Source organism: Rhodococcus indonesiensis (assembly GCF_047782815.1).
In the GTDB taxonomy this organism is placed as follows: domain Bacteria; phylum Actinomycetota; class Actinomycetes; order Mycobacteriales; family Mycobacteriaceae; genus Rhodococcus; species Rhodococcus indonesiensis.
Genome location: NZ_CP180630.1, coordinates 2,210,918 through 2,325,672 on the forward strand (window position 1 = coordinate 2,210,918; position 114,755 = coordinate 2,325,672).

Below are 114,755 nucleotides of genomic sequence, written 5' to 3' on the forward strand. Positions count from 1 at the left end.
ACGGCCCGCCGGTAAGGTTCTCGCACATGTATTTGAAGGGTCTGACGCTCAAGGGCTTCAAGTCTTTCGCGTCCGCGACGACTCTGCGGTTCGAACCTGGCATCACGTGTGTCGTGGGGCCGAACGGCTCCGGCAAGTCCAACGTCGTCGACGCCCTCACCTGGGTGATGGGCGAGCAGGGCGCCAAGGCGCTGCGCGGCGGCAAGATGCAGGACGTCATCTTCGCCGGCACCGCCGGCCGGCAACCCCTGGGCCGGGCCGAGGTCACCCTCACCATCGACAACTCGGACGGCGCACTGCCCATCGAGTACTCCGAGGTGTCCATCACCCGGCGGATGTTCCGCGACGGCGCGGGGGAATACGAGATCAACGGGAACTCGTGCCGGTTGATGGACGTGCAGGAACTGCTGTCCGACTCCGGCATCGGCCGGGAGATGCACGTCATCGTCGGTCAGGGCCGCCTGTCCGCCATCCTCGAGTCCCGGCCGGAGGACCGCCGTGCCTTCATCGAGGAGGCGGCCGGAGTCCTCAAGCATCGCAAACGCAAGGAGAAGGCGGTCCGCAAGCTCGACGCGATGCAGGCCAACCTCGCCCGCCTGACCGACCTCACCGCCGAGCTGCGCCGCCAGCTCAAACCGCTCGGCCGTCAAGCCGAGGTGGCGCGCCGCGCCCAGACCATCCAGGCCGACCTGCGCGACGCCCGCCTGCGGCTCGCCGCCGACGATCTCGTGACCCGGCGCGCCGAATTCGCCGATCAGGACGAGCAGGAACGCGTCCTGCGCGAACGACTCGACCACGTCGCCGCCGAACTGGACGACGCCGGCGCCGAACTCGCGCGCCACGAGGAGGCGGTCGCTCGGCTCACCCCCGGCGCCGAGGCCGCGTCGCAGACCTGGTTCCGCCTGTCCGCGCTCGCCGAACGCCTCGGTGCCACCGTGCGCATCGCCCAGGAACGCGCCCGCCACCTCGACACCGCCCCGGCAACCCGCGACGGCCAGGACCCGGACGAGATGGAGGCTCGCGCCGACCGGATCGCCCAAGAGGAGGCCGAACTCCTCGAAGCCGTCGAGATCGCCCACGGCACCCTCGAAGCCGCAAAGGAGCAGCTCGCCGTCCAGGAGGAGGCCGCCGCGGCCGCCGAGCGGGCGCACCTGGCGGCCGTGCGGGCCGTCGCCGACCGGCGGGAGGGACTCGCCCGCCTGGCCGGCCAGGTCGAGACCGTGCGCACGCGTGCCGAGTCCATCGACGCCGAGGTCACCCGGCTGACCGTCGCCATCGAGGAGGCCCGGCTGCGGGGTGTCGCCGCCCAGGCCGAGTTCGAGACGGCCCAGGCCCGCATCGACGACCTCGACGCCGGCGAGATCGACGCCGACGCCCAGCACGAACGCGCCCTCGAGGCGCTGCGGCTCGCCGACGCGCGGGTGAAGGAACTGCAGGACGCCGAGCGCGCGGCCGGCAAGGAGGTCGCCTCCCTCGGGGCGCGCATCGAAGCACTGTCGATGGGCCTCGAACGCAAGGACGGCGCCGCCTGGCTCCTCGAGCACCGCCCCGACCTCGGACTGGCGGGACCCCTCGCGGAACGCGTCCGCATCGAGGCCGGATACGAGGTCGCCGTCGCAGCGGCGATGGGCCCGGCCGCCGATGCGCTCGCCGCGGACTCCGTCCCGGCGGCCGCCGCGGCCGTCGCCGCGCTGGTGGACGCCGACCAGGGCCGGGTCGCGTTCGTCGCCGGCGGCATCACCGCGCCGGCCGCGCCGGCCGAGCCGGCAGGACTGCCGGACGGGACGCGCTGGGTGCGGGACGTGATCGACTGCCCCCCGGAACTGCGCGGCGGACTCGACGCGCTGCTGGCGCGCACCGTCGTCGTGGACGACCTGCCCTCCGCGCTCGAACTGTGCCACGTGCGCCCCGACCTGCGGGCCGTGACCCGCAGCGGTGATCTCGCGGGCTCCGGCTGGGTCGTCGGCGGATCCGGGCGTGCCCCGAGCACGCTCGAGGTGCAGGCCGCGATCGACGCGTCCCGCACCGGCCTCGACCGTGCGGTGCGGCGTTCCGAGGAGCTCTCGGCGGCACTCGCCGGCGCCCTGGCCGAGCAGGCGGCGCGTGCCGAGGTGGCCGAACAGACCCTCGCCGCCCTCAACGAATCCGACGCCGCGATGTCCGCGGTGTACGAGCAACTCGGCCGGCTCGGGCAGGCCGCGCGCGCCGCCCACGCCGAGTCCGAGCGGCTCGCCGCGCAGCGCACCCGCGCCGAGACGGAACGGGACACGGCCCGCCGTGAGGTCGTCGAACTCGAGGAGCGGCTGCGGCTGGCCGAACAGGAGCAGAGCGACGACGGCGCCGACCCGGGCACGGACGCGACGGCCGTCGACCGGGAGGTTGCCGCGGCCGCCCTCGCCGAGGTCCGCGCGGTGGAGATGGAGGCGAGGCTTGCGGCCCGCACCGCGGAGGAACGCGCCCAGGCGTTGCGTGGCAAGGCGGACTCGCTGCGCCGCGCCGCCCAGGCCGAACGGGAGGCGCGGGCGCGGGCGGAGCGGGCGCAGCGGGCCCGCAAGCAGGCCGCGACCGTCGCCGCGGCGGTGGCCGAGTCCGGGGCCCGGGTCGCCGCCCACCTGAACGAGGTGATCGCCGCCGCATCGGACCACCGCGACGAGCTGACCCGTCAGCGCGCCGAGCGCGCCGAACAACTCGACCGGGTCAAGGAACGGGTACGCGACCTCGGTGCGCAACGGGAGCAGCTCACCGACGCCGTGCACCGGGACGAGGTCGCCCGCGCGCAGGCGGCACTGAGGATCGAACAGCTCGAGCAGGCCGTCGTCGAGCAGTTCGCCGTTGCGCCCGACGACCTGGTCGCCGAGTACGGCCCCGACGTGCCGCTGCCGCCCAGCGAACTCGAGCTGGCCGAGTACGAGCAGGCGCGCGAGCGCGGCGAGCAGGTCGTCGCGCCGCAGCCGCTGCCGTACGACCGTGCCACCCAGGAGCGGCGCGCCAAGCGCGCGGAGAAGGACCTGACGACCCTCGGCAAGGTCAACCCGTTGGCCCTCGAGGAGTTCGCCGCCCTCGAGGAGCGGTACAACTTTCTCGCCACGCAGCTCGAGGACGTCAAGAACGCCCGCAAGGACCTGCTCGGCGTGGTCGCCGACGTCGACGCCCGCATCCTGCAGGTGTTCACCGAGGCGTATGCGGACGTCGAGCGCGAGTTCGAGCAGGTCTTCGCCAAGCTCTTCCCCGGCGGCGAAGGCCGCCTCGTGCTGACGGATCCGTCGGACATGCTCACCACCGGGATCGAGGTGGAGGCCCGGCCACCGGGCAAGAAGGTCAAGCGCCTGTCGCTGCTCTCCGGAGGCGAGAAGTCGCTGACTGCGGTGGCGATGCTCGTGGCGATCTTCCGGGCCCGGCCCTCGCCGTTCTACGTGATGGACGAGGTGGAGGCCGCCCTCGACGATACGAACCTGCGCCGGCTGATCGGATTGTTCGAGCAACTGCGGGAGAAGTCCCAGCTCATCGTCATCACCCACCAGAAGCCGACGATGGAGATCGCCGACGCCCTGTACGGAGTCAGCATGCGCGGTGACGGCATCACCCGCGTCATCTCCCAGCGGATGCGCGGTCAGGATCTTTCTCGCCCAGAGCTGAACGCCTCCGCCGCGCCTGACAGTATGGGGGCGTGAGTACCGGAGCCTGGATAGCCATCGCGGCGGCGCTTGCCGTCCTCCTCGTCGCGCTCGTCGTCGGCTTGACGCTGTACCGGAGACGGCAGGTGTCGCTGACGGCGCGGCAGACGCCGCAGCTCGAAACCACCGAGCAGAAGGACCGATCCGGCGGCTACAAGGCCGCGGGCGGATTCAGCTTCAGTCAGGGTGCGACCGCGACGGCGCCCCCACAGCCGGTCGAGCGGCCGGCCCCGGCACCTCCGGTGGTCCCGGAACCGCCGGCGTCCCCCAAACCGCCGGTTGCGCCGGAATCGACGGTGATGCCGGAACCGAAGGTCGTACCGCTCCCGGAGGAGGTGTCGGAAGCTCCGGCGCCGTCGGTCGAACCCGCGCAGGCTCCCGAAGCCGGCGCCGCGCCCACCGTCGAACCGACTCCCCGGGTCGAGCCCGTGCCGGGCGTCGAGCCGCAGACCGCGCCGGCACCGTCCGAGGTCGTCCCGCCGGTCGAGGAGGCCGCACCGGTCGAGGAGGCCGCGCCGGCGCCCGCCGCCGAACCCGAGGTGGTCGCCCCGCCGGCCGCCGAACCCGAGGTGGTCGCCCCGCCGACCGTCGAACCCGAGGTCGCGCCGGTCCCGCAGGTGCCCCCGATCGAGGAGATCGCCCCGACCGAGGGCCGGCTCGACCGTCTGCGGGGTCGTCTCGCCCGGTCGCAGTCGGCCGTCGGCAAGAGCCTGCTCGGTCTGCTCGGCGGTGGCGACCTCGACGAGGACTCGTGGGAGGAGATCGAGGACACCCTGCTGATCGCCGACCTCGGCGCCGCGACCACCACGCAGATCGTCGAGCGGCTGCGCGTGCAGATGGCCGCCCGCAGCGTGCGCACCGAGGCCGAGGCCAGAGCCGTCCTGCGGGACGTGCTGGTCGAGGCGCTGCACCCGGAGCTGGATCGGTCGATCCGGGCCCTGCCGCACCAGGATCACCCGGCGGTGCTGCTGGTCGTCGGGGTCAACGGCACCGGGAAGACCACCACCACCGGCAAGCTCGCCCGGGTCCTCGTCGCCGACGGCCGCCGCGTCCTGCTGGGCGCCGCCGACACCTTCCGCGCGGCCGCCGCCGACCAGTTGCAGACGTGGGCCGAGCGGGTCGGGGCCGAGGTCGTGCGCGGCAAGGAAGGGGCCGACCCGGCCGCAATCGCCTTCGACGCCGTCGCCCGGGGCACCGATCAGGGCGTGGACGCCGTGCTCGTCGACACCGCCGGCCGCCTGCACACCAAGACCGGTCTGATGGACGAGCTCGGCAAGGTCAAGAGGGTCGTGGAGAAGAAGGCCGCGGTCGACGAGGTCCTGCTGGTGCTCGACGCGACGATCGGGCAGAACGGCCTGATGCAGGCACGCGTGTTCGCCGAGGTCGTCGACATCACCGGTGTGGTGTTGACCAAGCTGGACGGCACCGCCAAGGGCGGAATCGTGTTCCAGGTTCAGCACGAACTCGGGGTCCCGGTGAAGCTCGTGGGACTCGGGGAGGGCGCGGACGATCTCGCGCCGTTCGAGCCGGGTGCGTTCGTCGACGCCCTGCTGGGCTGACGCTCCCGCCCCTCACCGCCACCTCGCGACCGAAACCGGCCACCCGGCCTCCGACCGGGTGGCCGGTTTTTGTCACGGAAAGATAACAAATTGTCACTCGGTTCCCATCCGCCACTCGGGTTCGGTAGAAACAGGTGCCGGACGGATCCCGCGGGCGCGGGTGGCGACGGGGAAGCAGCGACGAGAAGCTCCTGCGGGAGTTCGCCGCGCTGGCCACCCGGTCCCGCCGGATCCGTTCGGCCCGAGTTCCGCGTCGATCCGCAGTCGTTCGTTCCCGCGAGCACTCCCACGACACTCGTCGGCCGGTCCACGGCGTCCGCCGGCGCGCACGACGAAACAGGAACGAAACACATGTCCGATTTGCGTTCACTGCGCTGAAACAGCGCGGCGCTCCCACCGAAACATCACCACAGCATTCTTCTCTCGACGACGCGCTGACCGGCGCGGCCAACAGGGAGGTTGCAAGTGGAGGAAGTGGTGAACACCGGCGACGCGGCATGGATGCTGATATCGGCGTCCCTGGTGCTGTTGATGACGCCCGGTCTGGCGTTCTTCTACGGTGGCATGTCGCGCACGAAGGCCGTCCTGAACATGATGATGATGTCCTTCGGGGCGATGGCGGTCATCGCGGTGATCTACGTCCTGTGGGGCTGGTCGATGTCCTACGGCACCGAGGACATCGGGGGCATCTTCGCCAACCCCTTCCAGATGTTCGGTCTGCAGGGCGCCATCTACGACGACGCCGGTGAGTTCCTGCCCGGTCTCGGCGACTATCCGCAGATCATCGACATCGGCTTCCAGGTCACGTTCGCGGTCGTCACCACCGCCCTGATCAGCGGTGCCCTGGCCGAGCGCGTGAAGTTCGGCACCTGGATGGTCTTCGCCGGCGTCTGGGTCACCGTCGCGTACTTCCCCCTCGCCCACATGGTGTGGGGCGGTGGCCTGCTCTCCGGCTCCGCGGACAGCATCGCCGCCAAGATCTTCGGCACCTCCGACGACGGTGAAGGCGGGCTCGTCGCGACCGTCGCGCCCATCGACTTCGCCGGTGGCACCGTCGTGCACATCAACGCCGGCATCGCCGCGTTCGTCCTGGCGCTGATCATCGGCAAGCGCACCGGGTTCGGCCGCACCGCCTTCCGTCCGCACAACCTGCCGTTCGTCATGCTCGGCGCGGCACTGCTGTGGTTCGGGTGGTTCGGGTTCAACGCCGGTTCCGCGTTCGCCGCCGACGGTGTGGCCGGCCTGGCCTGGGTCAACACCACCACGGCCGCCGCCGCCGCGATCCTCGGCTGGCTGCTCGCCGAACGCATCCGCGACGGCAAGGGCACCAGCCTGGGTGCCGCCTCGGGTGCGGTCGCCGGCCTGGTCGCCATCACCCCGGCCGCCGGTGCGCTCAGCCCGGTGGGGTCCATCGTGCTCGGAGCGACCGCCGGCGTCCTGTCCGCCCTGGCGGTCGGCCTGAAGTACCGGTTCGGGTACGACGACTCGCTCGACGTCGTCGGTGTGCACCTCGTCGCGGGCCTGTGGGGCACCGTCGCGATCGGTTTCCTCGGCACCGAGACGGGCCTGTTCTACGGCGGCGACTACAAGCAGCTCGTGATCCAGATCGTCATCGCAGTATTTGCCCTGGTCTACACCGGCATCGTCACCGCGATCGTCGCCTTCGCGCTCAAGCCGCTCGGCTGGCGGGTGTCGGAGGAGGAAGAGGCACGCGGCATCGACGAGGCCGAGCATGCGGAGTCGGCATACGACTTCGCGGCCGCCCTCAAGTGATAAGAAGACAGCAGGGCACTGGAGACTGGGAAGGGATGAGGATATGAAGCTGATCACGGCAATTGTCAAGCCGTTCACCCTCGAGGACGTCAAGGCAGGCCTCGAGCAGGCGGGTGTGCTCGGCATGACCGTCAGCGAGGTGCAGGGATACGGTCGCCAGAAGGGCCACACCGAGGTCTACCGCGGAGCCGAGTACTCCGTCGACTTCGTCCCCAAGGTCCGCGTCGAGGTCGTCGTCGACGACGCCACCGTCGACAAGGTCGTCGAGACCATCGTCGAGGCATCCCGCACCGGCAAGATCGGCGACGGCAAGGTATGGGTCACCCCGGTCGAAACGGTGGTCCGGGTGCGCACCGGCGAACGAGGTACCGATGCACTCTGACCCCAACGGGTCCGGAACTCGCGGCCCTGGTCCCGCTGCCTCCGCAGCGGGATCGGGGCCGCCGGTGTCTGCGGGGCCGTCCGGAACCGGCACCGCCGCCACCGACCTCGCCCTGGCCCGAACCCAGCTGCTCTCCGGTGGTGTCCGTCATCGCCGGCTCGACGCCCCGGCCCTGCGCCACGCCCTCGTCGACCTCCACGACTTCTGGCTCGTCACCAAGGGCGCCGAACTCGGCATCCAACCCGACTGCGGCTTCGCCGTCGTCGCCGTCGGCGGCCTCGGCCGCCGCGAGATGCTGCCCTGCTCCGACCTGGACCTGGTCCTCCTGCACGACGACATGGATCCCGCGGTCGTGTCCCGGATCGCCGATCGGCTGTGGTACCCCCTCTGGGATGCCCACATCAAGCTCGACCACAGCGTCCGGACCGTCCCGCAGGCACTGCAGGTGGCCGCTTCCGACCTGACCGCCGCGCTCGGCATGCTCGAAGCTCGTCACATCGCCGGCGACCCCGAACTGAGCAACCTGCTGATCGGCGGCGTGCGGCGGCAGTGGCGCACCGGCATCCGCAGCCGGTTCGACGAACTCATCGCGCTGACCGAGGCCCGGTGGGAGCGCAGCGGGCAGATCGCGCACCGGGCCGAACCCGACCTCAAGAGCGGCCGCGGCGGGCTGCGGGACGTGCAACTGCTCAACGCCCTGTCCGTCGCGCAGCTCACCGACGGCATGCCGGGCCTCGGACCCGACGTTCCCGGCGGCGGGCTCGCGGCCGCGCACCGCCGCCTGCTCGACGTGCGCACCGAGCTGCACCGCGTCGCCGGCCGGCCCCGGGACCAGCTCCGCGCCCAGGACGCGGACGAGATCGGCGCCGCCCTGCGTATCGGCGACCGGTTCGACCTGGCACGCGTGCTCACCGAGGCCGCGCGGACCGTGAGCTACTCGGTGGAGGTCGGGGTACGCACGGCCGGGAACGCGCTGCCCCGCAAGGGCCTGTCCCGGTTGCGGCGCGTCCCCGTCCGCCGTCCCCTCGACGAGGGCGTCGTGGAACACGGTGGGGAGGTGGCACTGGCCCGCGACGCGAATCCCCGCAAGGACCCCGGTCTGATCACGCGGGTCGCGGCGGCGGCGGCGCAGCACGACCTCCCGATCTCCGCGTCCACTCTCGGCCGGCTGGCCGACAACGCCCCGGAACTGCGCGAACCGTGGCCGCGCACCGCACTGAACGACCTGCTCGTGCTGCTCGGTTCGGGCACCCGCGCGATCGACCCCATCGAGGCGCTCGACCGGACGGGACTGTGGGGCCGGTTGCTGCCCGAGTGGGGAGCGGTGCGGGATCTGCCCCCGCGCGACGCCGTGCACATCTGGACGGTGGACCGGCACCTGGTGGAGACCGCGGTGCAGGCCGGCGGCCTGACCACCCGCGTCGCGCGCCCCGATCTGCTGGTGCTCGGGGCGTTGCTGCACGACATCGGCAAGGGCCGCGGCGGCGACCACAGCGTCGTCGGAGCCGAGCTCGCCACGCGGATCGGACGCCGGATGGGGCTGTGGCCCTCCGACGTCGCCGTGCTGTCCGCGATGGTCCGTCACCATCTGCTGCTTCCGCAGACCGCGACCCGCCGCGATCTCGACGATCCCGCCACGGTGGAGTCCGTCGTCGAGGCCATCGACGGCGACCCGGTGCTGCTCGAGCTGCTGCACGCCCTCGCCGAGGCGGACTCGCTCGCGACGGGGCCGGGCGTATGGGGCGACTGGAAGGCGGCGCTCATCCGGGAACTGGTCCGGCGCTGCCGGCTGGTGATGGCGGGGGAGGAGCTGCCGCACCCCGACCCGATCGATCCGCAGCTCGCCGAGCGCGCGGAACAGGGCGGCACCCACGTCGACCTGCAACCCGGCGAGAACCCGCACGCCTACACCGTGACGGTCGTCGCGCCCGACGAGCCGGGTCTGCTGTCCGACGCCGCCGGAGTGCTGGCGCTGCACGGCCTGCGCGTGCTGTCCGCCTCGGTGGGCAGCCACGCCGGCAGCGCGGTCAACAGCTTCGCCGTCGCCCCGCTGTTCGGGTCGCCACCGGCGGCGGGCCTGCTGCGGCAGGAACTCGTCCGGGCCCGGTCCGGGGACCTGGATCTGCTCGCCGCACTCGACGCGAAGGAGCAGGCCGCCCGCGAGGCGCAGCTGCCCGAACGACCGGAGCGGGCCGTGCCGGGCACCTACGCGCAGGCACCTCCGCACCTGATCTGGATCGACGCTCCGGAGCAGGGGCAGGCGATCCTCGAACTGCGCGCCGAGGACCGGCTCGGCATGCTGTGCCGGCTCGCGGACGCGTTCGAACGGTGCGGTGCCGACGTGCGCTGGGCCCGGGTCGCCACCCTCGGACGCACCGTCGTGGACTCGTTCTGCATCGATTTCGCAGGCTCCGACACCCGGGAGAACCGGGAGCGGATCGAGCGGGCCGTGCTGGCCGTGGTGCCTGCGCCGGAACCGAAGAAACCCGAGGACAACGGCTGAGTGCGGGACGGGCGCTCGTGCACGTGCGAGAACTCGTGCCGCGAACGGCTACCCTGGAACGCAGAACTGTCCGCATCTTCGCCAGACCCAGGAGCGCATTCGGTGTTCGAATCCCTTTCCGACAGGTTGACCGGAGCCCTCAAGGACCTGCGCGGCAAGGGGCGCCTCTCCGACGCCGACATCGACGCGACCGCCCGGGAGATCCGCCTGGCGCTGCTCGAGGCCGACGTCGCACTGCCCGTGGTGCGCTCGTTCATCGCCAAGATCAAGGAACGCGCCAAGGGCGCCGAGGTGCACGGCGCGCTCAACCCCGCCCAGCAGGTCGTCAAGATCGTCAACGAGGAACTCGTCGGGATCCTCGGCGGTGAGACCCGCCGGCTGCAGTTCGCCAAGACCCCGCCCACGGTGATCATGCTCGCCGGTCTGCAGGGTTCCGGTAAGACCACCCTCGCCGGCAAGCTCGCCAAGTGGCTCAAGGACCAGGGGCATACCCCGCTGCTCGTCGCCTGTGACCTGCAGCGACCCGGTGCGGTCACCCAGCTGCAGATCGTCGGCGAGCGCGCCGGCGCGACGGTGTTCGCCCCGCACCCCGGCACCTCGATCGGCGGAGGCGAGAACCCGCTCGGCATCACCGCCGCCGACCCGGTGAACGTCGCCCGCGACGGCGTCGCGGAGGCCCGCGCCAAGCACTACGACGTCGTCGTCGTCGACACCGCCGGCCGCCTCGGCATCGACGAGGAGCTGATGGCCCAGGCCGCCGGCATCCGCGACGCCGTGCAGCCCGACGAGACGCTGTTCGTGCTCGATGCCATGATCGGCCAGGACGCCGTGAGCACCGCCGAGGCGTTCCGCGCCGGCGTGGGCTTCACCGGCGTGGTGCTCACCAAGCTCGACGGCGACGCCCGCGGCGGTGCCGCCCTCAGCGTCCGCGAGCTGACCGGCCAGCCGATCCTGTTCGCGTCGACCGGTGAGAAGCTCGAGGATTTCGACGTCTTCCACCCCGAGCGCATGGCCAGCCGCATCCTCGGCATGGGCGACGTGCTCACCCTCATCGAGCAGGCCGAGCAGGTCTTCGACGCGCAGCAGGCCGAGGCCACCGCCGCGAAGATCGGTTCCGGTGAGCTCACCCTCGAGGACTTCCTCGACCAGATGATGGCCGTGCGGAAGATGGGTCCGATCGCGAACCTGCTCGGCATGCTGCCGGGTGCGGGCCAGATGAAGGACGCTCTCGCGAACGTCGACGAGAAGCAGCTCGACCGCATCCAGGCGATCATCCGCGGCATGACCCCGGCGGAACGTGCCAACCCGAAGATCATCAACGCCTCCCGGCGGCTGCGCATCGCCAACGGCTCCGGCGTCAAGGTCTCCGACGTCAACCAGCTCGTCGACCGGTTCTTCGAAGCCCGTAAGATGATGGCCGCGATGGCCGGGCGGATGGGAATGCCCGGATCCCGCAAGCCGCAGCGCGCGAAGAAGGGCAAGAAGGGCAAGAAGGGCGGCCGCGGGCCGACCCCGCCGAAGATCAAGGGCGGGTTCCCCGGCGGCATGCCCGCCGGCATGCCCGGCATGGGGGGCATGCCCGCCGGGTTCCCGGATCTGTCGAAGATGCCGAAGGGCCTCGACGAGCTGCCGCCCGGTCTCGAGAACTTCGACCTCTCGCAGCTGAAGTTGCCGAAGAAGTAGACCGCCGTGGCGTTCACCCTGCGCGGACGGTCCCTGCCGGACGGCGAACCGATCGAGCTGTGGATCGACGACGACGGCACGTTCGCCGCCGAGCCGATCCCCGGGGCCGAACTGCTCGCCGCCGACGGCTGGATCCTGCCCGGTCTCGTCGACGCCCACTGCCACGTCGGGATCCGCTTCGGTGGCGGCGCGGAGGACGCGGACGGACTGGTCGCGCAGGCCGTCACCGAACGTGACGCCGGGGTGCTGTTGCTGCGCGACGCGGGATCGCCGGTCGACACCCGGCATCTCGACGAGCGGGCCGACCTGCCGCGGATCGTGCGCGCGGGACGGCACATCGCCGCGCCCAAGCGCTACATCCGCGGCCTGCCCGTCGACCTCGAAGACGAATCGCAACTGCCGGCCGAAGTGGTACGGCAGGCCCGTGCCGGTGACGGCTGGGTCAAACTCGTCGGCGACTGGATCGACCGCGACACCGGCGATCTCGCCCCGCTGTGGTCGGACGAGATCCTCGTCGAGGCGATCGCCGCGGCCCACCGGGAGGGGGCGCGCGTGACCGCGCACGTGTTCGGGGAGGACGCACTGCCCGGCCTGCTCGCCGCCGGGATCGACTGTGTCGAACACGGCACGGGACTGACCGACGACACCATCGCCGCCATGGCCGCGCAGGGCACCGCCCTCGTGCCGACGCTGGTCAACATCGACAACTTCCCGGAGATCGCCGACTCGGTCACCCGCTTCCCGGTCTATGCGGCGCACATGCGGGACCTGCACGCCCGCGTCGCGGACACCGTCGCCGCCGCCCGCGACGCCGGAATCCCGATCTACGCCGGCACTGACGCCGGCGGCTCGGTGCGGCACGGTCGCATCGCCGACGAGGTCGCCGCCCTCGGGAAGGCGGGGCTGACCCCGACCGAGGCGCTCGGCGCCGCCAGCTGGGCGGCCCGCACCTGGCTGGGGTACCCGAGCCTCCAGCCGGGCACGTCGGCGGACCTCACGGTGTACGCACAGGACCCGCGCAGCGGCCCGGACGTGCTGGCCCGGCCCGATCTGGTGATGCTCCGGGGTGCCGTCGTCACCCGTCGTGCCGCCTGCGCATGACCGCCCCCGAACCACCCGACCCGGACACCGCTGCGGCTCCCGCACGGCCCGCCCCGTCCCAGCCCGCGCACCGGTGGGGCATTCCCGCCGCGCTGGTGGTGCTGGCCGTCAACCTCGTCGGGTTCACGCTGGGACCGGTCCTGGCCGGGGAGGGCTTCGTCGCCGAGACGTACGTGCTCGCCATCATGGCCCCCACCCTGCTCGCCGGAGCGGCGGCCCTCGCGTTCAGCGTGTGGCGTGGGTGCGGGCCCGTCGCCGACTTCGGACTGCCGCGGTCGTGGCCCGAGTTCCGCGACCAGCTCGGGATCGGCCTGCTCGGCGGGGGGATCGCGCTGCTCGGCGCGTTGATCCTGGCAGCGATCCTCGTCGTCGCCTTGGGAATCGACGCGGCCGATTCCCCGTTCACGGCGCTGGTCGGGTTGCCCGTGGGATGGAAACTGCTGCTCGTGGCCTGGGTGTGGTTCGGCGCTCCCCTCGGCGAGGAACTGATGTTCCGCGGCATGCTGTGGGGGGCGCTCGAACGCCGGCCCGACCGGTGGTGGGGACGCCCGATCGGCGTCCTGACGATCACCACGGTCGTGTTCGCCATGTGGCATCAGGAATTGTGGCGGCTGCCGGTGCTGCTGTGGGGCGGCGCGGCGATGGGGTTCGCGCGGCTGCGCGGCCGGTCGGTGTTCTCGTCCTGGGTGGCGCATTCGCTCAACAACACCCTGCCCGCGTTGGGCCTGCTGCTGCTGCTCTGACCTGTCGTTTTCGTCCCACCGGGCGGATCTGGCAGAATGGTCCGCTGTCGTCGTATCCGGTTACGTACCGCGCGGCGGTCACAGGATAGAGGCAAAACCGGGCGTGCCAGAAGGGCACGTCGTCCGAATTGCACGTGACAGGCGTATTTCGCATGCGCCGAAGGAGATTCGCAGCAGTGGCTGTCAAGATCAAGCTCACCCGTCTCGGCAAGATCCGCAACCCGCAGTACCGCATCGTGGTTGCCGACTCGCGCACCCGCCGCAACGGCCGCGCCATCGAGACCATCGGCAAGTACCACCCGAAGGAAGAGCCCTCGCTGATCGAGATCGACTCGGAGCGGGCGCAGTACTGGCTCGGCGTCGGTGCGCAGCCGACCGAGCCGGTCGAGAACCTCCTCAAGATCACCGGCGACTGGCAGAAGTTCAAGGGCCTGCCCGGCACCGAGGGCACCCTGCGCAAGGCCGAGCCCAAGCCGTCCAAGCTTGAGCTGTTCCAGGCTGCCCTCGCGCAGGCCGAGAACGAGCCGGCTGCCGAGGCCATCACGCCCAAGAAGAAGAAGGCCGCCAAGGAAGACGCCGCGGAGGAGTCCTCCGAGTCCACCGAGGCTGCCGAGTAATGAGCGCCGTTGTCGCCGATGCCGTCGAGCATCTCGTCCGTGGGATCGTCGCCAACCCCGACGACGTGCGCGTCGAGCTGATCACGGGCCGTCGGGGGCGCACCGTCGAGGTGCACGTGCACCCCGACGATCTCGGCAAGGTCATCGGTCGCGGTGGCCGCACCGCGACCGCCCTGCGGACCCTCGTCTCCGGCATCGGAGGCCGCGGGATCCGCGTCGACGTCGTCGACACCGACCAGTAGGCGCACCGCGGTGGAGCTCGTGGTGGGCCGTGTCGCCAAGTCGCACGGCATCAAGGGTGAGGTGGTCGTCGAGGTTCGCACCGACGAACCCGAGGAGCGCTTCGCCGTCGGCGCGGTGCTGCACGGCCGCAAGCCCCGCGAGCAGACCCTGCAGACGTACACGGTGGAAGCCGCCCGGGAACACTCCGGGCGGCTTCTGCTGCGCCTGCGGGGCGTCACCGACCGCAGCGTCGCCGACGCCCTGCGCGGCACCCTGTTCGTCGTCGACAGCGCCGATCTGCCGCCGTCCGACGATCCGGACGAGTTCTACGACCACGAACTCGAGGGGCTGTCCGTACGCATCGTCGCGGGCCGGCCCGACGCCGGCACCGAGATCGGCACCGTCCGCGAGGTGCTGCACACCGCCGCCGGCGAACTGCTCTCCGTCCGGCCGGCCGGCGACGAACAGCGCGAACTGCTGATCCCGTTCGTCACCGCGATCGTCCCGACGGTCTCGCTCGCGGACGGTGTCATCGAGATCGATCCACCCGAGGGTCTGCTCGACCCCGACTTCGGCTCGGAGACATAACCTCCCGTGCGTTTCGACGTCGTCACCATCTTCCCCGAATACCTCGAGCCGCTGCGTGTCGCGCTGCTCGGCAAGGCCATCGACAAGGGGCTCGTCTCCGTCGGGATCCACAATCTGCGGGACTGGACCCACGACGTGCACAAGGCCGTCGACGACGCGCCGTACGGCGGGGGACCGGGCATGGTCATGAAACCCACGGTGTGGGGGCCCGCCCTCGACGACGTGCTCGCCGGACCCGACGGTGAACCCGACCCGGACGTGCTGCTCGTCGTCCCCACCCCGGCCGGTGTGCCGTTCGACCAGGCCACCGCGCAGCGCTGGGCCGGCGAGAAGCGCATCGTGTTCGCCTGCGGCCGCTACGAAGGCATCGACCAGCGCGTCTTCGACGACGCCGCGCGCCGGGTACGCGTCGAAGAGGTCAGCATCGGCGACTACGTCCTCATCGGCGGCGAGGTCGCCGTCCTCGTCATGACCGAGGCCGTCGTGCGGCTGCTGCCGGGCGTCCTCGGCAATCAGCAGTCCCACCAGGAGGACTCGTTCTCCGACGGTCTGCTCGAGGGCCCCAGCTACACCCGCCCCGTCAGCTGGCGCGGCCTCGACGTGCCGCCGGTACTGCTGTCCGGGGACCACGCCAAGGTGGCTGCGTGGCGCCGGGAACAGGCGCTCGAACGCACCCGCGAACGCCGACCCGACCTGCTCGCCGACTGACCGACCGCGCTCAGTGCGTCCCGGCGCTGCCGAACACCGTGCGGACCACCTCGGTGACCGTCTCCCGCGCGTGCTGCGCGCTCGCATCCCCGGTCACGTCGAACAGCGCCGTGTCCGGCAGATCGGTCCACCGGTCGTCGTCCACGTCGTAGTGCACGAGTTCGCGGGAGAGCACCACCAGCACGTACCGCTCGTCCTCCCCGACGAACCCCGTGGACAGATGGATCCAGCGCCCGTCCAGGCAGCACATCCAGCCCTGCTTGACGCCGAGCCCGGTGGTGTCGCTCAGCCCGTCCGGCAACCCGAATCGCTGGTCGTACCCGTCGGCGCCGACGGGACCGGCGGCACGCAGGTGCCCCACGATCGTCGCGCGGCCCCACTCGTCCAGCCCGCCCGTGCCGTCGAGCAGATCCGCGTACCAGGTGAGCAGGTCCGACGCGGTGGTGACGGTGTTCCACCACAGCCCGTCCGCCGGCGCGACGGTACCGGTGAGCGCGTGCCGGGCGGCGGTGCGCTCGACGATCTCCGAGTCGCCGTGCCGGAACCACAGGTCGTTCGCCGCCGAGTCGTCCGACGACTCGAGCATCGCGGCGATCCGGTCGTAGTCGCTGCCGCCGAGCGGCAATTCGCCCGTCGCCGCCCGGTACAGCAGGTCGTCGGCGATGAACAGCTTGGCCACCGACGCGGTCTCGACGGGTGCGTCGACGCCACCGACGACCCGGAGCCCGGTCCGCCGGTCGAGCGCGGCGATCGTGACGTCCGCGCCGCGACCGGCCGCGGTCGCCGCCGCCGCCGTCATCCGGTCGGCCAGCGACCCGGGTGGTTCGAGCGGACCGGGGGACTCGACGGCGGCGGACGGCAGAGCGACCGGCGACACGACCGGTTCCGGACCGCACGCCCCCACCGTCGCTGCCGTCAGCAACGACAGCGCCAGCATCGCCCAGCGTCCGCCGCGCACCCGGGACATGCCTACCCTCCTGCGCTCGATTGTCCGACGTACTCGTCCCACCGTCGAGGAGACGGGCACACCCGTCCGCGTCACCGAGGGCGGAGGAAGGATAGCGGTAGGGTCGACCGCTGTGACGACCGCTCTCAAGACCGTGAATCAGCGCATCGCCGAGGAACTCGACGTCCGGGAAGGTCAGGTCGCTGCGGCGGTCGACCTGCTCGACGGCGGCGCGACGGTGCCGTTCATCGCCCGCTACCGCAAGGAGGTCACCGGCGGGCTCGACGACGCCCAGCTCCGGCAACTCGAGGAACGCCTGCGATACCTGCGTGAACTCGACGAGCGCCGCACGGCGGTGCTCGAGTCCGTCGAATCCCAGGGCAAGCTCGACGACGGGCTGCGCACGCAGATCCTGCTCGCCGACACCAAGGCCCGGCTCGAGGACATCTACCTGCCGTTCAAGCCGAAGCGCCGTACCAAGGCGCAGATCGCGCGGGAGGCCGGCCACGAGCCCGTCGCCGACGCCCTCCTCGGCGACCCCGCCACCGATCCCGCGCAGTACAGCGCCGAACAGCTCGACGGCGCCCGCGCCATCCTCGTCGAACGCTTCGCCGAGGACGCCGACCTGGTGGGCGAGCTGCGCGAGGCGATGTGGACCCGCGGCCAGCTGAAGTCCACCGTCCGTCCCGGAAAGGAAACCGAGGGCGCCAAGTTCGCCGACTACTTCGAGTTCTCCGAGCCCTTCCCCGACCTGCCCTCGCATCGCATCCTGGCGGCGCTGCGCGGCGAGAAGGAGGAGGTGCTGAGCCTGTCGCTCGAACCGGACTCCGAGGAACCCGAGCCCGGGCAGCGCACTTATTACGAAGGCCGCATCGCCGCCCGCTTCGGCATCGCCGACGAGGGCCGGGCCGCCGACAAGTGGCTGCTCGACACCGTCCGCTGGGCGTGGCGCACCAAACTGCTCGTCTCCCTCGCCCTCGACATCCGCATGCGGCTGCGGCAGTCCGCCGAGAAGGACGCCGTCGACGTGTTCGCCGCGAACCTGCGCGACCTGCTGCTCGCCGCCCCCGCCGGCACCCGGCCGACGATGGGACTCGACCCCGGCTTCCGCACCGGCACCAAGGTCGCCGTCGTCGACACCACCGGCAAGGTCGTCGCGCACGACACGATCTACCCGCACCAGCCGCACAACAAGCGGGACCAGGCCCTGGCCACCCTGGCACGGCTCGTCGCGCAGCACGGTGTGGAACTGATCGCGATCGGCAACGGCACCGCCTCCCGCGAGACCGATGCCCTCGCCACCGAACTGATCGCGAAATCCGGCGCCACGAACCTCACCAAGATCGTGGTGTCCGAGGCCGGCGCGTCCGTGTACTCGGCGTCGGCGTACGCGTCGAAGGAACTGCCGGACCTCGACGTGTCGATCCGCGGTGCCGTGTCCATCGCCCGGCGCCTGCAGGACCCGCTCGCCGAGCTCGTCAAGATCGACCCCAAGTCCATCGGTGTCGGCCAGTACCAGCACGACGTGTCCGAGACGCTGCTCGCCCGCTCCCTCGGCACGGTCGTCGAGGACGCGGTCAACGCCGTCGGCGTGGACGTCAACACCGCATCGATCCCACTCCTGGCCCGGGTGTCGGGTATCGCGTCGTCCCTCGCCGAGAGCATCGTCGCGCACCGCGACGGGAACGGACCGTTCCGCAGCCGCAGGGACCTCACCGCGGTGCCGCGCCTCGGCCCGAAGGCGTTCGAGCAGTGTGCCGGCTTCCTTCGCATCCCGAACGGCGACGATCCGCTCGACGCGTCGAGTGTGCACCCGGAGGCGTATCCGGTCGTGCGGCGCATCGTCGAACGCACCGGCAGCGACGTGCGCGAACTGGTCGGCAATACCGCGGTGCTGCGGCGCCTGCGCCCGGAGGAATTCGTCGACGACCGCTTCGGCCTGCCCACGGTCACCGACATCATCGCCGAACTCGAGAAGCCGGGCCGCGACCCGCGCCCGGAGTTCAAGACCGCGACGTTCGCCGCCGGCGTCGAGAAGGTCGCCGACCTGAAACCCGGCATGGTGCTCGAGGGCGTGGTCACCAACGTCGCGGCGTTCGGCGCGTTCGTCGACGTCGGGGTGCACCAGGACGGTCTCGTGCACGTGTCCGCGATGTCCCGCAGCTTCGTCAAGGATCCGCGCGACGTCGTCAAGTCCGGCGAGGTGGTCAAGGTCAAGGTGCTCGACGTGGACGTGCCGCGGCAGCGGATCGGCCTGACGCTGCGCCTCGACGACGAGATCCCGGCCTCCGGGGCCCCGTCCGGCGACGACTCGCGCGGTCCGCAGGACCGGGGCGGACGTCGGCCGGGTGGCCGGCAGCAGGGCAGGCGTCAGGACGGACAGGGGCAGGGTGCTCGCCGCGGCGGCCGTCGCCAGGACGCCCCGCCGGCCGCCGGTTCGATGGCGGACGCGTTGCGGCGCGCCGGATTCGGCAAGTAGATGCCGTCCGGGCCGCGCCGACTACCGGCGCGGCCCGGTTCCTGACATCCTCGGGAGCATGCAGCCCACGGTGACGACCGGCCGCGCGCCGAAGGCCCCGCCCCGCCCCGCCGGCGGAGTCCCGAGGGCGATCGCGCCGTGACGGCCGTGACCGAGTGGCTGCAACGCGAGATCGTCGACCGCGGGCGCCTGCCCCTGCTGTTCTTCCTGCTCGGCTTCCTCCTCGCGTTCCTGTTCATCCGGTTCAGCGTCCGCATGATCCGCGCCCAGGTGCGCTGGTGGCCCGGCAATGTCACCCCCGGCGGCCACCACGTGCACCACGTGGTGTTCGGCGTCGTCACCATGGTGGTCGCGGGCGGATCCCTCATCGCCGTCTACGAGGACGGCACGCAGACCACCGGGGCGGCTCTGGCCGCGCTCTTCGGCATCGGCACCGCGCTCGTGCTCGACGAGTTCGCCCTGATCTTCTACCTCAACGACGTGTACTGGGAGCAGGAGGGTCGCGTCTCGGTCGATGCGGTCTTCGTCGCGATCGCCGTCACCGGCCTGGTGCTGCTCGGCCTGCAGCCCCTCGAATTCGCCGACGTCACCAATTTCCGGGAGGACCCGTCGTGGGTGACCCGCACCCTGATCGCCGTCTCCGCCCTCGGCAATCTGGCCCTCGCGGCGGTCGTGCTGGCCAAGGGCAAGATCTGGACGGGCCTGATCGGTCTGTTCGTCTTCCCTCTGCTGCTGGTCGGGGCGGTGCGCCTGTCGCGGCCCGGCGCACCCTGGGCCCGCTGGCGCTACACCGGCAAGACCCGCAAGATGCGCCGCGCGATCGAACGCGAGCGGCGCTACCGACGCCCGGTGATCCGGGCGAAGATCTTCGTGCAGGACCTCGTCGCAGGCAAACCCACGATGGACACCGTGCAGGGAGCCGTCCAGCACTCCCGCGTCGCCGCCGAAGTCGAACTGGCCCGCACCGTGCACGCCGCACCCCCGCCGATTTCCGCCACCCCGGCACCGTCTGGCACAATTGACGGGTTGCCCGGCTCGGGCACGCATACCTGACCTGGGTACGAACCAGTCGAGTACCGCCTTCCGGTGGATGCCGCTCGGTTCCTCTGCTCATGCGAACAAGCGAGGATGACAACCGATGAACACCCTGGACTTCCTGGACGCCAAGTCCCTGCGCGACGACATTCCGGACTTCCGTGCCGGCGACACCCTGAACGTGCACGTGAAGGTCATCGAGGGCTCGAAGGAGCGCGTGCAGGTCTTCAAGGGCGTCGTGATCCGTCGCCAGAACGGTGGCATCCGCGAGACCTTCACCGTGCGCAAGGTCTCGTTCGGTGTCGGCGTCGAGCGGACCTTCCCGGTGCACAGCCCCAACCTCGCCAAGATCGAGGTCGTCACCCGCGGTGACGTGCGCCGCGCCAAGCTCTACTACCTGCGCGAGCTGCGCGGCAAGGCCGCCAAGATCAAGGAAAAGCGCTGATCGTCACGCGCTGACCGTCAGGCCCCGAGTAGCCCGGTCCGGATCCGTTCCGGGCCGGGCTACTCTGATTCGGTGGCAGATTCATCGCGAGACCCGGCCGTGCCGGAGATGCAGCAGCACAGCACCGACGACACGCCCGGACGCGATCGGAAGCAGGACAAGAAGGAGAAGTCGTTCCTGCGGGAACTGCCCGTCCTGATCCTCGTCGCGCTCGTGCTGAGCTTCCTGCTCCAGACCTTCGTCGCGCGGGTGTACCTGATTCCCTCGGAGTCGATGGAGCCCACCCTGCACGGCTGCCCCGGCTGCACCGGCGACCGGATCGTCGTCGAGAAGATCGGCTACCGCTTCGGCGATCCCCGGCCCGGCGACGTCGTGGTCTTCCGCGGCCCCGACTCCTGGTCCACCGGCTACGTCTCCACCCGCTCCGACAACGTCGTGATCCGCGGCATGCAGGAGGTCGGCTCCCTCGTCGGCCTCGTCCCACCCGACGAGAACGACCTCGTCAAGCGCGTGATCGCCGTCGGCGGGCAGACCGTCGAATGCTGCGACGACCAGGGCCGTGTCCTCGTCGACGGCCGGCCCCTCGACGAGCCGTACATCGAGATGGACTTCCCGTTCACCCCCGGCGTGGTCACCTGCGAGACCGAGGTGCGCTCGGGCCGCTGCTTCGGTCCGGTCACCGTGCCGGACGGCCACCTCTGGGTCATGGGCGACAACCGCTCCAACTCCGCGGACTCGCGCTACCACGTCGCCGACGAGAACCAGGGCACCATCCCGGTCGACAACGTCATCGGCAAGGCCCGGTTCATCGTCCTGCCGCCCTCGCGGTGGGGCACCATCGACTCCCCGGAGATCCAGCAACCGTGACCCCGTGGCCGCCGCGCGCTGTGATCCGCAGGTCCGCGGGCCTGCGCACCATGGAGTCGACGCTCGTGCGGTGCGGGCTCGGGCCGGTTGCGGGGGTCGACGAGGCGGGCCGGGGCGCCTGCGCCGGACCGCTCGTCGTCGCCGCGTGCATCCTCGATCCCCGACCGCACCCGACGCTCGCGCGTCTCGACGACTCCAAGAAGCTCACCGAGAAGACCCGGGAGGAGCTGTTCCCGATCATCCGACGCCGCGCGGTGGCGTGGAGCGTGGTGATCGTGCCGGCTGCCGAGATCGACGCCATCGGTGTGCACGTGGCCAACATCGAGGGCATGCGCCGTGCGGTGATGCGGCTGTCCGTCGCGCCCGGGTACGTTCTCACCGACGGGTTCCGGGTCCCGGGCCTGCCGGCGCCGTCGCTGCCGGTCATCGGCGGGGACGCCGCAGCGGCCTGCATCGCGGCGGCGAGCGTGCTCGCCAAGGTCACCCGGGACCGGATCATGGTCGACCTCGACGGCGAGCTGCCCGGCTACGGCTTCGCCGTCCACAAGGGTTACAGCACCGCCGCGCACATGGCGGCGCTGCGCGATCTCGGCCCCAGCCGGGAGCATCGCCTGCGATACGCCAACGTCGCCGCCCTCCTCGGCGACGACCCCGGCCACGGCCGATTCGGCTCCGACGAGGCAGATGCGGGATGATGGATCGACACACCAGAACGGGAGGACACCGAGACCGATGAGTGCCGAGGATCTCGAGAAGTACGAAACCGAGATGGAACTCTCGCTGTACCGGGAGTACCGGGACATCGTCGGTCAGTTCGCGTACGTCGTGGAGACCGAGCGACGGTTCTATCTCGCCAATGCGGTCGAGCTGCTCCCGCACAACTCCGGCGGCGAGGTGTACTTCGAAGTGCGCATGTCCGACGCGTGGGTGTGGGACATGTACCGCCCCGCCCGCTTCGTCAAGCACGTCCGGGTCATCACCTTCAAGGACGTCAACATCGAAGAGCTCGACAAGCCCGACCTGCGCCTGCCCGACAAGCTGGGATAGCCCGCTCACCCCCTTCGCGTCCCGTCGGCCGAATGTCACATTCCTTCGATTCGATCGAAGCGGTGTGACATTCGGCCACGCGCTGTTCCCCGGCCGCGCCCCGTCGGCCGCAGTTGTCCACACCCGGCAAGTTCATCCACAGATTCCGTGATCCGGGCCGGTGCGGGCCATGGACGTCCCTCGTGTGACGCACAGTGGTTGCCACACAGGGAGGGACGGGGATGGGACGCAATCAGCAGGTGGGGGCGCTGGGGGAGGACCTGGCCGCCGAGTTTCTCGAGTCGGCGGGCCTGGTGGTGCTCGCGCGCAACTGGCGCTGCCGGTACGGGGAACTCGATCTGATCGCCGAGGACGGCGACACGGTGGTGTTCGTGGAGGTCAAGACCCGCACCGGCCTCGGGTACGGCACGCCGGCCGAGGCGGTGACCGCGGTCAAGGCGGATCGGATCCGCCGGCTGGCCGCGCTGTGGCTCTCCAGCCACGAGCGACGGTGGCGGCGTATCCGGGTCGACGTGGTCACGGTGCTGCTCCCATCCCGAGGCGAACCCTTGATCACCCATCGCCGGCAGGTGCTGTGATGGCACTGGGGAAGGCCTACTCGGTGGCGGTCACCGGGGTGGACGGGCAGGTCGTGGAGATCGAGGCCGACATCGGCCGCGGACTGCCGGGGGTGAGGATGGTGGGCCTGCCCGATACCGCGCTGCAGGAGTCCCGGGACCGAGTCCGGGCGGCGGTGACGAATTCCGGCGGCAACTGGCCGGATTCACGGGTAGTGCTGGCCCTGTCGCCGGCGACGCTGCCGAAGGTGGGCAGCGTCTACGATCTCGCCCTCGCGTGCGCGGTGCTCAATGCCGCCGAATCGATTCCACCCGAGTCGGTTTCGCGGACGATTCTGCTCGGAGAGCTGGCGCTCGACGGCCGGATCCGGTCGGTGCGCGGGGTCCTTCCGGCGGTGCTCTCCGCCAAGCGTGCCGGATGGCAGCGGGTGGTGGTCCCGGCCGCCACGATGCCCGAGGCCGGGCTGGTCGACGGCATCGACATCTACGGGGCGGGCACTCTCGCCGAGGTGGTGCTGTGGCTGCGCGGCGACGGACCGCTCGAGCGACCCGGTCCCCGCCCGCCGGGGGAGCGGCCGGGACGAGCGGACATGAGCGAGGTGGTCGGTCAGCACGAGGCACGGCGGGCCATCGAGATCGCGGCCGCCGGTGCGCACCATCTGATGCTCACCGGCCCGCCCGGCATCGGGAAGACGATGCTCGCCCAGCGCCTTCCCGGCGTGTTGCCGGCGTTGACGGAGGAACAAGCCCTCGAGGTGACCGCGATCCACTCCGTCGCCGGAACGCTGTCGGCGGATCAGCCGCTCGTCACCGACCCGCCGTTCATCGCTCCCCACCACACCGCGTCGGTCAGCTCGCTCGTCGGTGGGGGCAGCGGCATGGCCAAGCCCGGTGCGGTCAGTCGTGCCCACCGGGGCGTCCTCTTCCTGGACGAGGTCGCCGAAATGGGCACCAAGGCGCTCGAGGCGTTGCGGACCCCGCTCGAGGACGGGGAGGTGCGTATCGCCCGCCGCGACGGGGTCGCGCGCTACCCGGCGCGATTCCAACTGATCCTCGCCGCGAATCCGTGCCCGTGTGCGCCGCCTCGCGACGCCGACTGCGTGTGCCCGCCCGCCGCGCGCCGACGCTATCTGGGGAGGTTGTCGGGCCCGCTGCTCGACCGGGTGGACCTGCGGGTTCGGATGGAGACGGTGGCGACCGGCGCGCTCATGGGGGAGGCCGGGGAGAGCACCGAGGATGTTCGCACCCGGGTGGCCCGGGCCCGGGATGCTGCGGCCGCCCGCTGGAGCGCGCACGGGTGGAGCACCAATGCCGAGGTGCCCGGTCCCGCGCTGCGGCAGAAATTCCGTCTGCCCCGCGCGGCGCTCGGACCTGTGGAGTGGGCGCTGCGGAAGGGAGCGATCACCGCGCGCGGCGCGGATCGCGCGTTGCGGGTCGCGTGGACGCTGGCAGATCTCGCGGGGCTCGACGCTCCGGGAGAAATGCACGTGGCGACGGCTCTGGATTTCCGGGATCGGGGGACGGCATGAGTGCACCGGATCCGCGTCGGCTGGCGTGGGCCTATCTGTCGGTCGTGGCGCAGGGGGCGTCGCGGATCCTGAACGCCGCTATCACGGAGGACGGCCCGGAGGCGGTCGCGGCGGCGGTGCGGGACGGCTCGATCGGTGGCGCGCTGGGCAGACGTACTGCCGCCCGTGCCCATCTCGACTCCGCGGCGAGGGATCTCGAGCTGGTGGAGCGGCTGGGCGGTCGTCTGGTCACGCCCGACGACGACGAGTGGCCGGCATGGCAGCTGCTGGCGTTCGACGGTCTCGACGGCGCGGACGTCGATGCCGCGCCGCCGGCGTTGTGGGTGCTGGGGCGACGGCGGGTCGACGAGCTGGTGGAGCGGTCCGTGGCCGTCGTCGGCACGCGCGCGGCCAGTGGCTACGGCGAGAACGTGACCGCGGAGATCGCCGGGGACCTGGCGACCGACGGGTGGACGGTGCTGTCGGGGGCGGCCTTCGGGATCGACGCGGCGGCGCACCGGGCGGCCCTGGGGGTCGGTGGCGTGACGATGGCGGTCCTCGCGTGCGGGGTGGACCGGGCGTACCCGGCGGCGCACACCGGGTTGTTGCGGCAGATCGCCGAGCACGGGGCGGTGGTCAGCGAGTATCCGCCCGGCACGCTCCCGGCGCGGTTCCGGTTCCTGGCCCGCAACCGTCTGGTCGCGGGGCTGGGTGGTGGGGTTCTGGTGGTGGAGGCGGGCTGGCGCAGCGGGGCGCGGAACACGGCGGCGTGGGGCAGACGGCTGGGGCGGCCGGTGCTGGCGGTTCCGGGGCCCGTGACCTCGGCGGCGTCGCAGGGTTGTCATCGGATGATCCGGGAGCAGGAGGCGCGACTGGTGGGCACCGCACGCGAGGTGGTCGAGGAGGTCGGCCCGATGGGTGTGGCCGACGACGGCGACGGGCGCTGGGTGCGGGCGCTCGACGGACTCTCGGGCGACATGGCAGTCGTCTACGAAGCTCTGCCCGCGGTGGGGGCGGTATCGGTGCAGCACCTGTCGGAAACGTCGGGGCTGCTCCCGGAGCGGGTGCGGGCCGCGTTGCCGTTGCTCGAGCTCGAAGGACACGTGCAGCGGGAGACGGCCGGGTGGGCACGCAGCAGGTGAGTGTCAGGGCTGGTCGTGCCCGCGTAGTTCCTCGGCTTTGGCCAGGATGGGCTTGTAGTACTTGTCGCCGAGCACCCGGGTCACCTGGGCGGCGAGCTCGGTCTCCCCGGTCTGGAGCAGGACGTACTCGAGCTCGGCCAGCTGTGCGCCGATCGCCTCGCGCCTGCGGTCCGTCTCCTCGAGGGCGCCGACGAGGCTGGTCAGGTACTGCGACGTGACGGTGTTCATCGTTTCTCGCATACCGCAACGATGGCGGAATTCCGGCGCGATGTCGGCGGATCGGACGATCCCGGTGGTGTCGCGTCGGCGCGGGCCGGTGGCCGCCGACGGACCGCACGCGTACGCTGCAGTAGTTAGGTAAGCCTGAGCAAATACGGAGGTGGGCGTGGCCCCGAAGACCCCGCGATCGACGACCCTGACGGTGACGGGCAGCGAACGCCTGACTCCGCACCTGGTTCGGGTCCACCTCGGCGGCCCCGGGTTCGACGAGTTCGAACCAGGTCCGCACACGGACTCGTACGTCAAACTCGAGCTGGAGGCCGGCGGCGAGACGGTCCTGCGCACGTACACGGTGCGGGCCGTGGACCGGGAGGCCCGGCAGATCGCGATCGATTTCGTCGTCCACGGCGATCAGGGTGTCGCCGGTCCCTGGGCGGCGTCCGTGCGGCCGGGGCAGACCGTCGTGGTCCGCGGGCCCGGTGGTGCCTACCGCCCGGATCCGGACGCCGACTGGCACCTCCTCGCCGGTGACGACACCGCGATACCGGCCGTCGCCGCGGCGCTCGAAGCCCTGGCCCCGGATGCGCGGGGCCGGGTGTTCCTCGAGGTGGCCGGCCCCGACGACGAGATCGCCCTCGCGACGCCCGCCGGAGTCGAGGTCACCTGGCTGCACCGCGGCTCCGCTACCGGACCGGACCTGACCGGCGCGAACGCGCCCCTGGTCTCGGCGGTGACGGGCGCGGAGTGGCTGCCGGGCGACCCGCAGGTGTTCATCCATGGGGAAGCGGAGACCGTCATGCAGTACCTGCGGCCGTACGTCCGCAAGATCCGCGGGGTTCCGGCTGCCCGTGCGTCGATCTCCGGGTACTGGCGTCGCGGCCGCACCGAGGAGGGCTTCCGGGAATGGAAGCGCGAACTCGCGACGGCCGAAGCGCGGTGAACGCGCTCACACGCGTTCGCGGGTGAGGGTGAGCAGGGCGGTCATGGACAGCGCGGCCGAGATCGCGATCGCCAGCGCCATCGGCAGTGCGGTGTCCTCCCCGCCGAGCCCGACCAGTGGTGACACCAGGGCAGCCAGGCCGAACTGCGACGCGCCCATGACCGCGGAGCCGGTGCCCGCCGTCTTCGGCACCTGCCCCTGTGCCAGCGCCGTCGCATTACCCATGACGAAGCCCAAGCTGGAGACGACGAGGAACAGCAGTGGCAGCACCAGCCAGCGGGCGGTGTCCGCGACCAGGACCGCGAGCACCAGCAGGATCCCGGCGGTCAGCATCTGGGCTACGCCGTACCGCAGCAGGTTCCGCACCTCGAAACGTCCGATGAGCCGGGTGTTGACGATGTTGCCCGCGACGAGGCCCACCGAGTTGACGGCGAAGACGAGTGAGAACTGTCCCGGCGTCATCCCCAGGACCTCCTGGACCACGAACGGTGATGCGGAGATGTACGAGAACATGGCGCCGAAGCCGAGCGCGAACGTCGCGGCGTAACCCACGAAGCGCCGATTGCCGATCACCGTGCCGAAGTTGCGGGCGAGTGTCGCCAGGCCCCCGCTGTGGCGGCGTTCGGGCGGCAGCGTCTCCGGCACGACCGTGAGCACAGCGACGACCATCACCACGGCCAGGCCCGTCAGGACCCAGAAGATGCCGCGCCAGCCGATCGGCCCCAGCAGGACGCCGCCGAGCAGGGGTGCGACGATCGGCGCCACCCCGCCGATGATCATCATGATGCTGAACAGGCGGGCGGCCTCGTTGCCGCGGGAGCGGTCCGCAATCACCGCGCGCGCCAGCACGATTCCCGTGCCGCCGCTGAAGCCCTGGATCAGGCGGGCTGCGATGAGCACCTCCACCGTCGGCGCCGTCGCGCACAGGGCGCTGCTCAGGGCGAGGACGACGGTGCCCGCCAGCAGCAGGCGACGCCGGCCCCACCCGTCGGAGAGCGGTCCCACCACGAGCTGCCCGACGCCGAGGCCGGCCATGAAGGTGGTGAGCGTGAGCTGGATGCCGACCGTGCTGGTGCCGAGACTTTCGGACATGATCGGGAGTCCGGGCAGATACATGTCGGTGGCCAGCGGCGCGGTAGCGGAGAGCAGTGCCAGACCGAACAGCATCGGCAACGGAATCGTTTTACTCACGAACTAACCCTAGTGGGCGCCTGATCGGCGTGTGCGGTTGCGTGGGCGGTGCCCACAGCGCACGGTGACGGCCATGGACACCGCGCTGCCGCCGCCTCTCGCCGTGCATCTCGAGGAGTTCGCCGAGCATCTCGACCTGCGGGGAGGACGGTCCGCCCACACGATCCGCGCGTACACGACCGACATCCGAAGTCTGCTGGCCCACCTGGAGGCCGGCCACCCGGATGCGCGGATCGACGACCTCACCCTCGAGGTGCTGCGCTCCTGGCTGGCCGACCAGGTGGCGGGCGGCGCTGCCCGCACGACCTTGGCGCGGCGCACCTCCTCCGCCCGCACCTTCTGCGCGTGGCTGGCCCGCACCGGCCGGCTCGACCACGATCCCGCGGCTCGGTTGGTGTCGGCCCGCACCCACCGCACCCTTCCGCCGGTGTTGCGTGCCGATCAGGCATCCGAGGTGATGGCGGCTGCGGAGGCCGGTGCGCGCGAGCTGGACCCGGTGGCGCTGCGCGATCGGCTCGTGCTGGAACTGCTGTACGCGACGGGGATCCGGGTCGGGGAGCTGTGCGGGCTCGACGTCGACGACGTCGATGCCGACCGTCGGTCGCTGCGCGTGCTCGGTAAGGGCAACCGGGAACGGACCGTGCCGTACGGCGCGCCCGCGGCCGCCGCGCTCGACGCGTGGCGGCACAGCGGGCGGCCCGCCCTCGCGCGCCCGGATTCCGGGCCTGCGCTTCTGCTCGGTGTACGCGGCGGCCGGCTGGGCCCGCGCCAGGTCCGGTCCGTGGTGCACGAGAACGTAGCCGCAGTCCCCGGCGCACCCGATCTCGCGCCGCACGGGCTGCGGCACAGCGCCGCGACCCATCTGCTCGAGGGCGGTGCCGACCTGCGGGTGGTACAGGAGTTGCTGGGTCACGCGAGCCTTGCGACGACCCAGCTCTACACCCATGTGTCGGTAGCGCGGTTGCGGGCGGCGCACGAACAGGCGCATCCGCGGGCGTGACCCGGGCGACGAAGACCCCGAGGTTTGGTACCGTCGCCGCCGCATCTGCTGCGCAATCCGGGGGGAATTCGTGGGGTACGAGGAGTCGACGCACGCTCTGCCTGCCTGGCTTCGGGACGAACCGGAGCCGGCGGGCCGCCGCGGAAGGCGACGGGGCGGCGACCGTGCGGTCGTGCCGCTCGAGCAGCCGGAGCCGTCTCCGCAGCCTGTGCAACGACCATCCGGGACCACATCCCCGCCCGTGGATGCGGGCCGACCGGCGGGTCCACCGGCCCCGGTGCCGTCTGTCCCGTTCGGCATGCCGTCTTCGGACCGTCCCGCGTCTGTGCCCGAAGCGCGGATCGTCGAGCCGACGGTTCCCGCCCCGCCCGATGCCGAACCTGACACCGCCGAACCTGACACCGCCGAACCCGACACCCCCGAACTCGGCACCCCCGAACTCGGCACCCCCGAGCCCGGCACCCCCGAATCGGCGGAGCCGGAACCGGTGATCACCGCACAACCTGCCGACGCCGTCGCCGGACCCACCACTGCCGGGGAGGAGACCGCGGCGCAGAACGGCCCCGGAGAGCATCCCCGCACCGAGCCCGCGCCGCCTCCACCGACGCCCGGCTCGGAAGCCACCGGGTCGCCCCTGTGGGAGGCGGACGACCCCGAAGGCCGGCCGTCGTCGATCCGTTCCGGGCCTTCCACCCCAGGGCACTGCCGGGAAGCCGGCACGGTGGAGTCCGGCGCCCCGGAACCGCGGCCGTCCGATCAGGACCTGACCTCTGGCGCGCTGGTCCGGCGGCCCCGGCGCTCTCCCGCGGCCGGTTGGCGGCGCAGCGTGCACCGGCTCACCGGCGGAATCCTCGCGCCCGGCGAATCGACTGACGAGACGTATCGGCGTGAGCTCGAGGACCGGGTTCGGCAGCCGATCAGCGGCGACTACCGGATCGCGGTGCTGTCCCTCAAGGGCGGTGTCGGGAAGACGACGACCACCGTCGGACTCGGCTCCACGTTCGCCTCGCTGCGGGGGGACTGTGTGATCGCGGTCGACGCGAATCCCGACTTCGGGACGCTCGCGCAGCGAGTGCCCCAGCAGACCGGGTCCACGGTGCGCGACCTGCTCGCCGCGGCCCCGCGGATCTCCCGCTACGCCGACGTCCGCGCCCACACGTCGCAGGCACCGAGCCGTCTCGAAGTGCTTGCGAGCGAACGCGACCCGGCGGTGTCGGAGGCGTTCAGCGAGGACGACTACCGCCGCGTCGTGGACATCCTGCGGGTGTACTACAACGTCGTCCTCACCGACTGCGGCACGGGCATCATGCATTCGGCGATGCGGGGGGTGCTCGATCTCGCCCACGCACTCGTGCTGGTCGCGTCCCCGGCGATCGACGGGGCGCGGAGCGCGGCCGCGACACTCGACTGGTTGCAGCACCACGGTTTCGGGGCACTCGTCGAGCGCACCGTCGTGGTGATCAGCGCTGCCCGGCCCGGGGCCACCAACATCGACATGCAGGCACTGACGGGACACTTCCTCGCGCGGTGCCGGGCCGTGCAGGTGGTGCCGTTCGACGAACACCTTGCCGAGGGGGCCGAGATCGACCTCGCTCTGCTCCGGCCTGCCACTCGTCGCGCCTTCCTCGAACTCGCCGCCATGGTTGCCGACGACTTCGCGGCAGTGTCGGGACGCCACGCCGCGGACCGCCGCCCGTAGCCGAGCCGCGGCCGCGGCTGAGCGGTTCCGCCGCCGCGCCCGGACACGGGCTCGAGACGGATCACCGACCGCACGAGCGGCAACGGGTCGAGGTAGTCGTCGCGGCCTCGGCGCAGACCCCAGTGCAGGCAGGCCGCCGTGGGGCAGCCCTCGTGGCCCGGCTCGAGGGAGCCGAGCGGATCCCCCCGTTCCACGCGCCGGCCCGCGGCGACCGTCGCGGTCACCGGCTCGTAGGTGGTGCGCAGCCCACCGGCGTGCTCCACCGAGACGACAGGTTTGCCGGCGACGGTCCCCGCGAACACCACCACGCCGGCGCCGGCGGCGAACACCGGCTGCCCGGGCCGGCCGGCGAGGTCGGCGCCTCGGTGCCCGGGCAGCCAGTCGTGCTCGGGACCGTCGAACGGGCGGGCCACGACCGGCCGTGGCTGCAGCGGCCAGCCGAACTCGCGGGAGGACGCCGCGGCGGGAACCGACCCCGCGAGCGCGGCGAGCGCGATCAGGACGGCGATCCCGGTGATCTTCATCCGCCCAGCGTGCCGGGCGGTGCCGGCGACGGACAGAGCCTTTCCGGCATTGTGGACAACCCTCCGATTCGTCCACAGATCGGCCGAACCGGCCCGCTGATCAGGCAGTTGTGGTTCCCGGCGGGCAAGGCCGTACACTGTTCGAGCGGTCTGTGTTCGCAGATCGACTTCGCGCGTCCGCGCGCTGATCGCCGCCCGGTGTTCCGGGCGCCATCGGAAATTGGCCGTCGGCCGGTCCCGCAAGGGTCCGACGGGCATGCGGACGCCAGGGCGGGGATCACCCGATCTCCCGCGGCAACCGAATCGAAAGAGAGAACAGCCATGGCTGTCGTAACAATGAAGCAGCTGCTCGACAGCGGCGCCCACTTCGGTCACCAGACCCGTCGCTGGAACCCGAAGATGAAGCGGTTCATCTTCACCGACCGCAACGGCATCTACATCATCGACCTGCAGCAGACCCTGACGTACATCGACAAGGCGTACGAGTTCATCAAGGAGACGGTCGCCCACGGTGGCACCGTGCTGTTCGTCGGCACCAAGAAGCAGGCGCAGGAGTCCATCGCGGAAGAGGCCACCCGGGTCGGGATGCCCTACGTGAACCAGCGCTGGCTCGGCGGCATGCTCACCAACTTCTCCACCGTCCACAAGCGTCTGCAGCGCCTGAAGGAGCTGGAGTCGATGGAGCAGACCGGTGGCTTCGAGGGTCGCACCAAGAAGGAAATCCTCATGCTCACGCGTGAGAAGACCAAGCTCGAGCGCACGCTCGGTGGCATCCGCGACATGGCCAAGGTGCCGTCGGCGATCTGGGTCGTCGACACCAACAAGGAGCACATCGCCGTCGGCGAGGCCCGCAAGCTGAACATCCCGGTCGTCGCGATCCTCGACACCAACTGCGATCCCGACGTCGTCGACTACCCGATCCCGGGCAACGACGATGCGATCCGTTCGGCTGCGCTGCTGACCAAGGTCGTCGCCTCCGCCGTCGCCGAGGGGGTGCAGGCCCGTGCCGGCCAGAGCGCCGACAAGGACGCCAAGCCGGAGGCCGGCGCCGGCGAGCCGCTCGCCGAGTGGGAGCAGGAGCTGCTCGCGCAGGCCACCCCGGCCGCCGAAGCCGAGGCCCCCGCCGCCGACGCGGCGCCCTCCGCCGAAGCCTGATCCGATGCGCGGCCCCGACCGGTAGATCCTGAGATCATGGTCGGGGCCGTCGCACGCGACCGCGCCGCATCAGTGCACCCGCACGCGACCGAGCCGCATCAGAGGAAACTTCCGCGCGAGCACCCATCGCGCACAACAGACACAGGAGGCTCGCTTCCCATGGCGAACTACACCGCCGCCGACGTCAAGCGTCTGCGTGAGCTCACCGGCTCCGGAATGCTGGCGTGCAAGAACGCCCTCGCCGACAACGACGGCGACTTCGACAAGGCCGTCGAGCAGCTGCGCATCAAGGGCGCCAAGGACGTGGGCAAGCGCGCCGAGCGCTCCACCGCCGAGGGCCTGGTCGCCGCGAAGAACGGCGTGCTCATCGAGCTCAACTCCGAGACCGACTTCGTCGCCAAGAACGACGAGTTCCAGGCGCTCGCCGAGAAGATCGTCACCGCTGCGGCCGACGCCAAGCCGGCCGACCTCGAGGCCCTCAAGGCCGTCGAGATCGACGGCAAGACCGTCGACACCCTCGTGCAGGAGCTCTCCGCCAAGATCGGTGAGAAGCTCGAGCTGCGCCGTCTCGCCGTGTTCGAGGGCCCCGTCGCGGTGTACCTGCACAAGCGTGCGTCCGACCTGCCGCCGGCCGTCGGCGTGCTCGTCGAGTACTCCGGTGAGGGCGACGCCGCCGCTGAGGCCGCCCGCGCCGCCGCGATGCAGGTCGCCGCGCTGAAGGCGAAGTACCTCTCCCGCGACGAGGTTCCGGCCGACACGGTCGAGAACGAGCGCCGCATCGCGGAGGAGACCGCCAAGAACGAGGGCAAGCCGGAGGCCGCCCTGCCGAAGATCGTCGAGGGCCGGCTCAACGGCTTCTTCAAGGACGTCGTGCTGCTCGAGCAGGCCTCGGTGACGGACTCCAAGAAGACCGTCAAGGCGCTCCTCGAGGAGGCCGGCGCCTCCGTGTCGCGCTTCGTGCGTTTCGAGGTCGGCGCCAGCTAGACCTCTCGTTTCCTCGACCCCGTCGGCGCTCGCCGGCGGGGTCGAGGCGCGTCGGCGACCCGATATCGGGCCGATCGGACACTCGCGCCCCCGTCTCGGTTCCACGGGGTCGGATGAGGCAGGATGAAAGGGCCGAACCACCGCTCGACCCGAGGAGAACCATGTCCGAACACGCCCAGGAACGTCCCGGTTTCCGTCGGGTGCTGCTCAAGCTCGGTGGGGAGATGTTCGGCGGGGGCAAGGTCGGTCTCGACCCGGACGTGGTGACGACCGTGGCGGAGGAGATCGCCGAGGTCGTCCGCTCCGGGGTGGAGGTGGCCGTGGTCATCGGCGGCGGCAACTTCTTCCGCGGCGCCGAACTGCAGCAGCGCGGCCTCGACCGTGCTCGCTCCGACTACATGGGCATGCTCGGCACGGTGATGAACTCCCTTGCGCTGCAGGACTTCCTGGAGAAGCAGGGTGTGGACACCCGGGTACAGACCGCCATCACGATGGGGCAGGTCGCCGAGCCGTACCTGCCGCTGCGGGCCCGCCGGCACCTCGAGAAGGGCCGCGTGGTGATCTTCGGTGCCGGCATGGGCATGCCCTACTTCTCCACCGACACCACCGCCGCGCAGCGCGCCCTCGAGATCGGCGCGGAAGTGGTCCTGATGGCCAAGGCCGTCGACGGGGTCTACTCGGCCGACCCGCGGATCGACGCCGACGCGACCCTGTTCACCGAGATCACCCACCGCGAGGTCATCGAGAAGGGGCTCAAGGTCGCGGACGCGACCGCCTTCAGCCTCTGCATGGACAACGACATGCCGATCATGGTCTTCAACCTGCTCACCGAGGGGAATATCGCTCGGGCCGTCGCCGGTGAGAAGATCGGAACACTCGTACGGTCATGAACGGACAACGGAACATGGAGGAACAGCCGTGATCGATGAAGCTCTCTTCGAAGCCGAGGAGAAGATGGAAAAGGCCGTCACGGTGGCCAAGGACGATCTCGGATCCATCCGCACCGGCCGCGCGAACCCCGGCATGTTCTCCAGGATCGTCGTCGACTACTACGGGGCGCCCACCCCGGTCACGCAGATGGCCAGCATCAACGTCCCCGAGGCGCGGATGGTGGTCGTCAAGCCCTACGAGGCCTCGCAGCTCGGTCCGATCGAGACCGCGATCCGCAACTCCGACCTGGGCGTCAATCCGACCAACGACGGGTCCCTGATCCGGATCTCCATCCCGCAGCTGACCGAGGAACGCCGCCGCGAACTGGTCAAGCAGGCCAAGGCGAAGGGCGAGGACGCCAAGGTGTCCGTGCGCAACGTGCGGCGCAAGGCGATGGAGGAACTGCACCGCATCCAGAAGGACGGCGAGGCCGGCGAGGACGACGTCACCCGCGCGGAGAAGGAGCTCGACAAGACCACGGCGAAGTACGTGGCGCACATCGACGAGCTGGTCAAGCACAAGGAAGCCGAGCTGCTGGAGGTTTAACCGTGGGTACCGCCGCCGGGTCGTCCGATCCGCAGCTCCCCCTGGGCGTCACCGACGCCGACTCGGCAGCCGAAGCCGCGAAGGCGGACACCGAGGTCCCGCCGGGCCGGCCCGATCCGATCCCTGCCGCAGAGCCGGAGAAGAAGGCGTCCCGGGCCGGCCGGAACCTGCCCGCCGCCGTGGGCGTGGGCGCCGGCCTCGGCGGCCTCGTCATCGGCGTGCTCGCGTTCGCCCCCAAGGCTTGGCTCCTCGTCGTCGCGGTGGCCATCGCGATCGCCACCTGGGAGGTCACCAAGCGCCTGCGTGAGGCGGACGTCCTGGTTCCCCGTATCCCGCTCCTGGTCGGGGGGCAGGCGATGATCTGGCTCGGCTGGCCCTACGGCACCACCGGTGTGCTCGGCGCCTTCGCCGGCACCACCGTCGTGTCGATGCTGTGGCGGTTGTTCGACCGCGGACTGCGGGGCCGGCCCCGCAACTACCTGCGTGACACCGCGGTCACCGTCTTCACCGCGGCCTGGGTACCGTTCCTCGCGTCGTTCGCGACGCTGATGGTCCTCGAGGACGACGGCGCCGCCCGGGTGTTCTGCCTGATGATCGTGTGCGTCGCATCCGACGTCGGCGGATACGCGTCCGGCGTGTTGTTCGGCAAGCACCCGATGGCGCCCGCGATCAGCCCGAAGAAGTCCTGGGAAGGTTTCGGCGGGTCGGTTCTCGCCTGCATCGTCGCCGGCGTGCTCACGGTGATCCTGCTGCTCGACGCCGCCTGGTGGATCGGTGCGCTCCTCGGTGTCGTGCTCGCCGCCACGGCCACGGCGAGCGACCTCATCGAGTCGCAGGTCAAGCGGGATCTCGGCATCAAGGACATGGGCACTCTGCTGCCCGGCCACGGCGGGATCATGGATCGGCTGGACTCCATCCTGCCGTCCGCGTTCGTCGCCTGGCTCGTCCTCGGGGCCTTCGTCTAGGCCGGTGGCGAGCAGGCAGCGGTCCGATCCGCACGGGGTGGTGCCCAGCCCCAACATCTGGCACTGGCCGGAGGTCTACGAGGAGGAGAACCGGGCCCAGGACGTCCACGGCGTGGTGTACACGGCGTTGCGCGAGTCATGCGACTGGGCCGGTCGCGACGTCGTCGACGTGGGCTGCGGCACCGGTTTCCACCTGCCGATGTTCGCGGCCGCCGCGCGCACCGTGACCGGTGTCGAACCGCACCCGCCGCTGGCGGAACTGGCCCGCCGACGGACGCTGGACCAGCCGGGCGTGCGGGTGCAGACCGGTTCGGCCGAGCAACTGCCGCTCGCGGACAGCAGCGTGGACCTCGTGCACGCCCGCACCGCGTACTTCTTCGGCCCCGGATGCGGGGCGGGTATCGCCGAGGCGATGCGCGTGCTGCGGCCCGGCGGCGCCCTCGCGATCGTCGATCTCGATGCGACCGCCCATCCGTACGGCGAATGGATGCGCGCGGACCTGCCGCACTACGACCCATCCGCAGTCGAGGCATTCTTCGACGCCCAAGGCTTCGACCTGCGCCGGCTCGACACCGAGTGGCGTTTCCCGGACCGCGCCACGCTCGAGCGCGTACTCGGCATCGAGTTCGGCCCACGTGTCGCCGAACGCGCGGCGCGCGGCACGGCAGGCACCACCCTCACGGTGCGCTACCGGCTGCACGTGCGCCGCAAGCCCCGGGGCCTGGAGATCTCCTGACCGTGCCGCGAACCTGCCGGTGGCCGCGGACCTAACGGTGGTGGGTGCCCCGGATGCGGAACACCCGGGCCAGTTCGCTGATCCGCTTGGCCTTGGCCAGGCGGGGCAGGTCACTGCCGTCGCGCACACCGCGGCCGTCCTCGCCGAGCGTGTCGATCACGTCGCGGGCCCAGCCGACCTCGTCGGAACTGGGGCTCAGGGCCGCGTTGGCGAACGGTGCCCGGGCCGGGGTCATGCACAGCTTCCCGGTCATTCCCATCGAGGCGGTCAGCTTCGCCTCCCGCTCGAGAACCTCGGGGTCGTCGGTCAGCGACGGTCCGTCGACGGGACCGGGCAGGCGGGCCGCCCGGCTCGAGACGACCAGGCGGGAACGCGGGTAGGCCATCGCGAGCGGTGAGTCGTCCATGCCGGTGTCGCGGCGGAAGTCGCCGCTGCCGAACGCCAACCGGAACGTTGCGTCGGCGCGGGCGATCTCGGGCGTGGCCTCGAGGCCCACCGCCGACTCGATGAGTACGAGGATGCGGGTTCCGGGCGGCAACTCAGCGGCGGTGGCGTCGACCTGCTGGCCGCTTTCGGTCTTGGCGAGCATCACGCCCTGCAGGCCGGGAACACCGGCGAGCGCGGTGAGATCGTCGGCCCAGTGCACGGTGGTGGCGTCGTTGATCCGCACCCAGGCCCGGCCGCCGCCGCGCAGCCATTCGACGACATGATCCCGCGCGGCGGCTTTGCCGGCCGCCGGCACGGCGTCCTCGAGGTCGAGGATGACGGCATCGGCTGCGGACGCGGCAGCCGCGGCGAAGCGCTCCGGGGCGCTGCCCGGAACGAGCAGCCAGGATCGGGCGAGCTCGGGTGCGACGGTGGCGGAGGCGGGGGCATCCAGGTGGGCGGTCACGTCAGGCTCCTCGGGTGAAGGTCTTGTCTCCAGGGTGCCCTCTTGTCGCCGCCCCGGCGAGATTGGGTGCGTTGTGTTCGTCACCCGCCGCTGGGCGGCGTGGTCCTACCGCCGCTTCGCGGCGCGCTTGATCTGCAGGATCCGCACGCCGCCCGCCAGGGCCATGACGAGGGCTCCCGCGATGGCGGACAGCAGCAGGCTCACCCCGAGCGGCAGGGTGAACTCCCACGCGAACAGTTCCATGGTGACCGGATCGAGGTTCTGCAGGATGAACACGAGCAGCAGAATCAGGACCAGAACACCGATGACCAGGCCGGTCCACGTCGACGCCGCGCGGCTGCGGTCGAGGGGAACCTCCGGAGCGGGACGGAGGTCGGAATCGGGCGTGGCCTTCGTCGAGCCCTGCCGGTCGAGCCGATCCCCGGCGGGCAGGTCGGGTACCGGGTCGGGCAGATTCGCGGGGCGTTCGGTCATGGATCGATCATCTCGCTCCGGCCGCCGCTGCACACCGAATTCGGCGAGGAAGACCGGCTCCGCCGCCGTGATGGATAATGGGTCATTATGCCCTCCTCTCTTCCCCTGGTTTTCGACGCGCCCAAACGCGGAATGCCGCCGCGTCACCTCGCCGACCTCGATGCCGAGCAGCGCCGGGCGGCCGTGCGTGAACTGGGTCTGCCGGCCTTCCGGGCCGATCAGCTGGCCCGGCACTACTACGGGCGGCTCGAGGCCGATCCGGAGAAGATGACGGATCTGCCGGCGAAGGTGCGCGAACAGGTGGGGGCAGCGTTCTTCCCTGCCTTGCTGACACCGGTCAAGCACGTGGCGTGCGACGGCGGCGAGACCCGCAAGACGCTGTGGCGCGCCGGGGACGGCACCCTCCTCGAGAGTGTGCTCATGCGTTATCCCGACCGCGCCACGCTGTGCATCTCGAGCCAGGCCGGCTGCGGGATGGCCTGCCCGTTCTGCGCGACCGGCCAGGGCGGCCTGGACCGGAACCTGTCCACCGCCGAGATCGTCGATCAGGTGCGCGCCGCGGCAGCGGCCCTGCGCGACGGTGACGTCGCCGGGGGACCGGGCCGGCTGTCCAACGTGGTGTTCATGGGCATGGGGGAGCCGCTGGCGAACTACAAGCGGGTGGTGGCCGCCGTGCGGCGCATCACCGCCCCGCCGCCGGAAGGTCTGGGACTGTCGCAGCGGTCGGTCACCGTCTCCACCGTCGGTCTGGCGCCGGCGATCCGCCGCCTCGCCGACGAGGGACTGCACGTGACCCTCGCCGTGTCGCTGCACACGCCGGACGACGAACTGCGCGACACGCTGGTGCCGGTCAACAACCGCTGGCCGGTCGCCGAGGTGCTCGACGCCGCGCGCTACTACGCCGACCGGACCGGTCGCCGGGTCTCCGTCGAGTACGCCCTGATCCGCGACGTCAACGACCAGCCGTGGCGGGCGGACATGCTGGGCAGGAAGCTGCACAAGGCCCTCGGCCCGCTCGTGCACGTGAATCTGATCCCGCTCAACCCGACGCCGGGCAGCGAATGGGACGCCAGCCCGAAGCCGGTCGAGCGCGAGTTCGTCCGTCGCGTCCAGGCTCAGGGGGTCTCGTGCACCGTCCGGGACACGCGGGGCCAGGAGATCGCCGCAGCCTGCGGCCAGCTCGCCGCCGAGAACTGAACCCGGCCTCGCGGCAAACGAAGGGTCCGCCCGGGACGAACCGGGCGGACCCTTCGGCGTTGCTGCGGGGAGGTACGGCTACCTGCGACGCCGGCGCCGGACGATGTCGCGCACCAGGATGGCGACGAGCGCCGCGGCGAAGCCGATGAGGAACCAGTTCTCGACGTTGCCGTTGTGGTTACCGATGATCATCGCGAGCAGGAACAGGGCGACGAGCCAGCCCATGAAACGGAACAGGCGGGGAGCCTCGCCACTCCAGCCCCACTCCGCCGACGGCACCTCGGCCGTGTCGACGCCAGTGGTCTTCAACTCGGTACCGGCCACCGCTTGTCCTCCTGGTCGCAAAGATCTTCGCTGTTGGGCCAATCGTGACATACGACCGGCCGTCGTACGAAGTGGGGGCGCGCTCCCGCGCGCCGGACGGGTGATTCAGCCTCCCCTCAGGAGGGTCGGGAACAATATCGGCGTGGTCGACTCCCAACCCAGCCCCCGCACCCGTGTCCTGCTGCTCGGCAGCACCGGCTCCATCGGCACCCAGGCACTCGAGGTGATCGCCGCCAACCCCGACCGGTTCGAGGTGGTCGGTCTCGCCGCCGGTGGTGGCAGCATCGATCTGCTCGCCGAGCAGATCCGCGTCACCGGCGTCACCGAGGTGGCCGTCGCGAACGCCCGGGCCGCCGCGCGGCTCGACATCCCGGGCCTGCAGGTCCGCAGCGGGCCGGAGGCGGTGACGGGGCTGGTGCGCGACGTCGAGGCCGACGTGGTGCTCAACGCCCTCGTCGGATCCCTCGGCCTGGAGCCGACGCTGGCCGCCCTGGCGACGGGCGCACGCCTGGCGCTGGCCAACAAGGAGTCGCTCGTCGCGGGCGGCGCACTGGTCACCGCCGCCGCGGCCCCGGGGCAGATCGTGCCGGTGGACTCGGAGCACTCGGCGCTGGCCCAGTGCCTGCGCGGCGGCAGCCCCGACGAAGTGGCCCGGCTCGTGCTCACCGCCTCCGGCGGTCCGTTCCGCGGCTGGACGGCCGAACGGCTCGAGTCGGTCACCCCCGAGCAGGCCGGCGCCCATCCGACCTGGTCGATGGGCCCGATGAACACCCTGAACTCGGCGACCCTGGTGAACAAGGGACTGGAGCTGATCGAGACGCACCTGCTGTTCGGCATCGGTTACGACCGGATCGACGTCACCGTGCACCCGCAGTCGATCGTGCACTCGATGGTCACCTTCACCGACGGTTCCACCCTCGCCCAGGCGTCGCCGCCGTCGATGAAGCTGCCCATCGCGCTCGCGTTGGGCTGGCCGCACCGGATCGCGGACGCGGCGCCGGCCCTCGACTTCGCGACCGCCTCGACCTGGGAGTTCGAGCCGGTGGCGCACGACGTGTTCCCGGCGATCGAGCTGGCACGGGCCGCGGGGGAGGGCGGTGGCTGCCTGACCGCGGTATACAACGCCGCCAACGAGGTGGCCGCGGAGGCGTTCCTCGCCGGTGCCCTGCCGTTCCCCGGGATCGTGCGCACGGTGGCGGCGGTGCTGTCCGACGCCGACGACTGGTCCGCCGCACCCGCTACCGTGGAAGATGTGCTCGCCGCCGACGGCTGGGCTCGGGACCGAGCCCACGCGCTCGTGAAGTAGGAGGACCGGCCACCGATGATGTTCGTTCTGGGCGTCGTGCTGTTCGCCCTCGGCATCGCCGTATCCATCGCCCTGCACGAGGCCGGACACATGTGGACCGCGCAGCGTCTGGGGATGAAGGTGCGGCGCTACTACATCGGGTTCGGGCCGCGGCTGTTCTCGTTCCGGCGCGGTGAGACCGAGTACGGCCTCAAGGCGATCCCGGCGGGCGGGTTCTGCGACATCGCGGGCATGACTGCGCTCGACGAGCTGGCTCCGGACGAGCACGAGCGCGCCATGTTCAAGCAGAAGGCGTGGAAGCGCGTCGTGGTGATGTCCGGCGGCATCGCGATGAACTTCGTCCTCGGCATGGTGCTGATCTTCGGGCTCGCCGTGGCGTGGGGTCTGCCCCGGCTGGGGGAGACCCCGGCGGAGATCGGCGAGCTCTCGTGCGTCGCACCGACCCAGGCCGGTGAGTCCGGGGGCTACGAGCTCGCGCCGTGCAGCGGGCCGGGTCCGGCCGCCGCTGCCGGCCTCGAAGTCGGGGACGTCGTCGTCTCCGTCGGCGGCACCGAGGTCGCGACGTTCGCGGACCTGGTCGACGTCACCCGCGCCGCGACCGGCACGGTGGATTTCGTCGTCGAGCGCGACGGCCGCACGTTGACGATCCCGGTGCCGGTCCAGTCCGCCCAGCGGTGGGTGCAGGACCCCGAGACGGGCGCGATCACTTCGGAGACCGTCAGCGCCATCGGCGTGGCCGCGCCGCCGTCCGTCACCGAGTACAACGCGGTCACGGCGGTGGGTGGCACGCTGCAGTTCACCGGCGACATGTTCGTCCTCACCGCGCAGGCCCTCGCCGACCTGCCCAGCAAGGTGGGGGCGCTGTGGGAGTCGGTGACGGGCGGCGAACGCGACCCCGACACCCCGATCAGCGTGGTCGGCGCCTCCGTCATCGGTGGGCAGGTCGCCGAGCGTGGCATCTGGCAGATGTTCGTCCTGCTGCTCGCGCAGCTGAACTTCTTCCTGGGCATGTTCAACCTGCTCCCGCTGCTGCCGCTCGACGGCGGCCACATCGCCGTCGTCGCGTACGAGAAGGTCCGCAACTGGATCCGCGGGCTGCGCGGGCTCCCGGTCGGCGGCCCGGTCGACTACACGAAGCTGCTACCCGTCACCTACGTGTTCGTCCTCATCGGCGGCGCGTTCATGCTGTTGACACTCACCGCGGACATCGTCAACCCCATCCAGCTGTTCTGACCCGCATCGCTAGAATTGCCGCGTAGCTACGAAAGAAGGCGAAACGTGACCAGCCCCGTCGGTTTGGGCATGCCCGAAGTCCCCGCCGTCCTCGCGCCCCGGCGCAAGACCCGTCAACTCATGGTCGGCGACGTCGGCGTGGGCAGCGACCACCCGGTGTCGGTGCAATCGATGTGCACCACCAAGACACACGACGTCAACGCGACGCTGCAGCAGATCGCCGAGCTCACCGCGTCCGGCTGCGACATCGTCCGGGTCGCGTGCCCGCGCCAGGAGGACGCCGACGCGCTCGCCACGATCGCGAAGAAGAGCCAGATCCCGGTCATCGCGGACATCCACTTCCAGCCGCGCTACATCTTCGCCGCCATCGACGCCGGCTGCGCCGCGGTGCGCGTCAACCCCGGCAACATCAAGGAGTTCGACGGCCGCGTCAAGGAGGTCGCCAAGGCCGCCGGTGACGCGGGCATCCCGATCCGTATCGGGGTCAACGCCGGCTCGCTGGATCCGCGCATCCTGAGCAAGTACGGCAAGGCCACGCCCGAGGCGCTCGTCGAATCCGCGTTGTGGGAGGCGAGCCTGTTCGAGGAGCACGGCTTCGGCGACCTCAAGATCTCGGTCAAGCACAACGACCCCGTCGTGATGGTCGAGGCCTACCGTCAGCTCGCCGCGCAGTGCGACTACCCGCTGCATCTGGGGGTGACCGAGGCCGGGCCCGCGTTCCAGGGCACGATCAAGTCGGCCGTCGCGTTCGGTGCGCTGCTCAGCGAGGGCATCGGCGACACCATCCGGGTGTCGCTGTCGGCGCCGCCCGCCGAGGAGATCAAGGTCGGCACCCAGATCCTGCAGTCGCTGAACCTGCGCCCGCGCAAGCTCGAGATCGTCTCCTGCCCGTCGTGCGGCCGCGCCCAGGTCGACGTCTACACCCTCGCCGACGAGGTCACCGCCGGCCTGCAGGGCATGGAGGTGCCGCTGCGGGTCGCGGTCATGGGATGCGTCGTCAACGGCCCCGGGGAGGCACGCGAGGCCGACCTCGGCGTCGCGTCCGGCAACGGCAAGGGCCAGATCTTCGTCAAGGGCAAGGTCGTCAAGACCGTGCCCGAGGCCCAGATCGTCGAGACGCTGATCGAGGAGGCCATGCGCATCGCCGAGGAGATGGAAGGCGACGCCGGCACCGGAAACCCGGTGGTCTCGGTCGGCTGAACCGGTTCGGCGGGCACAGGACTCCCGCGCGGCCCCGGCTTCTGGCAGTCTGATTGCGTATCCGCAGTCGACAGGTGGTGGGACGTGCTCAAGCTTCTGGGAGTCCGGTCTCTCGGTGGCCGTGACACCGCACACGTGTTGCGGGTGCTGGCCCGCGATCCGGTGGCGGCGTGCATGGTGGCCGGCCGGATCGAGGAGTACGGTCTCGATTCCCGCGCAGTCGGCGGCGACATGTGGAGCCGGGGCGGACCCGACGAGTCGCTGTGCTTCTCGGGGGCGAACCTCGTCCCGCTGCTCGGTGATCGCGACGATCTGCACGCCTTCGCGGACCGCGCCGCCCGTGGCCCCCGCCTGTGCTCGTCGCTCGTCGGCCGCGCCGAACTCGCATTGCCGATGTGGGAGGTCCTGCAGCCGGAATGGGGTCCCGCGCGTGAGGTGCGGGCCGAACAACCGCTGCTGGTACTCGACCGGGAACCCCTCGTCGTCCCCGACCCGCTGGTGCGGCGCGTGCGACCGGACGAGATCGACGCCTACATGCCGGCCGCGATCGCTATGTTCCGCGAGGAGGTCGGGGTGGACCCGTGCGCGGGCGACGGCGGATCGGGATACCGACGCCGGGTCCAGAGCCTGATCGCCACCGGACGCGCATGGGCCCGCTTCGAGCACGGCCGCGTGGTGTTCAAGGCCGAGATCGGCTCCCAGTCCTCGTCGGTGGGGCAGATCCAGGGTGTGTGGGTGGACCCCGGCAGGCGCGACGCCGGCCTCGGCTCGACCGGCACCGCGGCCGTCGCCGCCGCCGTCACCGCCGGTGGCCGGCTGCCGAGCCTGTACGTCAACAGCTTCAATCACCGCGCCCGCGCGGCGTATGCCCGTATCGGCTTCCGGCAGGTCGCGACCTTCTGCACGGTTCTGCTGGACTGAGGGGCCGCTTCGACCGGGTCCGTGTCGCCTCCCCGATCCCGGGTGCCACCGGTCCTACGATGACGGCGATGAGAACTCGATCCACCCGCGCCCCGGTCCCGCCTGTCCGGTTCGTCGCGGCACCGCGCCGGCTCGTGCCGATCCTGGCAGCCGCCGTCGCGCTGGCCGGCGGCGTCGTGGCATGCACTCCGAAACCCGCCGGACCGGAGCCTGCCGCCCAGGAGTTCCTCACCGACTTCGCCGACCGGGACTTCGCCGCGGCCGCTGCCCTGACCGATCGTCCCGAGTCGGCCGAGGAGGCGCTCGCGGCGACGTGGTCGGGGCTGCAGGCGGAAGGGCTCGAGGTGGACACCGACGGGGTGCGGATCGAGGGGGACACCGCGACCGTCACCTACGTCTACGAGTGGGACCTGCCCGGCGAGCGTGTGTGGCGGTACTCCGGGCAGATGAACATGGGCCGCAGCGGCGAGGACTGGGTGGTGCGCTGGACGCGATCGAACCTGCATCCCCAGCTCGGGGACCGGCAGCGGATGCAGCTGCGGACCAATCCCGCCCCGCGTGCCCGCGTCAACGAGCATTCCGGCTCGGACGTGCTCGTCCCGGGCATCGTCTACGGAATCGGTTTCGATGCTGCGCAGGCCGGCGACGTCCGGGCGGCGGCGCGGGCGCTGTCGGCGGCGCTGACCGAGTTCGACCCGTCGCTGACCGCGCAGTCGATCGCCGAGACCGCGACGGCCGCCGACGGCGCCTACTCGGTCGTGCGGCTGCGCGAGGAGGACTACGAACGCGTCGCCGACACCCTCGCGTCGGTGCCCGGCGTCACGATCACCGAGCAGGCCGATCTCGTCGCCACCGACCGCACCTTCGCCCCCGACCTCGTCGGCCAGGTCAAGAAGACCGTCATCGACGAGGTGGACGGCAAGGCCGGGTGGAGCGTCGTCGCGGTCAACCAGAACGGTGTCGACACCGGGGTGCTCACCGAGACCCCACCCGAACCCGCGCCGTCCTTCTCGGTCAGCCTGGACCGTCCCATCCAGGTGGCAGCGCAGGCCGCCGTGGACGCGCGCACCGACCAGGCGATGATGGTGGTGATCGAGGCATCGACCGGCGCGGTCCTCGCCGTCGCGCAGAACAAGGCCGCCGACCGGGACGGCCCCGTCGCTCTGGCCGGGCAGTATCCCCCGGGCTCGACCTTCAAGATCATCACCTCCGGCGCCGCGATCTCCGGAGGTGTCGCCACCCCCGGCACGATGGTGCCCTGCCCGGGCCGGATCACGATCGGCGAACGCAGCGTCCCGAACTATAACGAGTTCTCCGTCGGCACCGTGCCGATGGCGACGGCGTTCGCGCGCTCGTGCAACACCTCGTTCGCCAAGATCGCCTCCGAGCTGGCGCCCGACGCCCTCACCGTGGCGGCGTCCCAGTTCGGCATCGGTCCTGACTACGACATCGTGGGCATGCCCACGTTCTCCGGGTCGGTGCCGCCCGCCGAGGACATGGTCCAGCGCGCCGAGGACGGCTTCGGTCAGGGGCGTGTCGTCGTCAGCCCGTTCGGGATGGCGCTCGCCGCGGCGACCGTCGCGCACGGGAGCACCCCGGTGCCGTACCTGCTGCAGGGACGCGAGACCGTCGTGACCGGGGACCGGCCGCCGGTGACCCCGGAGATGGTCGACGGCCTGCGCGGCATGATGCGCCTGGTGATCACCAGCGGCACCGCCGAACGCATCCGCGACCAGGGCGAGGTGTACGGCAAGACCGGGGAGGCCGAGGTCGAGGGCGGTTCGCATGCCTGGTTCGTCGGCTACCGCGGGGACCTGGCGTTCGCGACGCTCGTCGTGCGCGGCGGCAGTTCCGACAACGCCGTCGCTGTCACGCGCGACATGTTCGCGGCGCTGCCGGAGGGCTACTGACCGGCCGGGCGCGGCGCGGGAGAGCCCTCCGGTCGCCGGTCAGGGCAGCAGCCCCAGGCGCCGCGCGGCCACGACGGCCTCGTGCCGGGTGTGGGCGTCGAGCTTGCCCATCGCGCTGCGCAGGTAGCTCTTGACCGTCTCCTGACCGACCGACAGCCGGTCGGCGATCTCGGCGTTGGTGCATCCCAGCGCCACGTGCGCGAGCACGTCGGTCTCGCGTGGCGAGAGCACCACGTCGGTCTGCTGCGGTGCCGGGCCGCCCAGCGCCCCGGCCAGCCGGTCCGACAGGGCCCGCAGCTTGCGCTGCAGGCCGGCATCCTCGACGCACTGGGCGAGGCCGCGCAGTTCCGCATGCACGTCCCGGATCTGGGCGGCCGCGACCGGGCTCTCGGCCGGGCGGTCGAGGGAGCCGAGCATCGCCAGCCGCCGGTCCACCTCGTCCCGGACGGCGATCTCGCTGCTGAGCCGTCGCGCCGCCTGCACGAAGGCTCCCACCGCGCGGTCGCCGATCGGTGAGCACTCCCGGATCGCGCCGTAGAGCACGGCACGCGCCGCGCCGCTCACCATCACCGGCACCGCGAGGATCGAGCGCAGCCCCTCGCCGAGGACCGGCCGATCGAAGTGGTGGGTGATCGACGACGACCGGCCGTAGTCCGGCACCGTCGCCGGCCGGGCCCGGTCCACCACGAGCCCGCCCAGGCCGGCCCGCGGCGGCACCACGACTCCCTCGAGGCCGTTGGTGCGGGTGCCGAAGAACTCGGTCAGATGCAGGTTCCCGTCGCGGACCTCCCCGGCGAACACCACAGGGATCAGGGCCTCCGCCGCGGTACGACGGAGTTCCCCGCGCAGTGCATCGCTGTCGCGGGGACGAAGGAGAGGCGAGGTGCCGGCCGGCGCCATCGGTCACCCCTTTCCGGGGGTATCGGGACGGACGTGTGACTTGGATCATAAAGGAATCGATCCTCGGGACGTTCACCCCGGGGTGCTTCACGAGAGGACGGATTCGATGACCACCGAGACCACCGCGCGTGCGCATTCCGGACAGGAGGCACGGGTGCGGGAACTGCTGGACCGCTACGACACCGTCGACGCGTGCGCCGCAGAGCTGTTGTGCGACGGGCATCCCGCGGACGCCGTCGCGTTCACAGTGGTCGAGGCGGACCTGACCGCGACCGACCTGACCTTCGGTGAGCTGCGTGAGCAGTCGACCCGGTTCGCCGCAGCCCTCGCCGATCTCGGCGTCGAGCCGGGCGACCATGTCGCCACCCTGATGGGCAAGTCCGCGGACCTGGTGGTGGCCCTGCTGGGCATCTGGCGTCGCGGTGCCGTGCACGTGCCGCTGTTCACCGCGTTCGCGCCCCCGGCGATCGGTTTCCGACTGCAGGCCAGCGGGGCGAAGGTCGTCGTCGCCGACGCGGATCAGGTCGGCAAGCTCGCGCCCGGCGAGGACATCCCCGCCGACGCGTCGTGGCAGATCGTCGTCGCTGGTCCCGCCGAGGACACTGCCGCCGGCATCGGGGTGAGCTTCGCCGATCTGGTGGCCTCGCACGATGCGGACGATCCGCGCGGTGCCGCGGTCGCCGTCGGTGGGCACGGCGGGCTCGTGCAGCTGTTCACCTCCGGCACGACCGGCACCCCGAAGGGTGTGCCGGTGCCGGTGCGGGCGCTCGCGTCGTTCCACGCCTACCTGGACTTCGGCCTGGACGTGCGTGAGGACGACGTGTTCTGGAACGCCGCCGATCCCGGCTGGGCCTACGGGCTCTACTACGCGCTGCTCGCGCCGCTGGCCGCCGGGGTGCGCAGCCTGCTGCTGCACGCCGGGTTCTCCGCCTCCCTCACCTGGCAGGTGATGGAGAAGTTCGGGGTCACCAACTTCGCGGCCGCGCCCACCGTCTACCGCAGCCTGCGGGCGGACTCGGCGCCGGTGCCGGAGTCGATCTCGCTGCGGCGCGCCTCGTCCGCCGGCGAGCCGCTCACCCCGGACGTCGTGGCGTGGTCCGAGCAGACCCTCGGCGTGATCGTGCGCGACCACTACGGCCAGACCGAGCACGGCATGTTCGTCGTCAACGCGTGGGCCGACGGGCTGCGCGAGCAGGTGCGGCCGGGGTCGATGGGTAAGCCCCTGCCCGGGTGGTCCTGCGCCGTGCTCTCCGACGACTCAGACGAGATCGCCGCCCCCGGCGTGCCCGGCCGGGTTGCGATCGACACCCACGCCAGCCCCCTGCTGTGGTTCACGGGGTACGTGGACGCCCCGGAGAAGACCGCGCAGCGGTTCACCGAGGACGGCCGCTGGTACCTGACCGGCGACGCCGGCCAGGTGGACGAGGACGGGTTCTTCTACTTCTCCGCCCGCGACGACGACGTGATCATCATGGCGGGTTACCGGATCGGCCCGTTCGACGTCGAGAGCGTGCTGGTGATGCACGAGCATGTGGTCGAGGCCGCCGTCGTCGGTATGCCCGATCAGTTGCGCGGCGAGGTGCTCGAAGCGTTCGTGGTGCTGCGCGACGGAGTGGAGGGCACCGACGAGCTCGAGGCGGAGCTGCAGCAGCTGGTCAAGCGCAAGTTCGCGGCGCACGCCTACCCGCGGACCGTGCACTTCGTGCCGCAGCTGCCGAAGACGCCGAGCGGCAAGATCCAGCGCTACATCCTGCGCCAGGGCTGAGCCGCCCGCGTGGGGCGGCGCGGCCGACGCCGCGTCGCCCCTCGCCGGCCGGGGCTTATCCTGGTGACCATGCCTGTTCGCACCGCACTCGTCCCCGGAACTGTCTCGCCCGTCCGCGCCGTCCCCAACGGGATCGAGCGACCGGAGTACGCGTGGAAGCCGACGGCGAACGAAGGGCACGAGCCGTGGGTGCAGACCCCCGAGACCATCGAGAAGATGCGGGTCGCGGGCCGTATCGCCGCCCAGGCGCTGGCCGAGGCGGGCCGGGCCGTCGCGCCGGGCGTGACCACCGACGAACTGGACCGGATCGCGCACGAGTACATGTGTGACCACGGCGCGTATCCGTCGACGCTGGGGTACAAGGGCTTCACCAAGTCGTGCTGCACGTCGCTGAACGAGGTGATCTGCCACGGCATCCCGGATTCGACGGTGCTCGAGGACGGCGACATCGTCAACATCGACGTCACCGCCTACATCGGGGGAGTGCACGGCGACACCAATGCCACGTTCCTGGCGGGCGAGGTCTCCGAGGAGCACCGCCTGCTCGTGGAGCGGACCCGCGAGGCGACGATGCGGGCGATCAAGGCGGTCAAGCCGGGCCGGGCGCTCAACGTCGTCGGCCGGGTCATCGAGTCCTACGCGAACCGGTTCGGATACGGGGTGGTGCGTGACTTCACCGGCCACGGCATCGGCGAGACGTTCCACAACGGGCTGGTGATCCTGCACTACGACCAGCCGTCCGTCGACACCGTGCTCGAGCCGGGCATGGTGTTCACGATCGAGCCGATGATCAACCTCGGCACCGTGGACTACGAGATCTGGGACGACGGCTGGACCGTGGTCACCAAGGACCGCAAGTGGACCGCCCAGTTCGAGCACACCATCGTGGTCACCGATACCGGAGCGGACATCCTCACGCTGCCGTGACGCAGCCGGGTGCCGGACGCATCGCCTTGTCGCGTACCGTGCTTCGGCATGGAACCGACTGACGTGGCGATCCCGGCCGGCACCTTCACCGTGCGCATCGACGGCCCCGAGAGCCGGCATGCGGTGCTGTTGCTGCCCGGCGCCGGGGAATCCGCCGACGTCTACGACGCGGTGTGTGAGCGGCTGCACCGTTCGGATCTGCGTACGTTCGTCCCGGAGACCATCGAGGGTCTCGACGTCGCGGGCGTGCACGCACTGCTCGACGCCCTGCAGTTGCGGTGGGTGCATCTCGTCGGCAGCGGGGCAGGAGCGGAGCTGGCGTGGGCGGCTGCCTCGGGCCGGTTCGGCCGGTTCGCCAGTCTGGTGGTCGCCGACCGGGGCCACCCGGCGGTGCCGGACGTCGAGGGCGTCGTACGGGACGCGAACGCCGCCCCCGCCGAGGTGCCTACCACCGTAGTCGTGGGCAGCGCTGCCCGCCGCCCGGAGGCCGACGCCTCGATGCGGTACGTCCTGTCGGAGTTCCGCGTCGTCGAACTGAGCGGAGTGGACAACATCCCGGCCGAGGCGCCCGCGGAACTGGCCGGCGCGATCGCCCTGCGCACCGGCAGCTGGTAGGCGGCTTCGCCGCCGGTGTGTCCTTCGGGCGGCCCCCACCGCCTGAAGGACACACCGGTCACAACCCCAGGAGAGCGTTCTCGACCAGTTCCGGCAGGGCCGGATGGATCCAGTACTGGCCGGTGGCCGTCTCCCGGGCGGTGAGACCGAAGCTCATCGCCTGGATCAGGGGCTGGATCACCGACGACGCCTGGGCGCCCAGGATGTGCGCGCCGAGCAGCTTGCCCGTGGTGCGATCGGCGATCACCTTGCAGAAGCCCTCGGTGTCCTCCATCGCCCAGCCGTACGCGACGTCGCCGTAGTACTGGATCTTCACCGCGACGTCGTAGCCCTGGGCGCGGGCCTGTTCCTCGGTCAACCCGACCGTCGCGACCTGCGGGTCGGTGAAGACCGCGGACGGCACGAACCGATGGTCCGAGCGGCGCAGGACCGAGAGGTCCTCGCCCCACGCGTCGTGGAGCAGATTGTGCTGTACGACGCGGGCCTCGTGATTGGCGACGTGCTTGAGCTGGTGCGGCGACGAGACGTCGCCGAGCGCGAATACCCCGCGCGCGGTGGTGCGCTGGAACTCGTCGACGACGATCCGGCCGTCGTCGTGCAGCGCGATGCCGCCCGCGGCGGCGTCGAGTGCGTCCCCGTTGGGTGTGCGGCCGACGGCGACGAGCAGCGCGTCGCCGCTGACGATGGTGCCGTCGGCCAGTTCCACCTCGACGCCGTCACCGACGGGTCGGAACGCCGTCGCGGGGTTGGACAGGTGCACGTCCCACCGGTCGGTGGCCAGGCCGGTGAAGTGCTCGGCCAGATCGTGGTCGAGGTGCCGCAGCAACTGGCCGGTACGGGCGAGCACCGACACCCGGGTGCCGAGAGCGGAGAAGACATGCGCGAACTCCATCGCGATGAACCCGGAGCCGAGGATCACCAGCGATTCCGGCAGTTTCGGCAGCCGCATGATGTCGTCGTTGGTGTAGTAGCGGACCCCGCCGTCGAGCACCTCCTGCGGGATCACCGGACGCGCGCCCGCTGCGACGACGACCTGGTCGGCGGTGATGATCTCGCCCGTACCGGTGTCGAGGGTGCGCTCGCCCACGAACCGGGCGTGCCCGCGGTGGACGGTGACATTCGCGCAGTCCTCGGTGCGGTAGCGGTCTCCGCCGGCCGCGATCGGGTCGATCCGGCCGAACACCCGGTCGACGATGTCGCTCCACCGAACCCCGTCGAGCGTCGCGTCGACGCCGTACTTCGCGGCCTTGCGCACGGTCTGCGCGACCTCCGCCGCATAGACGTACATCTTGGTGGGGATGCAGCCGACGTTGAGACAGGTACCACCGAAGGTGCCCTGCTCGAGGATCGCCACCTTCCGGCCGTCGAATCGCTCGTCGATGATCGAGTTTCCGGATCCGGTGCCGATGATGGCCAGGTCGTAGTGACTCACTGTTCTCCCGTTGTCAGGTTCGCGTGGACGATCACAGGGATCTGCTGTGACCGTCCAACCAGTCCAGCCACAGATCCAATTCCCGGAATGCCACGTCGAGCACGTCGGGTGTGGAGAGGAACACATCGTGGCGGGCCCCGGTGATCGGAACGATCGTCGTGCGATCGCCCAGGCATCCGGCCCACCGGGCGATCTGCTTGACGTCGAGGACCGCGTCGGCGGTGTCCACCGTGGGGTCGTACGCGGGGGCCCAGCGGGTGTCCTTCGACCGCAGGATCAGCGACGGGACGCCGACATCGAGGCCGCGGTGCAGTTTCGCGTGGCCGCGCCGGACCGCACGGAGCCAGCCGAACGTGACGGGAAACCCGGCCAGCGGCTTCCAGTCCAGGTCGTACTCCCAGTGGCCGTTGGCGTCCTTGTGCAGGCTCATCCCGTAGGTGTCCAGGCTCTGCCCCGGGATGACGGCGCGGCTGCGGACCCGCCCGACGGCATCGACCGCGACGGTACCGAGGCCGCGCAGGATCGACGGTCCCTGCAGGTCGAACCACGGGCTGTTGAGGATCAGGCCGTGGATCCCGGCGCCGCCCGTGCCGCCGGGCCGGCGGTTCAACCGATCGAGCCACAACGGCAGGACCAGCCCGCCCGTGGAATGCGCCACGAGCAGGATGCCGCCGCCGACCTCACCGCGGACGATCCGCAGTGCCTCCTCGAGTTCGGCGTCGTAGTAGGTCAGATCGGTGACGAAGTGCGGTGTCTGTCCGGGTTGCCGCGAGCGCCCGCACTTGCGCAGGTCCAGGGCGAAGAACCGGTAACCCTGGGCGGCGAAGTGCTCGGCGAGGTGCTGCTGGAAGAAGTAGTCGGTGAAGCCGTGCACGTAGATCACCGCACGGTCCGGCGCGGACTCGCCGCCGGGGTAGACGGAGGGCTGGTAGCGGACGAGGGTGGCGACGGCCTCGCCCTCACCGTCCGGATCGGGGCCGAGAGGCAGCGTGAGCTGCTCGTATCCGTCACCGAGGATGTCGGGCTGCCAAGTAGTCACGATCACACTGTATTGGTCGGTACGCGGACCTGTCGTCGGGGCACAATTGGGTGAAGACAAACGCCGGACAACGCGCGGGTAACCTGTTCGTCGCAGTCGGCGCGGCCGCGACGTCGCCGGGATCCGTGAGTTCAGCGAGACCCGGCGGCCGAGCACGGACGTGCACGGGACACTCATGCGGCGCAGTGCGGAACGCAGCGGCGCGTGCGAACAGACAAGGAAGTCGATCCTCCAGTGTCAGAGAACGTGGTAGAGGCCAAGACCGATGTAGTGCTCGTGGGTGCGGGCATCATGAGCGCGACACTCGGCGCCATCCTGCGCCGGCTGCAGCCCGACTGGTCCATCACCGCTTTCGAGCGGCTCGACGCCGCGGCGGCCGAGAGCAGCGACCCCTGGAACAACGCGGGCACCGGCCACTCGGCGCTGTGCGAGCTGAACTACACGCCTGCCAAGCCCGGCGGTGGCGTGGACATCACCAAGGCGATCAACGTCAACGAGCAGTTCCAGGTCTCGCGCCAGTTCTGGGCGTTCGCGGTGGACAACGGCATCCTCACCGATCCCAAGAACTTCATCAATCCCGTTCCGCACGTCAGCTTCGTCCACGGCGCCGACAACGTGAAGTACCTGCGTGCCCGCTACGACGCGCTGGCCGGGCACCCGCTGTTCGCGGGGATGGAGTACTCGGAGAGCCCCGAGTACTTCTCCGAACGGCTGCCGCTGATGGCGCAGGGCCGTGACTTCTCCGAGCCCATCGCACTGAACTGGACCCAGGACGGCACCGACGTCGACTTCGGTGCCCTCACCAAGCAGCTGCTGAACAACGTCGCCGCCTCCGGTGGCACCGTGCACTTCGGCCACGACGTGACCGATCTGGACAAGCAGTCCGACGGCAGCTGGATCGTCAAGGTCCGCAACCGTCGCACCGGCCAGGCCCGCAAGGTGCACGCCCGGTTCGTGTTCGTCGGCGCCGGCGGCGGTGCGCTGCACCTGCTGCAGAAGTCCGGCATCGCGGAGGCCAAGGGGTTCGGCGGCTTCCCCGTCTCCGGCCAGTTCCTGCGCTGTACCAACCCGGAGCTGATTGCCATGCACAGCGCCAAGGTGTACGGCAAGGCGGCCGTGGGTGCGCCGCCGATGTCGGTCCCGCACCTCGACACCCGCGTGATCGGCGGCAAGCAGGGCCTGCTGTTCGGCCCTTACGCCGGCTGGTCCCCGAAGTTCCTCAAGAACGGCAAGTTCACCGACCTGCCCGGGTCGGTCAAGCCGAACAACCTGCTGTCGATGATCGGCGTGGGCCTCACCGAGATGGGACTGACCAAGTACCTGATCGGTGAGCTGATGCAGTCGCCGCGCGACCGTATCGGCACCCTGGGCGAGTTCGTGCCGCAGGCCCGCATGGCGGACTGGGAGCTCATCACCGCCGGCCAGCGGGTGCAGGTCATCCGCCGTAAGGGCGCGGGCGGAGTGCTCGAGTTCGGCACCGCCGTGGTCAATGCCGGCGACGGCACGATCGCCGGCCTGCTCGGCGCGTCGCCGGGGGCCTCGACCGCCGTTCCGGCGATGCTCGACGTGCTCGAACGGTGCTTCCCCGACCGGTGGACGGCATGGCAGGACACCCTGCGGGAGATGGTGCCGTCCCTCGGAGTCAAGCTCTCGGACGACACCGCACTGTTCGACAAGGTGTGGCGCTGGGGTACCAAGTCCCTGCAGCTCGATGTCGCCTCCCCGGTCGACGCCACCGCCCCGGCGGAGCCGGCGACGGTCTGACCATCCTGTCCTGGAGACGGCCCGTGCGGGATCCGGTCGGGTCCCGCGCGGGCCGTCTCGTCCGCCGGAACGTCCTGGCGTCCCGCCCGGCGGTCTACGCTCGTTCCGGCGTGGCGTGGGCCTTGGCTGTGAGCACCGGCGCGGGAGCACTGCCGGTCGCGCCTGGCCGCCTACAGGGTCCCGCGACGGGTGGTGGTGGTGGACGACCTGCCGCGCTCCCTGATCGGGAAAGTGCTGCGCCGGCAGGTCCGCGCTTCTCTCCTCCCCGGCTGATCCTTCCGGAGCCGTGTGGGCCGCGACTGCGGCGTCCCTCACGAAGTTCGTACGGCGGATGGCGCCGCAAACCACCCTGCCCGTAGTGTTTGTGCGTTCCACGCAGCGTGATGCGCGTTGCAGACAGTGCCGAAAGATGGGAAGTGCCGGTGTCCAGTGCTGCCGATGACGAGACCAACTACCTGGTCGGGCTCAATCTGCGGGGCCGGCGAGTGGTGGTGGTCGGCGGCGGTACCGTCGCACAGCGGCGGCTCGGCCTGCTCGTTGCCGCCGGGGCGCACGTGCACGTGATCACCCGTGCCGCGACACCCGCCGTCGAGGGCATGGCGACCGCCGGGCAGATCACCCTGGAACTGCGCGACTACCGCGCCGGGGATCTCGACGGCGCCTGGTATGCCATCGCCTGCACGGACGAACCGGACACGAATGCCGCGATCGTCGCGGAGGCAGAACGCGACCGCGTCTTCTGCGTCCGGGCCGACAACGCCCGTCGCGGCACCGCGGTGACCCCGGCCACCGCCCACTACGACGGGATGACCGTCGGTGTGCTGGCCGGCGGCGACCACCGTCGCTCCGCGGCCGTGCGCACCGCGATCCGCGAGGCCCTGCAGTCCGGCGCCGTCGTCGCAGACGCCGAACCCGCCCGTCCCGGGGTCGCGCTGGTCGGCGGTGGGCCGGGTGATCCCGACCTGATCACCGTCCGCGGGCGGCGCCTGCTGGCCCGGGCCGACGTCGTCGTCGCCGACCGGCTGGCCCCGCCGGAGCTGCTCGCCGAGCTCGGCCCGCACGTCGAGGTGATCGACGCCGCCAAGATTCCTTACGGCCGGGCGATGGCGCAGGAGGCCATCAACCAGGCCCTGATCGACGGCGCGAAGGCCGGGAAGTTCGTCGTCCGGCTCAAGGGGGGCGACCCGTACGTGTTCGGTCGCGGCTACGAGGAACTCGAGGCATGCGTTGCCGCCGGGGTGCCCGTGACTGTCGTGCCCGGCATCACTAGCGCCATCTCGGTACCCTCCGCGGCCGGGATCCCGGTCACCCACCGCGGGGTCACCCACGAGTTCGTCGTGGTCAGCGGGCACGTGGCCCCGGACCACCCGGATTCGCTCACCGATTGGGGTGCGCTCGCGCGCCTGCGCGGCACGCTGGTGCTGCTGATGGCGGTCGAACGGATCGAGCAGTTCGCCGCCGCCCTGCTCGAGGGGGGCCGCCCCGCGCAGACGCCGGTCACCGTGATCCAGGAGGGCACGCTGCGCACCCAGCGGGTGCTGCGGGCCGATCTGGAGACCGTCGCCGCCCGGGTCCGGGAGGAACAGATCCGCCCGCCGGCCATCGTCGTCATCGGGCCGGTGGCCGCGTTCGACGCCGGGCCGGTGGCCGAGGTCGCCTCGGACGCTCGGTAACGTTGATCCACATGGCCGAAACCTCCTCGCCCGTGAGCTACCCCGTCACCACACGTGCGCTGGGTCTGGCGATCGTCGTCCTCAGCGGCCTGCAGCTGATGGTCGTGCTCGACGGCACGGTCGCCAATCTCGCGCTGGCTCCGTTGCAGGAGGACCTCGGCCTGAGCGACGCGGGCCGCAACTGGGTGCTCACGTCGTACGCGCTGAGCTACGGCGGTCTCATGCTGCTCGGCGGACGTCTCGGCGACGCCTTCGGTCGCAAACGCATGTTCATCGCCGGCGTCGGGCTGTTCACGGTCGCCTCGCTGCTGTGCGGGCTCGCCGTCAACGAGGGCACCCTGGTCGCGGCCCGCGCGCTGCAGGGCGTCGGCGCCGCTGTGGCCTCGCCCACGGCCCTGGCGCTGGTCGCGACCACTTTCGCGCCCGGACCGGCCCGCAACCAGGCGATCGCCATCTTCGCGGCCATGACCGGCGTCGGCTCGATCGCCGGGCTGATCATCGGCGGCGCACTGACCGAGGTGTCCTGGCGCTGGATCTTCCTGATCAACGTGCCGATCGGGATCCTGATCGTGACCCTGGCCGTGATCGCGCTCCGCGAGACCGCCGCCGAGCGGCTGCCGCTCGACGTACCGGGCGCGGTGCTCGCCACGCTCGGCTGTACCGGTCTCGTCTTCGGGCTCACCGAGGGCCCGGAGATGGGGTGGAGCAGCCCGGCGGTGGTCGGCGCGCTGCTCGCCGGTACTGCGCTGCTCGCGGTGTTCCTCGTCGTGGAGCGCCGCGCCGAGAACCCGCTGCTGCCGTTCGTGCTGTTCCGCAATCCCGACCGGGTCGCGACGTTCGTGTCGATCTTCTTCGCCGGTGCCGTCATGTTCAGCCTCGCCGCGTTCGTCGCCCTGTTCGTGCAGGACATCCTCGGGTACTCGCCGCTGCAGGCCGGTCTGGCGTTCGTGCCCTTCGCCTTCGGGCTGGGCGCCGCCGCTGCCGTCGCGTCGAAGCTCGCGGTCCGGGTGCGGCCCCGGTGGCTCGTCGTCACCGGAGCCCTGATCATGGCGGTCAGCCTGCTGTACGGGTCGACCATGTCGCACACCGTCGCGTACGTGCCGACGCTGTTCGTCCTGGTGCTCGTCGTCGGTTTCGGCGTGGGCCTGGCCGTGGTCCCACTGCCGCTGTGTGCGATCGCCGGCGTCGGCTCGCACGAGATCGGCCCGCTCGCCGCGATCGCCCAGGTGGCGCAGACGCTCGGCGGCCCGATCGGTCTCGCCGTGATCGGCGCGATGGCCACCTCCCGGACCCTGTCTCTGGGGGGTACGTCCGGCGCCGTCGCCGACATGGACCCCGCACAGCTCTACGCGCTGGGGGAGGGCTACCTGTTCGCGCTCGTCGGTTGCGCGGTGTGCGCCGTGATCGCGGGGGCTGCGGCGCTGTTCATCCGCTTCACCCCGGAGCAGGTCGCGCAGGCCCAGGAAGCGGAGAAGGCGGCGCAGGGTACATAGACCTCCGCCGGCGAAGGCACAGGGTACATAGACCTCCGCCGGCGAAGGCACAGGGTACATAGACCTCCGCCGGCGAAGGCACAGGGTACATAGACCTCCGCCCCCGTGGTCGCCGGGGTGTGACCGCCGTGCGCTTCGGGTAGCCCGAGCACATGCTGTCCGCCCTCACCGATCGGGTCCGATACTCGGCGTCGTGGACGGTACGCGCGGTCCGCGAACGAGGCCACGAGCGCCATATCGCCACCCAGGCCGCCAAGGCGTCCGTGGCTGCGATGATGGCCTGGCTCGTCGCCGCCGAGTGGCTCGCGCTGCCGCAGGCCTATCTCGCGCCGTACGTCGCGGTGTTCCTCGTCGAGACGACGGTGTTCCGCTCGGTCCGGCAGGCGCTCGTGCAGATGGCGATCGTCCTGTCCGGGGTACTGCTCGCCGCGGCGGCGATCACGCTCGTGCCCGGGACGACGCTGTCGATCGGTGCAGCCGTGCTCGTCGGCTGGTTCGTCGGCCGGTGGCGGGTGTTCGGCACCAACGGGATCTGGGTGGCGATCACCGCTCTGTTCGTCATCGCGACGGGCGTCGCGGGCGATCCGGTGATGTTGGGAGATCGGTTGATCGAGACCGCCATCGGCGCGGTCTGCGGACTCGTGGTGACGGCGGTGCTCTTCCCGCCCCTCTACCCGGTCGGAGACGAAGTCGAGGCACTCACCCGGGAGACCCGGTCCCTGCTGGGCGACATGGCCGCCGGGACGGGCGACGACGCGGGACCCGGCCCCGGGGGCTGGGCGCGTCGGGCGGAGGAGATCGACCGGATGATGGAACGCGCGGCGGAATCGTCGCAGTGGGCACGCGAGAGCGCACGGCTCAACCCGCGCCCGATCGCGGACCGGGTCCGGGATCAGGCCACGGCGTCCCAGGACATCCTGGGCCGGATGTGGTACGCCGTGCCCGCGCTGCGCGAACTCGCACGCGTCGCCGAGTCGGCGTCGGACGGTGTTCTCGCCGAGGCGGACGACGCGTCGCGCTGCACGGTGCCCGCCCTCCTGACGGCCCTCGCCGAGCTCGTGGACCGGATCGGGGACGCCGGCGACGACCCCGTCCGATTCGACGAGGCCCGCGACCGGTGCGCCCATCGGCTGGCCGAACTGCAGCGCTCGGCGGCCGGGTCCGGCGATCCGCACGTGGCGGCCGTGCTCGGAAGCTTCTGGCACCCGGCGCACCGGTTCCTCACCGCCGTGCAGGACACCGGGCGCACACCGCAGTCAGGTCAGGATCACCAGTTCGGTGGCTGACGCCGTCTCCACCCGCAGACCCGCGCGGGCCGCGACCCGGGCGACACCGTCGACGTCCGCCGGCTCCGCGCGGGTCAGCACGAGCGCACGTGCCAGCAGGCCCTTGTGGTGCTTGTTGAAGTGGCTGACCACCTTGCGGCTGCCGTCTCGCTGCTCGGTGAGCACAGTTGCCGTGACCGCACCGGGAACAGGTCCGAGCTGCTGATACACCCCCGACCGCAGGTCCACCACGAGTTCCCCGGCGGCCTCCGTGGACAGTGCGTCGCTCAGTTCCGGGCGCCACCACGACGCGAGGGTGCCGAACCCGGGCAGCTTCGATCCGCCCGACAGGCGGTATGCCGGGACGGGATCGCCCGCACGGACCGCGCCGAACAGCGCCGACCCGATCGCGAGCCGCCGGTAGGCCTTCTCTCGCTGCGTCCTGGTGAATGCGGCGGCGTCGAGGGCGTCGAACAGCACCCCCGTGTATCGCGCGAGCGCCGGCCGCGTGGGTGAGACCCACAGCTTGGCATTGCGCTCGATCTCGTCCGCCTGCGTGGGACCCAGGCCGAGCGCCACGGTCGACGCCTCGTGGTCCGCGGCCAGGTCGACGAGCGCCTGCACGAGCGCCTCGCGGGTCGCGGTCAGCTGCGGCATCGACAGTTCGCCCAGGTCGAGGGGCGCACCGTCGCCGCCGTCGGACTTGGTTTCGGAAGGAGGCAGAAGCACCAGCACAAGCGGTAACCGTACCGAGGCCGGTCCGGGGGCGGCAGGTAGGCTGCTCTCCCGTGATCACCCGCATGTCGCACCTGTTTCTCCGCACCCTCCGCGACGATCCGGCCGACGCCGAGGTCGCCAGCCACAAACTGCTCGTGCGCGCCGGCTACGTCCGCCGCATCGCTCCGGGGGTGTACTCGTGGCTGCCGCTGGGTCTGCGGGTGCTGCGGCAGGTCGAGCGCGTCGTGCGCGAGGAGATGAACGCCATCGGCGCGCAGGAGATCTCGCTGCCGGCGCTGCTGCCGCGCGATCCCTACGAGACCACGAATCGGTGGACCGAGTACGGCGACGGGTTGTTCCGGCTGCACGACCGCAAGGGCGCCGACTATCTGCTCGGTCCCACCCACGAGGAGATGTTCGCGCTCACCGTCAAGGGCGAGTACAACTCCTACAAGGATTTTCCGGTCACGCTGTACCAGATCCAGACCAAGTACCGGGACGAGGAGCGGCCGCGTGCCGGGATCCTCCGCGGCCGCGAGTTCGTGATGAAGGACTCCTACAGTTTCGATCTCACGGACGAGGGCCTGGCCGAGTCCTACCGAGCCCACCGGGACGCCTACGAGCGGATCTTCGCGCGTCTCGGGGTGAAGTACGTGATCGTCTCCGCGACCTCGGGCGCGATGGGCGGCAGCGCGTCGGAGGAATTCCTCGCCGAGAGCGAGGTCGGTGAGGACACGTACGTGCGCTGCCTCGAGTCGGGCTACGCCGCGAACGTCGAGGCGGTGCGCACGCTGGCTCCCGAGCCGGTCGCGTTCGACGGGCTGCCCGAACCGGTGGTGCACGACACCCCCGACACCCCGACCATCGAGACTCTCGTCGAGTGGGCCGCCGGTGCGCTCGACCGTCCGGTGACCGCTGCCGACACCCTGAAGAACATCCTCGTCAAGACGCGGCGACCCGGCGGGGAGTGGGAACTGCTCGGTATCGGCATCCCCGGCGACCGGGAGGTCGACGACAAGCGGCTCGGGGCGGCGCTCGAGCCGGCCGAGTACGAACTGCTCACGGACGCCGACTTCGCGGCCCACCCGTTCCTCGTCAAGGGATACATCGGTCCGAAGGCCCTGCTGGATAACGGGGTTCGCTACCTCGTCGATCCGCGGGTCGCGGACGGCACGTCGTGGATCACCGGCGCGGACGAGCCCGGCAGGCACGTCGTCGGACTCGTCGCGGGCCGGGACTTCGTCCCGGACGGCACGATCGAGGCCGCCGAGGTGCGCGACGGTGATCCGTCGCCCGACGGTGCCGGACCGCTCGTGTCGGCGCGTGGCATCGAGATCGGGCACGTCTTCCAGCTCGGCCGCAAGTACACCGACGCCTTCGCCGTCGACGTGCTCGGTGAGAACGGCAAGCCGGTGCGCCCGACCATGGGCTCCTACGGTGTCGGCGTCTCGCGGCTCGTCGCGGTGATCGCCGAGCAGCAGCACGACGACAAGGGCCTGCGTTGGCCGTCCGAGGTCGCTCCCTTCGGCGTGCACCTGGTGATCGCCAACAAGGACGAGGCGGCCCGGGAGGGCGCCGAGAACCTGGCGGCCGAACTCGACAAGGCCGGCGTCGAGGTCCTGCTCGACGATCGCAAGGCCTCGCCCGGGGTGAAGTTCAAGGACTCCGAACTGCTCGGCGTGCCACTGGTGGTCGTCGTCGGGCGGGGTTGGGCGGACGGCAAGGTGGAGCTGCGCGACCGGTTCGGCGGCGAGTCCCGCGAGGTACCGGCCGACGAGGCGCTGCAGGAGATCCTCGGTCGCTGAGACGCGTCCCGCCGTCGGCCCCCACAATCGGTGTCATGACCGACCACGACACCGCCGACGACTGGGCCGCCACGGACAGCTACCTCGCCGAGCTCCTCGTCGGCGACGACCCCGCCCTGACCGCGACGCTCGAGGCCAACGCCGCGGCCGGGTTGCCGCCGATCGACGTGGCTCCGGTGCAGGGCAAGTTGCTGCACCTGCTGGTCCGGATCCGTGGTGCGCGGAGCATCCTCGAGATCGGCACGCTCGGCGGATACTCGACCATCTGGCTGGCGCGGGCCGTCGGCGACGACGGACGCGTGGTCACCCTCGAGTACGAACCGCGGCACGCCGAGGTCGCCCGCGCCAACCTCGAACGCGCCGGGGTGGGGGAGCGCGTCGACGTCCGGGTCGGCGCCGCCCTCGACCTCCTGCCGTCCCTCACGGACGAGGCCCCGTTCGACCTGGTCTTCGTCGACGCCGACAAGGAGAACAATCCGCACTACGTGCGGTGGGCGCTGCGGCTCGGCCGGCCCGGGACCGTGATCGTCGTCGACAACGTCATCCGGGGCGGGTCGGTGACCAATGCCGACCTCGACGACGAGCGCGTGCGCGGCGCCCGGGAGGTGCTCGAACTCATGAGGGCGGAGCCCCGCCTCGACGCGACCGCGCTGCAGACCGTCGGCGCCAAGGGGTGGGACGGCTTCGCGCTCGCCGTGATGACCGGCTGACCTGCCGCGCAGGGCGGCTCAGGGTTGCCCGGGCAGCGCGACGGACGGCGGGGCGATCCCGAGGTTGGCGCGCCAGCGTGCCGCCCGCATCGCCGACTCGGTGAGCGCCTCGATCGCCGCGCCGCGGGTGTGTTCGCTGCGTGCCCGCTCGACGACGGAACGCCACGCCACTGCGACATCGGTCTCGATCTGTACCGCCAGCTGTGCCGCCGAGACCGGATCGGTCACCGGGAAGGGCGTGGTGTACCCGGCGGCAGCGGTGGGTGGGGTCACGGCCGCTGCCCGCAGCGCATCCGTCGTGGCATCGCGCCGGGCGCGGTGGGCGGCGGTGTCGGCCGAGACCTCGGCCGCACGGGCGGGGTTGGAGAAGGCGGCGACGACCCCGTAGCCGAACACCGCGGCGTACTCGGCGTTCAACGCGTCCACGAGGGCCTGCTGTTCGACGCCCAGCGATTGCGAACTCACGGCAGCAGCACCTCCGTGTGCACGGCGCACGCGGCGCTGATCGAGGCCAGCAGGCCCGCGCGGTATCCCTGCAGGGTGCGGGCGAGATCGGCGGCGGCGCGGCGAGAGGTGCCCAGCCGGTCGCGCAGCAGATCGAGGGTCGGTGGATCCGCGGCCGGAGCGACGGTCGTCGTCGTGACGCCCGACACCGTCGGGTCGGTCCCGGCGAGCCGGGCCACTTCGGCGTCCAGGGTCTGGGCGTGGGTCGTGCGTTCGGCGGCGACGGCCTGCAGCGTCTGCGCGCGGTCGGGCAGCAGCGCGACGAGCAGGGCGGCGGTCGCAGCGTCGACGCGCGCCCGCTCGGCCTGCGCGATCAACGGATCGACCTCCCCGGTGCCGTCGTCCTCGCCGGCCGCGCATCCGGCGACGGTGAGCGCGCCGAGACCGCCGAGAGCGGCGCCGGACCACCGCAGCACGGTGCGGCGGGATACGGGCGGTGAGGATGCGGGCGTCGGCACCGCACCATCGTGCCAGCCCGGCCCGTGCGGAGCCGACGGTGGTCGGGCCGCGGGGGTTGGTCACGGGGCCGCCGAATGCGCGATACCCTGGGATACCTGCCGGTCCGCTCGTGCGCCGGCATGTCGTCCGCTGCGATCACAACTGAACGAGGAGCTTGTCGCGATGCCGGTGCCGCCCCCGGAGAGAATTGCCGAACTCGTCTCCGGACCGATCGAGCGCGAGGGATACGACCTCGAGGACGTCGTGGTCACGTCTGCGGGCAAGCACAGCACGGTGCGGCTGTTCGTCGACAGTGACACCGGGTTGAGCCTCGACGAGGCCGCTCGGCTGAGCACGCTCCTCTCGGAGGTCTTCGACTCCGTCGCCGATTTCGGCGAGTCGCCCTACGTGCTCGAGGTGACCAGCCCCGGCATCGGTCGCCCGCTCACCCTCGAACGGCACTGGCGCCGGTCCCAGGCCCGCAAGGCGCGGATCGAACTGGACGACGAGACGATCGTCGGCCGCATCGGTGAGCTCGTCGGGGACGAGGTAAGGATCGTCGTTCCCGGCCGCGACGGGCCGTCCGTGCGGGTGCTTCCGCTCGCCGATGTGCGGCGCGCCGTCGTCGAGGTCGAGTTCAAGGCGCCGAATCCGCGCGAACTCGAACTCGCGGGCGGGGTGCCGGACGGCCGGGTACGTGCCGGCGAGATCGCCGAGAGCGACGGCGAGGATCCGGACGACGAGAACGGCACGGACTACAACGGCACGGACGAAGTGAAGGTGGACAAGTGAATATCGACATCGCAGCCCTGAAGGTCCTCGAGGCCGACAAGAACATCCCGTTCGATGCGCTGATCGAGACGATCCAGACGGCCCTGCTCACGGCCTACCGGCACACCGACGGGCACCAGCCGCACGCGAGTGTCGACGTCGATCGCCGGACCGGCGCAGTGCGGGTGATGGCGCAGGAGTTCGACGCGGACGGCAACCTCGTCTCCGAGTGGGACGACACCCCCGAGGGGTTCGGCCGCATCGCGGCGACCACCGCCCGCCAGGTGATCATGCAGCGCATCCGCGATGCCGAGCACGAGCAGCGGTTCGGGGAGTTCGCGACGCACGAGGGCGAGGTCGTCGCCGGCGTCGTCCAACGCGACACCCGCGCCAACGCCCGCGGCATGGTCGTGGTGAAGATCGGTGGCGAGACCACCGGCACCGAGGGGCTGATCCCGCCGGCCGAGCAGGTGCCCGGCGAGACGTACGAGCACGGCGACCGGATCCGGTGCTACGTCGTAGGAGTCTCCCGGGGGCAGCGCGGCCCTCAGATCACCCTGTCCCGGACGCACCCCAACCTGGTGCGCAAGCTGTTCGCCCTCGAGGTGCCGGAGATCGCGGACGGGTCGGTGGAGATCGTGGCCGTCGCGCGGGAGGCCGGCCACCGTTCCAAGATCGCTGTCCACTCGCGAGTGCCGGGACTGAACGCCAAGGGCGCGTGCATCGGCCCGATGGGGCAGCGGGTGCGCAACGTCATGCGTGAACTCGGTGACGAGAAGATCGACATCATCGACTTCGACGAGGACCCGGCGCGGTTCGTCGGCAACGCACTGTCCCCCTCGAAGGTGGTATCCGTCACAGTCGTCGACCCCGACGCGCGCGCGGCCCGGGTCGTCGTCCCCGACTATCAGCTCTCCCTCGCGATCGGCAAGGAGGGGCAGAATGCCCGCCTGGCTGCGCGGCTGACGGGGTGGCGGATCGACATCCGCAGTGACGCCGCGGCCGGGGGCTCGGAGTCGGCGGGGTCGCCCGCGACAGGCAGGTAGGGGTGGAATGCACGGTTCCCGCCCGATCAGCGGTAGAGTGGTCGATGGCTCAGCATGAGCTGCCCTCGGCCGACCGGGAGCGCATCGGTCCGGTGCGCACCTGTGTCGGGTGTCGGCAGCAGGTGCTGGCTGCCGATCTGCTGAGGGTCGTGGCGCGGGCGACGGAGCCGACAGGCTTCGTGCTGGTGCCGGACCCGGGGCGGAGGATGCCCGGTCGGGGCGCGTGGCTGCACCCCGATCCGGAATGCCTCGGTCAGGCGGAGCGGCGTCGAGCATTCGGCAGAGCGCTGCGGGTGTCGGGAACAATCGACCCGTCTGCGCTTGTTCAGCTGGTCGGGGTCCGGAACGAGGGGAACTCGGCGTAGCGATACGCGCCGGACCGGGGACACCAACTCTGAGAAGAACAGGTACGAGCACTCATGAGCACACCGTGAAGCACCAGCGATGAACGTCCATCGGAGATAACCCGAGGTCGTGCGGGCACCAGCCGCTCGACCTCATCAGTGAGGAGAGCAGTGGCAGGCAAGGCCCGTGTACACGAGTTGGCCAAGGAACTCGGTGTCACCAGTAAGGAACTTCTCGCCCGTTTGAAGGAACAGGGCGAATTCGTGAAGTCGGCATCGTCGACAGTCGAGCCGCCGGTGGCGCGCCGACTGCGCGAGTCCTTCGCGAAGGCGAACGGCGACGGCTCAGCCCCGTCGGCAGCAGCCCCCAAGCCCGGGGCGCCGCGCCCCGGTCCCCGTCCGGCAGCGCCCGCGCAGGCCGCGCCGGCACCCACCCCGGCCCCGCAGCCGGAAGCCGCCGCCCCGGCGCCGAGCCCGGCTCCGGCGGCCCGTCCCGCCGCGTCCGGCCCCAAGCCCGGTGCTCCGCGCCCGGCCGCCCCGAAGCCGGCCACCCCAGAGGCCCCGGCCGCGCAGGCCGCCCCGCAGGCGCCGGCCCCGCAGGCACCGGCTCCGCAGGCACCGGCTCCGCAGACGCCGGCTCCGCAGGCGCCGAGCCCCGGCCCCAAGCCGGGCGGCCCCCGTCCCGGTCCCAAACCGCCGCGTGTCGGCAACAACCCGTACTCGTCCGCGCCCGCGGAGCGGCCTGCGCCGCGTCCTGGCGCCCCGCGTCCGGTTCCCGGTCAGGGTCGTCCTGCGGCCGGTCCCGGCGGTGCCCGTCCGGGTCCCGGTCAGGGTCGCCCCGCGGCCGGTCCCGGCGGTCCCCGTCCGGCCCCCGGTCAGGGTCGCCCCGCGGCCGGTCCCGGCGGTCCCCGTCCGGCCCCCGGTCAGGGTGGCCCCCGGCCGTCCCCGGGATCGATGCCTCCGCGTCCCAACCCGGGCGCGATGCCGCAGCGTGCTGCGCGACCCGGCCCGACCGGTCGTCCCGGTCGCCCCGGTGCCCCCGGTGGGCGTCCGGCCGGCGGTGGCGGCGGATACCGCGGTGGTGGCGGCGCTCCCGGTGCCGGTGCCGGCGCCGGTGCTCCCGGTGGATTCCGCGGTCGCCCCGGAGGCGGCGGTGGTGGTGCCGGTCGCGGTGGCCGCGGTGGAACCGCGGGTGCCTTCGGCCGTCCCGGTGGCGCTCCGCGCCGTGGTCGCAAGTCGAAGCGGCAGAAGCGGCAGGAATACGATTCGATGCAGGCACCGTCGGTCGGCGGTGTGCGGCTGCCGCGCGGCAACGGCGAGACCATCCGTCTCGCTCGCGGGGCATCGCTGTCCGACTTCGCGGAGAAGATCGACGCGAACCCGTCGGCCCTGGTACAGGCGCTGTTCAACCTCGGTGAGATGGTCACGGCCACTCAGTCGGTGAACGACGAGACCCTCGAGCTCCTCGGCTCGGAGATGAACTACAACGTTCAGGTCGTCAGCCCCGAGGACGAGGACCGCGAGCTGCTCGAGTCGTTCGACATCACCTACGGCGAGGACGAGGGCACCGAGGAAGACCTCGTGCAGCGCCCGCCGGTGGTGACCGTCATGGGTCACGTCGACCACGGCAAGACCCGCCTGCTCGACACGATCCGCAAGGCCAACGTCCGCGAGGGCGAAGCCGGCGGCATCACCCAGCACATCGGCGCCTACCAGGTGATGACCCACCTCAACGGCGAAGACCGGCTGATCACCTTCATCGACACCCCGGGTCACGAGGCGTTCACCGCCATGCGTGCCCGCGGTGCGAAGTCGACCGACATCGCGATCCTCGTGGTCGCGGCCGACGACGGCGTCATGCCGCAGACGGTGGAGGCGATCAACCACGCTCAGGCTGCGGACGTGCCGATCGTGGTTGCGGTGAACAAGATCGACAAGGAGGGTGCGAACCCTCAGAAGATCCGTCAGCAGCTCACCGAATACGGCCTGGTCACCGAGGAGTACGGCGGCGACACCATGTTCGTCGACATCTCGGCGAAGCAGGGCCTGAACATCGATCAGCTGCTCGAGGCCGTGCTGCTCACCGCGGACGCGTCCCTCGACCTGCGGGCCAACCCGGACATGGAGGCGCAGGGCGTCGCGATCGAGGCGCACCTCGACCGTGGCCGCGGCCCCGTGGCCACCGTCCTGGTCCAGCGCGGCACGCTGCGTGTCGGCGACTCGATCGTCGCGGGCGACGCGTACGGCCGGGTCCGCCGAATGGTGGACGAGCACGGCGACGACGTCCTCGAGGCCTCGCCCTCGCGGCCGGTCCAGGTCATCGGCTTCACGTCGGTGCCCGGCGCCGGTGACAACCTCGTCGTCGTCGAGGAGGACCGCATCGCACGGCAGATCGCGGACCGCCGCAATGCGCGCAAGCGCAACGCGCTGGCCGCCAAGAGCCGCAAGCGGATCAGCCTCGAGGACCTCGATGCCGCGCTCAAGGAGCACAACGAGCTCAACCTCATCCTCAAGGGCGACAACGCCGGTACGGTCGAAGCCCTCGAGGAGGCCCTCATGGGTATCGAGGTCGGGGACGAGGTGCGCCTGCGGGTCATCGACCGCGGTGTCGGTGGCGTCACCGAAACCAACGTCAACCTGGCTGCCGCGTCGAACGCCGTGATCATCGGCTTCAACGTCCGCGCGGAGGGCAAGGCCACCGAGCTCGCCAACCGCGAGGGTGTCGACATCCGCTACTACTCGATCATCTACCAGGCGATCGACGAGGTGGAGAAGGCGCTCAAGGGCATGCTCAAGCCCATCTACGAGGAGGTCGAGCTCGGCCGCGCCGAGATTCGGGCGATCTTCAAGTCGTCCAAGGTCGGCAACATCGCGGGCTGCATGGTCCAGTCCGGCATCGTCAAGCGCAACGCGAAGGCCCGTCTGCTCCGCGACAACAACGTCGTCGCCGAGACGGTCACCATCTCCTCGCTGCGGCGCGAGAAGGACGATGTGACCGAGGTGCGGGAAGGCTTCGAGTGCGGTCTGACGGTCACCTACTCCGACATCAAGATCGGTGACGTGATCGAGGCGTACGAGCTGCGCGAGAAGCCGCGCGACTGACGCGGCCGGATACACCCGACGGTCTCGTCGGCGGCGGTGGGCGAGAGGATCGCCCGCCGCCGTCGGCGTGCCGGAGATCGGCACCGCACGACATCGGAGGACGGATGTATCTCGGGGCTCTGGAATTGGACGTTCTGCTCGGCGACGTGCGCTCGCTCAAGCAGAAGCGGTCCGTGATCCGCCCTGTGCTCGCCGAGCTGCGGCGGATGACGGTCAGTGCCGCCGAGACCGGTGACCAGGACCTCTACCGCCGCGCCGAGATCGGGGTGGCGGTGGCCGCGTCCGCGGTGCCGTACCTCAACGAGGTGCTCGACACGTGCGAGCGGCTCGTCGCCGAACGCCCGGAGTTGCAGCTGCTCTCCGTGCGGCGAAGGATTTTCGGTCCGGAGGACTGACCGGACCGGTCGAACAACATGTGGTCGCCGCCGGCGGCCGGGGAGAGGAACCGACTGACATGGCCGATCCAGCACGGGCACGTCGACTGGCCAAGCGCATCGCCACGATCGTCGCCACGGCCATCGATCACGAGATCAAGGATCCGCGGCTGGCGTTCGTCACGGTGACCGACGCGAAAGTCACCGCCGATCTGCACGACGCCACCGTCTACTACACGGTCCGCGGCGAGAATCTGGACGCCGAACCCGACCTCGCCGCGGCTGCCGCCGGCCTGGAGAAGGCCAAGGGCGTGCTGCGCTCGAAGGTGGGGGCGGGAACCGGAGTGCGATTCACCCCCACGCTGACCTTCGTCACCGACACCGTGCCGGACACCGCCCGGCACATGGAGGAACTTCTCGAGCGGGCACGGGCTGCCGACGAGGAGCTGGCCAAGGCCCGGGAGGGTGCCGCTCCGGCCGGCGAGCCCGACCCCTACAAGGAGCCCCGGACGCGGCCCGACGGTGACGACCTGTCAAGGCCCGACGGTGACGATCGGTCGGGGCCCGACGGTGGCGATCGGTCGGGGCCCGACGACGGTGACGACCTGTAGCGCACCGATGGCCGAATCGACGCAGGCCGCCACCGCGGTCGATCTCCACGACGCCGTCGCGCTCCTCGAGGACGCGACTTCGGTGACGATCCTCTGCCATGTCCAGCCCGACGCCGACACCTTCGCCTCCGGCCTTGCCCTCGGCACGGTGCTCGAGCGGCGCGGCACTCCGGTGCAGGTGGCGTTCGCGTCTCCAGCTGCCGTCCCGGCCTCGATGCGCGACCTGCCCGGCGGTCACCTCCGGGTGCCCGCCGGGCAGGTCCGTCACGAGGTCGATCTCCTCGTCACCGTGGACTGCGGCACGGTCGGCCGGCTCGGGCAGCTCGCGGGCCGCCTGGCCGGAGCGAAGCGCATCCTGGTGATCGACCACCACCGCTCCAACACTCGATTCGGCACCCACAACCTGATCGACGAGGCCGCCGAATCCACCACCGCCGTGCTCGCCGAACTGTTCGACGAGTGGGGCGTGGAGATCGACGCGGATCTCGCCCACTGCCTGTACGCGGGGCTGGTCACCGACACCGGCTCGTTCCGCTGGGGGCGTGCGGGCGCGCACCGCCTGGCGGAACGGCTGCTGGCGACCGGGATCGACGGCGCCGCGATCACCCGCCGGCTCCTCGACACCCATCCGTTCGGGTGGCTGCCCATGCTGTCGAAGGTGCTCGCATCGGCGACGCTCGTCCCCGATGCCGCCGGCGGGCGTGGCCTCGTCCACGCGACCGTGCGCCGCGCGGACTCCGCGCAGCTGGGGGCCGAGGAGATCGAGAGCGTCATCGACATCGTCCGGACGACGGCTGAGGCAGAGGTTGCCGCCGTGTTCAAGGAGTGCGGGCCGGACGTGTGGACGGTCTCGCTGCGATCGAAGCGGCACATCGACGTTTCCGCGACCGCCGCCGCGCTCGGTGGGGGCGGGCACCGGTTCGCATCCGGCTACACCGCGTACGGCGACCGCGACCTGATCGTCGCGGCCCTGCGCGCGGCACTGGACTGACGATGCCGGCGCCGCAGGACACCGCCGGCCCGGAACCCGAGGCAGCGTCCCACGTCGTCCCCGAGGCCACCGCAGGGCGCATCTTCGGGCTCGCGGTGCCGGCACTCGGGGTGCTTGCCGCCGAGCCGCTGTACCTGCTGTTCGACATCGCCGTCGTCGGCCGGCTCGGCGCCCTGGCATTGGCCGGGCTGGCCATCGGCGGCCTCGTCCTCGCCCAGGTCAGCACCCAGTTGACCTTCCTGTCCTACGGCACGACCGCGCGGGCCGCCAGATTCCACGGCGCCGGGCGACGGGACGCCGCCGTCGCCGAGGGGGTGCAGGCCACCTGGCTCGCACTCGGCGTCGGGACGGCGATCCTGATCATCGGCCAGCTCCTGGCAGCACCGGTGGCTGCGCTGATCGCCGGCGACGAGCAGATCGCCGAGGCCGCAGTGTCGTGGCTGCGGGTCGCCCTGTTCGGCGCGCCGCTGATCCTCGTGGGTCTCGCCGGCAACGGCTGGATGCGCGGAGTACAGGACACCGCCCGCCCCCTGCGGTACGTGCTCGCCGGGCTCGCGCTCTCGGCGGTACTGTGCCCGCTGCTCGTGCACGGCCTGGCCGGAGCTCCCCGCTGGGAACTCGCCGGCTCCGCCGTCGCCAACGTGGCCGGCCAGAGTGTGTCCGCCGCGCTGTTCGTCGTGGCACTGCTCCGGGCGGGTGTGCCGCTGCGGCCACAACGGAGGGTGATCGCCGCGCAGCTGCGGCTCGGCCGCGACCTGATCGCCCGCAGTCTGGCGTTCCAGGCGTGCTTCCTGTCCGCGGCCGCGGTCGCCGCCCGGTTCGGGGCGGCCGCCGTCGCAGCGCACCAGGTGGTGCTGCAGTTGTGGAACTTCGTCGCGCTCACCCTCGACTCGCTCGCCGTCGCCGCTCAGGCGCTCGTGGGTGCGGCCCTGGGGGCTGGGGCCCGCGCCGATGCGAAGCGCCTGGCGTGGCGGATCACCGCGTGGTCCACGGTGTTCGCCACCGGTCTGGCGCTGGTGTTCCTGCTGGGCGGCGACGCGATTCCGGCGCTGTTCACCAGCGATCCCGGGGTGCTCGAGCAGATCGACGTCGCCTGGTGGTTCTTCGTCGCGCTCCTACCCGTCGCCGGCGTGGTGTTCGCGCTCGACGGCGTGCTGCTCGGCGCCGGCGACGCCGCCTTCCTCCGCACCGCCACGCTCGCGTCCGCTCTGTTCGGATTCCTGCCCGTCGTGTGGTGTTCGCTGGTGTGGGACTGGGGCCTCGCGGGTATCTGGACTGGGCTTACGGTGTTCATAGTGTTCCGGATGGCGGCCGTCGTGTGGCGGACGCGGTCGGGGCGGTGGGCGGTGACCGGTGCGGACCGGCAGGCCCGGCTCCCGCACGAGACGGCGCGCGACGAGACGAAGAAGGAGAGCCGGTGACGGGGAAACTCTGGGCGGTCAGCGACATCCACGTCGGGCACCGAGGCAATCGCCCCGTCACCGAGGATCTGCACCCCGAATCGCCGGAGGACTGGTTGATCGTCGCCGGCGACGTCGCCGAGAAGTCCGACGACATCCGCTGGGCGCTGTCGCTGCTGCGCAGCCGTTTCGCGAAGGTGATCTGGGTTCCCGGCAACCACGAACTGTGGACCACCGCCAAGGACCCGGTGCAGATGCACGGCGCCGCCCGGTACGACTACCTGGTGACGATGTGCCGCGAACTCGACGTGCGCACCCCGGAGGACCCGTACCCCGTATGGCACGGCGAGGGCGGGCCCGTGACGCTCGTGCCGATGTTCCTGCTCTACGACTACTCGTTCCTTCCCGAGGGCACCGCGACGAAGGCCGAGGGCCTGGCGCTGGCCCGCGAACGCAACGTCGTCGCCACCGACGAGTTCCTCCTCGCGCCCGACCCGTACGTCACCCGGGACGTGTGGTGCCGCGTACGGCTCGACGAGACCCGCAAGCGTCTCGACGCCCTCGATCCGTCGCTGCCGACGGTACTGATCAACCACTTCCCGCTGGTGCGCGAGCCCACCCGGATGTTGTTCTATCCGGAGTTCGCCCTGTGGTGCGGCACGACCGAGACCGCCGACTGGCACCTGCGCTACCGCGCCCTCTGTGCCGTGTACGGGCACCTGCACATCCCGCGCACCACCTACTACGACGGCGTCCGCTTCGAAGAGGTCTCCCTCGGCTATCCGCGGGAATGGCAGCGCCGGGGCCTGCCGGAGCGGCTGCTGCGCCAGATCCTGCCCGTGCCGGAGTACCCCCCGGGATCGTTGAACAAGTGGGGCGGACACTTCCGGGTCACCCCCGAGATGGAAGCCGAAGTCGAGAAGATGCGTGCTGCGCGCACTGCACAGAACATGCGCGCGGGGCGCGCTGCACAGAACATGCGCGCGGGGCGCGCTGGGGAGTTGCGATGACCGACCCGACCACCGCGACCCGCACCGGGCTGATCGGCCGGATCCTGCCCGACGGGATCGCCGCCGCGGAGTTGTTCGAGGACCCGCCCGGTCTGCGACCGCACCCGCAGGAGGAGCCGCTGGTCGCCCGTGCGGTGGACAAGCGCCGGCGGGAGTTCGCCGGGGCGCGGCACTGCGCCCGGCTGGCCATGCGGAAGCTCGGGGTGGAACCCGGGCCGGTGCTCAAGGGCGACAAGGGGGCACCGGTCTGGCCGCGGGGGGTCGTCGGCAGCCTCACCCACTGCGACGGCTACCGTGGCGCCGTCCTGGCCTACGCGTTGCAGGTGCGGTCGCTGGGCATCGACGCCGAGCCGCACGGCCCCCTTCCGGACGGCGTGCTCGACGCGGTCTCCCTGCCGCAGGAGCGCACCTGGCTCGCGGGCACCGATCCGAGCCTGCACATGGACCGCCTGCTCTTCTGCGCCAAGGAGGCCACCTACAAGGCGTGGTTCCCGCTCACCGGACGCTGGCTGGGTTTCGAGGACGCCCACATCACGTTCGAGCGCGACGCCGCGGCCGCCCCCGGCGCAGCCGCGTCGGGCACGTTTCGTTCCGAGCTGCTCGTCCCCGGAGACACCCGGACGGGTGCCCCCCTGGCCGCGTTCGACGGGCGGTGGCTGATCGCCGACGGGCTGGTGCTCACGGCGATCGTCGTGCGCTGACGTCGCAGCCGTCGTGGCAGAATCGGGCCCCGTGTCTGCCTCCGAGAATCCCGCCCTCACCCGTGCCGGCCTGCTCGTCGTCGACAAGGACGAGGGCATGACGAGCCACGACGTGGTGGCCCGCTGCCGGCGGCTGCTCGGCACCCGCAAGGTCGGTCACGCCGGCACCCTGGATCCGATGGCAACGGGCGTGCTCGTCCTCGGGGTGGAGCGCGCGACGAAGATCCTCGGTCTGCTCGCCCTCACCACCAAGGCGTATGCGGCGACGATCCGGCTCGGGCAGAGCACCGTCACCGACGACGCCGAAGGCGAGGTGCTCGCGACCACCGACGCCGCCGCCGTCACGGACGAGGCGATCGCGGCAGCCGTCGCCGCGCTCACGGGAGACATCTCCCAGGTGCCCGCCAGTGTCAGCGCGATCAAGGTGGACGGCAAGCGTGCCTACGCCCGGATCCGCGAAGGGGAGGCCGTCGAGCTGGCGGCCCGGCCGGTCACGGTCTCCCGCTTCGCGGTGCTCGCCCGGCGTGAGGTGCGCGCGGACCACGGCGACGGGTGTTTCGTCGACCTCGACGTCGAGGTGGAGTGCTCGTCGGGCACCTACATCCGGGCACTCGCCCGCGACCTGGGAGCCGCGCTGGGTGTCGGCGCGCATCTGACCGCGCTCCGCCGCACCCGCGTCGGTCCGTTCGGACTCGAGCACGCCCGCACGCTCGCCCAGCTCGAGGACGACCCGACCGTGAGCCTGGACATCGACGCCGCGATCCGGACGGCGTTCCCGTGCCGGGACGTCACCGTCGAGGAGGCGGCACTGCTCGCGAACGGCCGCTGGCTGGACCCGGTGGGGATTGCCGGCGTGTATGCGGCGATCGACCCGTCCGGCCGCGCCGCGGCGCTGCTGCAGGAGAAGGGCACGCGGGCCTCGCCGGTGTTCGTCGTGCGCCCGTCCACCATTTGACGTCCTCCCCGCCGTGAACGGCGGGGATTCCGGTCTGCGCCGCTCATGCGGTGCTCCCGGCGGGTTCTCGCGTCACGGCCGGGTGCGGGACCGGGGTCCCGGCTGACACCAGCTCCCCGAGCGTTGGGCTGTCCGCGCGTCCCGCGGCCAGGATGTTCTTCGCGGCGTTCACATCTCGGTCGTGGACCGCGCCGCACGGGCAGGTCCACGACCGAACGCGCAGGGGCTTGGCCTCCCCGATGGCCCCGCACGCCGAGCACGCCCACGTGGAGGGGGACCACCGGTCGACCCGGGCGAAGGTGCGCCCGTGCCGCCGTGCCTTGTACTCGATCATCGCCGTGAACGTCGACCACCCGGCGTCGTGCACCGAGCGGGCGAGCTTCGTCCGGGCCAGCCCGGACACGGCGAGGTCTTCCACGTACACCGCTTGGTTCTCGCGGACGATCGTGGAGGAGAGCTTGTGGAGCCAGTCCCGGCGGGTGTTCCCAACCCGGGCGTGGCAGCGCGCCACCTTTCGGCGCGCCCGCTCCCGGCGGGCTGAGCCCTTCTGCCGCCGGGCGAGTTCCTTCTGCGCGGTCCGCAGCTTGGCCTGCGCCTTGCGTGCGATGCGGGGGGCGTCGACCTTCGTGCCGTCCGAAAGTACCGCGAAGTGTGTCAGCCCCAGGTCGATCCCCACCTCGTGCGGCACGTGGGGCAACGGCTGGTCGGGGACGTCGACGACGAACGAGGCGTGGTACCGCCCGGCCGCGTCCACCGTCACCGTCACGCTCGACGGCTCCGAGGGCAGCTCGCGCGACCAGCGCACCGGGACGTCCCCGACCCTCGGAAGCCGCAGCCGCCCGCTCGGGAGCACCCGGAACCGGGCGGCCTTGGTGAACCGGATCGACTGCGCCCGGTCCGCCCGTGACCGGAACCGGGGCGCGCCGAGCTTGCGACCCTTCCGGGTGCCGTCGAGCGAGGCGAAGAAGTTCCGGTAGGCGGCGCAGGCATCGGCGAGGGCCTGTTGCAGGACGACGGCGGACACCTCGGCCAGCCATGCCCGTTCCGGGGTCCGTTTCGCCGCGGTCAGCGCCTTCGACAGCGCCGCGTCGGTCGGGAACGGCGCCCCCGCCTCGTGTGCCGCCCGCCGAGCGGCGATGGCGTCGTTGAACACCACCCGGGCGCAGCCGAACACTCGCGCCAACACCCGGCGTTGGGCCGGGGTCGGGTCGAGACGGTAGGCGTACCGGAGCTGCACACAGACCACGGTACCGTATTGGTTTATGGGTGATGACGACAACATCCGCACTGGCAGACACTGCACTTTTCTCATGCATGTGCACTTGGTTTTCGTCACGAAGTACCGGCACCAGGTGTTCGGTGACCGGCACCTGAACCGTATGGAAGAGATCATGCGCGCGGTGTGCACGGACTTCGAGGCCGAGCTGGTCGAGTTCCACGGCGAGGCCGACCACGTACACCTGCTGGTCCACTACCCGCCCAAGGTCGCCGTCTCGAAGCTGGTCAACAGCCTGAAAGGCGTCTCGTCCCGCCGTCTGCGCCAGGAGTTCCCCGAGCTGGTCCGGCACTACTGGCGCGCGCAACGGCTGTGGTCCGGGTCCTACTTCGCCGGGTCCGTCGGCGGCGCGCCGCTGAGCATCGTGCGCCAGTACATCGAGCAGCAGAACCGTCCCGTCCAGGGCACGGCTCGGCCCTGGCGGGCCTTCCCGCCCGGGCCTTCACCACCGCCGTGAACGGCGGCGCACTGGCCCACATCCCGGTAGCGGTGTAGCCGCCGCCTACACCAGCCAGATCGCGTCGGCCGCGGGGTGTCCGAGGTCGACCGTGCTGCCGCTGTCGCCGCCGATGCGGACCGAGACGGTGCCCGCGAAGTCGCGGCGTTCGACGACACGGATGTCGGTGTCGAGCGCGATGCCCACGTCGTCGAAGTAGCGCAGCATCGCCGGGTCCGCGTCGGAGATGCGGGCGACCCGGCCGTGCTCGCCGTCGACGAACGCGCTGAGCTGGCGGGCCGGCGGTGTGGGAATCGTGCCGTCGTCGGCCGGGATCGGATCACCGTGCGGATCCCGTTCCGGATGGCCGAGCTTGGCGTCGATCGCGGCAACCAGACGGTCGGAGACGGCGTGTTCGAGTACTTCGGCCTCGTCGTGCACCTCGTCCCAGCCGTAGCCGAGTTCCCGGACCAGGTACGTCTCGATCAGGCGGTGCTTGCGGACCATGGCCACGGCCGCCGCGCGCCCGGCCTCGGTGAGGGAGATCGCGCCGTAGCGAGCATGGTCGACGAGACCCTGCTCGGCGAGCTTGCGGACGGCCTCGGAGACGGTCGAGGCCGACACTCCGAGCTTCTCGGCCAGCAGCTTCGTCGAGACCTTCTCGCCCGACCATTCCCGGACGGTCCAGATGATCTTGAGATAGTCCTGCGCGACCGGTGTCAGCATGTCCGCCGCCGGCACTTCGGTCGTCCCACTCCTGTCGCCCACGAGGACAGCTTAGGCAAGTCTCACCGTGGAATCATCCGGCTCGCGCAGCCGAGCGCGCCGTCGCAGGGCCCCGGTGACGAGTCCCTGGTGGGGCGAGAAGAGGTAGGCCGCCGTGAACACGATCGCCTGGGCCAGGACGACGACGCCGCCGGTGGAGGCGTCGGTGTAGTAGCTGACGTACACGCCGGTCGTCGACGTCAGCGCAGCCAGGGTGGGAGCGAGCACCAGCATCCGCGACAGCCGTTCGGTGAGCAGGTACGCCGTCGCACCGGGGATGATCAGCATCGCCACGACGAGGATGACCCCGACGGCCTGGATGGCCGCGACGATGGTGACCGCCAGCAGCGCGAGCAACAGCGCGGACAACCGGGCCGGGGAGATCCCGAGGGCATGGGCCTGCCCCCGGTCGAACGCGAACAGGGTGAGGTCGCGGCGCTTGGTGATCAGCACGACGAGGACGACCACTGCCAGCGCGGTGACCTGCCACATGTCAGCGGTGGCCAGGCCCAGCAGGTTGCCGAACAGCACGTGGTGCAGGTCCACCTGACTCGGGTTCTTCGAGATCAGCACGACACCGAGGGCGAACAACGTCGTGAACACCACGCCGATCGCGGCGTCCTCCTTGACCTTGGTGGTGTTGCGCACGAGTCCGATCAGAGCGACGGCGGCCCCGGCGAACAGCAGAGCACCCAGGGCGAACGGCGCTCCCACCAGGTAGGCCAGCACCACGCCGGGCAGGACGGCGTGGGAGACGGCGTCCCCCATCAGCGACCACCCGATGAGTACGAGCCAGCAACTGAGCAGAGCACACACGATCGTGGCCGCCACCGCGACGACCAGCGCGCGCTGCATGAAGCCGTACTGGAGCGGTTCGACGATCAGTTCGACGAGGTTCACCGTGCCTCCTGGGCGACGTGGGGGGCCGGCAGGGGGTCGACGCCGAAGGCGCGCGCGAGGTTCTCCGGCCGCAGCACCTCGTCCGGGGAGCCGTGGACGAGGATGCGCCGCTGCAGCAGTGCGGCCTCGTCGCACAGCGACGACAGTCCGGCGAGGTCGTGGGTGGCGACGAGGATCGTGTGCCCCGAACCGGCGAGATCGCGGATCACCTCGGTCAGGGCAGCCTCGGTGCGCTTGTCCACGCCGGCGAACGGCTCGTCGAGCAGGAGCAGGGGAGCGCCCTGCGCGATGGCACGGGCGACGAAGACGCGCTTGCGCTGACCTCCCGAGAGCTGCCCGATCTGCCGCTGCACGTAGGCCGCCATGTCGACGCGTTCGAGCGCGGTCCGGACGGCGGCGTGGTCGGCGGGCCGCGGCCGGCGCAGCCAGTTCTGGCGACCGTACCGGCCGGTCATCACGACTTCGCCCACGCTGATGGGGAAGTCCCAGTCGACGGCCTCGCTCTGCGGCACGTACGCGACGGCACCGGCCTTCCGGGCGGTGAGGGTGTCGGTCCCGCCGATGGACACGGTGCCGGCGCTCGGTCGCACGATGCCCATGATCGCTTTGAAGAGGGTGGACTTGCCGGAGCCGTTGGTGCCGACGAGCCCGCACACCCGGCCGGGGGTGAGAGTCAGGTCGACGCCGTCGAGCGCCGTGACGGTGCGATAGTGCACGCTGAGCCGCGAGACGGCCAGGGCGGGGGCGGATGTCGCGGTCATGGGCGCAGCCCTTCGGTGATGGTGCGGACGTCGTGCCGGAGCAGGTCGAGGTAGGTCGGCACGGGACCGTCCGGCTCGGAGAGCGAGTCGACGTACAGGATTCCACCGAACCGAGCCCCGGTGTCCTCGGCGACCTGCCGCTGGGCCTTGTCCGAGACGGTGGACTCGCAGAACACGGCAGGCACGGCGTTGGCCCGGACGAAGTCGACGGTGCGGGCGATCTGCTGTGGGGTGCCCTGCTGGTCGGCATTCACCGCCCACAGGTAGGCCTCCCTCAGGCCGGCGTCGCGGGCCAGGTAGCTGAAGGCCCCCTCGCAGCTGACCAGTGCCCGGTGGTTCGGCGGCAGCGCGGACAGCTCGGCGACGAGCTCTTCGTGCAGGGCCTGGAGTTCGGTGCGGTACGCCGCAGCGTTGGCGGCGTAGTCCGCGGCGTGCTCGGGGTCGAGGTCGGTGAAGGCGGCAGCGATGTTGTCGACGTAGGTCTGGGCCGCCAACGGGGACATCCACGCGTGCGGGTTGTGCCGCCCCGCGTAGGCGTCCTCGCCGATCGGCAGCGGCACGACCCCGTCACTGAGCACGGCGTGGGCCGCGTCGGTATCGGCGAGGAACTGCTCGAACCAGCGCTCGAGGCCGAGGCCGTTGTCGAGGACGAGGTCGGCGCGGGAGGCGTAACGCAGGTCGCCCGGGGTGGGTTCGTAACCGTGGATCTCGGCGCCGACCTTGGTGATCGACTCGACCTGCAGGTGCTCCCCGGCGACGTTGCGGGCCATGTCCGCGAGCACCGTGAAGGTGGTCAGTACCAGGGGCCGGTCGTCGTCGGAACTCTGCGCCGAGGCGCAGCCCGCCAGCATCGTCGTGGCCGCGAGAGCCACGACGATTTTGCGTAATCCAACGAAAATGTTCGGCATGCCGAAATTATGGCGGGGCGCGGGCGGAGTTGTCCATGCGGCGCCCCGGGCGAGCCGGAGATGACCGTCCGGCCGCCGGGTCGTAGGCTGCAGCTTGTGCAGAGATGGCGAGGTCTCGACGAAATTCCTGCGGATTGGGGTCGTTGTGTCCTGACGATCGGCGTGTTCGACGGTGTGCACCGCGGACATCAGCAACTGATCGCGCGGGCGGTGAAGTCGGCGAAGGAGCGCGGCACGGCCAGCGCCCTGATGACGTTCGACCCGCACCCGATGGAGGTCGTCCGGCCGGGCAGCCACCCGGCGCAGCTCACGACCCTGGCGCGACGTGCCGAACTGGCTGAGGAACTCGGCATCGACGTCTTCTGCGTCATGCCGTTCACCCCCGAGTTCATGAAGTTGTCCCCCGAGCGGTACGCCCACGAGATCCTCGTCGAGCGGCTCCACGTCGCCGAGGTCGTCGTGGGCGAGAACTTCACCTTCGGCAAGAAGGCCGCCGGCAATGTCGACCTGTTGCGCACCATCGGCGAACGTTTCGGCTTCGCCGTCCAGGGCCTGACCCTGCTCAGCGAACATGCGGTGACGTTCTCGTCCACCTACATCCGCTCGTGCGTGGACGCCGGCGACGTCGCCGCCGCGGCCGACGCGCTGGGCCGACCCCACCGCGTCGAGGGTGTCGTGGTGCACGGAGACGGCCGGGGCCGCGATCTCGGCTTCCCCACGGCGAACGTCGCGCCGCCCATGTACTCGGCGATTCCCGCGGACGGCGTCTACGCGTGCTGGTTCACGGTCCTCGGCCCGGGCAGCGGTGGGCTCGGCACCGTCACGCCGGGGGAGCGGTACCTCGCGGCCGTATCGGTGGGCACCAACCCGACCTTCTCCGGGCGTACCCGCACCGTCGAGGCGTTCGTCCTCGACGAGGAGGCCGACCTGTACGGCCAGCACGTCGCGGTGGACTTCGTGGAGCGGTTGCGCGGGATGGAGCGGTTCGAATCGGTGGAGGCCCTGGTCTCGGCGATGCACCGCGACGCCGAGCGGGCCCGCGAAGTGCTCGAGCGCGCTCGCGGCTAGGGGCCGTTTCCGGCCCGGGATCGCGCCCCGATCGGGGACAATTTCCGGTGTGTCGATACGTCAGTGGCGGCACGCGCGCCTGACCTGGGCAGATGCCGCGAACTACTACGAGTCGAAACCGGGGCGGCCGACCGACTGGTCCGCATTCGTCGTGTTCGACGAGCAAGACGGGACTGTTCGCGGCCCCGGGGACGCGCTCGCTCACCTGCGTTCCCGGGCGCATCTGCTGACGGCGCTGGACCGGCGGATCGTCGAGGCTCCCGGCCGGCTGGACTACCCGTACTGGGTGCGGGCGCAGCTCCCGCCCGAGCAACGTATCGAGTACCGCGAGTGGGCCGGCCGCTCGTTCACGGACTGCATCGACGCCATCGCCGACCTCTGCGCGGACCCGCTGGACGTCCGGCGGCGTGCGTGGTGCCTGCACGTCTTCGCCGGGGTGTCCGACCCCGACGACCCGACGGCGACCGTGACGGTCGTCGTGCTGCAGGTCAGTCACGCCGTGATGGTCGGTTCGGCGTTGGGTGCCTTCCTCGGCGCACTGTTCGGCGCGGACGGGCAGCCACTGCGCGTTCCCGGTCTGGCGCCGGCCGCGACGCGCCCGCACCACGCCGCCGCAGCGGTGTCGGGGGTGGCACGCTTCGCTCGCTGGTACCTGGGGCTCGGCGCGGTCCTGGTGCGGCGGGCGGCATCGGCGCGGTCCGCGGACACCCCGGCGGTCCCGTCGCCGGCGGCGCGGCCGATGCTCGCCCGCGCCCCCGGGCGCGACCGGGCGATCCGGATCGTGCGTCCGGACCTGGGCAGTCTCGTGGGCCGGACCTACACCGTGACAGCCATGGGCCTGGCGGCGGTATCCCTGGCGCTGCAGCGCTACCTCGGCGAGCACTGCGCGCCCGTCGTCGATGTACGCGTCGCGGTTCCGGTCGCGGTGGGCGCGGCCGGTGTCGCGCTGGGCGTCAACCGGCTGACTGCCGCGATCGTTCCGTTGTGCACCGAGGTCGCCGATCCCCGCGACCGGGTGGCGGCCGTGGCCGACGCGCTCGCCCACGAGCGGCGGATCGCGACGTCTCCCGAGGTGTTGGACCGCCTCGCGGGCGCGGGTGCGGTGCCGTATCCGGTGTACCGCCGGGTGACGGACCGGCACGACCGCGCGGCGTCGGCAGGTGGAGCCCCGGGCCCGGCCCAGACGGCGGTCACCAGTGTCGACTGTGGCGGCGAGGCCTACTGGACCTACGGCGGCGCGGCATTCCGATTCGTCGCCGGCATCCAGTCTCTGCGTCCGGGGATGGGTCTGGTGCACTCCTTCAGCCGGGCCGGCGATTCGTTCGCCGTCACCGTCATGAGCTCCCCGCTGCTGATGCCGGACCTCGATCGGTACGCGACCCTCCTCGAGGAGGGGTTCGCCGAGGTGATCGAGGCCACCGGCGGCCGGCGATCCGGCACCGGCCCCCGGGGGCGAGGGTGACCGAAGCGGGTGCGCACCCCTCTGGTACGCTCATCCGCTGGTGTGTGCTGTGGTTCGCGGTGGCCGCACCGACGGGTTCCGGCCCGTTTCACGAAGCGCGCGGACGTCATCGATCAGGAGTATCACCAGTGGCATTGACCACCGAGCAGAAGAAGCAGATCCTCGGCGAGTACGGCCTCCACGAGACCGACACCGGATCGCCCGAGGCGCAGGTCGCGATGCTGACCAAGCGCATCCAGGACCTGACCGAGCACCTGAAGCAGCACAAGCACGACCACCACTCCCGCCGCGGCCTGCTGCTGCTGGTCGGTCGTCGTCGCCGGCTGCTCAAGTACGTCGAGAAGGTCGACGTCAACCGCTACCGTTCGCTGATCCAGCGTCTGGGTCTGCGTCGATAGGAGCGCGACGAAGCGACGACGCGATCTGCGTTCGCTGATCTTTCCGATAGCCAACGAGGCAATGCTTAGACTGAGCCTCGTTGGCTATCGGTGTTTGGCCGCTGTGCGGTCGGAGACGGGCTACGTGCCCGTCGGACACCGGCAGCGGCACCCGCGGACGGCGACACCGCCCGCGGAACCGTATGCACCGACGGTGTCGGTCTTCGGTAGTGACCTTCCGGACCCGGTCCGGACGGTTTCGATCGACGACCGCCTCCGCACGCTCGGCCCGTGAGACGCGGGTACGGGCGATCGGTGCGCAGCTGCAGCCACGAGGGTTGTGGCGCCCGCGCGGGTACGGCGAAGACGAGAGGGAAGAGAAGAGTAGAGATGACCAGCAATTCCGCAGTCGAGGTCGACGAGGGCGTGTTCGAGTCCGTCGCGGTCCTCGACAACGGGTCCTTCGGCACCCGTCAGATTCGTTTCGAGACCGGCCGCCTCGCCCAGCAGGCCGCCGGCTCCGTCGTCGCGTACCTCGACGACGAGACCATGCTGCTGTCGGCGACGAGCGCCTCCAAGCAGCCCAAGGAGCACTTCGACTTCTTCCCGCTGACGGTGGACGTCGAGGAGCGCATGTACGCCGCGGGACGCATCCCCGGCTCGTTCTTCCGTCGTGAGGGCCGGCCCTCGACCGACGCGATCCTGACCTGCCGTCTCATCGACCGGCCGCTGCGCCCGTCGTTCGTCGACGGCCTGCGCAACGAGATCCAGGTCGTGGTGACGGTGCTCAGCCTGAACCCGAACGACCTGTACGACGTCGTCGCCATCAACGCCGCGTCGGCATCCACGCAGATCGCCGGCCTGCCGTTCTCCGGACCCGTCGGTGGCGTGCGGGTCGCGCTGATCACCTCGGAGGAGAACAAGACCGGCCAGTGGGTCGCGTTCCCCACGGTCGAGCAGCTCGAGAACGCCGTGTTCGACATGGTCGTCGCGGGCCGCATCGTGGGTGGCGGCGACAACCCCGAGACCGCCGACGTCGCGATCATGATGGTCGAGGCCGAGGCCACCGGGAACGTCGTCGAGCTGGTGGCCGGCGGGGCGCAGGCACCGACCGAGACCGTCGTCGCCGAGGGCCTCGAGGCCGCCAAGCCGTTCATCGCGCGGCTGTGCATCGCCCAGCAGCAGCTCGCCGCCGCCGCGGCGAAGCCCACCGGTGACTTCCCGGTGTTCCCGGCCTACGAGGCAGACGTGTACGAGGCCGTCGAGGCCGCCGCGTCGGCCAAGCTGTCCGAGGCGCTGACCATCGCCGGCAAGCAGGAGCGCGACGAGCGGACCGACGAGGTCAAGGTCGAGGTCCTCGAGCAGGTGGCCCCCAACTTCGAGGGCCGCGAGAAGGAGATCGGCGCGGCGTTCCGTTCCCTGACGAAGAAGCTGGTCCGCCAGCGGATCCTGCGGGACCAGTTCCGCATCGACGGCCGCGGTGTCACGGATATCCGTGCCCTGTCCGCCGAGGTCGCGGTGGTGCCGCGCGCTCACGGCTCGGCGCTGTTCGAGCGCGGCGAGACCCAGATCATGGGCGTCACCACGCTGGACATGGTGAAGATGGCGCAGCAGATCGACTCGCTCGGTCCCGAGACCAGCAAGCGGTACATGCACCACTACAACTTCCCGCCGTACTCCACCGGTGAGACCGGCCGCGTCGGCTCCCCGAAGCGCCGCGAGATCGGCCACGGCGCCCTCGCCGAGCGGGCCCTGATGCCGGTCCTGCCCAGCCAGGAGGAGTTCCCCTACGCGATCCGGCAGGTCTCCGAGGCGCTCAGCTCGAACGGATCCACCTCCATGGGCTCCGTGTGTGCCTCGACGCTCTCGCTGCTGAACGCCGGCGTGCCCCTCAAGGCCCCCGTCGCCGGTATCGCGATGGGCCTGGTCTCCGACGAGGTCGACGGCGAGACCCGTTACGTCGCGCTCACCGACATCCTCGGCGCCGAGGACGCGTTCGGTGACATGGACTTCAAGGTCGCCGGCACCAAGGACTTCGTCACCGCCCTGCAGCTCGACACCAAGCTCGACGGGATCCCGTCCCAGGTGCTCGCCGGCGCGCTGGCGCAGGCGCGCGACGCCCGCGCCACCATCCTCGAGGTGATGGCCGAGGCCATCGAGACCCCGGACGAGATGAGCCCGTTCGCTCCGCGGATCACCACCATCAAGGTCCCGGTGGACAAGATCGGCGAGGTCATCGGCCCCAAGGGCAAGATGATCAACTCGATCACCGAGGAGACCGGCGCGAACATCTCCATCGAGGACGACGGCACGGTGTACGTCGGAGCCGCCGACGGCCCGTCCGCGCAGGCTGCGATCGACAAGATCAACGCCATCGCGAACCCGCAGCTGCCGAAGGTGGGCGAGCGGTTCCTGGGGACCGTGGTCAAGACCACGGCGTTCGGCGCGTTCGTCTCGCTGCTGCCCGGCCGCGACGGCCTGGTGCACATCAGCAAGCTCGGCAACGGCAAGCGCATCGCCAAGGTCGAGGACGTCGTCAACGTCGGCTCGAAGATTCGCGTCGAGATCGCCGACATCGACAACCGGGGCAAGATCAGCCTGGTGCCGGTGCCCGACGAGGACACCGCGGACGCCTCCTCCGACGCGCCCGCGGCGGACAGTGCCGCGGACAACGCCGAGGCCTGACGCACGTCCTTCGACCGCCCGCGTATCGTCCACCTTTGCGGTGGACGGGCGCGGGCGGTCGTGCGTGTGCGGCCGGTGCGGCGCGTTACGGTGCGGCCGGGGACGAGGCGGACGCCGACAGCAGCCCGAGTTCCCGCGCCCGCACCACCGCTTTGCGACGATTCGCGGCACCGAGCTTGCGGTAGAGCGACTTCAGATGCACCTTGACGGTATTGACGGACACGAACAGCTCGTCGGCGATCTCCGCGTTGCTCATCATGGTCGGCAGCAGTAGCAGAACGGCCCGTTCACGGCTGGTCAGCGGCTCGAGCAGGCACGGGCCGGCGGCCTCGCCGGAGACCCCGCCCAGCCTGCCGATCAGCATCGACACGAATCCGCCGTGGGCATCGTCGATGCGGCCGTGCCGCTCCAGCAGCGCCCTGGCGCGGTCGCCGGCCAGTAGGAACGGCCGCGCGATGCCTTCGGGGGCTGCCACCGCGAGAGCGTGCGCCACAGCGGCCTGCGCTTCGCCGTCCCTACGCAGACGGTCGTGCGCCAAGGCGGCGAGCAGCCAGGCGTCGACGGTGGGGCCGTTGTCGATGGGCGGCCCGTCGAGCAGAGCCGCCACCAGTTCGAGGCAGCGGCGCGGCTCGTTGGTCGCCAGGTGCGCCCGCGCGACGAGGACCGTCCGGTGCGCGCCTGGCCGGGCGAGACCCGGCTGTGCCCGTTCGGTGCCGGTCAGCAGCGCCTGAACCTCGTGCGGCCGTCCCTCGGCCAGCAGGATTTCGGCCTCGACGAGCTTGTACCATTCGGCGAGGAAGCGTGGCGCTACCCAGTCCGACATGCGCCGGCGCAGCGACACGAGGTGGGCTCGTGCCGCGGCGGCGTTGTCCGTCGAGAGGGCCAGCCGTGCCTGCACGAGCCCGAAACTGGTTTCGGTGTAGCGGTCGCGGAACTCGCCGAGGCACGCGTGTCCCCGTGCGACGGCCACCGAGCAGGCCCCGGTGTCCGCCTCGAGCAACCGGATCATCGACTCGGCCAGCAGCGCCGTGGCCGACGGCGGCAGAAAGGTCCAGCCCAGCTCGTCGGCGATGGCCAACGCACGGTCGACCTCGACGCGCGCCTCCCGGAGCCGTCCGGCCATCGCCTCGAGAACGGCGGTGTTGCCGTACAGGTGCAGGGCGAGCACGGGCGTCATGGCCGAGCGGGCGGTCACCGCCGTCGTCGTGGCGGCGAGCATGGCCTCGGCGGTGTCGAGGTCACCGGACCACAGCCTGCCCATCGCGAGGACGGTGGCGGCGGCGATCCGGTACACGGGGGCGGCCGGCAGGTCCGCCGGGGACACCGTCTCGAGCCGGCGGATCGCCTCCTGCGCGGCCCTGATCTGCCACGACGGATCGGCCTTCATCCAGGCGAGGACCGCGTCGAGCGTGACAAGGACCGTCTCGGTGAGCCGCGCATCGGCTGCCGGGAGCCGATCGAGCAGTTCTCGGGCGCGAGCCATGTGGGTGGCGACGCCGACAGGGTCGTACTCCGCGTACGCGGCGACCCCCGCGGCCGCAGCCACCTCGGGGTGGTCACCGACCAGATCGGCGGGCGCGTCCCGCAGCAGCGCCACCAGCGCCGGCCGTTCCGGACCCAGGATCTCCGCCCCCGCGACCCGTAGGACGAACCGGGCCAGCCCCAGCCAGTCCTCCGCGGCGCGCAGGTGACGGGCGGACTCGAGGAGCTCGCCGCGGTCGGCGAACCATCCGGCGGCCCGCCGGTGCAGCATCCGTCGGCGCTCGGGATCCTCGGTCCTGAGGCGGTGGCGCAGCAGGTCGCCGAAGAGTTGGTGGTAGCGATACCACGCTCGACGGTGGTTGAGCGCGACGACGAACAGGTTGTCCCGCTCGAGTCGGACCAGGAGCTGCTGCCCGTCCGTGCGCCCGTTCAGGGCATCGGCCAGTTCGCCGCAGACGCGTCCCACGACGCACGTGTCGAGCAGGAACTCCATCAGCTCCGGGTCCTGGCTGGCCAGCACCTCCTCCGCGAAGTAGTCGGCCACGGACCGCTCGTCGCCCGCAAGGGCTGCCACGGTGGCCGCCACGTCGTCCGACGTCCGGAGCGACAGGGCCGCGAGTCGCAGCCCGGCCGCCCACCCCTCGGTCTTGGCGACCAGGGTCTCGAGTTCATCGGGTCCGACGGCGACGTCGTGGTCGGCCAGCAGCGCTGCCGCCTCCGTGGCATCGAAGCGCAGCGCTTCCGCCCGGATCTCGGTCAACTCGCCACCGAGCCGGAGCCGTTGCAGGGGCAGCGCCGGATCGCTGCGGGTCGCGACCACCAGTCGCACGTTGCCCAGACCCCGGCGGACGGCCGCCGCGAGCGACTCCTCGGCCGGCGTCCCTGCCAGGAGGTGCATGTCGTCGAGCGCCAGGACGACAGGACGGGGAAGCCGGGCGCACGCGTCGACGAACACCGAGACGAACCGGGGGTCGAAGCTCGGTGGGACCCGCATGGTGGCCAGCAGCGAATCGGTGGGGAACCCGCCGACCATCCGGAGCGAATCCAGGACCCGCCCCCAGAACTGCGCCGGCTCGGCGTCCTCGCGCTCCACCGAGAGCCACGCCACCGGACCGGGATGTGCCGCCGCCCACGATGCCAGCAGCAGCGTCTTACCGGACCCGGCCGGCGCCGAGACGAGCACGAGGCCGGACTTCACTCCCTCTTCGAGGATGCGTTCCAGACGCGGGCGCCGCACGACCCGGCGGGGGAGTCGGGGCACGGAGGAGCGCGCCAACGACAGCGGCGGGGCATCGTCACCCTGCGCGCCGGCCGGTGGCCCCGTCATGAGAGTCAGGGTAGTACGGCGGGACCGAGGGGAACGGAAATCGAAACCGGGTCACGTATCCGACGAACCGGTCGCCGACCGCACGCACGGCGGCTCGTTCCGCGAGTGGTGCGGCGCGGGCACGACGTCGCTGTCGTAGTCGAACATCGCGGCGATGCGGACCTTGATCTCTTCCGTGGTCATCGTGGGGATGCGGCCGTTGGCGGCGCGTCGTGTGCTCATGTTGTCCTTCGCGTGGGGGTGGGGACGAGATGTCAGGCCCGGATCATCAGTGCGGCGAGGGCCACGGCGGCGGTCGTCACTACCGCGGTGAGGACGCCGGTGAGGACGGAGCCGGTATACGCACCCACGGGCACGGAGGCGACCGCCGCGGCGCCGCACACGATGCCGGAAATCGGCAAGGAGCGGGGCGTGTCGTGGCGGCCGCTACCGGGCCTACGCCATGCCGAGTTCTGCCGGCGGTTCCGGCGGGTGGACGGTGGGTTCACGGACATCGTCGATCCATTTCCTTCGATCGGGCGGCGGATGCACCCGACATGCGGCCACGAGAGAGGTTCGCGGTCGACTCCGACGGTAGGGCGGCCGCCGAGCCGTCTCCTCACCCTCGGCGGGTGAACCGGCACGGGCGGGTGAATGCCGTGGTACCGCGTGGTGTTCCGGTTCCGGGGCGGCCCCCCACGCGACACCGACCGTCGGTTTGTTTCGCCGAATCCGGTTCGCGCATGCCCGGCCGATGGTTCGCTGTAGCAGTGACAGCTTCAGTTGATGTTGTCGGCACGCGACGGAGCTCGAACCTCGCACTGGCAACCTGGGTCTCGGCGATCAACTTCTGGGCCTGGAACATGATCGGTCCCCTGTCCACGACCTATGCGAGCGATCTGTCGCTCAGCAGCACCCAGGCGTCGATCCTCGTGGCGACGCCCATCCTCGTGGGTTCTCTGGGGCGCATCGTGGTGGGTTCGCTCACGGACCGCTACGGCGGACGGGTCATGTTCATTGCGATCTCGCTGGCGTCGATCCTGCCGGTGCTGGCCGTCGGGGTGGCCGGCAGCGTGGGTTCCTATCCGCTCCTGCTCGTCTTCGGCTTCTTCCTCGGCATCGCGGGCACGATCTTCGCGGTCGGCATTCCGTTCGCGAACAACTGGTACGAGCCGGCCCGGCGCGGCTTCGCCACCGGCGTGTTCGGTGCCGGCATGGTGGGCACCGCGCTGTCCGCGTTCTTCACCCCCCGGTTCGCGCAGTGGTTCGGCCTGCTGACCACCCACGTCGTCGTCGCGGTGGCACTCGCCGTCACGGCCGCGGTGTGCATCCTCGTGATGCGCGACTCGCCGGAGTTCCATCCGAACACCGACCCGGTCGTTCCCAAACTGAGGGCAGCCCTGAAACTGCGGGTCACGTGGGAGATGTCGTTCCTCTACGCGGTCGTCTTCGGCGGCTTCGTCGCGTTCAGCAACTACCTGCCCACCTACATCAAGACGATCTACGGATTCTCGGCCGTCGACGCGGGCGCCCGCACAGCGGCCTTCGCGCTGGCCGCGGTGATCGCCCGGCCCATCGGCGGGGCGCTGTCCGACCGGATCGCCCCCAAGTATGTCGTGCTCGCGTCGTTCACGGGCACGGCGGTCATGGCGGCAGTCGCCGCCACGCAACCGCCGCCGGACGTGTGGTCGGCCACGACGTTCATCCTGCTCGCGGTTTTTCTCGGCATGGGCACCGGCGGAGTGTTCGCATGGGTCGCGCGTCGCGCGCCCGCCAAGTCTGTGGGATCGGTGACCGGCATCGTCGCCGCCGCGGGCGGGCTCGGCGGGTACTTCCCGCCGCTGGTCATGGGTGCCACCTACGACCCCGTCGACAACGACTACACCGTGGGTCTGTTGCTCCTCGTGGCGACTGCGCTCGTCGCGCTGGCCTATACCGCGGTGAAACTGCGCGCCCACGAGAACGTTCCGACCGGAAACTGACGTCGAGTCCGAAGGGAGAAACGTGACCACCCATCACACCGGAGGACCCGCGGAGGAGCTGCTGCGCCGCAGCGGGCGGTTCTTCACCGCAGGCGAGGTCTCCGACGACGGCCGCACCGTGACCCGTCACGGCGGTCGCGACGGCGACATCTTCTACCGCGATCGCTGGAGCCACGACAAGGTCGTCCGGTCCACCCACGGCGTGAACTGCACGGGATCGTGTTCGTGGAAGATCTACGTCAAGGACGGCATCATCACCTGGGAGACCCAGGAGACCGATTATCCGTCGGTCGGTCCGGACCGGCCCGAATACGAACCGCGCGGCTGCCCGCGCGGCGCGGCGTTCTCCTGGTACACCTACTCGCCGACCCGGGTGCGCTACCCCTACGCCCGCGGCGTGCTCGTCGAGATGTACCGCGAGGCCAGAGCCCGGCTCGGTGACCCCGTGCTGGCCTGGGCCGACATCCAGAACGACCCGCAGCGACGCCGTCGGTACCAGCGGGCCCGCGGCAAGGGCGGGCTGGTGCGGGTCACGTGGGCCGAGGCCACCGAGATGATTGCCGCCGCGCACGTGCACACCGTCGAGGAGTACGGTCCGGACCGCGTGGCGGGCTTCTCGCCGATCCCGGCGATGTCGATGGTCTCCTTCGCGGCCGGATCCCGGTTCGTCGAGCTGATCGGCGGCGTGATGACCTCCTTCTACGACTGGTACGCCGACCTGCCTGTCGCCTCGCCCCAGGTGTTCGGCGACCAGACCGACGTCCCCGAGTCGGGGGACTGGTGGGACGCGGCGTACCTGATGATGTGGGGATCGAACGTGCCGGTCACCCGTACCCCGGACGCGCACTGGATGGCGGAGGTGCGCTACCGCGGTACCAAGGTCGTCTCCGTCAGTCCCGACTACGCCGACAACACCAAGTTCGCCGACGAGTGGATGCCGTGCGCCGCCGGCACGGACGGGGCGCTGGCCATGGCGATGGGGCACGTCGTGCTCTCGGAGTGCTTCGTGCGACGGCGGGTGCCGTTCTTCGTCGACTACGTCCGCCGGTACACCGACCTGCCGTTCCTGGTCCGGCTCGAGGAGCGCGACGGCAGGCTCGTGCCCGGCAAGAACCTCACCGCCGCCGACCTCGGACAGGACGTGGAGAACGCGGCGTTCAAGCCGGTGCTGCTCGACGGTGCCACCGACACCGTCGCGGTGCCGCACGGCTCCCTCGGGTTCCGCTACGGCGACGACGGGACCGGAAAATGGAACCTGGACCTGGGCGATCTCGTGCCGGCACTGACCGTCGCGCATCGGGACGACGGCACGGACGAGACCGCGCGCGTCCATCTGCCCGGTTTCGACACCGTCGACGGACACGGCGAGAGCGTCGAACGCGGCGTCCCCGTGCGGCGGGTGGGCGCACACCTGGTGTGCACGGTGTTCGACCTCATGCTGGCCCAGTACGGCGTCGCGCGTCCGGGACTGCCCGGACAGTGGCCGAGCGGGTACGACGACCCGGCCTCGCCGTACACCCCCGCGTGGCAGGAGCCGATCACCGGGGTCTCCGCCGCGCAGGCCGTCCGGATCGCGCGCGAGTTCGCCCGCAACGCGGAGGAATCCGGCGGCCGGTCCATGATCATCATGGGCGCCGGCATCTGCCAGTGGTTCCACGGCGACACCACCTACCGGGCGATTCTCGCCTTGCTGATGCTCACCGGCTCCATGGGCCGCAACGGCGGCGGCTGGGCGCACTACGTGGGTCAGGAGAAGTGCCGTCCGGTTACCGGGTGGGCCGCGATGGCCATGGGAACCGACTGGTCCCGCCCCCCGCGGCAGATGGCCGGAACCTCCTACTGGTACGTCCACACGGACCAGTGGCGCTACGACGGGTACCGCGCCGACGCGCTCGCGAGCCCGCTCGGGCGGGGCCGGTTCCGCGACAAGCACACGATGGACGTGATGGCGTCCGCCGTCGCGATGGGGTGGACTCCGTTCTACCCACAGTTCGATCGCAACACACACGACCTCGCCGACGAGGCGCGAGCAGCAGGCGAGGACATCCCCGCGTACGTCGCCCGGAAACTGGCGAGCGGCGAGGTGAAGCTGTCGGTCACCGACCCGGACAACCCGCGCAACTGGCCGCGGGTGCTGAACGTGTGGCGGTCCAACCTGCTCGGCTCGTCCAGCAAGGGCAACGAGTACTTCCTGCGGCACCTGCTCGGCACAGATGCCAACATCCAGGGTGCGCCCACCGGTCCGGACCAGCGCCCACACGACGTCGAAGGTCCGGACGAGGTGCCCGAAGGCAAGCTCGACCTGCTGATGTCGATCGACTTCCGGATGACGTCGACCACCCTGTTCTCCGACGTGGTGCTGCCCGCCGCGACATGGTATGAGAAGGGAGACCTGTCGAGCACCGACATGCATCCCTACATCCACGCGTTCAGTCCCGCGATCGACCCGCCGTGGGAGACCCGCTCGGACTACGAGGCATTCGGCGCCGTCGCGAAGGTGTTCAGCGCGCTGGCGGCGAAGCACCTCGGCACCCGCACCGACATCGTGCTCGGCACTCTGCAGCACGACACGCCCGGCGCGATGGCGTATCCGTCGGGCACGGAGAACAACTGGCGCGTGACCGGGGAGGTGCCGGTGCCGGGCAGGACCATGGGCCCGCTCGCGGTCGTCGAACGGGACTACGGTGCGATCGCCGACAAGTGGTCGACCCTCGGTCCGCTCGTCGACACCCTCGGCCTGACCACCAAGGGCGTCACGACGCACCCGGTGCAGGAGGTCGCGGAACTCGCCGCGAAGTTCGGTGTGATGAATTCCGGTGCAGGCGAAGGCCGCCCCGCGGTCACCAGCGCCGAACGCATGGCCGACGTCATCCTCGCGCTGTCGGGCACCTCGAACGGCCGGCTCGCGGTCGAGGGCTTCCGCGAACTCGAGAAACGCACCGGCCGCCGGCTCGTGCACCTCGCCGAGGGCAGTGAAGAACGCCGTATCACCTACGCCGACACCCAGTCCCGCCCGGTCCCCGTGATCACCAGCCCGGAATGGTCCGGCAGCGAGACCGGTGGGCGCCGCTACGCCCCGTTCACGGTGAACATCGAGGAACTCAAACCGTTCCACACGCTCACCGGCCGCATGCACTTCTACGTCGATCACGACTGGATCGAGGAACTCGGCGAACAACTCCCGATCTATCGACCGCCACTGGACATGTCGCGCCTGTTCGGTGAACCGGCCGTCGGCAGCGGCGACGGCGTCGGACTGACCGTGCGGTACCTCACCCCGCACTCGAAGTGGTCGATCCACTCCGAGTACCAGGACAACCTGTTCATGTTGTCGCTCTCACGCGGTGGACCGACCATGTGGATGAGCCCGGCGGACGCGGCGAAGATCTCGGTGCGGGACAACGACTGGGTCGAGGCCGTCAACCGCAACGGCGTCGTGGTGTGCCGCGCAATCGTCTCGCACCGCATGCCCGAAGGTGTGGTGTACGTCTACCACGCGCAGGAGCGCACCATCGACGTGCCGCTCACCGACACCACCGGTACCCGCGGCGGCATCCACAACTCGGTCACGAAGATCCTGATCAAACCCACCCACATGGCAGGCGGCTACGCGCAGACCGCCTTCGCGTTCAACTACCTCGGGCCCACCGGAAATCAACGCGACGAGGTGACGGTCGTACGCCGCCGGTCGCAGGAGGTCACGTACTGATGTCGATGCTCACGACCACGACCGGCGAAGCGAGGCCGGCATGAAGGTGATGGCCCAGATGGCGATGGTGATGAACCTCGACAAGTGCATCGGTTGTCATACCTGCTCGGTCACCTGCAAGCAGGCCTGGACGAACCGTTCCGGCACCGAATACGTGTGGTTCAACAACGTGGAGACCCGGCCCGGCCAGGGATACCCGCGCACCTACGAGGACCAGGAACGCTGGCGGGGCGGATGGATCCGCGACCGCAACGGGCGGCTGCGGCTGCGTGACGGCGGCCGGTGGAACAAGCTGTTCCGGATCTTCTCGAATCCGAAGATGCCGGCGATCGACGACTACTACGAGCCGTGGACCTACGACTACGAGAACCTCACCACCGCGCCGCTCGGCGACCAGATCCCGGTGGCACCGCCTCGCAGTCTGATCAGTGGCAAGCCGATGAAGGTCGAATGGTCGGCGAACTGGGACGACGATCTCGGCGGCTCCCCGGAGATCGTGCCCGACGATCCGGTGCTGAAGAAGATCGGCGAGCAGGTCCGGCTCGAACTCGAACAGACCTTCATGTTCTACCTGCCTCGCATCTGCGAGCACTGCCTGAACCCGTCGTGCGTCTCGTCGTGCCCGTCCGGAGCGATGTACAAGCGCGTCGAGGACGGCATCGTTCTCGTCGACCAGGACCGCTGTCGCGGCTGGCGGATGTGCGTGTCCGGATGTCCTTACAAGAAGGTGTATTTCAACCACAAGACCGGCAAGGCCGAGAAGTGTACGTTCTGCTATCCGCGCGTGGAGGTGGGCCTGCCCACCGTGTGTTCCGAAACCTGTGTGGGTCGGCTGCGCTACATCGGCCTCGTGCTCTACGACGCCGACCGGGTGCTCGAGGCCGCGTCCGTCGAGGACGAGAAGGACCTCTACGACGCACTGCGGCAGGTGCTGCTCGACCCCGCCGACCCGGACGTGATCGCCGGCGCCCGCGCCGAGGGCATCTCCGACGAATGGATCGAGGCCGCCCAGCGGTCACCCGTGTACGCGTTGATCGACACGTACCGGGTCGCGTTGCCCCTGCATCCGGAATACCGCACGATGCCGATGGTCTGGTACGTGCCGCCGCTGTCCCCGGTGGTCGACGCGGTCTCGCGCGACGGTCACGACGGCGAGGACATGGGCAATCTGTTCGGTGCTCTCGAATCACTGCGTATCCCGATCGAGTATCTGGCGGGACTGTTCACCGCGGGCGACACCGACGCCGTCGAAGCGGTGCTGCACCGGCTCGCCGCGATGCGGTCGTACATGCGCGACATCAACCTGGGCCGGGACACGCGGCCGGAGATCCCCGACGCCGTCGGTATGACCGAGGAGCAGATGTACGAGATGTACCGCCTGCTCGCCCTGGCCAAGTACGACGAGCGGTACGTGATCCCGACCGCCTACGCCGCCGAGGGCCACCGGCTCGAGGAATCCGCCACCGACTGCGCACTGTCGTACGACGGCGGCCCCGGAATGTACGACTCCGGGCCGTTCGGGGAGGCCAGCGGCGGTCCGGTCCCGGTCGCGGTGGAGACCTTCCATGCGCTCCGGCAGCGGCAGACCTCCGAGGGGATGGCGGCGAACGCGTCGAATCCCTCCCGTGTGAACCTGCTCAACTGGGACGGCAAGGGCGTGCCCCAGGGCCTGTTCCCGGCCGGGCATCGGGTCGAGGACCGGGGGAGTGGGCAATGAGGGTGCGGATACGCCGTGGGCGCGACACCGCGACACGGCAACTGCAGCACCGGCTGATCCGGCAGGCGGCCTCGCTGCTGCTGGCATACCCCGACGATCGGCTGCCGTCCCGTCTCGCGACCGTCGACGGTCTTCTCGGGCACGTCACCGGGGCGCCGGCGCAGTTGCTGAGCCGGACGCTCGCCGCCCTGCGCGACGCCGATCCGTTTGCTGCGCAGGCCGACTACGTCGACACCTTCGACATGCGCCGGCGGTCGACGATGTATCTCACGTACTGGACCGGCGGTGACACCCGCAATCGCGGCACAGCGATCCACGCGTTCGCCCAGGCCTACCGGGACGCCGGCGTGGAGCCACCGACCGGGGAAGCGCCCGATCATCTGCCGGTGGTGCTCGAGTTCGCCGCCACCGTCGACCCGGACGCGGGGGAGCGACTGCTCGCCGCGCACCGGGTCCCGATCGACGTGCTCCGAATCGCGCTCGAGGAACGCGATTCCTGCTATGCGGCGACGATCGGGGCGGTGTGCGCGACGTTGCCTCCGGTCGGCGATCAGGAAGTCCACCGCGCCCGGTACCTCGCCGAGGCCGGGCCGCCCGCCGAGGCGATCGGCCTCGAACCGTTCACCCTCACGGTCCCACCGCGCCGCACTGCACCCGCCGCGGAGCAGACCCGAGTCCAAGGAGTCGGCTGACATGTCCGCAGGGGAGATCTTCTGGGACGTCGCGCCGTACGTCACGATCGCCGTGGTCGTCGTGGGTACGTGGTGGCGCTACCGTTACGACAAGTTCGGCTGGACCACGCGTTCGTCTCAGCTCTACGAGAGTCGGCTGCTGCGCATCGCCAGCCCGATGTTCCACTTCGGGATCCTCGTGGTGATCGTGGGGCACGTGATCGGTCTGCTCATTCCACAGTCCTGGACCGATGCGGTCGGCCTGAGTCAGCACGCGTATCACGTACAGGCGGTGACGCTGGGCACCATCGCCGGGATCGCCACCCTCGTCGGAATCCTGTTGCTGATCTACCGTCGCCGCACCCGTGGACCGGTGTTCATGGCGACCACGGCCAACGACAAGCTCATGTATGTCGTCCTCGTCGCCGCGATCGTCGCGGGACTCGCCACGACTCTGATGGGGTCGGGTGTCGTGGGCGAGGAGCACAACTACCGCGAAACCGTCTCGCCGTGGTTCCGATCCATCTGGATCCTGCAGCCGCGCGGCGATCTCATGGTGCAGGCACCCCTGTCGTTCCAGGTGCACGCGCTGATCGCCTTGATCCTGTTCGCGCTGTGGCCGTTCACCCGCCTGGTGCACGCCTTCAGCGCCCCGATCGGATACCTGTTCCGGCCGTACGTGGTCTACCGCAGCCGCGACGTCGCCGCGAAGGGACAGCTCGTCGGGTCGCAGCCGCGCCGCCGCGGGTGGTGACCGGATCGGCCGGAGAGCGCCGCGTGTAGTGTGAGTTGTTCAGTCCAGCACACCCACTCGCCTGTAGGACCGTCGAACATCTTCATGGCTGCCACCCGCCGCTCCGCCGCCCCGTCCGTCGCCGTATCCACATCGGCGCCCACCGAGCCCGACGCCGGGGTGCGACGCACCCTCTTGCCCGGAGGTCTGCGCGTCGTCACCGAGCACGTGCCCGGCGTGCGTTCGGCCGCCGTGGGTGTCTGGGTGGGCGTCGGCTCCCGCGACGAGCAGCCCTCCGTCGCCGGTGCGGCCCACTTCCTCGAACACCTGCTGTTCAAGGCCACCCCCACCCGGACGGCGCTCGACATCGCCGAACTCGTCGACGGCGTCGGCGGTGAACTCAACGCGTTCACCTCGAAGGAGCACACCTGCTTCTATGCCCACGTGCTCGACGACGACCTGTCCCTGGCCGTCGACCTCGTCGCCGACGTCGTGCTGCGCGGCCGATGCCGCAGCGCCGACGTCGACCTGGAACGGCAGGTCGTCCTCGAGGAGATCGCGATGCGCGACGACGATCCCGAGGATCTGCTCGGGGACGCCTTCCTCACCGCGCTGTACGGCGACCACCCGATCGGCCGGCCCATCATCGGCTCGGTCGAATCGATCGAGGCGATGACCCGTACCCAGTTGCACTCGTTCCACGTGCGGCGGTACACGCCGGACCGCATGGTCGTCGCCGTCGCCGGCAACGTCGACCACGACCACACCGTCGAACTGGTCCGTCGGGCCTTCGCCGGGCACCTCGACCCCGCCGCGACCGCCGCCCCCCGGCGGGAGGGCAGTCTCCGCCTGCGCACGGCGCCGACGCTGAGCATCACCGACCGCGACGGTGAGCAGGCGCACCTGGCGGTCGGTGTGCGGTCCTTCGGCCGTCACGACCCCCGGCGCTGGGCGCTGTCGGTGCTCAACGCCGCCGTCGGCGGCGGCTTGAGCTCACGGCTGTTCCAGGAGATCCGGGAGCAGCGCGGCCTCGCCTACTCGGTGTACTCCGGTGTGGACACCTTCGCCGACACCGGTGCGTTCTCCGTCTACGCCGGGTGCCAGCCCGAGAACCTCGGCGAGGTCGCCGGCCTCGTCCGTGAGGTGCTCACCGACGTCGCCGACAACGGCGTCACCGAGGCCGAGTGCGCCCGTGCCAAGGGCTCGCTGCGCGGTGCGCTGGTCCTCGGTCTCGAGGACACCGGGGCCCGGATGAATCGGATCGGCCGCAGCGAACTGAGCTACGGCACCCACTGGAGCGTCACCGAGACACTCGAGCGGATCTCGTCGGTGAGCGCGACGGAGGTCCGCGAGGTCGCCGCCGAACTGCTGCACCGGCCGTTCGCTGCGGCCGTCGCCGGGCCGTACCGGCGGCCCCGGGACCTGCCCGCCTCGGTGCGCGCCCTCGTCGCGTGACCGCGGCCTGACCACGGGCAGGGACGTCCGGTTGCGTAGGCTGCTGCGGGACGGATCGGACGAGGAAGCGTGGAGAGTCAAGTGAACGCAGCAGCAATCCGGGTCGGTGTGCTCGGCGCCAAGGGCAAGGTCGGACAGGCGATCTGCGCGGCCGTCGAGGCGGCCACCGACCTCGAGCTCGTCGCCGCGGTCGACCGGGACGACAGCCTCGAGGACTTCGTCACCTCCCGCGCACAGGTGGTGGTGGACTTCACCCATCCCGACGTGGTCATGGGCAATCTGCAGTTCCTCGTCGAGCACGGCATCCACGCGGTCGTCGGCACCACCGGATTCGACGAGGCACGACTGGGCAGGGTCCGCGACTGGCTGGCCGCGACACCTGAGGTCGGCGTCCTGATCGCGCCGAACTTCGCGATCGGTGCCGTGCTGTCGATGCGCTTCGCGCAGGCCGCCGCGCGGTTCTTCGACTCCGTCGAGGTCATCGAGTTGCACCACCCCAACAAGGCGGACGCGCCCTCCGGCACGGCCTACCGCACCGCCGCGCTCATCGCCGAAGCCCGCGCCGCGGCCGGCGTGGGCCGCAGCCCGGACGCCACGACCACCGAACTCGACGGTGCCCGCGGCGCCGACGTGGCGGGGGTGCGGGTGCACTCGGTGCGCCTGGCCGGCCTCGTCGCCCACCAGGAGGTGCTGCTCGGCACCCAGGGCGAGACCCTGACCATCCGCCACGACTCGATCGACCGCTCCTCCTTCGCGCCCGGCGTGCTGCTCGGCGTGCGTGAGATCGGCGGCCGGCCCGGCCTCACCGTCGGCATCGACCCGCTCCTCGACCTGTGACGCGCGACCTGGTCAAGGTCCTGGCGCCGATCGTCTTCATCGTCCTCGCGCTGGGGTTCTACTTCGTGCTCCTCGGCGGGCGTGGGCTCGAACTGGTGCGCTCGGGCGAGGCTGCGGCCGTCGGGCTCGGCATCGGCGTGCTGCTGCTGCCGTTGGTGGGCGTGTGGATCGTCTACGCCACCCTGCGGGCCGGTCTCCAGCATCAGCACCTGGCCCGCCGGATCCACGAGGAGGGCCTCGAACTCGACGTGAGCGATCTGCCGCGCCGACCCTCGGGGCGGCTCGACCGCGCCGCCGCCGACGCCCTGTTCGAGCAGGTCAAGAAGGAGTGGGAAGCCGACCCGGACAACTGGCGCAACTCGTACCGGTTGGCCCGCGCGTACGACTACGCCGGCGACCGCGGCCGGGCCCGGGAGACCATGCGCCGGGCGGTCGCCCTCGAGAAGCTCGAACGCACCCAGTCCTCCGACTGATCACGCGTCCGTGCGGATCACCCCGGTACCGTCCGGACCCGGCTCGGTCCGCTCTCTGCGACGGCGAGGGCGGGGGCACGGAGACCGGCCGGCGGGCGACGTACCCTGCAGGGTGTGACCGAGGCTCCCGCCGACGGCGAGCGCACGCTGCTCGTCGTCCACCACACCCCGTCCCCGTCGACCCGCGAATTGCTCGAGGCGGTGCTCGCCGGGGCGCGCGATCCCGACATCGTCGGCGTGCGGGTGCGGACGGTGCCCGCGCTCGGCGCGACGGTGCCGGATGTGCTCGCCGCCGACGGCTACGTGTTCGGCACCACCGCGAACTTCGGGTACATGTCGGGGGCGCTGAAGCACTTCTTCGACACCGTCTACTACCCGTGCCTCGACGCGATCGCAGGCCGGCCGTACGGGTTGTGGGTCCACGGCAACAACGACACCGCGGGTGCGGTCGCCTCGGTGCGCAAGCTCGTCACGGGCCTCGCCCTGGCGCAGGTCACGCAGGACCTCGAAGTCACCGGTCCGATCGACGCGCAGGTCCGGGAGCGCTGCTACGAGCTCGGAGCGACCGTCGCGGTGTCCGTGTCACAGGAGGTCTGACCGCTCGGACACCGCGCGGCGCCTCAGAGCAGCTTCTCGACGAACTTCGTCAATCCCTTCTCGGCGGTCTCCATCGCCATCTTCTGGGCCTTCTTCACCATGAAGCCGGGCAGCGGAATCTTGGGGTCGATCGTGAGGGTGAAGTCGACCCGGGTGCCGCTCTCGGTGGCCGTCAGCGTGTACGTGCCGTCCTGCTGATGCTGCTGATGGCTCTCGATCAGGGTCCAGGACATCGACTCGTCGCCGTTCCAGTAGTAGTCCACGACCTGCTCGTCGTGGATTCCGATGATGGACACGGTCATGCGGACGCGGTGGGGGCGGCCGTCCGGGTGGGTGGTCTCGACGACGACGGTCTTGTGGGGCCCCGACCACTCCGGCAGCCGGTCGACCGCGGCGATTCCCGCCATCACGCGACCCGGGTCGGCCTTGATCTCGAAACTGCTGGAACTGCTGACGGCCATGCGCTCACTTCCTCGGCTTTCGGGTGACGTGCGTCGGCAATGTACCGCACCGCCTCCTGCTCACCCGTCCTCACGCTCGGACGGTTCGGACGTTCCGGACGGACCCCGTCCGGCCTCCTCGTCAGGACGCCTCGTGGCGCGCTCGTCGGCGCGGCGCTGATATCGCATCTGTTCCCGCAGCGCCCCCTGGACGGCCTGCGACACCCACGAGTTCAGCGACACGCCGTTCTGGGCCGCCGCCTCCTCGGCGCGTGCCTTGATCTGTTCGACGAGGCGCAGGGTCACCCGGCTGATGTCTCCGGTGACGTCCTCGAAAGTCCGGTCGGCGCCGGGGGTTTCGGAGGGCGCGTCCCCGCGCACCTCGAGCACCGCGTCGCTGCCGTCGAGGCGGACGGTGACCACCCGGTCGCCGAGTTCGCTCGAGATCTCCGCCGCCATGTCCGACAGCGCCCGCAGCAGCGCCAGGCGGGCGGGTGCGGCGACCGCTGTGGCGAGGGCCGCCGCGGTCCGGCGGGTCTGTTCGTCGCCGAGTTCGGCGGAGGCGGCGAGGGAGTCGGTGATCGTGTCCAGGTACGGATCGAGGTTCATGACATCATTCTGACGTCACAAGTGATGTCAATCAAGGCGTCGACCCGCACCTCACATCCGATGACACCCTCGACAGCGCCGTGCCCGACAGCGCCGTGCCCGACAGCGCCGTGCCCGACAGCGCTACGGTCGACGGGTTCGACGGGATCGACAATCTGGAGGAGAACCGATGGCGCCCGAGCCAGTCACACTCGAGGTCAGGCTGGTGGCCAAGACCGAGTTCGTCCCGCCCGCCGACGTGCCCTGGGAAACCGACGCCGACGGGGGAGAGGCACTCGCCGAGTTCGCCGGCCGGGCGTGCTACCAGAGCTGGTCCAAGCCGAACCCCCGCACGGCGACCAATGCCGGGTACCTACGCCACCTGCTCACGGTCGGGCACCTGTCCGTGCTCGAGCACGGTTCGGTGAGCTTCTACATCACCGGCATCTCCCGGTCCTGCACCCACGAACTCATCCGGCACCGGCACTTCTCCTATTCCCAGCTGTCCCAGCGGTTCGTCCGCGGCAGCGACGCTCCGGTCGTGGTCCCGCCGGCCGTGGCGGGGGACCCGCGGCTCGAGGAACTGTTCCTCGCCGCCGCCGAGTCCAGCCGGGCCGCGTACATCGAACTGCTCGACGCGCTCGACGAGAAGCTCTCCCATCTGCCCGAGGGGCCGATCCGTGCGAAGCAGGCCCGTGAGGCCGCGCGATCGGTGCTGCCCAACGCCACCGAGACCCGCGTCGTCGTCACCGGCAACTACCGGTCCTGGCGGCACTTCGTGGCCATGCGCGCGACCGAGCACGCCGACGTCGAGATTCGCCGCCTCGCCGTCGAGTGCCTGCGTCAGCTGCAGGACGTCGCGCCGAACATCTTCGGCGACTTCACCATCACCCGTCTGCCCGACGGTTCCGAGGTCGCCGCCGGTGCCTTTGCGACCGACACCTGACCGGCAGGTGTGTGTGGAACAGCCCGGGTCACGCGGTAGCCTTCTGACCATGACCAACGGTGATTCCGCTTCTGCTGTCGAGCTTCCGTTCGGCACCATCGCCACAGCGATGGTGACCCCGTTCACCGCCGACGGCAAGCTCGACGTGGACGCGGGTGTGCGTCTTGCCGCCTATCTGGTCGACGGCGGCTGCGATGCGCTGGTTCTCGCGGGCACCACCGGCGAATCGCCGACCACCACCGAGAACGAGAAGCTCGAACTGATGCGCGCCGTGCTCGCCGCGGTGGGGGACCGCGCGAAGATCATCGCCGGCGCCGGCAGCAACGACACCGCCCACAGCGTCGAACTCGCCCGCGACGCCGCGCGAGCCGGCGCCCACGGGCTGCTCGTCGTCACCCCGTACTACTCCCGGCCGCCGCAGGCAGGGCTCTACGCCCACTTCACGGCCGTCGCGAACGCCACCGACCTGCCCGTCATGCTCTACGACATCCCGCCGCGCTCGGTCGTGCCGATCGAAACGGAGACGCTGCGCCGGCTCGCCGAGCATCCCCGCATCGTGGCGGTCAAGGACGCCAAGGGCGATCTCAACGCCGGCGCCGAACTCATCGGCACCACCGACCTGAAGTTCTACTCCGGAGACGACCCGCTCAACCTCCCGTGGCTGTCCGTCGGTGCCGTCGGATTCGTCAGTGTCATCGGACATCTCGTGCCCGGCCGCCTGCGGGAGCTGTACGACGCCTTCCAGGCCGGTGATCTCGTCCGCGCCCGCGCGATCAACCTGAGCCTCATGCCGATCCTGCGTGCCGTCTCCCGCCTCGGGGGGGTGAGCGCGTCGAAGGCGGGCCTGCGGTTGATGGGTCTCGACGTCGGCGAGCCTCGCCTGCCCCAGGTGGCGCCGACCTCCCTGCAGATCGACGCACTGGCTGCAGACCTGCACGCCGCAGGGGTGCTCGCGTGAGCCGCCCGTCGCGCGGCCGGGGCCGCGCCACCCGCAACGCCGGACCGCCCAGCACCCGGCCGGTGCGCCGGACCGTGCAGAACTCGGCCGACACCCAGCGGCCCGATCCGCGCAAGGTCGCGGACATGTCCGTGCGGCTGGGGACCCCGCCGAAGGCACCGCCCAAGGGGCTGCGCGTCGTCGCGCTCGGCGGCATCGGCGAGATCGGCCGCAACATGACGGTCTTCGAGCACCAGGGCAAGCTCCTCGTCATCGACTGCGGCGTGCTCTTCCCCGAGGACCAGCAGCCGGGCGTCGACCTCATCCTGCCGGACTTCCGGCACATCGAGGACCGCATGGACGACGTCGAAGCCGTCGTCCTGACCCACGGGCACGAGGACCACATCGGGGCAGTGCCGTTCCTGTTGCGGCTGCGTCCCGACATCCCGGTCGTGGGTTCGAAGTTCACCCTCGCTCTCGTCGCCGCGAAATGCCGCGAGCACCGGCTGCGCCCCAACCTCGTCGAGGTCGTCGAGGGCGACAAGACCACGCACGGGCCGTTCGAGTGCGAGTACTTCGCCGTCAACCACTCGATCCCGGACGCGCTCGCCGTCGCCGTCCGTACCGAGGCCGGCCTCGTGCTGCACACCGGCGACATCAAACTCGACCAGTTGCCGCTCGACGGCCGCCTCACCGACCTCGCCGGATTCTCCCGGCTCGGCGACGAGGGAGTCGACCTGTTCCTCGTCGACTCCACCAACGCCGAGGTCCCCGGCTTCGTGATGCCGGAACGCGAAATCGGCGGCGTGCTGGACAATGTCATCGGTAAGGCCACCCAGCGTGTGATCGTCGCGTCCTTCGCCAGCCACGTGCATCGCATCCAGCAGGTGGTCGACGTCGCCGAGCGGTACAACCGCCGCATCGCCTTCGTGGGGCGGTCGATGGTGCGCAACATGCAGATCGCGCAGGATCTCGGCTACCTGCGGGTGCCGGACGGGCTCGTCGTCGACCTCGACACCGCGGCGACGCTGCCCGACAACCGGCTCGTGCTGATCTCCACCGGCTCCCAGGGTGAACCGCTGTCCGCACTCTCCCGGATGGCGCGGGGCGAGCACCGCCAGATCAACATCCGGGCCGACGACCTCGTCGTCCTGGCGTCCTCGCTGATCCCGGGCAACGAGAACTCGGTGTTCGCGGTCGTCAACGGCCTCGCCAAGCGGGGCGCCACCGTCGTCACCCAGCAGAATGCGAAGGTGCACGTCTCCGGCCACGCCTCTGCGGGCGAGCTGCTGTACCTGTACAACGCGGTGCGCCCGACGAACGCGATGCCGGTGCACGGGGAATGGCGGCACCTGCGGGCCAACGCGAAGCTCGCCGAAGCGACCGGGGTGCCGCGCGAGCGGATCGTGCTCGCCGAGGACGGCGTGGTCGTCGACCTCGTCGACGGGCTCGCGGAGATCGTCGGGCAGGTGCCCGTCGGCCACGTCTACGTCGACGGCCTGTCCGTCGGCGACGTCGGCGAATCCACCCTGTCGGACCGGCTGATCCTCGGCGAGGGCGGCTTCATCTCCATCTCCGTCGCCGTGGACGAGAGCGGTCGCGCCGTGAGCACGCCCGGGGTGTCCGGGCGCGGCTTCTCCGACGACCCGGGAGCGCTGTCCGAGGCCGCGCAGCTCGTGGACAAGGTTCTCAACGAGCTCGCTGCCGAGGGCATCGACGACGCCCATCGCATCGCCCAGGCGATCCGCCGCGTCGTCGGGCGCTGGGTGTCCGACACCTACCGGCGCCGGCCGATGATCGTGCCGACGGTGATCACCGTTCCGGGCCCGGCGTAGCCGTACTCCGCGGCGCCGGACGGTCCGGCCCGTCCGGCGCTACAGTGGGCCGGGTGAGCCTCGCCCGTGACGAACGACACGCACTCGTCCGCACCATGACGCAGACCGGCCCCGACGCCCCCACTCTGTGCGGGGACTGGACCACCCGGGACCTGGCCGCCCATCTCGTGGTCCGCGAACGCCGGATCGACACGATGCCGGGCATCGTCCTGCCGCCCCTGGCCGGGCACACCGAGCGGGTGCGCGCCGGGGCGGCGGACCGGCCGTGGGAGCAGCTGCTCGCCGACATCGAGTCCGGACCGCCCGTATGGTCGCCGTTGTACCTCGTCGACGGACTCGCCAATGCCGCGGAGATGTTCGTCCACCACGAGGACGTGCGCCGCGCCGCGCCCGGGTGGGAGCCGCGGCCGCTCGACGCGTCTACCCAGGACCGCCTGTGGCAGATGGCCCGGCAGATCGGCCGGCGCGGTTACCGCGGCACCGACGTCACGGTCGTGTTCGAGCGCCCCGACGGCACCCGCGCGACGGTCCGGCGGCGCGGTCCGCGGACCGTGATCCTGCGGGGCGAGCCCGCCGAGTTGTTGCTGCACGCCTTCGGCCGTGACGAGGTGCGCGTCGAGACCACCGGGCCGGCCGCCGACGTCGCCGAGGTCGCCGCGTCCGGTCGCGGCGTCTGATCCGCCCCGGCACCCGTGTGACCACCGCGTGCGGCTGATGCCGGTGTTGCGGATGGTTCGGTTGTGGACATTGCGACTAACCTGACGGGTATGGCAGGAAAGTCGGGTGCCCGCGGATCGTCGTCGACGACCTCACGGTCGAGGTCGGGTGCGCGCGGCTCGTCCGGGGCCACGGGTGCATCGCGTGCGAAGGGCAGCACCCGCAAGCCCGCCACGACCACCCGCCGGCAGCCCGCCGCACGACGCCCGGCCCGCAGCACCGCCACCCCTCGGCGCAAGGCGCCCGCCCGTTCGGCACGGCCGGGCGTCCTGCACACGCTCGGCCGCGGGATCGGGACCGGCTGGACGATGATCGCCCGCGGGGTGGGTGCCACCACCCGCACGGTGGGCAGGGTGACGGAGGTCGAGCACGGCCACCGCCGCGACGGCATCGCCCTCGGGCTCATCGCCGCGAGCGTCGTCGTCGCCGGCAGCGTCTGGTTCGCCGTCGGCGGCCCGCTCGGCGGCTGGATCGAGGCCGCGGTCCGTGCGGTCGTCGGCGGCGCGAGCGCGGTGCTGCCGCTGACCGGTCTCGTGATCGCGGTCGTCCTCATGCGTACCGAGCCACGGCCGGAGATCCGGCCCCGGCTCGTCCTGGGGTCGATGCTCGTCGCCCTTCCTGCGCTCGGCCTGTGGCACATCGCCTCGGGCATGCCCAGTGACGGTGCGGGCCGGGCGGGTGGCGCCGGCTTCCTCGGATACCTGGTGGGCGGGCCCCTCACCGACGGCCTGACGGTGTGGTTGTCGGTTCCGTTGCTGCTGATGGCAGCCGGGTTCGGCATCCTGCTGCTCACCGGCACGACGATCCGGGAACTGCCCGGCATGTTCCGCGAGTACTTCGGCCTGCACTACCGAGCCGACGACGAGTACGGCGCATACGACCCGGACCACGCCGACGACTACGACGCCGATCGGGACCCGACTCTGTTCGACGCCGACGGCTATCCGGTCGAGCGGCGGACCAGGGGCCGGCGGCGTACTCCCGTCGAGAACTACCCCACGGACGAATTCGACGGCGACGCCCGCACCGAGGTGCTGCCGGTGTGGGATCCGGAGCCGGCGCCCGCCGCGCCCCCGGCGCCGGAACCCGTACCCGAACCGGCACCCGAGCCGCCCCGCGCCCGCGCCCGGTCCAAAGCGGCCCCCGCGCCGGCCCCGCCGGTCGAGGAGTCCTCCGACGACGGCAAGCTCGAGCCGCTCGTTCCCGACCGGGTGGTGGAGGGCGACTACGCTCTGCCGTCGCTCGGGCTGCTGCTCGAGGGCGATCCGCCCAAGAAGCACAGTTCGGCGAACGACCAGATGATCGAGGCCATCACCGAGGTGCTCGAACAGTTCAAGATCGACGCCGCGGTCACGGGCTTCACCCGCGGCCCCACGGTCACCAGGTACGAGGTGGAACTCGGGCCGGGCGTGAAGGTCGAGAAGATCACCGCGCTCGCCCGCAACATCGCCTATGCCGTGGCCACCGACAACGTGCGCCTGCTCGCGCCGATCCCCGGCAAGTCCGCGGTGGGCATCGAGGTCCCGAACTCGGACCGCGAACTGGTGCGTCTCGCCGACGTGCTCGCCGCTCCGTCGACGCGCAAGGATCACCATCCGCTGGTGATCGGGCTCGGCAAGGACATCGAAGGCGACTTCGTCTGTGCGAACCTGGCCAAGATGCCGCATCTGCTCGTCGCCGGCTCCACCGGCTCCGGCAAGTCGAGTTTCGTCAACTCGATGCTGGTGTCGCTGCTCGTGCGTGCCACCCCGGACGAGGTCCGGATGATCCTCATCGACCCGAAGATGGTCGAGCTCACGCCGTACGAGGGCATCCCGCACCTGATCACGCCCATCATCACCCAGCCGAAGAAGGCGGCCGCCGCCCTCGCGTGGCTGGTGGAGGAGATGGAGCAGCGCTACCAGGACATGCAGGCCAACCGCGTCCGGCACATCGACGACTTCAACACCAAGGTCCGGTCCGGCGAGATCACCGCCCCGCTCGGCAGCGAGCGGGTCTACCGGCCGTACCCGTACATCCTCGCGATCGTCGACGAGCTCGCCGACCTGATGATGACGGCCCCCCGCGACGTCGAGGACGCCATCGTGCGGATCACGCAGAAGGCCCGCGCCGCCGGCATCCATCTGGTGCTCGCCACGCAGCGGCCCTCCGTCGACGTGGTGACCGGCCTGATCAAGACGAACGTGCCGTCGCGGCTCGCGTTCGCGACCTCGTCGCTGACGGACTCCCGCGTCATCCTCGACCAGCCCGGTGCCGAGAAGCTCATCGGCATGGGCGACGGCCTGTTCCTGCCGATGGGGGCCGGCAAGCCGATCCGGATGCAGGGCGCGTTCATCACCGACGAGGAGATCGCGGCCGTCGTCGACTTCGCCAAGAACCAGAAGGAACCGGAGTACACCGAGGGTGTCACCACGGCGAAGCCCGGCGAGAAGAAGGATGTCGACCCCGACATCGGTGACGACCTCGACGTGTTCCTGCAGGCGGTCGAGCTGGTGGTGTCGAGCCAGTTCGGGTCGACGTCGATGCTGCAGCGCAAGCTGCGGGTCGGGTTCGCGAAGGCGGGGCGCCTGATGGATCTGATGGAGACCCGCGGGGTCGTCGGCCCCAGCGAAGGCTCCAAGGCGCGGGAGGTCCTGGTCAAACCGGACGAACTCGACGGCCTGCTGCTCTCCATCCGGGGCGGCGGGGACGCGGACGCGCCGGCACCGGCGGAGTAGGAGCAGCACGGTTCGATGCCGCTTCCCCTGTGTGGTTGAATGGACGAAGTGGAGGGGAGTATCCCCTAACTCGCGGCAGTTCCGTCAACACGTGCGACACCGATGTCGTCCCGGGGCTGTCGACCTCGAACCTGCTCCCCGGAGCCGTGAATCGAGGTGGGAGAGACCTCCGGTGGTTCGCTGTGCCTACCGGAGGAATGCCTGCAGATGCATGTCACCCCGCTCGTCTGGATCGTCACCATCCTGGTGATCCTGGGACTGTTCGTCTTCGACTTCTACGCTCACGTCCGCAAACCGCACGCGCCCACGCTGCGCGAGTCCGGCTTCTGGTCGGCGGTGTTCATCGGCCTCGCCGTGGTGTTCGGCGTCGTGGTGTTCGCGATCTGGGGACCGACGTACGGCGGCGAGTACTTCGCCGGGTACGTCACCGAGAAGGCTCTCAGTGTCGACAACCTGTTCGTCTTCGTGATCATCATGTCGACCTTCGCGGTGCCACGCGAGTACCAGCAGAAGGTACTCACTATCGGCATCGTCCTGGCACTCGTGATGCGCGGGGCGTTCATCGCCGTCGGGGCGGCGGCGATCAACGCCTACAGCTGGGTGTTCTACCTCTTCGGCGCATTCCTCATCTACACCGCGATCAAGCTGATCCGCGAGCACGGTGAGGAGGTCGAGCACGAGAAGGAGCGGGAGAACCGGATCGTCTCCCTGGTCCGCAAGGTGTACCCGACCACCGACGAGTACCACGGCGACAAGCTGTTCACCCGGATCGACGGCAAGCGCTTCGCCACCCCGATGCTGCTCGCTCTGGCCGCCATCGGCTTCACCGACATCCTGTTCGCGCTCGACTCGATCCCCGCGATCTACGGACTCACCAGCGAGCCGTACCTGGTGTTCACCGCGAATGCATTCGCGCTGATGGGCCTGCGACAGCTGTTCTTCCTCATCGGCGGCCTGCTCGAACGGTTGGTCTACCTGTCCTACGGCCTGTCCGTGATCCTCGGGTTCATCGGTATCAAACTGGTGCTCCACGCGCTGCACGAGAACACGCTGTCGTTCGTCAACGGCGGTGAACACGTCGCGGTGCCGGAGATCTCGACGTGGTTGTCGCTGGGCGTGATCGTCGGTGTGCTCGTGGTGACGACCGTGGCGAGCCTGCTCAAGACGCGCAGCGAGAAGGCCGACCTCACCTGACCTTCCCGCCGGTGATGGGCGTCAGTCGTTGAAGACGCCCATCACCGGGAGCCACTCCGTGATCCGGACCGCGTCGACGAGGCCGTGACGAGCGAAGGGATCCTGCGCCATGACCTCGCGCACCGCCGGCTCGTCCGCAGCCTCGACGACGATCAGCGCGCCCGATCCGTCGGCCCACGGACCGGTCGCCCGCACCGTCCCGGCGTCGACGAGTTCGCCGAGCCAGCCCCGGTGGGCGGGCCGGTGCTCGTCGCGGCCGTCGGTGGTGGCTTCGGAGTAGGTGTACTCGACAGCGAACAGCGGCATGGATCCTCGCATTCGTGGTGGTGGGGCGGACGCGGCTCAGAGCGAGAGCAGCATCCGGGTGTTTCCGAGGGTGTTCGGTTTGACGTAGCTCAGGTCCAGGAACTCGGCCACACCGGTGTCGTAGGAACGGCACATCTCCGCGTACACCTCGGCGGTCACGGGAGTGCCGTCGATCTCCGTGAATCCGTGCCGGCCGAAGAACTCGACCTCGAAGGTGAGCACGAACAGCCGCTCCAACTCGAGTTCGCGGGCGACTTCGATCAGGTGGGCGACGACGAGGTGGCCGACTCCACGGCCCTTGACCCGCGGATCCACCGCGACGGTGCGGATCTCGCCCAGGTCGGACCACAGCACGTGCAAGGCCCCGCAGCCGACGACGGTGCCCGCTGTCTCGGCCACCCAGAACTCCTGCACGGACTCGTACAGGGTGACGAGATTCTTCTCCAGGAGGATCTTGCCCGCATAGATGTCGACCAGTCGCTTGATCTCCGGAATGTCACCGGTTCGCGCACGTCGCACGACAATGCGGTCGTGGGTCTCCGGGTCCGTCGTCCGCGAATTCATAGTGGTGAACAGTAGCCGGTCGCTCTACCGATATTGTGTCCGTGTGCCGGTCGGATCCCCATGCTCACGTGTCGCCCCGGCGGACCCGGGTCCGCGTCGTCCCGCGGCGCCGTCCGCGGCGGGGAGGCCGGCGTGAGCGCGCCGCATCCCGAGGTGGCCGGGACCGGCGGGGCCGCGGCGGCCCCCGGGCCCCATGCGCCCGCGGCCGCGGAGCCGGTGCCGCTGTGGAACATCGCCAACATCCTCACCATGCTGCGGATCGCTCTGGTGCCGGTGTTCCTGCTGGCGTTGTTCGCCGGCGACGGCCACGATGCCGCGTGGCGCCTCACCGCCACGGCCGTGTTCGCCGTCGCGGCGATCACCGACCGGATCGACGGGCAGCTCGCGCGCAAGCACGGACTCGTGACCGATTTCGGCAAGCTTGCCGATCCGATCGCCGACAAGGCGCTCATCGGCGCCGCCCTCGTGGGCCTGTCGCTGCTCGGTGACCTGTCGTGGTGGGTGACCGGCATCATCGCGGCCCGCGAACTCGGCGTCACCGCACTGCGCTTCTTCGTGTTGCGGCATGCGGTGATCCCCGCGAGCCGCGGCGGCAAGGCCAAGACCCTGTTCCAGTCCCTCGCGATCGTGCTGTACCTGCTGCCGCTGCCGGCGGCGGCCGCGCCGTTCGCTGTCGCGCTGATGGGGCTGGCGGTGATCCTCACGGTGGGTACCGGCATCGACTACGTGGTCCAGGCGGTGCGGCTGCGCGCCGGAGTGCACCGCGTCGAGCACCAGCACGAGGAGTGAGGCGGTGCCCGACCCCCTCGTTCCCGGCACCGCGGCCGCGGAACTGGTCGCGGCCCTGGCCGCACAGCGGCAGACGGTGGCCACGGCGGAATCCCTCACGGCCGGGCTGATTGCCGCGACGATCGCCGGGGTACCCGGTGCGAGCGTGGTGCTGCGCGGCGGACTGATCGTCTACGCCACCGACCTCAAGTCCACCCTGGCCGGGGTGGACGCGGGCCGGCTCGCGGTGGACGGGCCGGTCTCCGAGTCCACGGCCGCGGCGTTGGCCGAGGGCGCCGCGGAGCGCTGCGCAGCGACGTGGGGCGTGGGCGTCACCGGCGTGGCCGGGCCGGACCCGCAGGACGGGCATCCGCCGGGCACGCTGTACATCGGGATCGCCGGACCGGGAGGCACTGTGGTCACCCGGCCGTCGGTGTCCGGTGACCGGTGGGACATCCGGACCGGTGCCACCCGCGCCGCCGTGTCGGGCCTACTCACCCGCGTGCACGCCGCCGCGGGGATGTAGTGTCTTGACACCGCGGTACCGGTGGTGACCGGACCCGTGCGGAGCCGCGCCCGGCAGGGGTTTTCGTGCCCGGGCGGGGAGCCGGGAACCCGGCGACGTGCGTCGTGCGTTGACGGGATGAGCGACGACGGACGAAGGAGGATGGGATGGCGCTGTTGTTGCGTGAGGCAATCGGTGACAGCCTTCGGCGCACCCGCGTTTCGCAGAGCCGCACCCTGCGTGAGGTCTCCAGCAGCGCCCGGGTCAGCCTCGGCTACCTCTCCGAAATCGAACGCGGACGCAAGGAGGCGTCGAGCGAACTGCTCGCCGCGATCTGCGACGCCCTCGACGTGCCCTTGTCCGACGTGCTCTTCGACGTCAGCGAGTCGCTCGCCGATGCGGTTCCGGCCCGCGGCCGGACCCCGGTGGGTGCGGCGGGTCTCGGGGCCGAGCCGGCGCCTCGCGACGCGGAGGCCCTCGCCGCCGAGCACGCGGCACTCGTCGCGCAGGACACGCGGGTGGTGATCCCGCCGCCGGCAGCACGTGCGCTGGCTGCCGCATAACATGGAGGTCGGACCGCGCCGGCCTGGCCGGACGCGGCCGAAAGCGACACACTCCGGGTCACCACCGGGGGGTGGCTCGGGACACACGACGGCCGGGTCTGCGGGGATCCCAGGGCCGTCCGGAAACGGTGCGCGAGGGCCGTGCATCGGGTCGCGTTCGCCGCGGCGTACCAGATGGAGGCAGGATCACACCCATGGCTAATCCGTTCGTCAAGGGTTGGAAGTACCTGATGGCACTGTTCAACTCCAAGATCGATGAGAAGGCCGATCCGAAGGTCCAGATTCAGCAGGCGATCGAGGATGCGCAGCGTCAGCACCAGGCGCTGTCCCAGCAGGCCGCGTCCGTCATCGGCAACCAGCGTCAGCTGGAGATGAAGCTCAACCGTCAGCTGGACGAGGTCGAGAAGCTGAACGCGAGCGCGCGACAGGCCGTGCTCATGGCCGACCAGGCCAACGCCGCCGGAGACACCGAGAAGGCCATCCAGTACACGAACGCCGCGGAGGCCTTCGCGGCCCAGCTCGTCACCGCCGAGCAGTCCGTCGAAGACCTGAAGGTCCTGCACGACCAGTCTCTGCAGGCCGCGGCCCAGGCGAAGAAGGCCGTCGAGCAGAACGCGATGGCGCTGCAGCAGAAGGTGGCCGAGCGCACCAAGCTGCTCAGCCAGCTCGAGCAGGCCAAGATGCAGGAGCGCGTGAGCGAGTCCCTGCGCTCGATGGACTCGACGCTCGCCGCGCCGGGCACCACACCGAGCCTCGACGCGGTCCGCGAGAAGATCGAGCGCCGCTACGCCACCGCGCTCGGGTCGGCCGAACTCGCCCAGAACTCGGTGCACGGCCGGATGCTCGAGGTCCAGCAGGCCACCGTTCAGATGGCCGGCCACAGCCGTCTCGAGCAGATCCGGGCCTCCATGAAGGGCGAGGCGCTGCCCGGAGCCGCGGCGCCCGCGACCCCTGCGGTCAACCCGACCAAGGAACCGCCCTCGGCGGCGGGCAGCGCCGGCTCTCAGTAGCTCCGGCGACGAGGACCGACGGCAGAAACGCGACATCGTCATGAACATTCCCGCACGCGGCCGGACCGGCCAGTTCCCCGGTCCGGCCGCGGCCGCGCTCCGGGACATGACCGGCAACGTGGTCGAGGCGGCACGCCGCTGGAACGACCCCGCAGCCCGGTTGCGCCGCAAGAAGCGTCGCGCCCGCCGCCGGGCCCGCATCTTCGGCACCGCCTCCGGAATGGGTGGCGTCGGCACGGCGACCCTGGTGGCAGCGTCGGCTCCCGACTGGACCATCGTCGCCACCGGCGGCACGACCGCCGCGCTCGTCGTGCCCGCCGCACTCGCATTCCGTACCTTCCGGCGTCTCGACGCCGTGGCGCTGCCGCCGCCGGCGCCCGCCCGCCGGGCGCTGCCGCCGTCGGGTTCCGTGGCGCGGGCCCCGATGGCCCGGCTCGCCAGCGACGAACAGAGTCTTGCCCAGCTGCTGTCGGTGCTGGCCCGCTCCCGCGCCGTCGCCGCCGACGACCTCGAGGAGATCGCGTCGGCCGCCCGGGATGCCTCCGCCGCCCTCGAAGCGGTCGCGGTCGACGTGGTCGCGCTCGAAGCCGCGGCTCGTGACAGTGCCGCCGCGCAAGCCCACCTCGGACCGGCCGTCGCGGCCGCCGGGAAGCGGCTCGACACGGGCGTCGACCAGTTCGAGGAACTCGTCGCCGCCGCCGCGCGGCTCGCGGCGGCCCCGGACGGAACCCGCTCGATGGAACTGCTCGACCGTCAACGCGCGGAGCTGATCTCGGCCTCGGATCGACTCGAGGGCTGGGCCCAGTCGTGGCGGGAGATCCAGCAGATCGAGGGCCGCTACCGGTACTGACGCCGCATCGGCGACTCAGTCGTCCAGCCCGCGGGCGACGAGGGCCTCGCCCATCGCCTCGGCAGTCAGCAACGCCCCGACCACGACGGGCACCGCCAAAGCCCGCAGCGAGAAGCCGAGACCGCGCGCCTTGCGTGCCTCGGTGACCTGCGCGACGATCGCGCCGAGCATCGGGACGGCCCGCACGGTCATCACCAGTACCAGGCCCACCCGTTCCGCGTCGACGCCGACCCGGCGGAGCGGACGAAGTCCCGTCACGATCGCGTCGAGCATGTCGCTCACCCGGGTCGTCAGCGTGACGAGCGCGGCCAGGGCCACCGCGACCAGCAGCTGGCCGCACACCACCACCGCCCGCTCCCAGCCGGCGAGCAGCACCTGGAACGCCGCGATCACCACGAGCATCCACAGCAGCGGCCGGAGCTGGCGCAGTGCGGGACGGGGCGGGATCCGGGCCATCAGGTAGAGCCCGAGCACGAGCGCCGCGGCAACCGGCACCTGCCACGGCTGCCGCATCCATACCGTGAGCGCCACGATGAGTGCGGCGGTGACGAGCAGCTTCGGCCCCGCCGGTGCCCGGTGCATCGGTGACGACGCACGGTGGTACAGCCCCAGGGTGCTCACGAGACCAGCCTGCGGTAGAAGTCGATCGCCGGGCCCGGCGCATCGTCGGCGACGACGCGGCCGCCGTCGACGACGAGCACCCGATCGAAGCCCGCCAGCAGGTCCAGATGGTGGGTGACCACGACCAGTTGCTGCTCGAGGGCGGCGAAGGTCCGGGCGATCAGCCGGGCGTTGCGCAGGTCCAGCAGTGTCGTCGGCTCGTCCGCCACCAGTACGCGCGGCTCGGTGACCATGATCGCCGCGAGGGCGAGGAGCTGCTTCTGCCCCCCGGAGAGCAGGTGACTCGGGTGGTCGTGGTGCCCGGCCAGCCCGAAGTC

107 protein-coding genes and 1 pseudogene (2 of these 108 running past the window's edge) are annotated in these 114,755 nt (G+C 70.9%); 82 read left to right on the top strand and 26 right to left on the bottom strand.

All coding sequences use genetic code 11. The features are described 5' to 3' along the window. The 13 genes from ACM26Y_RS10335 to trmD form a co-directional block, all read left to right on the top strand. A protein-coding gene (locus ACM26Y_RS10335) for an acylphosphatase (RefSeq protein ID WP_054374635.1) crosses the window boundary here: on the top strand, position 1 shows a 1-nt sliver of it. 290 nt of this gene lie to the left of the window's left edge; only 1 of the gene's 291 nt is visible here; its start codon lies beyond the left edge, outside the window; the stop codon is cut by the window's left edge — 1 of its three bases falls inside, at position 1. A 25-nt stretch (positions 2 to 26) separates the two neighbouring features. Further along, on the top strand, positions 27 to 3,671 hold the full coding sequence (gene smc / locus ACM26Y_RS10340) for a chromosome segregation protein SMC (protein WP_416063379.1): 3,645 nt from the start codon (positions 27 to 29) through the stop codon (positions 3,669 to 3,671). Continuing rightward, positions 3,668 to 5,233, top strand: coding sequence for a signal recognition particle-docking protein FtsY (gene ftsY / locus ACM26Y_RS10345; RefSeq protein ID WP_416063380.1), 1,566 nt, complete (start codon positions 3,668 to 3,670; stop codon positions 5,231 to 5,233). Before smc ends, ftsY begins: the two co-directional genes overlap by 4 nt. A gap of 465 nt (positions 5,234 to 5,698) precedes the next feature. Then, a complete protein-coding gene (locus ACM26Y_RS10350; RefSeq protein ID WP_416063381.1) occupies positions 5,699 to 7,006 on the top strand; it encodes an ammonium transporter in 1,308 nt (435 codons plus the stop codon). A 43-nt stretch (positions 7,007 to 7,049) separates the two neighbouring features. Continuing rightward, positions 7,050 to 7,388: a P-II family nitrogen regulator gene (locus ACM26Y_RS10355; RefSeq protein ID WP_003939029.1), complete on the top strand. Its 339-nt coding sequence runs from the start codon at positions 7,050 to 7,052 to the stop codon at positions 7,386 to 7,388. Beyond that, positions 7,378 to 9,891: a [protein-PII] uridylyltransferase gene (locus ACM26Y_RS10360; protein ID WP_416063382.1), complete on the top strand. Its 2,514-nt coding sequence runs from the start codon at positions 7,378 to 7,380 to the stop codon at positions 9,889 to 9,891. Before ACM26Y_RS10355 ends, ACM26Y_RS10360 begins: the two co-directional genes overlap by 11 nt. A 102-nt stretch (positions 9,892 to 9,993) precedes the next feature. Beyond that, positions 9,994 to 11,574: a signal recognition particle protein gene (gene ffh / locus ACM26Y_RS10365; protein ID WP_289381488.1), complete on the top strand. Its 1,581-nt coding sequence runs from the start codon at positions 9,994 to 9,996 to the stop codon at positions 11,572 to 11,574. Positions 11,575 to 11,580: 6 nt separating this feature from the next. Continuing rightward, a complete protein-coding gene (locus ACM26Y_RS10370) occupies positions 11,581 to 12,675 on the top strand; it encodes an amidohydrolase family protein (protein WP_416063383.1) in 1,095 nt (364 codons plus the stop codon). Further along, positions 12,672 to 13,418, top strand: coding sequence for a lysostaphin resistance A-like protein (locus ACM26Y_RS10375; protein WP_416063384.1), 747 nt, complete (start codon positions 12,672 to 12,674; stop codon positions 13,416 to 13,418). The genes ACM26Y_RS10370 and ACM26Y_RS10375 overlap by 4 nt, the downstream gene beginning before the upstream one ends. Positions 13,419 to 13,594: 176 nt before the next feature. Beyond that, complete coding sequence (gene rpsP / locus ACM26Y_RS10380) at positions 13,595 to 14,035, top strand: 30S ribosomal protein S16 (RefSeq protein ID WP_003939024.1); 441 nt, start codon at positions 13,595 to 13,597, stop codon at positions 14,033 to 14,035. Continuing rightward, complete coding sequence (locus tag ACM26Y_RS10385; RefSeq protein WP_003939023.1) at positions 14,035 to 14,277, top strand: RNA-binding protein; 243 nt, start codon at positions 14,035 to 14,037, stop codon at positions 14,275 to 14,277. The genes rpsP and ACM26Y_RS10385 overlap by 1 nt, the downstream gene beginning before the upstream one ends. A 10-nt stretch (positions 14,278 to 14,287) precedes the next feature. Then, a complete protein-coding gene (rimM, locus tag ACM26Y_RS10390) occupies positions 14,288 to 14,845 on the top strand; it encodes a ribosome maturation factor RimM (protein WP_416063385.1) in 558 nt (185 codons plus the stop codon). Positions 14,846 to 14,851: 6 nt separating this feature from the next. Further along, positions 14,852 to 15,553, top strand: coding sequence for a tRNA (guanosine(37)-N1)-methyltransferase TrmD (gene trmD / locus ACM26Y_RS10395; protein WP_003939021.1), 702 nt, complete (start codon positions 14,852 to 14,854; stop codon positions 15,551 to 15,553). Between the two features lie 10 nt (positions 15,554 to 15,563). On the opposite strand, the gene ACM26Y_RS10400 is transcribed toward trmD, so the two are convergent. Then, positions 15,564 to 16,520 carry a hypothetical protein gene (locus tag ACM26Y_RS10400; RefSeq protein ID WP_416063386.1) on the bottom strand — a complete coding sequence of 319 codons (957 nt, stop codon included), beginning with the start codon at positions 16,518 to 16,520 and terminating at the stop codon, positions 15,564 to 15,566. 112 nt (positions 16,521 to 16,632) lie between these two features. Between ACM26Y_RS10400 and ACM26Y_RS10405 the strand changes: the two genes are divergently transcribed. The 9 genes from ACM26Y_RS10405 (at position 16,633) to dprA (ending at position 25,579) form a co-directional block, all read left to right on the top strand. Then, a complete protein-coding gene (locus ACM26Y_RS10405; protein WP_416063387.1) occupies positions 16,633 to 18,978 on the top strand; it encodes a Tex family protein in 2,346 nt (781 codons plus the stop codon). A gap of 147 nt (positions 18,979 to 19,125) precedes the next feature. Then, on the top strand, positions 19,126 to 20,031 hold the full coding sequence (locus ACM26Y_RS10410; RefSeq protein WP_289382075.1) for a hypothetical protein: 906 nt from the start codon (positions 19,126 to 19,128) through the stop codon (positions 20,029 to 20,031). An 85-nt stretch (positions 20,032 to 20,116) separates the two neighbouring features. Next, a complete protein-coding gene (gene rplS, locus ACM26Y_RS10415; protein WP_003939017.1) occupies positions 20,117 to 20,458 on the top strand; it encodes a 50S ribosomal protein L19 in 342 nt (113 codons plus the stop codon). Between the two features lie 108 nt (positions 20,459 to 20,566). Then, positions 20,567 to 21,325, top strand: coding sequence for a signal peptidase I (gene lepB, locus ACM26Y_RS10420; RefSeq protein WP_052034044.1), 759 nt, complete (start codon positions 20,567 to 20,569; stop codon positions 21,323 to 21,325). Continuing rightward, on the top strand, positions 21,322 to 22,020 hold the full coding sequence (locus tag ACM26Y_RS10425; protein WP_003939015.1) for a ribonuclease HII: 699 nt from the start codon (positions 21,322 to 21,324) through the stop codon (positions 22,018 to 22,020). Before lepB ends, ACM26Y_RS10425 begins: the two co-directional genes overlap by 4 nt. Positions 22,021 to 22,057: 37 nt before the next feature. Beyond that, positions 22,058 to 22,372, top strand: coding sequence for a DUF2469 domain-containing protein (locus ACM26Y_RS10430; RefSeq protein ID WP_003939014.1), 315 nt, complete (start codon positions 22,058 to 22,060; stop codon positions 22,370 to 22,372). Between the two features lie 221 nt (positions 22,373 to 22,593). After that, positions 22,594 to 22,950: a YraN family protein gene (locus ACM26Y_RS10435; RefSeq protein WP_371383096.1), complete on the top strand. Its 357-nt coding sequence runs from the start codon at positions 22,594 to 22,596 to the stop codon at positions 22,948 to 22,950. Continuing rightward, positions 22,950 to 24,458, top strand: coding sequence for a YifB family Mg chelatase-like AAA ATPase (locus ACM26Y_RS10440; RefSeq protein WP_416063388.1), 1,509 nt, complete (start codon positions 22,950 to 22,952; stop codon positions 24,456 to 24,458). The genes ACM26Y_RS10435 and ACM26Y_RS10440 overlap by 1 nt, the downstream gene beginning before the upstream one ends. Beyond that, entirely contained in the window at positions 24,455 to 25,579 is a 1,125-nt protein-coding gene (gene dprA, locus ACM26Y_RS10445) for a DNA-processing protein DprA (protein WP_416063389.1), read from the top strand. The genes ACM26Y_RS10440 and dprA overlap by 4 nt, the downstream gene beginning before the upstream one ends. Positions 25,580 to 25,582: 3 nt before the next feature. On the opposite strand, the gene ACM26Y_RS10450 is transcribed toward dprA, so the two are convergent. Then, positions 25,583 to 25,819: a hypothetical protein gene (locus ACM26Y_RS10450; protein WP_235157695.1), complete on the bottom strand. Its 237-nt coding sequence runs from the start codon at positions 25,817 to 25,819 to the stop codon at positions 25,583 to 25,585. Between the two features lie 145 nt (positions 25,820 to 25,964). Here ACM26Y_RS10450 and ACM26Y_RS10455 point away from each other — a divergent pair, with 145 nt between their 5' ends. After that, the gene (locus ACM26Y_RS10455; protein WP_289379240.1) at positions 25,965 to 26,738 is read left to right on the top strand and encodes a siderophore-interacting protein; all 774 of its coding nucleotides are present in this window, start codon (positions 25,965 to 25,967) and stop codon (positions 26,736 to 26,738) included. Positions 26,739 to 26,744: 6 nt separating this feature from the next. Here ACM26Y_RS10455 and ACM26Y_RS10460 read toward each other — a convergent pair whose 3' ends face one another. Beyond that, complete coding sequence (locus ACM26Y_RS10460) at positions 26,745 to 27,905, bottom strand: multidrug effflux MFS transporter (protein ID WP_416063653.1); 1,161 nt, start codon at positions 27,903 to 27,905, stop codon at positions 26,745 to 26,747. 97 nt (positions 27,906 to 28,002) lie between these two features. Between ACM26Y_RS10460 and ACM26Y_RS10465 the strand changes: the two genes are divergently transcribed. Beyond that, the gene (locus ACM26Y_RS10465) at positions 28,003 to 28,929 is read left to right on the top strand and encodes a tyrosine recombinase XerC (protein ID WP_416063390.1); all 927 of its coding nucleotides are present in this window, start codon (positions 28,003 to 28,005) and stop codon (positions 28,927 to 28,929) included. Positions 28,930 to 29,650: 721 nt separating this feature from the next. Beyond that, positions 29,651 to 30,628 (top strand): MinD/ParA family ATP-binding protein, encoded by a 978-nt coding sequence (locus tag ACM26Y_RS10470; protein WP_416063654.1) that lies wholly within the window; start codon positions 29,651 to 29,653, stop codon positions 30,626 to 30,628. A 38-nt stretch (positions 30,629 to 30,666) separates the two neighbouring features. Here ACM26Y_RS10470 and ACM26Y_RS10475 read toward each other — a convergent pair. After that, positions 30,667 to 31,152, bottom strand: a pseudogene (locus ACM26Y_RS10475) (M23 family metallopeptidase); the annotation flags it as partial. A 321-nt stretch (positions 31,153 to 31,473) separates the two neighbouring features. Between ACM26Y_RS10475 and rpsB the strand changes: the two are divergent. From rpsB to ACM26Y_RS10505, 6 genes are all read left to right on the top strand, one after another. Beyond that, complete coding sequence (rpsB, locus tag ACM26Y_RS10480) at positions 31,474 to 32,307, top strand: 30S ribosomal protein S2 (RefSeq protein ID WP_003939003.1); 834 nt, start codon at positions 31,474 to 31,476, stop codon at positions 32,305 to 32,307. Positions 32,308 to 32,466: 159 nt separating this feature from the next. Then, positions 32,467 to 33,291: a translation elongation factor Ts gene (tsf, locus tag ACM26Y_RS10485; RefSeq protein WP_416063391.1), complete on the top strand. Its 825-nt coding sequence runs from the start codon at positions 32,467 to 32,469 to the stop codon at positions 33,289 to 33,291. 161 nt (positions 33,292 to 33,452) lie between these two features. Then, positions 33,453 to 34,181 (top strand): UMP kinase, encoded by a 729-nt coding sequence (gene pyrH / locus ACM26Y_RS10490; protein ID WP_003939001.1) that lies wholly within the window; start codon positions 33,453 to 33,455, stop codon positions 34,179 to 34,181. Between the two features lie 28 nt (positions 34,182 to 34,209). Beyond that, positions 34,210 to 34,767 carry a ribosome recycling factor gene (gene frr / locus ACM26Y_RS10495; RefSeq protein WP_003939000.1) on the top strand — a complete coding sequence of 186 codons (558 nt, stop codon included), beginning with the start codon at positions 34,210 to 34,212 and terminating at the stop codon, positions 34,765 to 34,767. A gap of 2 nt (positions 34,768 to 34,769) precedes the next feature. Continuing rightward, complete coding sequence (locus tag ACM26Y_RS10500) at positions 34,770 to 35,732, top strand: phosphatidate cytidylyltransferase (protein WP_416063392.1); 963 nt, start codon at positions 34,770 to 34,772, stop codon at positions 35,730 to 35,732. Between the two features lie 37 nt (positions 35,733 to 35,769). Further along, positions 35,770 to 36,468, top strand: a complete 699-nt coding sequence (locus ACM26Y_RS10505; protein ID WP_416063655.1) for a class I SAM-dependent methyltransferase — start codon at positions 35,770 to 35,772, stop codon at positions 36,466 to 36,468. 31 nt (positions 36,469 to 36,499) lie between these two features. On the opposite strand, the gene ACM26Y_RS10510 is transcribed toward ACM26Y_RS10505, so the two are convergent. Both ACM26Y_RS10510 and ACM26Y_RS10515 read right to left on the bottom strand, forming a co-directional pair. Next, positions 36,500 to 37,360 (bottom strand): HpcH/HpaI aldolase/citrate lyase family protein, encoded by an 861-nt coding sequence (locus ACM26Y_RS10510; protein WP_416063393.1) that lies wholly within the window; start codon positions 37,358 to 37,360, stop codon positions 36,500 to 36,502. A gap of 105 nt (positions 37,361 to 37,465) precedes the next feature. Beyond that, positions 37,466 to 37,834, bottom strand: a complete 369-nt coding sequence (locus ACM26Y_RS10515) for a lipopolysaccharide assembly LapA domain-containing protein (protein WP_003938996.1) — start codon at positions 37,832 to 37,834, stop codon at positions 37,466 to 37,468. 87 nt (positions 37,835 to 37,921) lie between these two features. Here ACM26Y_RS10515 and rlmN point away from each other — a divergent pair, with 87 nt between their 5' ends. Next, the gene (rlmN, locus tag ACM26Y_RS10520; protein ID WP_003938995.1) at positions 37,922 to 39,031 is read left to right on the top strand and encodes a 23S rRNA (adenine(2503)-C(2))-methyltransferase RlmN; all 1,110 of its coding nucleotides are present in this window, start codon (positions 37,922 to 37,924) and stop codon (positions 39,029 to 39,031) included. 78 nt (positions 39,032 to 39,109) lie between these two features. On the opposite strand, the gene ACM26Y_RS10525 is transcribed toward rlmN, so the two are convergent. Further along, a complete protein-coding gene (locus tag ACM26Y_RS10525) occupies positions 39,110 to 39,355 on the bottom strand; it encodes a DUF2631 domain-containing protein (protein ID WP_003938994.1) in 246 nt (81 codons plus the stop codon). A 142-nt stretch (positions 39,356 to 39,497) separates the two neighbouring features. Between ACM26Y_RS10525 and dxr the strand changes: the two genes are divergently transcribed. The 5 genes from dxr (at position 39,498) to ACM26Y_RS10550 (ending at position 45,925) form a co-directional block, all read left to right on the top strand. After that, positions 39,498 to 40,661, top strand: a complete 1,164-nt coding sequence (gene dxr, locus ACM26Y_RS10530) for a 1-deoxy-D-xylulose-5-phosphate reductoisomerase (RefSeq protein WP_289379232.1) — start codon at positions 39,498 to 39,500, stop codon at positions 40,659 to 40,661. A 15-nt stretch (positions 40,662 to 40,676) separates the two neighbouring features. Continuing rightward, entirely contained in the window at positions 40,677 to 41,894 is a 1,218-nt protein-coding gene (locus tag ACM26Y_RS10535; RefSeq protein ID WP_289379231.1) for a M50 family metallopeptidase, read from the top strand. A gap of 45 nt (positions 41,895 to 41,939) precedes the next feature. After that, positions 41,940 to 43,094 carry a flavodoxin-dependent (E)-4-hydroxy-3-methylbut-2-enyl-diphosphate synthase gene (gene ispG, locus ACM26Y_RS10540; RefSeq protein WP_054374016.1) on the top strand — a complete coding sequence of 385 codons (1,155 nt, stop codon included), beginning with the start codon at positions 41,940 to 41,942 and terminating at the stop codon, positions 43,092 to 43,094. 84 nt (positions 43,095 to 43,178) lie between these two features. Continuing rightward, positions 43,179 to 44,015 carry a GNAT family N-acetyltransferase gene (locus tag ACM26Y_RS10545; protein ID WP_003938990.1) on the top strand — a complete coding sequence of 279 codons (837 nt, stop codon included), beginning with the start codon at positions 43,179 to 43,181 and terminating at the stop codon, positions 44,013 to 44,015. A 68-nt stretch (positions 44,016 to 44,083) separates the two neighbouring features. Then, complete coding sequence (locus ACM26Y_RS10550; RefSeq protein ID WP_416063394.1) at positions 44,084 to 45,925, top strand: penicillin-binding transpeptidase domain-containing protein; 1,842 nt, start codon at positions 44,084 to 44,086, stop codon at positions 45,923 to 45,925. 39 nt (positions 45,926 to 45,964) lie between these two features. On the opposite strand, the gene ACM26Y_RS10555 is transcribed toward ACM26Y_RS10550, so the two are convergent. Further along, positions 45,965 to 46,825 (bottom strand): helix-turn-helix transcriptional regulator, encoded by an 861-nt coding sequence (locus tag ACM26Y_RS10555; protein ID WP_003938988.1) that lies wholly within the window; start codon positions 46,823 to 46,825, stop codon positions 45,965 to 45,967. A 106-nt stretch (positions 46,826 to 46,931) separates the two neighbouring features. On the opposite strand from ACM26Y_RS10555, the gene ACM26Y_RS10560 reads away from it, so the two are divergent. From ACM26Y_RS10560 to ACM26Y_RS10570, 3 genes are all read left to right on the top strand, one after another. Next, positions 46,932 to 48,590, top strand: a complete 1,659-nt coding sequence (locus ACM26Y_RS10560; protein ID WP_416063395.1) for an AMP-binding protein — start codon at positions 46,932 to 46,934, stop codon at positions 48,588 to 48,590. A 69-nt stretch (positions 48,591 to 48,659) separates the two neighbouring features. Then, a complete protein-coding gene (gene map / locus ACM26Y_RS10565; protein WP_003938986.1) occupies positions 48,660 to 49,517 on the top strand; it encodes a type I methionyl aminopeptidase in 858 nt (285 codons plus the stop codon). 48 nt (positions 49,518 to 49,565) lie between these two features. Further along, positions 49,566 to 50,132: a hypothetical protein gene (locus ACM26Y_RS10570; RefSeq protein ID WP_040784192.1), complete on the top strand. Its 567-nt coding sequence runs from the start codon at positions 49,566 to 49,568 to the stop codon at positions 50,130 to 50,132. Positions 50,133 to 50,190: 58 nt separating this feature from the next. Here the strand turns inward: ACM26Y_RS10570 and mtr are convergent, their stop codons facing one another. Beyond that, a complete protein-coding gene (gene mtr / locus ACM26Y_RS10575) occupies positions 50,191 to 51,564 on the bottom strand; it encodes a mycothione reductase (protein WP_371383087.1) in 1,374 nt (457 codons plus the stop codon). Between the two features lie 31 nt (positions 51,565 to 51,595). After that, complete coding sequence (locus tag ACM26Y_RS10580) at positions 51,596 to 52,603, bottom strand: alpha/beta hydrolase (RefSeq protein WP_054374771.1); 1,008 nt, start codon at positions 52,601 to 52,603, stop codon at positions 51,596 to 51,598. A 234-nt stretch (positions 52,604 to 52,837) separates the two neighbouring features. On the opposite strand from ACM26Y_RS10580, the gene mqo reads away from it, so the two are divergent. The 4 genes from mqo to ACM26Y_RS10600 all read left to right on the top strand — a co-directional run bounded on the left by mqo (position 52,838) and on the right by ACM26Y_RS10600 (position 58,819). Beyond that, the gene (mqo, locus tag ACM26Y_RS10585; protein ID WP_289379226.1) at positions 52,838 to 54,367 is read left to right on the top strand and encodes a malate dehydrogenase (quinone); all 1,530 of its coding nucleotides are present in this window, start codon (positions 52,838 to 52,840) and stop codon (positions 54,365 to 54,367) included. A gap of 383 nt (positions 54,368 to 54,750) precedes the next feature. Next, positions 54,751 to 56,040, top strand: a complete 1,290-nt coding sequence (cobA, locus tag ACM26Y_RS10590; RefSeq protein ID WP_416063396.1) for a uroporphyrinogen-III C-methyltransferase — start codon at positions 54,751 to 54,753, stop codon at positions 56,038 to 56,040. 11 nt (positions 56,041 to 56,051) lie between these two features. Next, positions 56,052 to 57,533, top strand: coding sequence for an MFS transporter (locus ACM26Y_RS10595; protein WP_289379223.1), 1,482 nt, complete (start codon positions 56,052 to 56,054; stop codon positions 57,531 to 57,533). A 152-nt stretch (positions 57,534 to 57,685) separates the two neighbouring features. Next, on the top strand, positions 57,686 to 58,819 hold the full coding sequence (locus ACM26Y_RS10600; RefSeq protein ID WP_416063397.1) for an FUSC family protein: 1,134 nt from the start codon (positions 57,686 to 57,688) through the stop codon (positions 58,817 to 58,819). On the opposite strand, the gene yaaA is transcribed toward ACM26Y_RS10600, so the two are convergent. Further along, a complete protein-coding gene (gene yaaA / locus ACM26Y_RS10605; RefSeq protein WP_416063398.1) occupies positions 58,790 to 59,533 on the bottom strand; it encodes a peroxide stress protein YaaA in 744 nt (247 codons plus the stop codon). The genes ACM26Y_RS10600 and yaaA overlap by 30 nt on opposite strands. Positions 59,534 to 59,586: 53 nt before the next feature. Between yaaA and ACM26Y_RS10610 the strand changes: the two genes are divergently transcribed. Both ACM26Y_RS10610 and ACM26Y_RS10615 read left to right on the top strand, forming a co-directional pair. Then, positions 59,587 to 61,320, top strand: coding sequence for a proline--tRNA ligase (locus ACM26Y_RS10610; RefSeq protein ID WP_371383082.1), 1,734 nt, complete (start codon positions 59,587 to 59,589; stop codon positions 61,318 to 61,320). Between the two features lie 35 nt (positions 61,321 to 61,355). Next, complete coding sequence (locus ACM26Y_RS10615; protein WP_416063399.1) at positions 61,356 to 62,030, top strand: O-methyltransferase; 675 nt, start codon at positions 61,356 to 61,358, stop codon at positions 62,028 to 62,030. Between the two features lie 18 nt (positions 62,031 to 62,048). Here the strand turns inward: ACM26Y_RS10615 and ACM26Y_RS10620 are convergent, their stop codons facing one another. After that, positions 62,049 to 62,495, bottom strand: coding sequence for a ferritin-like domain-containing protein (locus ACM26Y_RS10620; protein ID WP_003938975.1), 447 nt, complete (start codon positions 62,493 to 62,495; stop codon positions 62,049 to 62,051). Continuing rightward, positions 62,492 to 62,992: a hypothetical protein gene (locus tag ACM26Y_RS10625; RefSeq protein ID WP_289379219.1), complete on the bottom strand. Its 501-nt coding sequence runs from the start codon at positions 62,990 to 62,992 to the stop codon at positions 62,492 to 62,494. Before ACM26Y_RS10625 ends, ACM26Y_RS10620 begins: the two co-directional genes overlap by 4 nt. A gap of 163 nt (positions 62,993 to 63,155) precedes the next feature. Here ACM26Y_RS10625 and rimP point away from each other — a divergent pair, with 163 nt between their 5' ends. The 11 genes from rimP (at position 63,156) to truB (ending at position 74,277) form a co-directional block, all read left to right on the top strand. After that, positions 63,156 to 63,764, top strand: a complete 609-nt coding sequence (rimP, locus tag ACM26Y_RS10630) for a ribosome maturation factor RimP (RefSeq protein ID WP_003938973.1) — start codon at positions 63,156 to 63,158, stop codon at positions 63,762 to 63,764. After that, positions 63,761 to 64,789, top strand: a complete 1,029-nt coding sequence (nusA, locus tag ACM26Y_RS10635; protein ID WP_289379218.1) for a transcription termination factor NusA — start codon at positions 63,761 to 63,763, stop codon at positions 64,787 to 64,789. The genes rimP and nusA overlap by 4 nt, the downstream gene beginning before the upstream one ends. Positions 64,790 to 64,833: 44 nt before the next feature. Continuing rightward, positions 64,834 to 65,154 carry a YlxR family protein gene (locus ACM26Y_RS10640; RefSeq protein WP_289379217.1) on the top strand — a complete coding sequence of 107 codons (321 nt, stop codon included), beginning with the start codon at positions 64,834 to 64,836 and terminating at the stop codon, positions 65,152 to 65,154. A gap of 150 nt (positions 65,155 to 65,304) precedes the next feature. Next, positions 65,305 to 68,235, top strand: a complete 2,931-nt coding sequence (gene infB / locus ACM26Y_RS10645; RefSeq protein WP_416063400.1) for a translation initiation factor IF-2 — start codon at positions 65,305 to 65,307, stop codon at positions 68,233 to 68,235. A gap of 104 nt (positions 68,236 to 68,339) precedes the next feature. After that, positions 68,340 to 68,630, top strand: coding sequence for a DUF503 domain-containing protein (locus tag ACM26Y_RS10650; protein WP_003935690.1), 291 nt, complete (start codon positions 68,340 to 68,342; stop codon positions 68,628 to 68,630). A gap of 59 nt (positions 68,631 to 68,689) precedes the next feature. Then, positions 68,690 to 69,220 carry a 30S ribosome-binding factor RbfA gene (gene rbfA, locus ACM26Y_RS10655; protein WP_416063401.1) on the top strand — a complete coding sequence of 177 codons (531 nt, stop codon included), beginning with the start codon at positions 68,690 to 68,692 and terminating at the stop codon, positions 69,218 to 69,220. 7 nt (positions 69,221 to 69,227) lie between these two features. After that, on the top strand, positions 69,228 to 70,211 hold the full coding sequence (locus ACM26Y_RS10660) for a DHH family phosphoesterase (protein WP_003935688.1): 984 nt from the start codon (positions 69,228 to 69,230) through the stop codon (positions 70,209 to 70,211). 2 nt (positions 70,212 to 70,213) lie between these two features. Then, complete coding sequence (locus ACM26Y_RS10665; protein WP_416063402.1) at positions 70,214 to 71,632, top strand: MATE family efflux transporter; 1,419 nt, start codon at positions 70,214 to 70,216, stop codon at positions 71,630 to 71,632. Further along, positions 71,629 to 72,621, top strand: a complete 993-nt coding sequence (locus tag ACM26Y_RS10670; protein WP_416063403.1) for a metallophosphoesterase family protein — start codon at positions 71,629 to 71,631, stop codon at positions 72,619 to 72,621. Before ACM26Y_RS10665 ends, ACM26Y_RS10670 begins: the two co-directional genes overlap by 4 nt. Then, a complete protein-coding gene (gene npt / locus ACM26Y_RS10675; RefSeq protein ID WP_416063404.1) occupies positions 72,618 to 73,322 on the top strand; it encodes a 4'-phosphopantetheinyl transferase Npt in 705 nt (234 codons plus the stop codon). Before ACM26Y_RS10670 ends, npt begins: the two co-directional genes overlap by 4 nt. A gap of 31 nt (positions 73,323 to 73,353) precedes the next feature. Beyond that, entirely contained in the window at positions 73,354 to 74,277 is a 924-nt protein-coding gene (gene truB, locus ACM26Y_RS10680) for a tRNA pseudouridine(55) synthase TruB (RefSeq protein ID WP_416063405.1), read from the top strand. 43 nt (positions 74,278 to 74,320) lie between these two features. Here truB and ACM26Y_RS10685 read toward each other — a convergent pair whose 3' ends face one another. Beyond that, entirely contained in the window at positions 74,321 to 75,514 is a 1,194-nt protein-coding gene (locus ACM26Y_RS10685) for an RNA-guided endonuclease InsQ/TnpB family protein (protein WP_416063406.1), read from the bottom strand. A gap of 25 nt (positions 75,515 to 75,539) precedes the next feature. Between ACM26Y_RS10685 and tnpA the strand changes: the two genes are divergently transcribed. Further along, a complete protein-coding gene (gene tnpA / locus ACM26Y_RS10690; protein WP_416063407.1) occupies positions 75,540 to 76,010 on the top strand; it encodes an IS200/IS605 family transposase in 471 nt (156 codons plus the stop codon). A 45-nt stretch (positions 76,011 to 76,055) separates the two neighbouring features. Here the strand turns inward: tnpA and ACM26Y_RS10695 are convergent, their stop codons facing one another. The 4 genes from ACM26Y_RS10695 to ACM26Y_RS10710 are packed head-to-tail and all read right to left on the bottom strand — an operon-like array spanning position 76,056 to position 79,323. Further along, complete coding sequence (locus ACM26Y_RS10695) at positions 76,056 to 76,715, bottom strand: metal-dependent transcriptional regulator (protein WP_040781756.1); 660 nt, start codon at positions 76,713 to 76,715, stop codon at positions 76,056 to 76,058. A gap of 51 nt (positions 76,716 to 76,766) precedes the next feature. Then, positions 76,767 to 77,654 carry a metal ABC transporter permease gene (locus ACM26Y_RS10700; protein WP_289377880.1) on the bottom strand — a complete coding sequence of 296 codons (888 nt, stop codon included), beginning with the start codon at positions 77,652 to 77,654 and terminating at the stop codon, positions 76,767 to 76,769. Then, entirely contained in the window at positions 77,651 to 78,415 is a 765-nt protein-coding gene (locus tag ACM26Y_RS10705) for a metal ABC transporter ATP-binding protein (RefSeq protein WP_289377881.1), read from the bottom strand. The genes ACM26Y_RS10700 and ACM26Y_RS10705 overlap by 4 nt, the downstream gene beginning before the upstream one ends. Beyond that, positions 78,412 to 79,323, bottom strand: coding sequence for a metal ABC transporter substrate-binding protein (locus tag ACM26Y_RS10710; protein WP_416063408.1), 912 nt, complete (start codon positions 79,321 to 79,323; stop codon positions 78,412 to 78,414). The genes ACM26Y_RS10705 and ACM26Y_RS10710 overlap by 4 nt, the downstream gene beginning before the upstream one ends. A 96-nt stretch (positions 79,324 to 79,419) precedes the next feature. Between ACM26Y_RS10710 and ACM26Y_RS10715 the strand changes: the two genes are divergently transcribed. The 4 genes from ACM26Y_RS10715 to ACM26Y_RS10730 all read left to right on the top strand — a co-directional run bounded on the left by ACM26Y_RS10715 (position 79,420) and on the right by ACM26Y_RS10730 (position 84,915). Further along, positions 79,420 to 80,391: a bifunctional riboflavin kinase/FAD synthetase gene (locus ACM26Y_RS10715; RefSeq protein WP_026137746.1), complete on the top strand. Its 972-nt coding sequence runs from the start codon at positions 79,420 to 79,422 to the stop codon at positions 80,389 to 80,391. 49 nt (positions 80,392 to 80,440) lie between these two features. Next, positions 80,441 to 81,853 carry a WS/DGAT domain-containing protein gene (locus ACM26Y_RS10720; RefSeq protein WP_416063409.1) on the top strand — a complete coding sequence of 471 codons (1,413 nt, stop codon included), beginning with the start codon at positions 80,441 to 80,443 and terminating at the stop codon, positions 81,851 to 81,853. Positions 81,854 to 81,981: 128 nt separating this feature from the next. Next, positions 81,982 to 82,251, top strand: coding sequence for a 30S ribosomal protein S15 (rpsO, locus tag ACM26Y_RS10725; RefSeq protein WP_003935677.1), 270 nt, complete (start codon positions 81,982 to 81,984; stop codon positions 82,249 to 82,251). Between the two features lie 369 nt (positions 82,252 to 82,620). Then, a complete protein-coding gene (locus ACM26Y_RS10730; protein WP_416063410.1) occupies positions 82,621 to 84,915 on the top strand; it encodes a polyribonucleotide nucleotidyltransferase in 2,295 nt (764 codons plus the stop codon). A gap of 85 nt (positions 84,916 to 85,000) precedes the next feature. On the opposite strand, the gene ACM26Y_RS10735 is transcribed toward ACM26Y_RS10730, so the two are convergent. Both ACM26Y_RS10735 and ACM26Y_RS10740 read right to left on the bottom strand, forming a co-directional pair. Further along, entirely contained in the window at positions 85,001 to 87,724 is a 2,724-nt protein-coding gene (locus tag ACM26Y_RS10735) for a LuxR C-terminal-related transcriptional regulator (RefSeq protein ID WP_416063411.1), read from the bottom strand. A 51-nt stretch (positions 87,725 to 87,775) separates the two neighbouring features. Beyond that, positions 87,776 to 87,946: a hypothetical protein gene (locus tag ACM26Y_RS10740; protein WP_371383068.1), complete on the bottom strand. Its 171-nt coding sequence runs from the start codon at positions 87,944 to 87,946 to the stop codon at positions 87,776 to 87,778. Positions 87,947 to 88,473: 527 nt separating this feature from the next. On the opposite strand from ACM26Y_RS10740, the gene ACM26Y_RS10745 reads away from it, so the two are divergent. The 9 genes from ACM26Y_RS10745 to ACM26Y_RS10785 all read left to right on the top strand — a co-directional run bounded on the left by ACM26Y_RS10745 (position 88,474) and on the right by ACM26Y_RS10785 (position 99,877). Further along, entirely contained in the window at positions 88,474 to 89,685 is a 1,212-nt protein-coding gene (locus ACM26Y_RS10745) for a nitrate/nitrite transporter (protein ID WP_052033935.1), read from the top strand. A gap of 22 nt (positions 89,686 to 89,707) precedes the next feature. Further along, positions 89,708 to 93,394: a nitrate reductase subunit alpha gene (locus tag ACM26Y_RS10750; protein WP_416063412.1), complete on the top strand. Its 3,687-nt coding sequence runs from the start codon at positions 89,708 to 89,710 to the stop codon at positions 93,392 to 93,394. Between the two features lie 40 nt (positions 93,395 to 93,434). Further along, on the top strand, positions 93,435 to 95,111 hold the full coding sequence (gene narH / locus ACM26Y_RS10755) for a nitrate reductase subunit beta (protein ID WP_416063413.1): 1,677 nt from the start codon (positions 93,435 to 93,437) through the stop codon (positions 95,109 to 95,111). Continuing rightward, positions 95,108 to 95,803 carry a nitrate reductase molybdenum cofactor assembly chaperone gene (gene narJ, locus ACM26Y_RS10760; protein ID WP_416063414.1) on the top strand — a complete coding sequence of 232 codons (696 nt, stop codon included), beginning with the start codon at positions 95,108 to 95,110 and terminating at the stop codon, positions 95,801 to 95,803. The genes narH and narJ overlap by 4 nt, the downstream gene beginning before the upstream one ends. A gap of 1 nt (position 95,804) precedes the next feature. After that, complete coding sequence (narI, locus tag ACM26Y_RS10765; RefSeq protein WP_289377897.1) at positions 95,805 to 96,536, top strand: respiratory nitrate reductase subunit gamma; 732 nt, start codon at positions 95,805 to 95,807, stop codon at positions 96,534 to 96,536. 84 nt (positions 96,537 to 96,620) lie between these two features. Further along, positions 96,621 to 97,970 (top strand): M16 family metallopeptidase, encoded by a 1,350-nt coding sequence (locus ACM26Y_RS10770; RefSeq protein WP_003935667.1) that lies wholly within the window; start codon positions 96,621 to 96,623, stop codon positions 97,968 to 97,970. Positions 97,971 to 98,051: 81 nt separating this feature from the next. After that, a complete protein-coding gene (gene dapB / locus ACM26Y_RS10775) occupies positions 98,052 to 98,807 on the top strand; it encodes a 4-hydroxy-tetrahydrodipicolinate reductase (protein WP_289377898.1) in 756 nt (251 codons plus the stop codon). Further along, complete coding sequence (locus ACM26Y_RS10780; RefSeq protein WP_416063415.1) at positions 98,804 to 99,280, top strand: hypothetical protein; 477 nt, start codon at positions 98,804 to 98,806, stop codon at positions 99,278 to 99,280. Before dapB ends, ACM26Y_RS10780 begins: the two co-directional genes overlap by 4 nt. Before the next feature lie 114 nt (positions 99,281 to 99,394). Continuing rightward, entirely contained in the window at positions 99,395 to 99,877 is a 483-nt protein-coding gene (locus ACM26Y_RS10785; protein WP_003935665.1) for a flavodoxin family protein, read from the top strand. 23 nt (positions 99,878 to 99,900) lie between these two features. On the opposite strand, the gene ACM26Y_RS10790 is transcribed toward ACM26Y_RS10785, so the two are convergent. Further along, positions 99,901 to 100,338, bottom strand: coding sequence for an SRPBCC family protein (locus ACM26Y_RS10790; RefSeq protein ID WP_416063416.1), 438 nt, complete (start codon positions 100,336 to 100,338; stop codon positions 99,901 to 99,903). A gap of 60 nt (positions 100,339 to 100,398) precedes the next feature. After that, the gene (locus tag ACM26Y_RS10795) at positions 100,399 to 100,926 is read right to left on the bottom strand and encodes a toxin-antitoxin system HicB family antitoxin (protein ID WP_416063417.1); all 528 of its coding nucleotides are present in this window, start codon (positions 100,924 to 100,926) and stop codon (positions 100,399 to 100,401) included. Positions 100,927 to 101,095: 169 nt separating this feature from the next. Between ACM26Y_RS10795 and thyX the strand changes: the two genes are divergently transcribed. The 6 genes from thyX to ACM26Y_RS10825 all read left to right on the top strand — a co-directional run bounded on the left by thyX (position 101,096) and on the right by ACM26Y_RS10825 (position 109,251). Beyond that, entirely contained in the window at positions 101,096 to 101,851 is a 756-nt protein-coding gene (thyX, locus tag ACM26Y_RS10800) for an FAD-dependent thymidylate synthase (protein ID WP_003935662.1), read from the top strand. A gap of 49 nt (positions 101,852 to 101,900) precedes the next feature. Continuing rightward, complete coding sequence (dapA, locus tag ACM26Y_RS10805; protein WP_010592676.1) at positions 101,901 to 102,809, top strand: 4-hydroxy-tetrahydrodipicolinate synthase; 909 nt, start codon at positions 101,901 to 101,903, stop codon at positions 102,807 to 102,809. 125 nt (positions 102,810 to 102,934) lie between these two features. Beyond that, positions 102,935 to 104,623, top strand: coding sequence for a ribonuclease J (locus tag ACM26Y_RS10810; RefSeq protein ID WP_003935660.1), 1,689 nt, complete (start codon positions 102,935 to 102,937; stop codon positions 104,621 to 104,623). A gap of 53 nt (positions 104,624 to 104,676) precedes the next feature. After that, entirely contained in the window at positions 104,677 to 105,300 is a 624-nt protein-coding gene (locus ACM26Y_RS10815) for a TIGR03085 family metal-binding protein (protein WP_040781745.1), read from the top strand. 90 nt (positions 105,301 to 105,390) lie between these two features. Further along, on the top strand, positions 105,391 to 108,057 hold the full coding sequence (locus ACM26Y_RS10820; RefSeq protein ID WP_416063418.1) for a DNA translocase FtsK: 2,667 nt from the start codon (positions 105,391 to 105,393) through the stop codon (positions 108,055 to 108,057). 207 nt (positions 108,058 to 108,264) lie between these two features. Next, on the top strand, positions 108,265 to 109,251 hold the full coding sequence (locus tag ACM26Y_RS10825) for a TerC family protein (RefSeq protein WP_003935657.1): 987 nt from the start codon (positions 108,265 to 108,267) through the stop codon (positions 109,249 to 109,251). Positions 109,252 to 109,272: 21 nt separating this feature from the next. Here ACM26Y_RS10825 and ACM26Y_RS10830 read toward each other — a convergent pair whose 3' ends face one another. Together ACM26Y_RS10830 and ACM26Y_RS10835 are read right to left on the bottom strand one after the other, a co-directional pair. Then, a complete protein-coding gene (locus ACM26Y_RS10830; protein ID WP_003935656.1) occupies positions 109,273 to 109,557 on the bottom strand; it encodes a YciI family protein in 285 nt (94 codons plus the stop codon). Between the two features lie 36 nt (positions 109,558 to 109,593). After that, positions 109,594 to 110,121, bottom strand: coding sequence for an amino-acid N-acetyltransferase (locus ACM26Y_RS10835; RefSeq protein WP_003935655.1), 528 nt, complete (start codon positions 110,119 to 110,121; stop codon positions 109,594 to 109,596). A 132-nt stretch (positions 110,122 to 110,253) separates the two neighbouring features. Between ACM26Y_RS10835 and pgsA the strand changes: the two genes are divergently transcribed. The 5 genes from pgsA (at position 110,254) to pspM (ending at position 113,817) form a co-directional block, all read left to right on the top strand. Then, the gene (gene pgsA / locus ACM26Y_RS10840; RefSeq protein WP_371383060.1) at positions 110,254 to 110,910 is read left to right on the top strand and encodes a CDP-diacylglycerol--glycerol-3-phosphate 3-phosphatidyltransferase; all 657 of its coding nucleotides are present in this window, start codon (positions 110,254 to 110,256) and stop codon (positions 110,908 to 110,910) included. A gap of 4 nt (positions 110,911 to 110,914) precedes the next feature. Continuing rightward, positions 110,915 to 111,415: a CinA family protein gene (locus ACM26Y_RS10845; RefSeq protein WP_371383059.1), complete on the top strand. Its 501-nt coding sequence runs from the start codon at positions 110,915 to 110,917 to the stop codon at positions 111,413 to 111,415. A 146-nt stretch (positions 111,416 to 111,561) separates the two neighbouring features. Next, positions 111,562 to 111,957 carry a helix-turn-helix domain-containing protein gene (locus ACM26Y_RS10850; protein ID WP_003935652.1) on the top strand — a complete coding sequence of 132 codons (396 nt, stop codon included), beginning with the start codon at positions 111,562 to 111,564 and terminating at the stop codon, positions 111,955 to 111,957. Between the two features lie 194 nt (positions 111,958 to 112,151). Next, positions 112,152 to 112,967: a PspA/IM30 family protein gene (locus ACM26Y_RS10855; RefSeq protein ID WP_003935651.1), complete on the top strand. Its 816-nt coding sequence runs from the start codon at positions 112,152 to 112,154 to the stop codon at positions 112,965 to 112,967. Positions 112,968 to 113,007: 40 nt separating this feature from the next. Next, positions 113,008 to 113,817: a phage shock envelope stress response protein PspM gene (gene pspM, locus ACM26Y_RS10860; protein ID WP_416063419.1), complete on the top strand. Its 810-nt coding sequence runs from the start codon at positions 113,008 to 113,010 to the stop codon at positions 113,815 to 113,817. Between the two features lie 15 nt (positions 113,818 to 113,832). Here the strand turns inward: pspM and ACM26Y_RS10865 are convergent, their stop codons facing one another. Both ACM26Y_RS10865 and ACM26Y_RS10870 read right to left on the bottom strand, forming a co-directional pair. Further along, the gene (locus ACM26Y_RS10865; RefSeq protein WP_289377909.1) at positions 113,833 to 114,438 is read right to left on the bottom strand and encodes an energy-coupling factor transporter transmembrane component T family protein; all 606 of its coding nucleotides are present in this window, start codon (positions 114,436 to 114,438) and stop codon (positions 113,833 to 113,835) included. Beyond that, positions 114,435 to 114,755: the end of an energy-coupling factor ABC transporter ATP-binding protein gene (locus tag ACM26Y_RS10870; protein WP_289377910.1), read on the bottom strand. Its footprint extends 360 nt past the window's final position; only the last 321 of its 681 coding nucleotides appear in the window; its start codon lies off the right edge, out of view — the gene reads right to left on this strand; the stop codon is at positions 114,435 to 114,437. Before ACM26Y_RS10870 ends, ACM26Y_RS10865 begins: the two co-directional genes overlap by 4 nt.

Excerpts from the sequence above, each read along its gene's own strand:
- ACM26Y_RS10835 (WP_003935655.1), bottom strand. The coding sequence starts at position 110,121 with ATGAATTCGCGGACGACGGACCCGGAGACCCACGACCGCATTGTCGTG.
- ACM26Y_RS10440 (WP_416063388.1), top strand. The coding sequence starts at position 22,950 with ATGGCACTGGGGAAGGCCTACTCGGTGGCGGTCACCGGGGTGGACGGG.
- ACM26Y_RS10660 (WP_003935688.1), top strand. The coding sequence starts at position 69,228 with ATGGCCGAATCGACGCAGGCCGCCACCGCGGTCGATCTCCACGACGCC.
- narJ (WP_416063414.1), top strand. The coding sequence starts at position 95,108 with ATGAGGGTGCGGATACGCCGTGGGCGCGACACCGCGACACGGCAACTG.
- tsf (WP_416063391.1), top strand. The coding sequence starts at position 32,467 with ATGGCGAACTACACCGCCGCCGACGTCAAGCGTCTGCGTGAGCTCACC.
- npt (WP_416063404.1), top strand. The coding sequence starts at position 72,618 with ATGACCGACCCGACCACCGCGACCCGCACCGGGCTGATCGGCCGGATC.
- ACM26Y_RS10810 (WP_003935660.1), top strand. The coding sequence starts at position 102,935 with ATGTCCGTGCGGCTGGGGACCCCGCCGAAGGCACCGCCCAAGGGGCTG.
- ACM26Y_RS10600 (WP_416063397.1), top strand. The coding sequence starts at position 57,686 with ATGCTGTCCGCCCTCACCGATCGGGTCCGATACTCGGCGTCGTGGACG.
- rlmN (WP_003938995.1), top strand. The coding sequence starts at position 37,922 with ATGCCCTCCTCTCTTCCCCTGGTTTTCGACGCGCCCAAACGCGGAATG.
- ACM26Y_RS10355 (WP_003939029.1), top strand. The coding sequence starts at position 7,050 with ATGAAGCTGATCACGGCAATTGTCAAGCCGTTCACCCTCGAGGACGTC.
- ACM26Y_RS10665 (WP_416063402.1), top strand. The coding sequence starts at position 70,214 with ATGCCGGCGCCGCAGGACACCGCCGGCCCGGAACCCGAGGCAGCGTCC.
- ACM26Y_RS10385 (WP_003939023.1), top strand. The coding sequence starts at position 14,035 with ATGAGCGCCGTTGTCGCCGATGCCGTCGAGCATCTCGTCCGTGGGATC.
- pyrH (WP_003939001.1), top strand. The coding sequence starts at position 33,453 with ATGTCCGAACACGCCCAGGAACGTCCCGGTTTCCGTCGGGTGCTGCTC.
- ACM26Y_RS10735 (WP_416063411.1), bottom strand. The coding sequence starts at position 87,724 with ATGACGGGGCCACCGGCCGGCGCGCAGGGTGACGATGCCCCGCCGCTG.
- ACM26Y_RS10640 (WP_289379217.1), top strand. The coding sequence starts at position 64,834 with ATGGCTCAGCATGAGCTGCCCTCGGCCGACCGGGAGCGCATCGGTCCG.
- ACM26Y_RS10550 (WP_416063394.1), top strand. The coding sequence starts at position 44,084 with ATGAGAACTCGATCCACCCGCGCCCCGGTCCCGCCTGTCCGGTTCGTC.
- rpsB (WP_003939003.1), top strand. The coding sequence starts at position 31,474 with ATGGCTGTCGTAACAATGAAGCAGCTGCTCGACAGCGGCGCCCACTTC.
- rbfA (WP_416063401.1), top strand. The coding sequence starts at position 68,690 with ATGGCCGATCCAGCACGGGCACGTCGACTGGCCAAGCGCATCGCCACG.
- ACM26Y_RS10730 (WP_416063410.1), top strand. The coding sequence starts at position 82,621 with ATGACCAGCAATTCCGCAGTCGAGGTCGACGAGGGCGTGTTCGAGTCC.
- ACM26Y_RS10795 (WP_416063417.1), bottom strand. The coding sequence starts at position 100,926 with ATGAACCTCGATCCGTACCTGGACACGATCACCGACTCCCTCGCCGCC.
- ACM26Y_RS10515 (WP_003938996.1), bottom strand. The coding sequence starts at position 37,834 with ATGACCGAACGCCCCGCGAATCTGCCCGACCCGGTACCCGACCTGCCC.
- ACM26Y_RS10535 (WP_289379231.1), top strand. The coding sequence starts at position 40,677 with ATGATGTTCGTTCTGGGCGTCGTGCTGTTCGCCCTCGGCATCGCCGTA.
- ACM26Y_RS10695 (WP_040781756.1), bottom strand. The coding sequence starts at position 76,715 with ATGCTGACACCGGTCGCGCAGGACTATCTCAAGATCATCTGGACCGTC.
- ACM26Y_RS10820 (WP_416063418.1), top strand. The coding sequence starts at position 105,391 with ATGGCAGGAAAGTCGGGTGCCCGCGGATCGTCGTCGACGACCTCACGG.
- ACM26Y_RS10460 (WP_416063653.1), bottom strand. The coding sequence starts at position 27,905 with ATGCTGTTCGGTCTGGCACTGCTCTCCGCTACCGCGCCGCTGGCCACC.
- pspM (WP_416063419.1), top strand. The coding sequence starts at position 113,008 with ATGAACATTCCCGCACGCGGCCGGACCGGCCAGTTCCCCGGTCCGGCC.
- rimP (WP_003938973.1), top strand. The coding sequence starts at position 63,156 with ATGCCGGTGCCGCCCCCGGAGAGAATTGCCGAACTCGTCTCCGGACCG.
- narI (WP_289377897.1), top strand. The coding sequence starts at position 95,805 with ATGTCCGCAGGGGAGATCTTCTGGGACGTCGCGCCGTACGTCACGATC.
- map (WP_003938986.1), top strand. The coding sequence starts at position 48,660 with ATGCCTGTTCGCACCGCACTCGTCCCCGGAACTGTCTCGCCCGTCCGC.
- narH (WP_416063413.1), top strand. The coding sequence starts at position 93,435 with ATGAAGGTGATGGCCCAGATGGCGATGGTGATGAACCTCGACAAGTGC.
- ACM26Y_RS10855 (WP_003935651.1), top strand. The coding sequence starts at position 112,152 with ATGGCTAATCCGTTCGTCAAGGGTTGGAAGTACCTGATGGCACTGTTC.
- ACM26Y_RS10555 (WP_003938988.1), bottom strand. The coding sequence starts at position 46,825 with ATGGCGCCGGCCGGCACCTCGCCTCTCCTTCGTCCCCGCGACAGCGAT.
- ACM26Y_RS10435 (WP_371383096.1), top strand. The coding sequence starts at position 22,594 with ATGGGACGCAATCAGCAGGTGGGGGCGCTGGGGGAGGACCTGGCCGCC.
- ACM26Y_RS10360 (WP_416063382.1), top strand. The coding sequence starts at position 7,378 with ATGCACTCTGACCCCAACGGGTCCGGAACTCGCGGCCCTGGTCCCGCT.
- ACM26Y_RS10710 (WP_416063408.1), bottom strand. The coding sequence starts at position 79,323 with ATGCCGAACATTTTCGTTGGATTACGCAAAATCGTCGTGGCTCTCGCG.
- smc (WP_416063379.1), top strand. The coding sequence starts at position 27 with ATGTATTTGAAGGGTCTGACGCTCAAGGGCTTCAAGTCTTTCGCGTCC.
- ACM26Y_RS10595 (WP_289379223.1), top strand. The coding sequence starts at position 56,052 with ATGGCCGAAACCTCCTCGCCCGTGAGCTACCCCGTCACCACACGTGCG.
- ACM26Y_RS10705 (WP_289377881.1), bottom strand. The coding sequence starts at position 78,415 with ATGACCGCGACATCCGCCCCCGCCCTGGCCGTCTCGCGGCTCAGCGTG.
- ACM26Y_RS10400 (WP_416063386.1), bottom strand. The coding sequence starts at position 16,520 with ATGTCCCGGGTGCGCGGCGGACGCTGGGCGATGCTGGCGCTGTCGTTG.
- ACM26Y_RS10790 (WP_416063416.1), bottom strand. The coding sequence starts at position 100,338 with ATGGCCGTCAGCAGTTCCAGCAGTTTCGAGATCAAGGCCGACCCGGGT.
- lepB (WP_052034044.1), top strand. The coding sequence starts at position 20,567 with ATGCAGCAGCACAGCACCGACGACACGCCCGGACGCGATCGGAAGCAG.
- ACM26Y_RS10770 (WP_003935667.1), top strand. The coding sequence starts at position 96,621 with ATGGCTGCCACCCGCCGCTCCGCCGCCCCGTCCGTCGCCGTATCCACA.
- ACM26Y_RS10850 (WP_003935652.1), top strand. The coding sequence starts at position 111,562 with ATGGCGCTGTTGTTGCGTGAGGCAATCGGTGACAGCCTTCGGCGCACC.
- ACM26Y_RS10570 (WP_040784192.1), top strand. The coding sequence starts at position 49,566 with ATGGAACCGACTGACGTGGCGATCCCGGCCGGCACCTTCACCGTGCGC.
- ACM26Y_RS10430 (WP_003939014.1), top strand. The coding sequence starts at position 22,058 with ATGAGTGCCGAGGATCTCGAGAAGTACGAAACCGAGATGGAACTCTCG.
- thyX (WP_003935662.1), top strand. The coding sequence starts at position 101,096 with ATGGCGCCCGAGCCAGTCACACTCGAGGTCAGGCTGGTGGCCAAGACC.
- ACM26Y_RS10375 (WP_416063384.1), top strand. The coding sequence starts at position 12,672 with ATGACCGCCCCCGAACCACCCGACCCGGACACCGCTGCGGCTCCCGCA.
- rplS (WP_003939017.1), top strand. The coding sequence starts at position 20,117 with ATGAACACCCTGGACTTCCTGGACGCCAAGTCCCTGCGCGACGACATT.
- ACM26Y_RS10740 (WP_371383068.1), bottom strand. The coding sequence starts at position 87,946 with ATGAGCACACGACGCGCCGCCAACGGCCGCATCCCCACGATGACCACG.
- cobA (WP_416063396.1), top strand. The coding sequence starts at position 54,751 with ATGCGCGTTGCAGACAGTGCCGAAAGATGGGAAGTGCCGGTGTCCAGT.
- ACM26Y_RS10615 (WP_416063399.1), top strand. The coding sequence starts at position 61,356 with ATGACCGACCACGACACCGCCGACGACTGGGCCGCCACGGACAGCTAC.
- tnpA (WP_416063407.1), top strand. The coding sequence starts at position 75,540 with ATGGGTGATGACGACAACATCCGCACTGGCAGACACTGCACTTTTCTC.
- ACM26Y_RS10465 (WP_416063390.1), top strand. The coding sequence starts at position 28,003 with ATGGACACCGCGCTGCCGCCGCCTCTCGCCGTGCATCTCGAGGAGTTC.
- ACM26Y_RS10825 (WP_003935657.1), top strand. The coding sequence starts at position 108,265 with ATGCATGTCACCCCGCTCGTCTGGATCGTCACCATCCTGGTGATCCTG.
- dprA (WP_416063389.1), top strand. The coding sequence starts at position 24,455 with ATGAGTGCACCGGATCCGCGTCGGCTGGCGTGGGCCTATCTGTCGGTC.
- ACM26Y_RS10650 (WP_003935690.1), top strand. The coding sequence starts at position 68,340 with ATGTATCTCGGGGCTCTGGAATTGGACGTTCTGCTCGGCGACGTGCGC.
- dapA (WP_010592676.1), top strand. The coding sequence starts at position 101,901 with ATGACCAACGGTGATTCCGCTTCTGCTGTCGAGCTTCCGTTCGGCACC.
- ACM26Y_RS10560 (WP_416063395.1), top strand. The coding sequence starts at position 46,932 with ATGACCACCGAGACCACCGCGCGTGCGCATTCCGGACAGGAGGCACGG.
- ACM26Y_RS10450 (WP_235157695.1), bottom strand. The coding sequence starts at position 25,819 with ATGCGAGAAACGATGAACACCGTCACGTCGCAGTACCTGACCAGCCTC.
- ACM26Y_RS10830 (WP_003935656.1), bottom strand. The coding sequence starts at position 109,557 with ATGCCGCTGTTCGCTGTCGAGTACACCTACTCCGAAGCCACCACCGAC.